This window comes from Hominenteromicrobium sp., assembly GCF_046974225.1.
Classification (GTDB): Bacteria; Bacillota; Clostridia; order Oscillospirales; family Acutalibacteraceae; genus Hominenteromicrobium; species Hominenteromicrobium mulieris.
Genome location: NZ_JBKWAE010000004.1, coordinates 1 through 115,343 on the forward strand (window position 1 = coordinate 1; position 115,343 = coordinate 115,343).

100 protein-coding genes, 3 tRNA genes and 2 pseudogenes (1 of these 105 running past the window's edge) are annotated in these 115,343 nt (G+C 52.9%); 70 read left to right on the forward strand and 35 right to left on the reverse strand.

Going from position 1 to position 115,343, the window contains the following annotated elements; translation table 11 throughout:
* Positions 1 to 402: 402 nt before the first annotated feature.
* The 6 genes from ACLTX1_RS04190 to ACLTX1_RS04215 all read left to right on the forward strand — a co-directional run bounded on the left by ACLTX1_RS04190 (position 403) and on the right by ACLTX1_RS04215 (position 5,580).
* The gene (locus tag ACLTX1_RS04190) at positions 403 to 648 is read left to right on the forward strand and encodes a hypothetical protein (RefSeq protein WP_308448469.1); all 246 of its coding nucleotides are present in this window, start codon (positions 403 to 405) and stop codon (positions 646 to 648) included.
* Between the two features lie 29 nt (positions 649 to 677).
* Positions 678 to 1,541, forward strand: coding sequence for an AraC family transcriptional regulator (locus ACLTX1_RS04195; RefSeq protein ID WP_308448468.1), 864 nt, complete (start codon positions 678 to 680; stop codon positions 1,539 to 1,541).
* A gap of 131 nt (positions 1,542 to 1,672) precedes the next feature.
* Positions 1,673 to 3,055 (forward strand): MFS transporter, encoded by a 1,383-nt coding sequence (locus ACLTX1_RS04200; RefSeq protein WP_412330518.1) that lies wholly within the window; start codon positions 1,673 to 1,675, stop codon positions 3,053 to 3,055.
* A 1-nt stretch (position 3,056) separates the two neighbouring features.
* Positions 3,057 to 4,562 (forward strand): serine hydrolase, encoded by a 1,506-nt coding sequence (locus ACLTX1_RS04205; protein ID WP_308448466.1) that lies wholly within the window; start codon positions 3,057 to 3,059, stop codon positions 4,560 to 4,562.
* Between the two features lie 443 nt (positions 4,563 to 5,005).
* The gene (locus ACLTX1_RS04210; protein WP_308448465.1) at positions 5,006 to 5,131 is read left to right on the forward strand and encodes a hypothetical protein; all 126 of its coding nucleotides are present in this window, start codon (positions 5,006 to 5,008) and stop codon (positions 5,129 to 5,131) included.
* The gene (locus ACLTX1_RS04215; RefSeq protein ID WP_308448464.1) at positions 5,122 to 5,580 is read left to right on the forward strand and encodes a methyl-accepting chemotaxis protein; all 459 of its coding nucleotides are present in this window, start codon (positions 5,122 to 5,124) and stop codon (positions 5,578 to 5,580) included. The genes ACLTX1_RS04210 and ACLTX1_RS04215 overlap by 10 nt, the downstream gene beginning before the upstream one ends.
* Positions 5,581 to 5,772: 192 nt before the next feature.
* Here ACLTX1_RS04215 and ACLTX1_RS04220 read toward each other — a convergent pair whose 3' ends face one another.
* On the reverse strand, positions 5,773 to 6,780 hold the full coding sequence (locus ACLTX1_RS04220) for a glycoside hydrolase family 18 protein (protein WP_308448463.1): 1,008 nt from the start codon (positions 6,778 to 6,780) through the stop codon (positions 5,773 to 5,775).
* Between the two features lie 105 nt (positions 6,781 to 6,885).
* Here ACLTX1_RS04220 and ACLTX1_RS04225 point away from each other — a divergent pair, with 105 nt between their 5' ends.
* On the forward strand, positions 6,886 to 7,377 hold the full coding sequence (locus ACLTX1_RS04225; RefSeq protein WP_308448462.1) for a sprT domain-containing protein: 492 nt from the start codon (positions 6,886 to 6,888) through the stop codon (positions 7,375 to 7,377).
* A gap of 143 nt (positions 7,378 to 7,520) precedes the next feature.
* On the opposite strand, the gene rpsR is transcribed toward ACLTX1_RS04225, so the two are convergent.
* The 5 genes and pseudogenes from rpsR to ACLTX1_RS04250 all read right to left on the reverse strand — a co-directional run bounded on the left by rpsR (position 7,521) and on the right by ACLTX1_RS04250 (position 11,068).
* Positions 7,521 to 7,772: a 30S ribosomal protein S18 gene (rpsR, locus tag ACLTX1_RS04230; RefSeq protein WP_176820518.1), complete on the reverse strand. Its 252-nt coding sequence runs from the start codon at positions 7,770 to 7,772 to the stop codon at positions 7,521 to 7,523.
* A 36-nt stretch (positions 7,773 to 7,808) separates the two neighbouring features.
* The gene (locus ACLTX1_RS04235; RefSeq protein WP_412330519.1) at positions 7,809 to 8,312 is read right to left on the reverse strand and encodes a single-stranded DNA-binding protein; all 504 of its coding nucleotides are present in this window, start codon (positions 8,310 to 8,312) and stop codon (positions 7,809 to 7,811) included.
* Between the two features lie 144 nt (positions 8,313 to 8,456).
* Positions 8,457 to 8,750 (reverse strand): annotated as a pseudogene (gene rpsF / locus ACLTX1_RS04240) (30S ribosomal protein S6); the annotation flags it as partial.
* Between the two features lie 249 nt (positions 8,751 to 8,999).
* The gene (galU, locus tag ACLTX1_RS04245) at positions 9,000 to 9,872 is read right to left on the reverse strand and encodes a UTP--glucose-1-phosphate uridylyltransferase GalU (RefSeq protein ID WP_308448461.1); all 873 of its coding nucleotides are present in this window, start codon (positions 9,870 to 9,872) and stop codon (positions 9,000 to 9,002) included.
* 104 nt (positions 9,873 to 9,976) lie between these two features.
* Positions 9,977 to 11,068 carry an RING finger protein gene (locus ACLTX1_RS04250; RefSeq protein ID WP_308448460.1) on the reverse strand — a complete coding sequence of 364 codons (1,092 nt, stop codon included), beginning with the start codon at positions 11,066 to 11,068 and terminating at the stop codon, positions 9,977 to 9,979.
* Positions 11,069 to 11,410: 342 nt separating this feature from the next.
* Here ACLTX1_RS04250 and prfB point away from each other — a divergent pair, with 342 nt between their 5' ends.
* From prfB to ACLTX1_RS04265, 3 genes are all read left to right on the forward strand, one after another.
* Positions 11,411 to 12,538, forward strand: a complete 1,128-nt coding sequence (gene prfB, locus ACLTX1_RS04255; protein ID WP_308448459.1) for a peptide chain release factor 2 — start codon at positions 11,411 to 11,413, stop codon at positions 12,536 to 12,538.
* Between the two features lie 311 nt (positions 12,539 to 12,849).
* Complete coding sequence (gene ectB / locus ACLTX1_RS04260) at positions 12,850 to 14,121, forward strand: diaminobutyrate--2-oxoglutarate transaminase (RefSeq protein WP_176820524.1); 1,272 nt, start codon at positions 12,850 to 12,852, stop codon at positions 14,119 to 14,121.
* A 158-nt stretch (positions 14,122 to 14,279) separates the two neighbouring features.
* On the forward strand, positions 14,280 to 15,971 hold the full coding sequence (locus tag ACLTX1_RS04265) for a M3 family oligoendopeptidase (protein ID WP_308448458.1): 1,692 nt from the start codon (positions 14,280 to 14,282) through the stop codon (positions 15,969 to 15,971).
* A gap of 63 nt (positions 15,972 to 16,034) precedes the next feature.
* On the opposite strand, the gene ACLTX1_RS04270 is transcribed toward ACLTX1_RS04265, so the two are convergent.
* Entirely contained in the window at positions 16,035 to 17,057 is a 1,023-nt protein-coding gene (locus ACLTX1_RS04270) for an ATP-binding protein (RefSeq protein ID WP_412330520.1), read from the reverse strand.
* Positions 17,041 to 18,036 carry a DnaD domain protein gene (locus tag ACLTX1_RS04275; RefSeq protein WP_308448456.1) on the reverse strand — a complete coding sequence of 332 codons (996 nt, stop codon included), beginning with the start codon at positions 18,034 to 18,036 and terminating at the stop codon, positions 17,041 to 17,043. Before ACLTX1_RS04275 ends, ACLTX1_RS04270 begins: the two co-directional genes overlap by 17 nt.
* 193 nt (positions 18,037 to 18,229) lie before the next feature.
* Here ACLTX1_RS04275 and ACLTX1_RS04280 point away from each other — a divergent pair.
* A tRNA-Thr gene (locus ACLTX1_RS04280) sits at positions 18,230 to 18,304 on the forward strand.
* A gap of 95 nt (positions 18,305 to 18,399) precedes the next feature.
* Positions 18,400 to 19,161: a CBS domain-containing protein gene (locus ACLTX1_RS04285; RefSeq protein ID WP_412330521.1), complete on the forward strand. Its 762-nt coding sequence runs from the start codon at positions 18,400 to 18,402 to the stop codon at positions 19,159 to 19,161.
* A 70-nt stretch (positions 19,162 to 19,231) separates the two neighbouring features.
* On the opposite strand, the gene ACLTX1_RS04290 is transcribed toward ACLTX1_RS04285, so the two are convergent.
* The 6 genes from ACLTX1_RS04290 to ACLTX1_RS04315 form a co-directional block, all read right to left on the reverse strand.
* The gene (locus ACLTX1_RS04290; RefSeq protein ID WP_412330522.1) at positions 19,232 to 20,224 is read right to left on the reverse strand and encodes a Gfo/Idh/MocA family protein; all 993 of its coding nucleotides are present in this window, start codon (positions 20,222 to 20,224) and stop codon (positions 19,232 to 19,234) included.
* Positions 20,225 to 20,244: 20 nt separating this feature from the next.
* Complete coding sequence (gene pepT / locus ACLTX1_RS04295; protein WP_308448453.1) at positions 20,245 to 21,456, reverse strand: peptidase T; 1,212 nt, start codon at positions 21,454 to 21,456, stop codon at positions 20,245 to 20,247.
* A 281-nt stretch (positions 21,457 to 21,737) separates the two neighbouring features.
* Positions 21,738 to 22,619 carry a sugar phosphate isomerase/epimerase gene (locus ACLTX1_RS04300; RefSeq protein WP_308448452.1) on the reverse strand — a complete coding sequence of 294 codons (882 nt, stop codon included), beginning with the start codon at positions 22,617 to 22,619 and terminating at the stop codon, positions 21,738 to 21,740.
* Positions 22,620 to 22,683: 64 nt separating this feature from the next.
* On the reverse strand, positions 22,684 to 23,760 hold the full coding sequence (locus tag ACLTX1_RS04305; protein WP_308448451.1) for an ATP-dependent 6-phosphofructokinase: 1,077 nt from the start codon (positions 23,758 to 23,760) through the stop codon (positions 22,684 to 22,686).
* Positions 23,761 to 23,858: 98 nt separating this feature from the next.
* Positions 23,859 to 25,973 (reverse strand): RNA degradosome polyphosphate kinase, encoded by a 2,115-nt coding sequence (locus ACLTX1_RS04310; protein WP_412263786.1) that lies wholly within the window; start codon positions 25,971 to 25,973, stop codon positions 23,859 to 23,861.
* A gap of 16 nt (positions 25,974 to 25,989) precedes the next feature.
* Positions 25,990 to 27,543 (reverse strand): phosphatase, encoded by a 1,554-nt coding sequence (locus ACLTX1_RS04315; protein WP_412330523.1) that lies wholly within the window; start codon positions 27,541 to 27,543, stop codon positions 25,990 to 25,992.
* Between the two features lie 311 nt (positions 27,544 to 27,854).
* Here ACLTX1_RS04315 and ACLTX1_RS04320 point away from each other — a divergent pair.
* The 8 genes from ACLTX1_RS04320 to tsf all read left to right on the forward strand — a co-directional run bounded on the left by ACLTX1_RS04320 (position 27,855) and on the right by tsf (position 34,103).
* A tRNA-Ser gene (locus ACLTX1_RS04320) sits at positions 27,855 to 27,940 on the forward strand.
* A gap of 136 nt (positions 27,941 to 28,076) precedes the next feature.
* Positions 28,077 to 29,576: a glycoside hydrolase family 43 protein gene (locus ACLTX1_RS04325; protein ID WP_412330524.1), complete on the forward strand. Its 1,500-nt coding sequence runs from the start codon at positions 28,077 to 28,079 to the stop codon at positions 29,574 to 29,576.
* Positions 29,577 to 29,641: 65 nt separating this feature from the next.
* Positions 29,642 to 29,728, forward strand: a tRNA-Leu gene (locus tag ACLTX1_RS04330).
* Positions 29,729 to 30,136: 408 nt separating this feature from the next.
* Complete coding sequence (locus ACLTX1_RS04335) at positions 30,137 to 31,162, forward strand: dihydrodipicolinate reductase (RefSeq protein WP_343284447.1); 1,026 nt, start codon at positions 30,137 to 30,139, stop codon at positions 31,160 to 31,162.
* Positions 31,163 to 31,299: 137 nt separating this feature from the next.
* Positions 31,300 to 31,866: a DUF4886 domain-containing protein gene (locus ACLTX1_RS04340; protein ID WP_176820255.1), complete on the forward strand. Its 567-nt coding sequence runs from the start codon at positions 31,300 to 31,302 to the stop codon at positions 31,864 to 31,866.
* Positions 31,867 to 31,923: 57 nt separating this feature from the next.
* On the forward strand, positions 31,924 to 32,214 hold the full coding sequence (locus ACLTX1_RS04345) for a YlmC/YmxH family sporulation protein (RefSeq protein WP_176820254.1): 291 nt from the start codon (positions 31,924 to 31,926) through the stop codon (positions 32,212 to 32,214).
* 160 nt (positions 32,215 to 32,374) lie between these two features.
* Complete coding sequence (gene rpsB, locus ACLTX1_RS04350; protein ID WP_176820253.1) at positions 32,375 to 33,112, forward strand: 30S ribosomal protein S2; 738 nt, start codon at positions 32,375 to 32,377, stop codon at positions 33,110 to 33,112.
* Between the two features lie 70 nt (positions 33,113 to 33,182).
* On the forward strand, positions 33,183 to 34,103 hold the full coding sequence (gene tsf, locus ACLTX1_RS04355; RefSeq protein ID WP_343284446.1) for a translation elongation factor Ts: 921 nt from the start codon (positions 33,183 to 33,185) through the stop codon (positions 34,101 to 34,103).
* 135 nt (positions 34,104 to 34,238) lie between these two features.
* On the opposite strand, the gene ACLTX1_RS04360 is transcribed toward tsf, so the two are convergent.
* Positions 34,239 to 35,135: a hypothetical protein gene (locus ACLTX1_RS04360; protein ID WP_343284445.1), complete on the reverse strand. Its 897-nt coding sequence runs from the start codon at positions 35,133 to 35,135 to the stop codon at positions 34,239 to 34,241.
* Between the two features lie 171 nt (positions 35,136 to 35,306).
* On the reverse strand, positions 35,307 to 37,013 hold the full coding sequence (locus ACLTX1_RS04365) for a glycoside hydrolase family 2 protein (RefSeq protein WP_308448444.1): 1,707 nt from the start codon (positions 37,011 to 37,013) through the stop codon (positions 35,307 to 35,309).
* Positions 37,014 to 37,194: 181 nt separating this feature from the next.
* On the opposite strand from ACLTX1_RS04365, the gene ACLTX1_RS04370 reads away from it, so the two are divergent.
* Entirely contained in the window at positions 37,195 to 37,974 is a 780-nt protein-coding gene (locus ACLTX1_RS04370) for an AraC family transcriptional regulator (protein WP_308448443.1), read from the forward strand.
* Between the two features lie 152 nt (positions 37,975 to 38,126).
* Here the strand turns inward: ACLTX1_RS04370 and asnB (ACLTX1_RS04375) are convergent, their stop codons facing one another.
* Genes asnB (ACLTX1_RS04375) through ACLTX1_RS04395 form a run of 5 tightly spaced genes read right to left on the reverse strand, consistent with a single transcriptional unit; the run spans position 38,127 to position 44,558 of the window.
* On the reverse strand, positions 38,127 to 39,974 hold the full coding sequence (gene asnB / locus ACLTX1_RS04375; protein ID WP_308448442.1) for an asparagine synthase (glutamine-hydrolyzing): 1,848 nt from the start codon (positions 39,972 to 39,974) through the stop codon (positions 38,127 to 38,129).
* Between the two features lie 21 nt (positions 39,975 to 39,995).
* Complete coding sequence (locus tag ACLTX1_RS04380) at positions 39,996 to 40,715, reverse strand: aspartate/glutamate racemase family protein (protein ID WP_308448441.1); 720 nt, start codon at positions 40,713 to 40,715, stop codon at positions 39,996 to 39,998.
* Positions 40,715 to 41,956 (reverse strand): ATP-grasp domain-containing protein, encoded by a 1,242-nt coding sequence (locus tag ACLTX1_RS04385; protein ID WP_176820246.1) that lies wholly within the window; start codon positions 41,954 to 41,956, stop codon positions 40,715 to 40,717. The genes ACLTX1_RS04380 and ACLTX1_RS04385 overlap by 1 nt, the downstream gene beginning before the upstream one ends.
* A gap of 24 nt (positions 41,957 to 41,980) precedes the next feature.
* Complete coding sequence (gene asnB / locus ACLTX1_RS04390) at positions 41,981 to 43,858, reverse strand: asparagine synthase (glutamine-hydrolyzing) (RefSeq protein WP_308448440.1); 1,878 nt, start codon at positions 43,856 to 43,858, stop codon at positions 41,981 to 41,983.
* A 31-nt stretch (positions 43,859 to 43,889) separates the two neighbouring features.
* Positions 43,890 to 44,558 (reverse strand): helix-turn-helix domain-containing protein, encoded by a 669-nt coding sequence (locus tag ACLTX1_RS04395; protein WP_176820244.1) that lies wholly within the window; start codon positions 44,556 to 44,558, stop codon positions 43,890 to 43,892.
* A 162-nt stretch (positions 44,559 to 44,720) separates the two neighbouring features.
* On the opposite strand from ACLTX1_RS04395, the gene ACLTX1_RS04400 reads away from it, so the two are divergent.
* Entirely contained in the window at positions 44,721 to 45,428 is a 708-nt protein-coding gene (locus ACLTX1_RS04400) for a histidine phosphatase family protein (RefSeq protein WP_308448439.1), read from the forward strand.
* 70 nt (positions 45,429 to 45,498) lie between these two features.
* Here ACLTX1_RS04400 and ACLTX1_RS04405 read toward each other — a convergent pair whose 3' ends face one another.
* From ACLTX1_RS04405 to ACLTX1_RS04415, 3 genes are all read right to left on the reverse strand, one after another.
* Positions 45,499 to 46,731: an acyltransferase gene (locus ACLTX1_RS04405; RefSeq protein ID WP_308448438.1), complete on the reverse strand. Its 1,233-nt coding sequence runs from the start codon at positions 46,729 to 46,731 to the stop codon at positions 45,499 to 45,501.
* Positions 46,732 to 46,820: 89 nt separating this feature from the next.
* The gene (gene abc-f / locus ACLTX1_RS04410) at positions 46,821 to 48,311 is read right to left on the reverse strand and encodes a ribosomal protection-like ABC-F family protein (protein WP_308448437.1); all 1,491 of its coding nucleotides are present in this window, start codon (positions 48,309 to 48,311) and stop codon (positions 46,821 to 46,823) included.
* Between the two features lie 58 nt (positions 48,312 to 48,369).
* On the reverse strand, positions 48,370 to 48,858 hold the full coding sequence (locus tag ACLTX1_RS04415) for a deoxycytidylate deaminase (protein WP_308448499.1): 489 nt from the start codon (positions 48,856 to 48,858) through the stop codon (positions 48,370 to 48,372).
* 287 nt (positions 48,859 to 49,145) lie between these two features.
* On the opposite strand from ACLTX1_RS04415, the gene ACLTX1_RS04420 reads away from it, so the two are divergent.
* From ACLTX1_RS04420 to ACLTX1_RS04430, 3 genes are read left to right on the forward strand one after another with little or no spacing between them, the layout of a single operon-like run.
* Positions 49,146 to 51,260: a hypothetical protein gene (locus ACLTX1_RS04420; protein WP_308448436.1), complete on the forward strand. Its 2,115-nt coding sequence runs from the start codon at positions 49,146 to 49,148 to the stop codon at positions 51,258 to 51,260.
* A gap of 16 nt (positions 51,261 to 51,276) precedes the next feature.
* Positions 51,277 to 52,131, forward strand: a complete 855-nt coding sequence (gene rsmA / locus ACLTX1_RS04425; RefSeq protein ID WP_308448435.1) for a 16S rRNA (adenine(1518)-N(6)/adenine(1519)-N(6))-dimethyltransferase RsmA — start codon at positions 51,277 to 51,279, stop codon at positions 52,129 to 52,131.
* Positions 52,132 to 52,143: 12 nt separating this feature from the next.
* The gene (locus ACLTX1_RS04430) at positions 52,144 to 52,356 is read left to right on the forward strand and encodes a hypothetical protein (protein WP_308448434.1); all 213 of its coding nucleotides are present in this window, start codon (positions 52,144 to 52,146) and stop codon (positions 52,354 to 52,356) included.
* Positions 52,357 to 52,427: 71 nt separating this feature from the next.
* Here ACLTX1_RS04430 and ACLTX1_RS04435 read toward each other — a convergent pair whose 3' ends face one another.
* Together ACLTX1_RS04435 and murC are read right to left on the reverse strand one after the other, a co-directional pair.
* On the reverse strand, positions 52,428 to 53,201 hold the full coding sequence (locus ACLTX1_RS04435; RefSeq protein ID WP_308448433.1) for a Cof-type HAD-IIB family hydrolase: 774 nt from the start codon (positions 53,199 to 53,201) through the stop codon (positions 52,428 to 52,430).
* Between the two features lie 47 nt (positions 53,202 to 53,248).
* On the reverse strand, positions 53,249 to 54,652 hold the full coding sequence (gene murC / locus ACLTX1_RS04440; protein ID WP_176820236.1) for a UDP-N-acetylmuramate--L-alanine ligase: 1,404 nt from the start codon (positions 54,650 to 54,652) through the stop codon (positions 53,249 to 53,251).
* Between the two features lie 259 nt (positions 54,653 to 54,911).
* On the opposite strand from murC, the gene ACLTX1_RS04445 reads away from it, so the two are divergent.
* From ACLTX1_RS04445 to ACLTX1_RS04460, 4 genes are all read left to right on the forward strand, one after another.
* Positions 54,912 to 55,766 (forward strand): dipicolinate synthase subunit DpsA, encoded by an 855-nt coding sequence (locus ACLTX1_RS04445; RefSeq protein ID WP_308448432.1) that lies wholly within the window; start codon positions 54,912 to 54,914, stop codon positions 55,764 to 55,766.
* 8 nt (positions 55,767 to 55,774) lie between these two features.
* Positions 55,775 to 56,338: a dipicolinate synthase subunit B gene (locus tag ACLTX1_RS04450; RefSeq protein ID WP_308448498.1), complete on the forward strand. Its 564-nt coding sequence runs from the start codon at positions 55,775 to 55,777 to the stop codon at positions 56,336 to 56,338.
* A gap of 65 nt (positions 56,339 to 56,403) precedes the next feature.
* Positions 56,404 to 56,898: a hypothetical protein gene (locus tag ACLTX1_RS04455; RefSeq protein WP_308448431.1), complete on the forward strand. Its 495-nt coding sequence runs from the start codon at positions 56,404 to 56,406 to the stop codon at positions 56,896 to 56,898.
* 46 nt (positions 56,899 to 56,944) lie between these two features.
* Positions 56,945 to 58,225, forward strand: a complete 1,281-nt coding sequence (locus ACLTX1_RS04460) for an O-acetylhomoserine aminocarboxypropyltransferase/cysteine synthase family protein (protein ID WP_176820234.1) — start codon at positions 56,945 to 56,947, stop codon at positions 58,223 to 58,225.
* Positions 58,226 to 58,340: 115 nt separating this feature from the next.
* Here ACLTX1_RS04460 and ACLTX1_RS04465 read toward each other — a convergent pair whose 3' ends face one another.
* A complete protein-coding gene (locus tag ACLTX1_RS04465) occupies positions 58,341 to 60,611 on the reverse strand; it encodes a histidine kinase dimerization/phospho-acceptor domain-containing protein (protein ID WP_412330525.1) in 2,271 nt (756 codons plus the stop codon).
* Complete coding sequence (locus ACLTX1_RS04470) at positions 60,592 to 61,290, reverse strand: response regulator transcription factor (protein WP_412330564.1); 699 nt, start codon at positions 61,288 to 61,290, stop codon at positions 60,592 to 60,594. Before ACLTX1_RS04470 ends, ACLTX1_RS04465 begins: the two co-directional genes overlap by 20 nt.
* Positions 61,291 to 61,496: 206 nt before the next feature.
* Here ACLTX1_RS04470 and ACLTX1_RS04475 point away from each other — a divergent pair, with 206 nt between their 5' ends.
* From ACLTX1_RS04475 to ACLTX1_RS04490, 4 genes and pseudogenes are all read left to right on the forward strand, one after another.
* Positions 61,497 to 62,324, forward strand: a complete 828-nt coding sequence (locus ACLTX1_RS04475; RefSeq protein ID WP_412330526.1) for a polysaccharide deacetylase family protein — start codon at positions 61,497 to 61,499, stop codon at positions 62,322 to 62,324.
* Positions 62,325 to 62,455: 131 nt separating this feature from the next.
* Entirely contained in the window at positions 62,456 to 62,941 is a 486-nt protein-coding gene (locus ACLTX1_RS04480; protein WP_176820231.1) for a COG2426 family protein, read from the forward strand.
* A 13-nt stretch (positions 62,942 to 62,954) separates the two neighbouring features.
* Positions 62,955 to 64,232, forward strand: a complete 1,278-nt coding sequence (locus ACLTX1_RS04485; protein WP_395506352.1) for an NAD(P)/FAD-dependent oxidoreductase — start codon at positions 62,955 to 62,957, stop codon at positions 64,230 to 64,232.
* A pseudogene (locus ACLTX1_RS04490) lies at positions 64,229 to 65,828 on the forward strand (NAD(P)/FAD-dependent oxidoreductase). The gene ACLTX1_RS04485 and the pseudogene ACLTX1_RS04490 overlap by 4 nt, the downstream one beginning before the upstream one ends.
* A 110-nt stretch (positions 65,829 to 65,938) precedes the next feature.
* On the opposite strand, the gene ACLTX1_RS04495 reads toward ACLTX1_RS04490, so the two are convergent.
* The 3 genes from ACLTX1_RS04495 to ACLTX1_RS04505 form a co-directional block, all read right to left on the reverse strand.
* A complete protein-coding gene (locus ACLTX1_RS04495; RefSeq protein ID WP_308448427.1) occupies positions 65,939 to 67,222 on the reverse strand; it encodes a serine dehydratase subunit alpha family protein in 1,284 nt (427 codons plus the stop codon).
* Positions 67,223 to 67,238: 16 nt separating this feature from the next.
* Complete coding sequence (locus tag ACLTX1_RS04500) at positions 67,239 to 67,826, reverse strand: ATP-binding protein (protein ID WP_308448426.1); 588 nt, start codon at positions 67,824 to 67,826, stop codon at positions 67,239 to 67,241.
* Positions 67,827 to 67,926: 100 nt separating this feature from the next.
* Positions 67,927 to 68,856, reverse strand: coding sequence for a nucleoside hydrolase (locus ACLTX1_RS04505; RefSeq protein WP_308448425.1), 930 nt, complete (start codon positions 68,854 to 68,856; stop codon positions 67,927 to 67,929).
* 157 nt (positions 68,857 to 69,013) lie between these two features.
* On the opposite strand from ACLTX1_RS04505, the gene ACLTX1_RS04510 reads away from it, so the two are divergent.
* The 10 genes from ACLTX1_RS04510 to trmFO all read left to right on the forward strand — a co-directional run bounded on the left by ACLTX1_RS04510 (position 69,014) and on the right by trmFO (position 83,690).
* The gene (locus tag ACLTX1_RS04510; protein WP_343284426.1) at positions 69,014 to 69,631 is read left to right on the forward strand and encodes a stage II sporulation protein R; all 618 of its coding nucleotides are present in this window, start codon (positions 69,014 to 69,016) and stop codon (positions 69,629 to 69,631) included.
* 56 nt (positions 69,632 to 69,687) lie between these two features.
* Positions 69,688 to 73,020, forward strand: coding sequence for a PD-(D/E)XK nuclease family protein (locus tag ACLTX1_RS04515; protein ID WP_412330527.1), 3,333 nt, complete (start codon positions 69,688 to 69,690; stop codon positions 73,018 to 73,020).
* Positions 73,004 to 76,516 carry a helicase-exonuclease AddAB subunit AddA gene (gene addA / locus ACLTX1_RS04520; protein ID WP_412330528.1) on the forward strand — a complete coding sequence of 1,171 codons (3,513 nt, stop codon included), beginning with the start codon at positions 73,004 to 73,006 and terminating at the stop codon, positions 76,514 to 76,516. Before ACLTX1_RS04515 ends, addA begins: the two co-directional genes overlap by 17 nt.
* Positions 76,517 to 76,764: 248 nt before the next feature.
* Positions 76,765 to 77,283 carry a translation initiation factor IF-3 gene (infC, locus tag ACLTX1_RS04525; RefSeq protein ID WP_176820262.1) on the forward strand — a complete coding sequence of 173 codons (519 nt, stop codon included), beginning with the start codon at positions 76,765 to 76,767 and terminating at the stop codon, positions 77,281 to 77,283.
* A 22-nt stretch (positions 77,284 to 77,305) separates the two neighbouring features.
* On the forward strand, positions 77,306 to 77,509 hold the full coding sequence (gene rpmI / locus ACLTX1_RS04530) for a 50S ribosomal protein L35 (protein ID WP_176820222.1): 204 nt from the start codon (positions 77,306 to 77,308) through the stop codon (positions 77,507 to 77,509).
* Positions 77,510 to 77,560: 51 nt separating this feature from the next.
* Positions 77,561 to 77,914: a 50S ribosomal protein L20 gene (rplT, locus tag ACLTX1_RS04535; protein WP_176820221.1), complete on the forward strand. Its 354-nt coding sequence runs from the start codon at positions 77,561 to 77,563 to the stop codon at positions 77,912 to 77,914.
* 170 nt (positions 77,915 to 78,084) lie between these two features.
* Positions 78,085 to 78,927 (forward strand): RNA methyltransferase, encoded by an 843-nt coding sequence (locus ACLTX1_RS04540; RefSeq protein ID WP_308448421.1) that lies wholly within the window; start codon positions 78,085 to 78,087, stop codon positions 78,925 to 78,927.
* Positions 78,920 to 80,134 (forward strand): DNA-processing protein DprA, encoded by a 1,215-nt coding sequence (gene dprA, locus ACLTX1_RS04545; protein WP_308448420.1) that lies wholly within the window; start codon positions 78,920 to 78,922, stop codon positions 80,132 to 80,134. Before ACLTX1_RS04540 ends, dprA begins: the two co-directional genes overlap by 8 nt.
* Positions 80,135 to 80,281: 147 nt before the next feature.
* Complete coding sequence (gene topA / locus ACLTX1_RS04550) at positions 80,282 to 82,384, forward strand: type I DNA topoisomerase (RefSeq protein ID WP_176820218.1); 2,103 nt, start codon at positions 80,282 to 80,284, stop codon at positions 82,382 to 82,384.
* On the forward strand, positions 82,374 to 83,690 hold the full coding sequence (gene trmFO / locus ACLTX1_RS04555) for a methylenetetrahydrofolate--tRNA-(uracil(54)-C(5))-methyltransferase (FADH(2)-oxidizing) TrmFO (protein WP_308448419.1): 1,317 nt from the start codon (positions 82,374 to 82,376) through the stop codon (positions 83,688 to 83,690). The genes topA and trmFO overlap by 11 nt, the downstream gene beginning before the upstream one ends.
* 77 nt (positions 83,691 to 83,767) lie before the next feature.
* On the opposite strand, the gene ACLTX1_RS04560 is transcribed toward trmFO, so the two are convergent.
* The 4 genes from ACLTX1_RS04560 to ACLTX1_RS04575 all read right to left on the reverse strand — a co-directional run bounded on the left by ACLTX1_RS04560 (position 83,768) and on the right by ACLTX1_RS04575 (position 89,929).
* The gene (locus ACLTX1_RS04560) at positions 83,768 to 85,021 is read right to left on the reverse strand and encodes an FAD-dependent oxidoreductase (protein ID WP_308448418.1); all 1,254 of its coding nucleotides are present in this window, start codon (positions 85,019 to 85,021) and stop codon (positions 83,768 to 83,770) included.
* Positions 85,022 to 85,042: 21 nt separating this feature from the next.
* Positions 85,043 to 86,392: an FAD-dependent oxidoreductase gene (locus tag ACLTX1_RS04565; RefSeq protein WP_412330529.1), complete on the reverse strand. Its 1,350-nt coding sequence runs from the start codon at positions 86,390 to 86,392 to the stop codon at positions 85,043 to 85,045.
* A gap of 130 nt (positions 86,393 to 86,522) precedes the next feature.
* Positions 86,523 to 88,376: a sensor histidine kinase gene (locus ACLTX1_RS04570; RefSeq protein WP_412330530.1), complete on the reverse strand. Its 1,854-nt coding sequence runs from the start codon at positions 88,374 to 88,376 to the stop codon at positions 86,523 to 86,525.
* Entirely contained in the window at positions 88,373 to 89,929 is a 1,557-nt protein-coding gene (locus ACLTX1_RS04575; protein WP_308448415.1) for a response regulator, read from the reverse strand. The genes ACLTX1_RS04570 and ACLTX1_RS04575 overlap by 4 nt, the downstream gene beginning before the upstream one ends.
* Before the next feature lie 420 nt (positions 89,930 to 90,349).
* Between ACLTX1_RS04575 and ACLTX1_RS04580 the strand changes: the two genes are divergently transcribed.
* From ACLTX1_RS04580 to ACLTX1_RS04710, 27 genes are all read left to right on the forward strand, one after another.
* Positions 90,350 to 91,282, forward strand: coding sequence for an ABC transporter permease (locus ACLTX1_RS04580; RefSeq protein WP_308448414.1), 933 nt, complete (start codon positions 90,350 to 90,352; stop codon positions 91,280 to 91,282).
* Between the two features lie 4 nt (positions 91,283 to 91,286).
* Complete coding sequence (locus ACLTX1_RS04585; protein ID WP_308448413.1) at positions 91,287 to 92,180, forward strand: carbohydrate ABC transporter permease; 894 nt, start codon at positions 91,287 to 91,289, stop codon at positions 92,178 to 92,180.
* A gap of 70 nt (positions 92,181 to 92,250) precedes the next feature.
* Entirely contained in the window at positions 92,251 to 93,864 is a 1,614-nt protein-coding gene (locus ACLTX1_RS04590) for an extracellular solute-binding protein (protein ID WP_343284420.1), read from the forward strand.
* A gap of 100 nt (positions 93,865 to 93,964) precedes the next feature.
* Positions 93,965 to 95,305 carry an FAD-dependent oxidoreductase gene (locus ACLTX1_RS04595; protein WP_308448411.1) on the forward strand — a complete coding sequence of 447 codons (1,341 nt, stop codon included), beginning with the start codon at positions 93,965 to 93,967 and terminating at the stop codon, positions 95,303 to 95,305.
* A 245-nt stretch (positions 95,306 to 95,550) separates the two neighbouring features.
* Positions 95,551 to 96,564 (forward strand): phosphate acyltransferase PlsX, encoded by a 1,014-nt coding sequence (gene plsX / locus ACLTX1_RS04600; RefSeq protein WP_176820216.1) that lies wholly within the window; start codon positions 95,551 to 95,553, stop codon positions 96,562 to 96,564.
* 21 nt (positions 96,565 to 96,585) lie between these two features.
* On the forward strand, positions 96,586 to 97,272 hold the full coding sequence (rnc, locus tag ACLTX1_RS04605; RefSeq protein ID WP_308448409.1) for a ribonuclease III: 687 nt from the start codon (positions 96,586 to 96,588) through the stop codon (positions 97,270 to 97,272).
* Between the two features lie 22 nt (positions 97,273 to 97,294).
* Positions 97,295 to 98,257 carry an elongator complex protein 3 gene (locus ACLTX1_RS04610; protein ID WP_412263867.1) on the forward strand — a complete coding sequence of 321 codons (963 nt, stop codon included), beginning with the start codon at positions 97,295 to 97,297 and terminating at the stop codon, positions 98,255 to 98,257.
* A gap of 12 nt (positions 98,258 to 98,269) precedes the next feature.
* Positions 98,270 to 101,842 (forward strand): chromosome segregation protein SMC, encoded by a 3,573-nt coding sequence (smc, locus tag ACLTX1_RS04615; protein WP_308448408.1) that lies wholly within the window; start codon positions 98,270 to 98,272, stop codon positions 101,840 to 101,842.
* A gap of 21 nt (positions 101,843 to 101,863) precedes the next feature.
* Entirely contained in the window at positions 101,864 to 102,784 is a 921-nt protein-coding gene (gene ftsY, locus ACLTX1_RS04620; RefSeq protein ID WP_308448407.1) for a signal recognition particle-docking protein FtsY, read from the forward strand.
* Positions 102,781 to 103,620: a metallophosphoesterase family protein gene (locus ACLTX1_RS04625; RefSeq protein WP_412330531.1), complete on the forward strand. Its 840-nt coding sequence runs from the start codon at positions 102,781 to 102,783 to the stop codon at positions 103,618 to 103,620. Before ftsY ends, ACLTX1_RS04625 begins: the two co-directional genes overlap by 4 nt.
* Before the next feature lie 3 nt (positions 103,621 to 103,623).
* Entirely contained in the window at positions 103,624 to 104,214 is a 591-nt protein-coding gene (rdgB, locus tag ACLTX1_RS04630; RefSeq protein ID WP_316688390.1) for an RdgB/HAM1 family non-canonical purine NTP pyrophosphatase, read from the forward strand.
* A 3-nt stretch (positions 104,215 to 104,217) separates the two neighbouring features.
* Positions 104,218 to 104,523, forward strand: a complete 306-nt coding sequence (locus tag ACLTX1_RS04635) for a YhbY family RNA-binding protein (RefSeq protein ID WP_308448404.1) — start codon at positions 104,218 to 104,220, stop codon at positions 104,521 to 104,523.
* A gap of 3 nt (positions 104,524 to 104,526) precedes the next feature.
* Complete coding sequence (gene nadD / locus ACLTX1_RS04640) at positions 104,527 to 105,141, forward strand: nicotinate-nucleotide adenylyltransferase (protein WP_308448403.1); 615 nt, start codon at positions 104,527 to 104,529, stop codon at positions 105,139 to 105,141.
* Positions 105,134 to 105,718 carry a bis(5'-nucleosyl)-tetraphosphatase (symmetrical) YqeK gene (gene yqeK / locus ACLTX1_RS04645; RefSeq protein ID WP_308448402.1) on the forward strand — a complete coding sequence of 195 codons (585 nt, stop codon included), beginning with the start codon at positions 105,134 to 105,136 and terminating at the stop codon, positions 105,716 to 105,718. The genes nadD and yqeK overlap by 8 nt, the downstream gene beginning before the upstream one ends.
* A gap of 52 nt (positions 105,719 to 105,770) precedes the next feature.
* Positions 105,771 to 106,124 carry a ribosome silencing factor gene (rsfS, locus tag ACLTX1_RS04650; protein WP_176820695.1) on the forward strand — a complete coding sequence of 118 codons (354 nt, stop codon included), beginning with the start codon at positions 105,771 to 105,773 and terminating at the stop codon, positions 106,122 to 106,124.
* A gap of 42 nt (positions 106,125 to 106,166) precedes the next feature.
* Complete coding sequence (gene leuS / locus ACLTX1_RS04655; protein ID WP_308448401.1) at positions 106,167 to 108,581, forward strand: leucine--tRNA ligase; 2,415 nt, start codon at positions 106,167 to 106,169, stop codon at positions 108,579 to 108,581.
* A gap of 106 nt (positions 108,582 to 108,687) precedes the next feature.
* Positions 108,688 to 109,254, forward strand: coding sequence for a flavodoxin family protein (locus ACLTX1_RS04660; RefSeq protein WP_412330532.1), 567 nt, complete (start codon positions 108,688 to 108,690; stop codon positions 109,252 to 109,254).
* A 43-nt stretch (positions 109,255 to 109,297) separates the two neighbouring features.
* Positions 109,298 to 110,044 (forward strand): YebC/PmpR family DNA-binding transcriptional regulator, encoded by a 747-nt coding sequence (locus ACLTX1_RS04665; RefSeq protein ID WP_176820698.1) that lies wholly within the window; start codon positions 109,298 to 109,300, stop codon positions 110,042 to 110,044.
* 111 nt (positions 110,045 to 110,155) lie between these two features.
* Positions 110,156 to 111,109, forward strand: a complete 954-nt coding sequence (pyrB, locus tag ACLTX1_RS04670; protein ID WP_412330533.1) for an aspartate carbamoyltransferase — start codon at positions 110,156 to 110,158, stop codon at positions 111,107 to 111,109.
* Positions 111,103 to 111,531 carry an aspartate carbamoyltransferase regulatory subunit gene (locus ACLTX1_RS04675; protein WP_308448399.1) on the forward strand — a complete coding sequence of 143 codons (429 nt, stop codon included), beginning with the start codon at positions 111,103 to 111,105 and terminating at the stop codon, positions 111,529 to 111,531. Before pyrB ends, ACLTX1_RS04675 begins: the two co-directional genes overlap by 7 nt.
* Complete coding sequence (locus ACLTX1_RS04680) at positions 111,524 to 111,742, forward strand: hypothetical protein (RefSeq protein WP_308448398.1); 219 nt, start codon at positions 111,524 to 111,526, stop codon at positions 111,740 to 111,742. Before ACLTX1_RS04675 ends, ACLTX1_RS04680 begins: the two co-directional genes overlap by 8 nt.
* Before the next feature lie 117 nt (positions 111,743 to 111,859).
* Positions 111,860 to 112,168 carry a 50S ribosomal protein L21 gene (gene rplU / locus ACLTX1_RS04685; RefSeq protein ID WP_176820702.1) on the forward strand — a complete coding sequence of 103 codons (309 nt, stop codon included), beginning with the start codon at positions 111,860 to 111,862 and terminating at the stop codon, positions 112,166 to 112,168.
* Between the two features lie 9 nt (positions 112,169 to 112,177).
* The gene (locus ACLTX1_RS04690) at positions 112,178 to 112,501 is read left to right on the forward strand and encodes a ribosomal-processing cysteine protease Prp (RefSeq protein WP_308448397.1); all 324 of its coding nucleotides are present in this window, start codon (positions 112,178 to 112,180) and stop codon (positions 112,499 to 112,501) included.
* Between the two features lie 26 nt (positions 112,502 to 112,527).
* The gene (gene rpmA, locus ACLTX1_RS04695; protein ID WP_176820704.1) at positions 112,528 to 112,812 is read left to right on the forward strand and encodes a 50S ribosomal protein L27; all 285 of its coding nucleotides are present in this window, start codon (positions 112,528 to 112,530) and stop codon (positions 112,810 to 112,812) included.
* Between the two features lie 130 nt (positions 112,813 to 112,942).
* Entirely contained in the window at positions 112,943 to 114,217 is a 1,275-nt protein-coding gene (gene obgE / locus ACLTX1_RS04700; protein ID WP_308448396.1) for a GTPase ObgE, read from the forward strand.
* A 12-nt stretch (positions 114,218 to 114,229) separates the two neighbouring features.
* Entirely contained in the window at positions 114,230 to 114,652 is a 423-nt protein-coding gene (locus tag ACLTX1_RS04705) for a Mini-ribonuclease 3 (RefSeq protein WP_308448395.1), read from the forward strand.
* Positions 114,645 to 115,343, forward strand: the 5' portion of a protein-coding gene (locus tag ACLTX1_RS04710) for a YitT family protein (protein WP_308448394.1). The gene runs 255 nt beyond the window's last position; only the first 699 of its 954 coding nucleotides appear in the window; its start codon is at positions 114,645 to 114,647; its stop codon lies off the right edge, out of view. Before ACLTX1_RS04705 ends, ACLTX1_RS04710 begins: the two co-directional genes overlap by 8 nt.

The window sequence follows — 115,343 nt, forward strand, 5'->3', positions numbered from 1 at the left end:
TTTGAGGGGCGTGTGTTTATGACGTACGGGTTCAAGTCCCGTCTCGCGCACCACGAAAGAAACCTCTTTTGTCTACCAAGACTAGAGAGGTTTTTTCATGCTTTTCGAGGCAAAATAGCCCTCAATATAGGAAAATACCGCTGAAACAAGGGTTGGAACGGTCATTGAGGCCGCGCCAGCCCCTGTTTTTTGCTTTTAGGCAGTGAAATTGGCGTGTTACTTTTCGCGTTTCTTTGCGCAGCAAAGAAGTTGGCAAAACAGCACCCGACGGGATTTGAATTCGGGAAAGCACAGAGATGTCGCGGAAAAGTGACAGCAAAACCTTGTAAATCGACGGGATTTGTGCTATAATGTTTAATAATAGTTTATACCTTTTTGAAGGAATACCCTTGGAGATGGCAAATGGCACAGGAAAACTGGCTGAAATATAAGCTGCTGAAGCTCCTTGAGCTTCTTCGTCAAGAGACGGATGAGCAGAATCCCCTCTCCACAAGTCAGATTTGCAACAAGCTTGGAGATATGGGCATTTCGTGTGAGCGCAGGACGCTGACAAAAGATATCGCTGTTCTCAATGAGCTTGGTTACGAGGTCATGTGGAACTGGGTCGGTAAAGAAAAAGGGTACTATATTCGACGGATTCCGGTATAATTAACAAACACAGGAAGGAGCTGATTCCCATGCCCGACCACGGCATTTTTGAAAAAGTGGAGATATACGGAGCTGTCCCGGGCTTCATCATCCGGCACACCAGGCCGGGAAGCCAAATTGTCAAAAGCCATTGGCATCCGGAATTGGAGATCAATACAGCTTTTGAAGGCTCCTCGCGCTTTTTTATCAACGGCCGGGTGGAAGATGTGACACCTCAGCACATTGTGCTGGTCAATAGCCGGGAGGTCCACTCCTCCATCCCCTATTTCGCCACAGACGGCTTTGCCATCACCGGCATCACGCTGCAAATCAGCTACTCCTTCTTAAAAAGCCTGATCCCCAATTTCGATACATGCTATTTCGTCCTCACAGAGGAGGCTAATACGAAAATTCAATCCCTGATCCTTGCGCTTAACGAGTGGTATGAGCAGGAGGGTACTCCCTTCCTGTCAGTGCTTGTCCTCCGGCAGATCTGCGAGATTGTCTATGTCCTGCTCACCCAGTGCTGCCAGGAACGGGACCGGGCCAAAGACAGCACCTCTCAGGAGCCCTTTCGAAAGCTGGAGGGGATCCTGACTTACATTCATGACCATTACAGCGAGCCCCTGAACACCGCCCAGATGGCGCAGCAGTTTTTCTTCTCGAAAGAGTATTTCTGCCGCTTTTTCAAAAAGTATACGGGAGCCACTTTCTCCCAATACCTAGCCAAATACCGGGTTCTTCAGGCAGAGCAGCTGCTCGCTCAGACATCCAAAAAAATCTCGGAAATCGCCCTGGAAACGGGCTTTGCCGATGAAGGCAGCTTTATCCAATGTTTCCGAAAATACTATGGCTGTACCCCTAGAAATTATCGAAAAGAAATTACCCAAAATCCATTTTTTCGGCAAGATTAGTCAATTTCTCCCTAAAGAGCAGTCAATTCCGCCATATTTTCTCAACTCTCCCCGTGGTATTCTAATAGTATAGCTGCAAGCGGAGTGCGCGCACCGCCTGCCGCATTTCTTCGACTTGGAGGATTGAAAAAATGACAGAAAAGAAACAAGATAAGCTCCCTGTGTCGCAAATGATCGGCTTTGCCCTCAACGGCTGCGGATCCAGCTGCATTGCCGGCATTATGGGCGGCTTCCTCACCATCTATTTGACGGACAACCTGCTGCTTTCCATGGGCTTCATCACCGCCATGATGACCGCTGCCCGGATCATCAACGCCGTTACAGAAGGCCTGAGCGGCTTCCTCATTGACATGACTCACACCAAGATAGGTAAGGCCCGCCCCTGGATCCTGGGCACCGCTTTTTTTGTGGCCCTGCCCGTGTTCCTGATCTTTAACACCCCTACCAGCTTCAGCCCCACCGGGCGGATGATCTGGGTGTTTGTAAACTACCTGCTCCATGTAGCTGTGTTCGGCGCCGTTATCAGTGTCGCCACCGCCACCCTGCTCATCAAGATAACTTCCAACTCTGTGGAACGAGCAAAGGTCACTAACTTGGGCGGCCTTTTGGGACAGATCTCCAACTTGATCGTTAGTGCCTACGGCGTGCCGGTGCTTATGTATTTTGGCGGCTATGAAAAAGGCTACTTCGGTCTGAGCCTGATTTTCTGCTCCATTGGCTTTATCCTGCCCTTCCTCACCGGCATTATCTGCCGGGAGACCCCGGAGGTGTGGGCCGAAGCCGCTCAGCAGCTCAGCGCGGCCCGGAAGCGCCCCTCTCTGCCCGTCAAAACCCAGCTGAAGTATGTCTTTGGCTGCAAATACGCCCTCCCGCTGTTTGGTATGTTCCTCACTTACAACTTTGCCGGTATGATTTTCGGCTCTAGGGCCATCTACTTCCTGCGTGATGTACTGGGCGATGCCGGCTACATGACCCAGATCAGCTATGCAAAGCTGGTGCCTGGTATCCTCTGCTGCCTGTTTGGCATTGTACCTATTGCCAATGCCAAGCTGGGCAAGCGAAAGGTGCTTGTACTGGGTTCCTTGTTCCAGGTGGTGGGCTACGCCTTGATGATCGTCCCCAACTTGGTCTTCGTTTTGATTGGCAATGCGGTGTACGGCATTGGCAGCGCTTTCTTTGGTGTGCTGCTGGGTACCGCTACCGCCGATGTGGCTGACTACATCAACTTAAAAAACAAAACCGACCTCTCCGGCCTTTCCACCAGCATCGCCCAATTCGGCATGCGGTTTGGAATGCTCCTGGGCAGCGTGGGCGTGGCGGCTGTGCTGGCCATTGGCGGCTACAGCGGCGAAGCGGCCAACGCAGGCCTGGCCCAGTCCTCCTTCACCCGGGTGATGGAGACTGTGGGCTACGCCGTAATCCCCCTGGTGTGCAGTATTTTGCTGGTGCTGTTCAGCAGCCGGATGGATGCCGACAAAGAGGTGGCCAACATGAGAAAGGAAGGGGCGGAATAACTTGGCAGACTTATTCGACCGTTTCTACTTACCGGAGGACGTGGGCATTTCCTCTATCGACGTCGCGAACTTCCTGCAGGAGTGCGACAAGGCCCACTACAAGCTGCGCACGCTCCACATCATCCGCCACGGGAAAGCCGTGGTGGATGCCGCCCGCTATCCCTTCCGGGCCAGCGATAAGCGGCTGGTGTACTCGGTGAGCAAGACCTTCACCTCCACAGCCATTGGATTCGCCGTGCAGGAGGGTCTTGTGAATGTGAACGACCCGCTGCTGGACTATTTCCCGGAATGCAAAGACCTAGACATGGACCCCCGAGCAAGGGAGATCACCCTGCGGGACGTGCTGACCATGAGTACCGGCCATGAACGGGACACCGTAGGGGATATGTGCAACAGCGAGGGCACCCCTTGGCCGGAAATCTTCTTCACCCGGAAAATGGCTTACGCGCCGGGGGAACATTTTGTGTACAACTCCGGCGGCACCTATATGCTCTCGGAGGTCATCAGCCGGACAACGGGTAAGAGCCTGTTTCAGTGGTTGCAGGAGAAGCTCTTTGAACCCCTGGGAATCACCGACGTGTGCTGGGACGTCAACGGCAAAGTAAACACCGGTGCTTGGGGATTGCTTATCGCCCCCAGGGATCTGTGCAAGGTGGGCGTGCTCTACCTGAACAAGGGCCTATGGAATGGCCAGCGGCTCCTTTCGGAGGAGTGGATTGATGAGGCCACCGCTCCCCACGTCCCCACCCTGGGACAGGGCTGCGCCGGCTGGGGCCAGCGGTACGGCTATCAGATCTGGGAAAACAACTCCGGCAGCTACCGGGCGGACGGCGCTTTTGGTCAGTATATTATGGTGTTTCCACAAAAGGACATGGTCATCGTCACCACAGCGGAAGAAATCGACGGCACTCGGGTCTTCCCTCTGGTGGAACAATACCTGCTTGCGAACTTGACAGATCCCCAAAAGGGGCGGGATGCTTGGGCCTATGAGCATTTGCAAAAGGTACTCTGCCAATGGGAAGCCCCTGCTGTGTATGAGCCAAGCTCCTCCTATTTGCAGGCCTTGCTGCAGGACAAGACATACCTCTTAAAATCAGTAGACAGTCAGGAGCAGCACCAGCTCCGGCTGCAGCTGGCAAACAGCCGGCTGGCCATTGCCGTGGACGGCATCCAGTCTCTGGAGAGCTCCTGCGTAACGGATCGGCACGGGGAGACGACCTTTGCCATTGAGATCCCCAGCAACAGCCCCCTGCGGGGGCCGGAACAGCGCTCTCGGGCCTGGTCCTACTCTGCCCACCACACCTGGGTGGACCAGGATACCCTGCTACTCACAGTCTGCTGGCGGGAAACGGGCCATTACCAGACCTGGAAATTCCAATTCGATGGGGAGAAGCTCTTCCTGTGGGTCACCGACGGGGTGAAAGGGATGTTCCAGCTCTTTGGCGCCACCAGCGACCGGAACGTGTGCTTCCGGGACAGGGTGTTCGTCGGGGAAACGCAAAAGTGATCTTGCTTCGAGCAGGCGGCGTGAAAAGCGCTGCCTGCTTTTTTGATAACTTCTCCACTGCTGCGGTTTTATGCTATAGCTTGCTGCTCACGCTTTCTTTATCACGGTGCCCGAAAAGCAGTTGATTTTTTCCACAAAAAGTGTATACACAAAATTGAATATGGCAAGGTGATTTTTGTCCCAGCAGTCTGCGGGAAAGATAGGAGAGAATAAGGGTATGCAAGAAAATCGAGTTGCGAAAAAAGGTCAGCAAGGCCAAGGGGATAACGGCTAAGCTTGTTTCGGCAATTGTTATTAGTGTTGTCCTAACAGTGTCGGCGCTGCTTGTAGTAGTCTATTCCAGAGTGTCTGACGCACTCTTGATAAAAAGTGAAGAGCTGCTTCAAACCACTACAGGTAAGACTATCCAAGAGACCAGCGCGTGGATGAACAGGACCCTTACAATGCTGGAAACACAGCGGGATACCATCGAATACGGAGATATGGACATCCCGGAGATGGAGGCATACATCAAGCACACAGTGGACCAGAACGAAGCCTACCCCGCCGGGCTGTACGTGTGGCCCTGACGGATGGCTCCCTAGAGGCAGCCAGGGCCGGTGAAGCCGACAAGGGCTTTGCCGTGGTAGCGGAAGAGGTGCGTTCTCTTGCCAGCCGGTCTGCGGAGGCTGCCCGGGAAACAACGGTCCTGCTGGGTGAAACCGTTGGCTCTATAGATGAGGGGACCAGGGCCGCGCAGGAGACTTCGGAGTCCATGTTAGCAGTGGTTACCCATGCTGACGAGATGAGTGGGCTCATCGATAGTATTGCTGAAAACACCAGCCGCCAGGCGGAGGGCGCTGCAGAGATTGCCTATGGCATAGAGCAGATCTCAAGCGTGGTGGACAGCAACGCGGATAACGCCCAGCGCAGCGCCGCAGCTAGCGAAGAGCTGTCCGGCCAGGCGGAGATGCTGAAAAACCTGGTGGCTACCTTTAAAATAAGGGGCGCGGAAAACCGGCTGTTGTATGTCCGTTAATGCTTTTTCCACATCCACTCCAAAACCACGTGCCGAGGGTTCGAATCCTTCTGCCCCTGCCACGCCAAAAGACCTATCGGAATTTCCGATGGGTCTTTTATTTTACAAAAACAGGGATAGTTCTTGTTTTTATCGGTAAAAAGGGAGCCTGAACGCGGTTTTCATGCGCGCAGGCTCCTTTTCCGTTAGAATTTAGATATTCAGTGTTTTTGCGATGACAGTGAGCAGCTCACGGGTGTGGTCGGCGCTGTGCTCCCAGTACATGACGCCGAGCATGCCCTTTTCCTTGACGAACTCGCACTTGCGGCGGATAGCCTCGGGGGACTCGAAGCTGATGAATGTTTCGCCGTTCCAGAGATATGCGGCTTCAGCGTCCTCGTCCCAATATTCCGTGTAGTTATGCTCGCGGCGGAACTCCTCGGTGAGACCGTCGTAGTTCGGGCCGTACATACCGGCGCTGGCTTCCTGCAGGAGGCCGTTGTTGACGTTTGCGGCGCCCGTGTAATGGCGGCAGTAGAATGCTGCGCCGACGACGAGCTTATTGTACGGCACACCGGCGTTGTGGAACAGCTCGACGATGTAGCGCGTATTCGTATTGCTCGTATCGCCGCGGCTTGCACTGAGGGAGGCGTGGTGGCCGGCCTGATGCGTGAAGCCGTTGCGCATGTCGTAGGTCATGAGCTGCACGTAATCGACAATCTCGGCGACCTTGTCCATTTCGGTGTTTTCCGGGAAATAATCACCTGCGCCGACAGCGGTGGAGACGATGCGGTTCATGCCAAGGGCGTCGCGCAGAGCTTGCAGGAGCTTTGTGTAGTTCTGTTTATCGCTCGAGTCACAGTCAATCTCAGCTTGGTCGCTGCACGGGTATTCCCAGTCGATATCGATGCCATCGAGGTGATACTCCTCCACGGCTTTGCGGCAAGACTCCGCAAATGCGCGGCGGCCTTCTTCGGTACGGGACATGAGGGAGAAGCCGCCCGCGCCCCAGCCACCGACGGAAAGCACTACGCGCAGAGCGGGGTTCCAATCGCGGAACTGCGGGATGAGATCGAGATGTGTCATCTGGTGCAGATCCAAAAGGCCGTTTTCGCTGATGAGACCGAACGCAAGGTTCATGTGGGTGAGCTTCTGTACATCTTCGCGTGTAACTTCCGGCAAACCGTCGTTGACGGCGTAGCCGATCGAATAATACTTCATGAAAATTCCTCCGAAAAATTGATAGGAAAACGATTTTCCTTTTAAATTATACCACTTTTCTTTCGTAGTAGATAGTAGTAAAATAAAGAAAAGCGAGGAAACTTTATGAAGTATGATTATAACGCATTGATGAAAGAAATCTACGAAGAAGTGCGTGCGCTGGATATCCCGGTCTCGGGCAACATCGAGCCGGAGGTGCAGATCAACACGCGCGCAAAAAAACGCTACGGTCGCTGTATGCGATTACATGGCGAAAAATATGAATATCGAATCGAGGTCTCAGCGTATTTGGAGGACAAGGACGAGAATTGTGTGCGCAGTGTTTTGGCGCATGAGCTTTTGCACACGTGCCCGCGCTGCATGAATCACAAGCTCCTTTGGAAGACATACGCAGGTAAGATGAACAACGCGTATAGCTACTGCATTACGGCAACGACGAAGGAAGCACTTGTGGAGTACGAGGAGAAACCGGTGAAATATATGCTGCAATGTACAAAATGCAAAAGGCAGTTTCCGCGCATGAAACTCACGGCAGTGGTGCAGCATCCGGAGCGGTACCATTGCGGCTGCGGCGGCAAGATCATTCGTCTGTTCTGATGACGGTTCAAGTAAATTAAAAGAAACCCGCATTCTGTACCGTTAAAGGCACAGAGTGCGGGTTTTGCAAATCAATGGGGGATAGCAAAAGGGAGACCTTCCGACGAAAATCTCCCTTGTACGCTGATATTAGATCTGCACGATCAGTCGCTGCTGAAGGGCAGGAGAGCGAGGTGACGAGCACGCTTGATAGCGACTGTCAGGCCACGCTGATGATGTGCACAAGTTCCCGTAACTCTTCTGGGGAGGATCTTGCCTCTTTCAGAAATAAAACGGCGAAGCTTGGCAACATCCTTGTAATCGATGTAATCCGCTTTGTCAACGCAGAAGCTGCATACTTTTCTGCGGCCCTTGCGACCACCGCGGCGATTATCTCTCTCCGGTCTGTCTGCCATTGCGAAAGCCTCCTTATCTTAGTCGTTGTTAGATCATCAGAACGGCAGGTCGTCGTCCCCGATGATCTCCTCGAAATCTCCGCTGTTACCACTTGAATAGGTGGGAGCGGGTTCGCTGTAAGCCGGGCGCTGCATTTCATTTCCGGCTGCGCTGTTACTTCCGTAATTATTGCCGTAAGACGGGGCGGAGGGGGCACCGTAATTTGCGCCGCTGTCACTGCGTTTGGAATCCGCAAAATTGACATCGTTCGCAACAATCTCAGTCGCCTTGCGCTTATTGCCGTCCTTATCTGTATATGTGCGTGTCTGAATGGAACCGTGAACCGCCATCATCTGGCCCTTGCGGAAGTATTTGCATACAAAATCCGCGGTGCTGCGCCAAGCGACAACATCAATGAAATCAGCCTGACGTTCTGTGCCGGACTTAACATAGGAGCGGTCTACCGCCAGCGTGAAGCTGGTAACGGCAACATCGCTCGGGGTGTGGAGAAGCTCAGGATCGGCAACCAGTCTGCCCATAACAACTGCAACATTCAACATAGGTAACAACTCTCTTTCGTTTTAAAAAACTTACTCAGCAGCGGACTCGTTTGCTTCGACAGCCTCGGCTGCGACAGCCTCAACGTCGATCGGCTTCGGCTCAGCGGCTTTACGCGGCTTTGCAGCAGCGGTTGCAAAACGGGGATCTTTCTTCACGATGATGGAACGGAGAACGCCGTCAGTGATCTTATAGCGTCTGTCCAGCTCAGCGGTGAAGTCCGGCGTGCTCTCGAAGTTTACGAGGGTGTAGTAGCCTTCGGTTTCCTTGTTGATCGGATACGCGAGTCTTCTCTTACCCCACTCGTCAACGCTCTCGACAGTGCCGTGCTTTGCAATCAATGCCTTGAACTTTTCGACCAGCTCTGCATTACCTTCCTCACCGAGCTTTGCGGAGAGAACGATAACGGTCTCGTACTTGTTCTTTACTACCTCTGTCATGGTTTGCACCTCCTTTTGGACTTTGGCCCCGTACTTTTAAACGGAGCAAGGATTGTCATTTGTGTTACACAAAACGCATAAGCACAAACTAACAAAAGTATTATAACATAAAAATCCGCAAAGTCAAGAAAAATCTTGGAACTCGGCGGATTTTTGGAAAATCAAATTCGATATAGGCACTTTGTAAAGTTGACTGACTTTACAAAGTGAATGGACTTTACATACGTGTAACGTGAATCAACTTTACATTTAAAGTGTTTTGGCAAGCTCTTTAAGGTAGGCGCGGAAGCTTTCGCCAATCTCGGGGTGCTTTAAGGCGACCTCTACCTGTGCCTGCATGACGCCGAGCTTATTGCCCATATCGTAGCGCTTGCCGGTGAAATCGACGGCGATCATGCTTTCGGTGCGGGCAAGCTCACACATGGCATCGGTGAGCTGAATTTCGCCGCCGGCGCCGGGTGCGGTGTGGGCGAGAATGTCAAAAATCTGCGGCGGCAATACGCAGCGGCCGAGGATGGAGTAAAGCGACATAATCTTATCCTTACTCGGCTTTTCGATCATATCGGTGCAGGTGAACCAGTTATCGTGCAAAGGCTCTACCTTGAGGGAGGAGTAGCGCTGAATGGCTTCTTCGCTGACCTCTTTCACGCCGACGACACCCTTGCCGGTCTCGTTATAAGCGCGGATGAGCTGGCCACAGGCGGGATCTTCGCCGAGGATGACGTCATCGCCGTAGAGAACGGCAAATGGCTCATCGCCGACAAATGCTTTGGCACAGGAGATGGCGTGGCCGAGACCTCGCGTCTCTTTCTGGCGGATGTAGGTGATGTTTGCAAAGTGCGCAAGGTTCACAACTTCATCGTACACTTCTTTTTTGCCGCTTGCGAGCAGACGCTCCTCAAGCTCCGGGGCGCGGTCGAAATGATCTTCCATGATGGATTTGCCGCGGTTTGTGATGATGAGAATATCCGTAATGCCGGCGCGGACCGCTTCCTCCACAATAAACTGGATAGCGGGCTTATCCACAATGGGCAGCATTTCCTTGGGCATCGCTTTCGATGCCGGGAGCACGCGTGTGCCGAGACCTGCTGCGGGGATGACGGCTTTTCTGACGGTTTTCATAAATCAATACCTCCAAATATACTTCCTATTTTCCAAAGGGGTTCTATTCTTAAACGACATTACCGCGTGAAGCCGTAAGCGGTAATGTCGCTTTTAAGCTGGAATCAAGTCAAAAAGAGCGGGATCCAACGCAGGATCATGTAGCAGGCGAGCAGGCAGAACGTTACGACAACGTTCACGCCGCCGCGTGCGGTGTATTCTGCGGAAAGGTCGGTTTCCGTATTGCTGACGCTTTTAATCTCCTGCACGGTGTGGACACAGTGATTTAAATACATGCGGTTTGCGCGCACGCCGACGAAGATCATAATGCCGAGCATCAGGGCGCTGCACAAAAGCGGCAGGCAGAACAAAAGATACTGTGAGGGGTTATCCATCAAGTACTGCGAAAGCAGGTTTGCAAGCTGCACGTAGCTGAGATCCGATGAAGACACGCCGGCGTTATCGATGACGTGCGTCGTGATGGGGTTGACGACGAAACACGAGAGCATCAGGTTCGCGATATATAAAAGGAACATGATTGTCGTTGTGATGATGCCCGCCTTGTACTGCTTGCGATACAGGAGCCAGCCGCCGGAGAACAGGAACGCGCTGAAATTGAACTTGCTGCGCCCGAAAGACTTAATATTGCGGAACACGGAAAGGTAATACGCCGTATTCTGCTGCACGACCTTGCTGACGTCGCCGTAGGTGACGTTATCCGCAACAAATTCCGCGGGATTTGCACCGCCCATGGGGTCGAACGCGAACGGCACGCCGCCAAAGCCGCGGCTCTGATAGTTTGCGTTGTTTTGCGGCGGGGGATAACTGCCGTACGGGTTATTGTAATTGTTATAGCCGTTCGGATTGTTCGCGTTATTCGGATTTTGCTGCGTGTTGTAGCCCGTGTTGCGGTGTTCATCCGGCGCGCCGGTGAGGGAAGTGCCGCAGATGTTGCAGAACAGCGCGCTGTGGGCGTTTAAGGTGCCGCAGTTCGGGCATTCCTTGTCTTTAAGCTCACTGGCCGTGTTCGGCGCGTCCGGCGGAACAGGCGGCGCCCAAGTCTTGCCGCTTTCATGCAGATCTGTGAAAATGCACACACCTTTTTCTTTATAGCAGCCTCTGTGGTACGGTGCACCGCAGACCGGGCAAACGACGATATCGTCATTTTCCGTAAACGGCTTGTCGCACACGGGACACTTGATGCCTTTGTAGTCCAAAACAGAACCTCCAAAATTCGGTTGGCAATATTCGAAAGACGGTCAGAATACTGCCAGAATTATTTTCTTATTCATATAATACTACAAAATGCCCGCAATCGCAATGCAAAGCGTGCAAATTTTCAGACTGTTAATAATTCAGCGAGGAAACGAAGTAAAACTTCAAGAAAGGCTAATATAAAGATTTCAGCGAAACCGTGCGTTTTCCCGCATTTTTTCTATTTACAAACGGCGGGTTATCTATTATAATAAACAGAGATTTGCGCACATTTAAGCTGAACGCCGCCGTGAAATGTTTGAAGGCGGGTTTGGACGGATATTTTTGAAAGGTAACGAAAACGTATGCTGCAATATGAAGTATTAAAACATGAACTGAATGAAAAGCAGGCGGCGCTGGATGAATTGAAGGACGCGCTGGGCCTTGAAAGACTGCGTGAAGAAGTGGAGATGCTGGAAAACAAGGCGGCGGAGCCGGGCTTTTACGACAACATGGAATCTGCACAGAAGATTTTGCAGAAGACTGCTGCGTTAAAGCAGAAGGACGAGACGTATCTGAACCTTGTTTCCCGCTGCGAAGATACGCTGACGCTCATTGAAATGGGCAATGAGGAAGAAGACCTTTCTCTTTTGCCGGAGGCACAGGAGGAAGTGGAGGCCATCGGCAAAGTGATTGAGACGATGCGTCTGACAACGCTTCTCACCGGCGAATATGACAGTAAGAACGCGATTTTGACGTTCCATGCGGGTTCCGGCGGCACGGAGGCACAGGACTGGGCCGAGATGCTGTTCCGTATGTACAACCGTTGGGGTGAGCGTCACGGCTTTAAGGTTTCTACGCTCGATTACCTTGAGGGCGACGAAGCGGGCCTGAAGAGCGCTTCCATCCTTGTCGAGGGCGAAAATGCGTATGGCTTTTTGAAGAGTGAAGCGGGCGTTCACCGTTTGGTGCGCGTCTCGCCGTTCGATTCCGCAGGCCGCCGCCACACCTCATTCTCCTCTCTGGAGGTTATGCCGGAGATTGACGAGGACCTCAGCGTGGAAATCAACCCGGACGATATTAAGATGGAAGTGTACCGTGCGAGCGGTGCGGGCGGACAGAAGGTCAACAAGACCTCTTCGGCCGTGCGTTTGATCCACATTCCGACGGGCATTGTCGTTTCCTGTCAGGTGGAACGCAGCCAGTACCAGAACCGCGACGTGGCTATGAAAATGCTTATCTCTAAGCTCGTTGAGATCAAGGAACGTGAACACCTTGAAAAAATCTCCGACATTAAGGGCGAGCAGAAGGAGATCACGTGGGGCAGCCAGATTCGCTCCTATGTCTTCATGCCGTACACGCTCGTAAAGGATCACCGCACGGGCTGCGAAAAGGGCAACATCAGCGCGGTGATGGACGGCGACCTTGATGATTTCATCACTGCGTATCTGAAGGCGCTCAGCCAGGGTACGCTCGGCGAGAACATCGAATAAATTTAGATTTTGTAAATTTGGGCAGCGTCTTTTGCAGGCGCTGCTCTTTTTTGCAGAATTTTTGCAGAGATATATGTTTTTTTACGAAAGAAGACCTTTCTTTTTTCGGACAAGTGTGGTAAACTTAATCACGGTATCGCAAAAAACGATTTGTGCGTGCCGTATGGATCCGGCCAAAATTTTTATTACACATTGGCCGAACGACCGCTGACTCTCGCTTCAAAACTCATGAGCGGGAAAAACGCAGCCCCACGCATAACGCGTGTGATCGCTGAATCATGCAGATGGCATGGTAGAAAGGATGGTACTACATGAGTACAAACAACACGAAAGCATTTGAAACGTATGAATCCGAAGTTCGCTCTTACTGCCGTAACTTCCCGACGGTCTTCGTCAAGGCGAAGGGCTCTATCCAGACGGATGAGAACGGCAAGGAGTATATCGACTTCTTTTGCGGCTCCGGCGCGCTGAACTACGGGCATAACAACCCGTACATCAAAGAGAAGGTCGTTGAATATTTGCAAAACGACGGCGTGATGCACGCGCTTGACATGTACACAAAACCGAAGCGCGAATTCATCGAATATTTTGAAAATGAAGTCATTCGCCCACGCGGCTTTGACTATAAAATTCAGTTTGTAGGCCCGACCGGCACAAACGCGGTGGAAGCGGCCTTGAAGCTGGCTCGCAAGGTAAAGAAGCGCAACAATGTCTTTGCACTGATGGGTGCGTTCCACGGCATGACGCTGGGTTCTTTAGCGCTGACAACGAATGCGGACTCCCGCAAGGGTGCAGGCGTGCCGCTTTACAACGTGACGCACATTCCGGCACCGTATATGTTCCCGGAGCTCGACACCGTAGCGTATATGGAACGCCTGATCACAGACGACCACTCCGGCGTGGAGAAACCGGCGGCGATCATTTTGGAAACGACGCAGGCGGACGGCGGCATTTATGTGCTGCCCGATGAGTGGCTGCGCCGCGTGCGCGCACTGTGCGACAAGTACGACATTTTGATGATTGTCGATGACGTGCAGGTGGGTGCTTCCCGTACCGGTTGGTTCTTCTCGTTTGAGCGCGCAGGCATCACGCCGGACATTGTGACGCTCTCGAAGTCCATCGGCGGCTATGGCATGCCGTTTGCGCTGACGCTGTTGCGCCCGGAGCTTGACCAGTGGAAGCCGGGCGAGCACAACGGCACATTCCGCGGCTATCAGCTGTCTTTGGTCGCAGCGAAAGCGGGCCTGGAATTCATGCTGAACGAGCACGTGGAAGACGCGGTTCGTGAACGTGCGCCGTTTGTGGAGAAGTTCCTCAAGGAGAACATTGAGACGATTGACAGCCGCATCACGACACGCGGCATCGGTTTGCTGTGGGGCGTGGATTTTGGCGCGTTTGAGGGCGATGTTGCGAAGGCAGTCATTCACAAGGCGTTTGAAAACGGCCTCATCGTGGAGCGTGTAGGCCGCCGTGATTCCGTTGTGAAGATCATGCCGGAGCTGAAGGTGCCGATGGATACGCTGGAAAAGGGCCTCAATATTCTGGCGAAGTCCATTCGTGAGGTTGTTGGCGAGCTGAAATAACTTAAAATTTGTCTCAAAGATAGAGATCGGGCTTTGTGCGCGGTCTCTTTTTGCATAGATTACATTTTGCTGTGCAGGATAAACAAAAACTACTTGCAAAATGTGCAAAGCGGTGGTATGATAAGCGCAAATAGATTTTGGAAAGGAAGCGTATTGTTGTGCAGAAATTCAGTGAACTTCCGTACACCCGACCGGACATTGCGGCGGCAGTGGAGGAATATAAGCGGTACAGCGAGGCATTTAAGGCAGCAAAGACCTTTGAGGAAGCGAAAAAGGTGTTTTTAGACGCTGAAAAGCTCGACACGCACTTGTCTACGATTGCGTCGCTTTGCAGCATCCGCAACACGATGAACACGACAGATGAATTCTACGAAGCGGAAATGGCGTACCTGAACGAAAATCTGCCGAACCTGATCCCGGCGGAGAAAGCAATGAAGGAAGACATTGTGAACGGCCCGTTCCGTGCGGACTTTGAAAAGGAATACGGCGCGCATTTCATCGCGGTTTTGGAAAACGACCTCAAGACGCAGGACGAGCGCATTATCCCGGAGCTTGTGAAAGAATCGGAGCTTTCCGTGGAGTATTCCAAGGCTGCGGCTTCCTGCAAGGTGGATTTTCGCGGCGAGACCTGCAATTTCTACGGTCTTTTAAAACATATGGAGAGCACCGACCGCGAGGAGCGCAAAGAAGCGTTTGAAAAGTGGGCGAACCTTTACGAGGGCGTTTCCGACAAGCTCGATGAGTTGTACGATAAGCTCATCGAAGTGCGTGTAGAGATGGCGAAGAAGCTCGGCTATGACAATTACACCGAGCTTGCGTACCGCAATATGGGCAGACTGGACTACACGCCCGAGCACGTGGAGAAGTTCCGCGAGCAGATCCGCACGGTTATCACGCCGGCGGTGGACCGCATGCGCAAGGCGCAGGCAAAGCGCCTCGGTTTGGATTCCGTCAAATACTACGATGAGAGTTTGACATTTGCAGGCGGCAACGCAGATCCTATCGGCGGCAAAGATTATATGGTGGGGCAGGCGACCGAAATGTACGGCGCGCTCTCGCCCGAAACAAAGGAATTCTTCGACTTCATGACGAAGTACGAGCTGTTTGACCTTGAGACGCGCCCGGGCAAGCACCTTGGCGGCTACTGCACATCTTTGCCGGAATACAAAGCACCGTTCATTTTTTCGAACTTTAACGGTACTTCTGCAGACGTGGACGTTTTGACGCATGAGGCTGGCCACGCGTTCCAGGCATATCTCGGCGAGCGTTTGATTCCGATCGGCGTTTTGCAGGGCTCTACGAGCGAGGTGTGCGAGATCCACTCGATGTCGATGGAGTTTTTCACCTACCCGTGGATGGATAAATTCTTCGGCGACCGCGCGGACGAATACCGTTATGCACATTTGTGCGACGCACTGGCCGTTATCCCGTACATGGCGTGCGTGGATGAGTTCCAGCACGAGGTATATAAGAATCCGAAGATGACGGCGAAGGAACGCCGCGGTGTGTGGCGCAGTATTGAGAAAAAATATATGCCGTGGCGCGATTATGACGGCAACGCATTCTTGGAAAACGGTGGTTTTTGGATGCAGAAGCAGCACATTTTCCTCTACCCGTTCTATTATATCGATTACGCGCTGGCGCAGATCTGCACATTCTTCTTCTATGACGAGATGAAGAAAGACCGCGAGAGCGCTTGGGCACGTTATTTGAAGCTGTGCAAAGCGGGTGGCACGCTGGGCTATTTCGATCTGCTGCATTATGTCGGCATTCCGGTGCCGTTTGAAGATGGCGCGGTGGAGAAAGCCGTGCGCGGCGTGATTGAAGAGATTGAATCCGCGAAGTATTAAAATAAATTATAAAAGCCGAACGGCGGGGAAAGCTCCGATGCCGTTCGGCTTTTTGCTTGCGTGCTAATTTTGTTTGTTTTGCGGATTGAGCTTTTTCTTCATGCGAATATCTTTACCGCGGAAGATCAAGCGGTCGTAGAATCCGATTATGCGCGAAGTGAAGCGCTCGTTGTAACGCTTTTCGAGCTCCTGCATGGAGAGGTTTGTGCTGATGATGGTCGGCTTTTTCAGCGTGATGCGCGTATCAATCACATTGTAGATTGTTGCTGTGATGTAAGACGACGAGATTTCCATGCCGAGGTCGTCGATGATGAGCAGGTCGCAGTCGTTTAAAAGATCGAGCGTATCGCCGCCGGATTCTTCGGTGCGGGTGAAGCGCTCGCGCTCGAGAGAAAGGGCAAAAGTCTGCGCCGTGCCATACACTACGCCGAACCCTTTATTGATGGCTTCTGCGGCGATGGCGAGGGAAAGGTGCGTTTTGCCGAGACCCGTAGCGCCTGTGAAAAACAGGTTGCCGCTGTCCTTTTTGAAGTTGTCTGCGTAGCGCCGGCAGAAGTCGTAAATGTTGCGCATTTGCTCGCGGTCGGAACGCTCGCCGTTTACGGAAACATCGGAATAATAGAGCAGGGAGAAATCCTCAAAGGACGAGAGCGTCAGCGGGGAGATACGGTTTAGGTTTTCGTAGGCGATCTGCTTTAATAAACTGCGGTAACAGGAGCAAATGCGGCCGTCTACATAGCCGGTATCTTCGCAGCGCTTGCAGGTGTACTGCGGCTCGATGTCAGCGCGGGTGAGACCGTGCGCGGCGAGGAGATCGGCAAACTGCTTTTGCAGCGAAAGATTTTCATTTTTTAAAGCTTCCATGGTCTCTCGCGCGTTGCCGCTGCGCAAAACGGCCATAGCCGCCCGACTTGCTGTGGAAGCGATGCGTCTGCGTACGTCCTCCGCTTCGGGGCAGACGGCGTAAAAATTCTCTAAGCGGCGCTGTGCGGTGTCCTGCGCGGTGGTGCGACGTCTGTTTAATTCATTTTCAGCTTGCGTGTAGACCTGCCTTGCATATCCCCATGGTTTATTTCTCCGTAGCAAAAATATCATATTTTTCGTATTCGTCAAGGTCATAAGAAGGCTTATGCGCGCCCTCGCGGCGGGCTTCGGCGGCAATTCTTTCATCCACGGCTTCTTTCAAGGTATGGATGTCCGCGTTGTGCCACGACTCCAAAATGGCGTTGATGTATTTCATGTTGACCTTGCCGGTGTTATCCACACAGCGGTTATAGGCTTCGTTTAGAAGCTCATCGGGCATACGCCACTCGAACACCCATCTGTGAGCAAACTGGCTCTCGTTTTTGCTGGGTGCGCGACGGGAGGTGATGCCGAACGCATTTTCACAGCGCTTCCATGCGATGGCGGTCTCGTCGAGCTCGCGCAGCTTTTCCTCCGCGGCGGCGATGCTTAAAATGTTGGAATCTGCCCAGTTGCGCACGGTGGATTCGATGTAGCTCGTGTTTGCGCGGCCAATCTTATTCGCGTAGGCGATAAGCATTAAAATGACTTCGCACGGCAGGCCGTAATCTTCGTGCGCCTGAATGAGCGTGCCGGAAAGCGCGGGGGAAAGCGTTTTGCCGAGCAGGTTCTGCGCTTCCTCTACAAGGCGGCGAATCTCCGGGGAGGATTCTACGCGCTCCGAGATATAAAGCCCGTCCGGGCGCAGCATACGCTTCGGCGCGGTGGGGCGCTGCGGCTGTGTTGGAGCGGCCTTTGGCTGCGGTGCGACGGGCGTGGGGCTCTCCACGTGATTCGGCGTAAGGGCGGTATCAAGCGGGGTATCAACGCTGCAAATGAGGCCGCTTTTCATCCAGAAGCCGAGCGCGGTATCGACACGCTGCGGGGTGATGCCGAGCGCGGCTGCAAGATCCTCCGCTGCATACGGCCGCCCGTTATGGCGCAGAAGCCACAGCATGACCTTGAGCTGATCTCCGTCCGCCTCCTTGATATATCGATCTACAAGCGCGTTCGGCACGGCGAAAACCGCGCTCCATGCGCCGAGCTCCAGCTTATAACCCATGAAAAGCCGCCCTTTCCCATCTTGAATTTCTGTATGTATCATTGTACCACACATTGTGCGTGGTTACAACCGTAAACCGCCCGGCGTAGGCGGATTTTGTCCGCACGAAATATTTTTTAAAAGAAAATTCGCGATAGGGGTTGACTTTACGGAGAAAATTCGGTATAATAATTAACGTTGCAAAACCCAATATGCTGATGTGGCTCAATGGCAGAGCAGTTCACTCGTAATGAACAGGTTGTCAGTTCGATTCTGACCATCAGCTCCAGAAACCCGGTACAATTTGTATCGGGTTTTTTGTTATCTGCAAAGCCTTGCGCGGAGGTATTTTTTGTGGTATCCTTAAACAAAGGAGTGTGATCCATGCGCAGCGATGAATTTATCGATTTATATAAACAGCTGGAGGATGAGCTTGAGGTAAAGTTCAGCACCGCAAAGCAGCGGCGGTATTCTAGCGTGGTTTTTGAATACATCAACCATTATGAAAGCGCGCCTGTGCGCGAGACGTTGAATCTCTGCCGGGAAATCCGCAATTTGATGACGCACAATGCGAACCTCGGCGGCGAGCCGATCGTGGAGCCGAGCGAGCCGGTGGTGGAAGCACTGCGGGAGGCGCTCGACTACGTTTGCCGTCCGCCGCTTGCACTCGACTTTGCGACAAAAGGCAGCAGCATTCGCTGTGCAAGGCTTTCTTCTCGCGTTTTAAATTTGATGGAAAGCATGGACAAGAGCGGCTTTTCGCACATTCCGGTTATAGAAAAAGAGAAATTTCTCGGTGTATTCAGCGTGTCCACAATCTTTTCGTGCATTTTGCGTGACCCAACCTTACGCATCACGAAGGAAACGACGCTTTCACAGCTTGGAAAAATGCTGGCCGTAGAAAAGCATGTGGAAAACTTTGCGTTTGTCGACGAGAAAACGACCTGCATTGAGGCGCGGCGTATGTTTGAGAAGATACGTGGTCGCAACAAACGCCTTTCGGTCATTTTCATCACGAAGACGGGGAGCCGAGATGAGCCATTGCTCGGTATGCTGACGCCATGGGACGTAATGCAGGATATTCGGCACACAGATGAAGACCCGGAAAGCCCGCGTAAAAAGAACAATAGAGACGCTAAGAACTGAATTCACTCCATACGAAAACGACACCGCACGGGAAAAGACTTCATCATGCGGTGTCGTTTTGTTTTATGTTTTAGTTGTCGGAGGGGAAGCGGATGTTCGCGAGCTTGCGGATTTCTTCCATATAGACGGAAACGTCGTAAGCGAGGGCGGAGCACTGCTCGTATTCCGCATGGGAAGCTTCGGGCTCTGTAATATAGCGGTAAAAATCCTTCGCTTCGTAGCCCATCAGCTTGAATTTTTCTTCTTCGCCGCAAACTTCCTCTACGGTGCCGTTGTTATAACGGATGGAGATGTTGGCGAGTTTTGAGATGGACTCCACGGATACAGTGCCGTTTGTGCCCTGAAAATCCGTGTTCGCGCCGGCCTGACCGACCTTGGAGAACACGAGGTTCACGAGCTTATCCGGGTACTGCATGGCGACAATGTCGCTGCCGTCTGCGCCGGACGCCAATAAATGCGACACGGCGAGCGTGTTCTGCGGCTTACCGAACAGATACAGCGCGGGATAGACGCAATAAACGCCGAGATCCATCAAAGCGCCGGTCTCGAGCGCGGGGTTAAAGATATTCGGCAGGCTGCCCGCGAGGTACGCATCGTACTTTGAAGAGCGCTGGCAGAAATCAATCTTCGCCACGGAGATATCGCCGATCTTTTTTAAAGCTTCTTCCAAAAGCTTTCTCTGCGGCAGGTGCATAAACATGATGGCTTCAAGGTAGATGAGCCCGCACTCTTTTGCAAGCGCCTGCAGCTCTGCTACATCTTTTGCGTGGGCGGAAAGCGGCTTTTCGCAAATGACGTGCTTGCCGTGCTCCAGAAAAACACGTGCCTGCTCGATATGCAGTTTGTTCGGGCTTGCGATATACACCGCGTCGATTTTGTCCGTTGCGGCCATTTCTTCGAGGTCGGTAAAGATGGTTTTAACGCCGTAAGGCGCTGCAAAAGCCAGACCTTTCTCTTTTGTGCGGGAGTAAACGGCGGTGAGCTGCCACAGGCCGCTGTCCAAAGCGCCGTCTACGTAGCTGTTCGCGATCCAGCCGGTGCCGATCGTTCCAAATCGCAGCATAGTTTCAGGTTCCTTTCCCATTATTCAACGAGCTCGGCGATGGACTTGACGATCTCGACGATGGTCTCCATCTCTTCCAGAACGGCAAATTCGTTTCTGCCGTGCGCAAGCTCGCCGCCGGTGCAGAGGTTCGGGCAGGGCAGACCCATAAAGGACAGGCGTGCGCCGTCTGTGCCGCCGCGAATGGGGGTGGTGACCGGCTCTACGCCGTTTTTGCGCATGGCGGTGCGGGCAACGTCAAGGATTTCCTGATGCGGCAGGATCATTTCTTTCATGTTGGAGTATGCGTCCTTCAGTGTGACCTTGACGAGCTCTAAGCCGTACTTGCGGTTGATGAACTCGGCCGCGAGGTTGAATTTATCCTTTCTCGCTTCCAGAAGGTCGCGGTCGTGGTCGCGGATGATGTAGTGCAGGTGAGCGTGCTCTACGTCGCCCTCCATGTTGTTGAGGTGCGCAAAGCCTTCGTAGCCCTCGGTGTTTTCCGGCACTTCGCGGCTCGGCAGCAGGGAAGCGAACTCCATGGCGACACGGCTTGCGTTGATCATCTTGTTCTTTGCGCTGCCCGGATGCACGCTTCTGCCGGTGATCTCCACTTCGGCGGAGGTGCCGTTGAAGTTTTCATAATCGAGGCCGCCAAGCTCGCCGCCGTCGAGCGTGTAGGCGAAATCGCAGCCGAAGCCCTTGACGTCGAACTTATCCGGGCCTGCGCCGATTTCCTCGTCCGGGGTAAATGCGATATGGATTTCGCCGTGGGGGAGATTGTTTTTGATGATGTCTTCCGCAGCCTGCATGATCTCGGCTACGCCTGCCTTGTCGTCTGCGCCGAGCAAGGTGGTACCGTCGGTAACGATAAGCGTTTTACCCTTGAATTTTTTGAGAATCGGGAAATTTTCAACATCGGTGACGATGCCGAGCTCTTTGTTGAGGACAATGTCTTCGCCATCGTAATTTTCAATGACGCGGGCTTTGACGTTTGCGCCGGAGACTTCTTCTGCGGTATCCATGTGCGCGATGAAGCCGATGACGTTCTTCTTTTCGCAGTTTGCGGGAATGGTGCCGTAAACATAACCCCACTCGTCCATGTGTGCGTCTTCAATGCCCATAGCGACCATTTCATCGGCAAGGTGCTGTGCGAGCAGCTTTTGCTTCATGGTGGAGGGCATGGTGGTGCTGGAGGAATCGGACTGGGTGTCGTAGCTTACGTAATCCAGAAATTTTTCTTTAACGGACATTTTCAATCACTCCTTAAGTTCTTGTGCAGCTATGCAGGACACAGATGCGCAAAATTCATTTTCATTGTACACCTTTCTAAGTTGTATTGCAAGCGGGGGAACAAAAAAGCTCTGTTTTCTTTGTCCGTGCTAAAATGATATGACTCGAAAAAGAAGAGAAGTTAATTTCAAAGTGGTATAACATGTGATACGACATCTCTCGTTAGGGGCATAAGAAAAGGCTCCGTGCCGAAAAGACACGAAGCCCAACCTTTAAATCAGGTTTTTGGATATGAGGGGAATCAGACCTCAGCCCAATACTTCTTGAGGTTTGCAAGGCCGATGCGCAGTGCATCAAAGACCGGCTCCATGCCCTCGAACTCGATGGAGATGCAATCGTCATAACCTGCACGCTTCAGCTGATACATGCACTGCTTGATCGGTACATTGCCGTGGCCGACAATGGTGCCGCGCAGGTACTTACCGCCGCGGGAACGGAAGCTGCCTTCGCCCGGATCGGCATCCGTAAACGGCTTTACGATGAAGTCCTTTGCATGGACATAGTACGCATACGGCGCAACTCTTGTAAATGCGGAAGCCGGGTCCTCATCTGCGCAGAGGAAGTTGCCCATATCGGTGAGGAGGCCGAAGTTCTTGTTGTCGACCGCTGCGTAGAGCTTCTCAACACGCTCGGAATCCTGCACATAGAAGCCGTGGTTTTCGACCATGGTGCGGATGCCGAACTGTGCAGCGTACTCGGTGATTTCCTTGCAGGCCTTTGCAAGGCGCGGGAGCATCGTATCAAACGGGCAGAAGTCACCAGAGTTGCGTGCATAGCCAATGGCTGCGTCGTGGCGCATACGGGTGACACCGAGGACGTGTGCGATGTCGACGTAATCCTTGACGCGAGCAATCTCTTTATCGAGGTCGCCGTCGCTGCCGGTGATGAAGTCGCAGCTCATAACGAGTGCGGAAATCTCAAGGCCGACGCGCTCGCATTCCTTGCGGAGCTCTTCGGCGTGGGCGAGACGCTCTTCCTTGGTGCCGGTGCCGAAATCGGTGAAATCGACAAACTCAATGGCATCAAAGCCAAGTTCCTTGGTCTTCGCGATCAGCTCAAACGGAGTAGCCTCGCCGGAGCGGATCTTCTGCATGTAGCTGTACATACTGACGGAAAATTTCATGTGGGTCAATCCTTTCAATACAATCCTTTTTATTAAAACGTCTCTTTTGACGTTTTGTGCGAATTTAGTCGCCGAAGGAAATGCCGATCTCACGGGCTGCGAGGATTTCTTCGCAATCGACCGGGACGGTTTTCAGCTTGCCTGCGACCTCGCTGAGCGGCACCGGGACGATCTTGCCGTTGACAAGGCCGACCATGTTGCCGTAGTTCTTCTCGCGGATGAGCCTTGCGGCTGCCGCGCCGAAGCGTGTGGAGAGCACGCGGTCGTAGGCGCACGGGCTGCCGCCGCGCTGGAAATGACCCGGTACGCAGACACGAATCTCGTTATCCACACGGGAGGCAAGCTCGTCCGCAAGGCGGTACACGATGGACGGGTACTTCATTTCGGCACGCGCCTTTTTGAAGTCCTTCTTCTTCATGGCGGCTTCTTCCTTGGATAGCGCACCCTCGGCTACGGCGAGAATGGAGAACTTCTTGCCGTTTGCGATTCTATTATCCAATGTTTTTGCGATTTTGTCAATATCATACGGGATCTCCGGCAGCAAAATCACATCTGCACCGCCCGCGATGCCGGCATAAAGCGGCAGCCAGCCGACCTTGTGCCCCATGATCTCCACACAGAAAATGCGGCCGTGGGAGGTGGCGGTGGTGTGAATGCAGTCGAGGACATTCGTCGCAATCTCCACGGAGCTGTGGAAGCCGAATGTCATATCGGTGCCCCAGACATCGTTGTCGATGGTCTTCGGCAGGGAGACGACATTGAGGCCTTCCTCGCGCAGAAGGTTTGCGGTTTTCTGTGTGCCGTTGCCACCGAGGATAACGAGGCAGTCAAGCTTCATCTTCTTGTAGTTATCCTTCATGTTCTGGACTTTATCGACGCTGTTTTCGTCGATGACGCGCATGAGCTTGAACGGCTGGCGGGAGGTACCCAAAATGGTACCGCCGAGCGTTAAGATGCCGGAGAAATCTTCCGGTTTCATCAGCTTATATTCGCCGAAAATAAGCCCCTTATAGCCGTCTTTGATGCCGTAAATCTCTACGTCGTTGCCGAATTCTTCGTAAAGCGACTTTGCAACGCCGCGAATGGAGGCATTGAGGCCCTGACAGTCGCCGCCGCTTGTTAAAATACCGATTCTTTTCATCGTTCCTCAACCTTTCGTTGTGGTGTGCGGACAGCAAAACGCGCCGAAGTCCGCTCAATTTATTCTATTATAATCTTTTATTTACAACTATGCAAGCCTTATTCTTCCGCGGAGTGAATCGGGATCAAAACGCTGTCCTTTTCGATGGACTGCAGCTCTTTCAGACGCGCCTGTGCTTCGTGGTAGAATGTAAGCTGCGAGCTGATCTTTTTCTTGCCGCGCAGGTCAACGTGCTCGTAGCTTGTATCACTCTGCATGAAACGGGCGTTTGTGGTGTCGCTCAGCATGGTATCGAGAATGCCGAAGGCGCGGGCCTTCTGTGTTTCGTCCTCGATGGGGAAAACAAGCTCCACGCGGCGGTCGAGATTGCGGGGCATCCAGTCCGCGCTGCCCATATAAATGCGCGGGTTGCCGGCATTTTCAAAGCGGAAGATACGGCTGTGCTCCAGAAGCTGACCGACAATGCTCATGACAGTGATGTTCTCGCTGACGCCTTCGATGCCCGGAATGAGGCAGCAGATGCCGCGCACAATAAGCTGCACGCGCACACCGGCCTTGGAGGCTTCATAGAGAAGCTCGATGATCTTCGGGTCAACGAGGGAGTTGACTTTGACCGTGATGCCGCTGGGCAAACCCTTTTTGGCGTTTTCGGTCTCTTGACGGATCATGTACTCAAAGAAGCTACGCATGCCGTGCGGCGCAACGATGAAGTGCTTGTACTCCGGCGGACGGGAATAGCCGGTGATGACATTGAAAAGGGAGGACGCGTCTGCGCCGAACTGCTCGTTGCAGGTGAACAGGCCGAGGTCGGTATAAATTTTCGCGGTGGAGTCGTTGTAGTTGCCGGTGCCGAGGTGCAGGTAGCGGCGGATGCCGTCTTCTTCGCGGCGCACGATAAGCGCAATTTTGCAGTGGGTCTTGAGGCCGGTCAGACCGTAAATGACGTGGCAGCCGGCTTTTTCGAGCTTCTTTGCCCAGTTGATGTTGTTTTCTTCGTCAAAGCGCGCTTTCAGCTCGACAAGCACCGTGACCTGTTTGCCGTTTTCGGCGGCTTTGATGAGCGACGCGATGATGGGCGAGTTGCCGCTGACGCGGTAGAGCGTCTGCTTGATGGCAAGTACGTTTTCGTCTTCTGCGGCTTGTGCGATGAACTGCACGACACAGTCGAATGTCTCATATGGATGGTGAACAAGGCGGTCGCCCTCACGGATGGCCTTAAAAATATCGGTGTAGCCGAAGAAATCGCCCGGGGGTGTGGTGGGACGAATGGGTGCAAAACAGAGCTTTTCGCAGCCCGGGATATTCGCAAATTTTGAGAAGAACGTGAGGTCAATGGGTCCCTGCACCTCGTAGATGCCGCTTTCATTGATGTTCAGCGCTTTTATGAGAAATTTGCGGGTATCTTCATCGGTGTGCTGCAAGAGCTCCAAGCGCACGGGACGGCCGCGCTTACGACGCTTGATGGACTTTTCAATCTCATACATAAAGTCGTCCGCTTCCTCGTCGATGGTGAGATCGGAGTTGCGCGTGATGCGGAACGGGCACACGGCTTTAATCTCGTGCAGCTCGAAAAGCTCCTCAAGATAATCGGTGATGATGTCCTCGAGCAGAATGAAGCAGCGTGTGTCGCCGTCTGCGGGCAGCTCCGTAAAGCGCGGCAGAATGGACGGCACCTGCACGACGGCAAAGCACTTTTCACCCTTGTTTTCCTTGGAAGAAAGGCGCACGGCGAGGTTCAGACTTTTATTTGCGAGCATCGGGAACGGGCGGCTGCTGTCTACGGCGAGCGGCGTCAGCACGGGGAACAGCACGCGATGAAAATACTCGTCCGTAAAGGCTCTTTGCTCGTGCGTGAGCTTTTCCGGCGTGCGGAACTCGATTTCCGCCTGCTTTTTGAGGACCGGCAAAATAGAGCGGTATAGGCAGGAATACTGCTTTTCCATAAAGGCGTGCGTTTTTTTATCGAGCGCCGAGAGAAGCTCCTTCGGCGTCATGCCGGAATCATCCGGCTTTGTGTAGTTTGAGGCGATCTGGCTTTTTACACCGGCCACGCGCACCATGAAGAATTCATCAAGGTTGGAGCCGGTGATGGCAAGGAAGCGCAAACGCTCCATGAGGGGGTTATCTTTCTTTTGGGCTTCTTCCAAAACGCGCGCATTGAAGTCCATCCAGCTCAGCTCGCGGTTATAATAGTAATTCTTTTTATCAGACATGGTTTCCGTCCTTTCGTTATTTCAGCAGCTCGCTTTTGATTTGCAGCTCGGGGCTGAGACCGAATACTTCCTTAAAGAGACCGGCGCATTCCTCAAACGCCCATTTTTCGAGCAGGGCACTGCCGGAAGCGACGGCTTTGATCTCCAGCTTTTCGTTTGTAATGCGGATTTTACTGATGCGCAGCTTACGGCGCTTCGATTTATCGAGCGCGTTTGCAAGACGGAAGATGGCAACGAGCTTTAAGATTTCCAAACGGCGTTCTTCCGTCATCGGGATTGCACCTGTATCGGCAACATTCGGCATGGTGAACTCATCGCTGCCGGCGACGAATGCCGTGAGCAGAATTTGTTCGTGCGTGAGGCCGAAAATGTCGAGATCTTTAATGAGGTCGAATGAGCACTGGTTCGGCATGCGCACGTTGATGTATTGACCGCAGCTGTGCAGAATGGACGCGAGCTGCAAAATGATTTTTTTGTCACTTGACAGACCGTGCAGGCTTTTGAATTTGTCGAAAAGCGTGCATGCAAACTCTGAAATGGCGTCGGAATGTGCGCCGTGGCAGTTGTATTTTGCCGCGATGCGTTTTGCGGAAACAATGGCGCTTTCGTTTGTTTGCGCAATGTATTCTTTTTGCGCGCCCGGCACGAGCATGTGGCGTGTGATGGCATCGCAAATATCGATATCCGGGCAAATGATCTTCTGCACGCCGTCCGAAAGGCGCAGCATGCCGGTATATATAGAAAGCGCTGTGTAGAGAATTTCGGCAAGCTCCTCGGAAATGTTGTAGCGGCGTGCGATGGCAGAATGGGACATCATGCGGATTTCCTTATACGCCGCGTGCATTTTCTTTGCGGAGATGGTGTAAAGGTCGCCGCTTTTTTCGGCGCCGCACACGGAGGCGACAAGCTCCAGATCGGAACCCGTCAAAATGATGCTGCGAATGTCTTTTTTCGGAATATCGACGCGGTTTAAAATGATGTCGAGATATTCTTCGACCGCGGGGTAAAAATCGTCGCACTCGCGGCTGAGCGCACCGAGGGCGTCGTGTAGCTTTAAGGAGCCGATGGGGATGTTCTGCGAGGTGCAGATTGCCTTGCCGTCGTACAGCGCAACACCGATGCTGCCCGTGCCGACATACGCGATGAGCGCGTCTTTCATCTCGATCTTGCTTTCTTCTTTTAAAAGCCGGATAATCTCGGAGCAGATGAGTGCTTTTTCTTCGCTGTATTCCAGAATTTCCAAGTGCAGATTGTTGTGAATTTTGAGTTGATCGATGACGAACGAGCGGTTTTCCGCCTCGCGCATCACGGTGGAGGAGACCACGCGCACGTTTTTGCAGTTGTAGCCCTCCAGCGCCGTTGTGAATTTTGTGAGGATAGAGGAGAGTTGGCGCAGGCTTTCAAAGCTGATGCGTCCCGTGGTGAAGACCTCGTGGCCGAAGAACACAGGGTATTCGAGAGAATCCAGCGTTTCGATCTCGCCGTGCTTTAACTGCGAGACACGCATGCGCACCGCACTGGAACCGATCTCGATGACCGCAGCCGGCCCGCCCGGAAGTTTTTTATTCAATATGAGCACCGCCTTTCAATGTAGAGCAACTAAATCGGAGCGCCGCCGAAAGCGGGCCCGCAAGAATTCTTGAGATATTTACTTTATTATAGCAAACCCGAGAGGAAAAAGCACCCTGTTTTCGCCGAATTTTACATAAAATATACGTGAGCCATACAATTGGATGAAAAAGGTACAGCCTGCTATATAGTTTTAATATATAAATGTGCAAATATTTCGCACAATATTGCCTAAAAGGAAATAAAATGAATTTTTTTTGAAAAAACACTTGCATTTTTGAAAGACATGCGCTATAATAATACCCGTCGCTTGGAGAGGTATTCTAATGGTAAGGAGCCACATTGGAAATGTGGTGTGCCGCAAGGCATTGTGCGTTCGAGTCGCATCCTCTCCGCCAGTACCCGGATAACGGAAGTTATCCGGGTTTTTCTTTTATCCGCATTGCTTTTTGATAACGCAGACTATATACTATATATAGAGTGAAAAAGAAGCAAGAGCAATATGCCCAAACGTTTAAATTTGGAGGAGTACACATGACATACGAAAATCCAATCCTGCCGGGTTTTTACCCGGACCCGAGCATTTGCCGCGTAGGTGAAGACTATTATCTTGTCAACAGCTCGTTTGAGTTTTTTCCGGGCGTGCCGCTTTGGCATAGCCGTGACCTGCTGCATTGGGAGCAGCTTGGCTATGTTTTGACGCGCGAAAGCCAGTTGCCGCTGGTGGACTGCCGTACCTCCGGCGGTATTTTTGCGCCGACGATCCGCTACCACGACGGCCGATTCTATATGATTACGACGAATGTGACAGACGGCGGCAATTTTTTTGTGTGGACAGATGACATCCGCGGCGAGTGGTCCGACCCGATCTGGATCGACCATCAGGGCATTGACCCATCTTTGTTCTGGGATGCGGACGGCAAGGTGTATTACACCGGTACACATACGGACGAAAACGGCAACAGCTGCATCGGACAGTTTGAGATTGATCTTGAGACCGGCGCAAAGCTGAGCGAGACAAAGTGCATTTGGTACGGTACCGGCGGCAAATGCCCGGAGGGACCGCACATGCACCGCATCGGCAATTGGTATTACTTGATGATTGCCGAGGGCGGTACGGAGTACGGCCACATGGAGACCATTGCGCGCAGTAGAAGTGTGTGGGGCCCGTTTGAATCTTGTCCGCACAACCCAATCCTCACGCACCGCAATGCACACCGCGTGGAGTTCCAGGCGCTCGGACATGCCGACCTTGTAGAGACGCCGGAGGGCAAATGGTGGATGGTATTTCACGGCATTCGCCCGTCTGTTTTCATGCTGCATCACACCGGCCGCGAGACGATGATTGCGCCGGTTACATGGGATGAGAACGGCTGGCCGGTCGTATACGGTGGCAAGGAGATTCAGCCCATCATGACGGCAGAGGGCGAAGGAGACGTGCGTGTTGCGCGCAGTTGGCACGATGATTTCAACACAGCTGCACCTGCACCACGCTGGAGCTATCTGCGCACACCCGACCGCATGAAGTATACATTTGATAAGAGCGGCGTTACACTGCGCGGCAGTGAGGCGACGCTTGACGAGCTGAAGACGGTCACATTCTTCGGTGTGCGCCAACAGCAGTTTGGTTTGAACTATACGACCGAAATGATGCTTTCCGGCGACGGCAAAGCGGGCATGACGGTTTTCCACACGAACGAGCACCACTATGAGCTGTTTGCCGAGCGTAAAAACGGCGGTATGGAGGTCACGCTGCGCCGCCGCGTGGTTGATATGCTGATCGAGAGTGAGCCGGTGTTCTTCCCGGAAACGGACACGCTGACGCTGTGCATCAAGGCCAACCGCCTGCGCTATACGTTCCTTGCGGGTAAAGCTGGGGAAGAGATGAAAGAGATCGGCACCGGCAGCACGCAGTTGCTATCCACAGAGTGCATGAACTGCACGTTTACGGGCTGCTTTGTGGGTCTTACGGCGCAGGGGGACTGCGAAGCAAAGTACCGTTATTTTGACGTTTCTGTGCCCGCAAATGAATAAAATTCGAAATAATTAAAAAAACACTTGCTTTTTCCACCGGTTTAACGTATAATGAATTTTGTTAAGCCGGTGTGTTGGAATTGGCAGACGAGACGGACTCAAAATCCGTTGATGGCAACATCGTGCGGGTTCGACCCCCGCCACCGGCACCACACCTCAAAGGCTCGCAATCCCTTGAAATGGCTGGGTTTGCGGGCTTTTTTATGTTTTGCGCGTTTGTATACTGCCCTCCTACATCACCAAATTTGCGCAACTATAACGAAGATATTGAAAGCGAGTTTTCTGCATATCGTTCTTTTAGACATTAGCATCGTTGCAATGGCTCGCGCATCAATCCGATCAATCTTGGTTTTACGAAGGCTTAAGCTTTTCCGGTATAGGTTGGTGTGCATATATTTTTGCAGCTTCAAGTGTCGGTAGAATTCTACGAATAAAAGATTAATAAAAATTTCACAAAACTTCCTTGACTCTAAACTAAGATGAGGATATACTATAAGCGAAGACAAGCGGGATGTCCCGCGAAGATAAATTTGAAATCCAAATCAAAGGAGGAAGTTCTTGTGGAAAAAATCAGAGTTGTGCAGTATGGCTGCGGCAAAATGAGCAAGTACATTCTTCGGTATCTGCATGAGCACGGCGCACAGATTGTCGGCGCGATCGACGTAAACCCGGCGGTCGTCGGGCAGGATGTCGGTGATTTCGCGGGTCTCGGCCTTAAGACCGGCGTACTGATTTCGAACAATGCGGATAAAGTTCTCGATGAGTGCGATGCAGATGTTGCGATTGTGACGCTGTTCAGCTTCATCGGCGATATTTATGACCATGTGGAAAAATGTGTATCACGCGGACTCAATGTCATCACGACATGCGAAGAAGCGATTTATCCGTGGACGACCTCTGCGGTTCAGGTCAACCGTCTGGACGCTATCGCTAAAGCGAATAACTGCACCATCACGGGCAGCGGCATGCAGGATATCTTCTGGATCAACATGGTCGCGCTCGTCGCGGGCGGTTGCCACAAAATTACGAAGATTAAAGGCGCGTACAGCTACAACGTAGAGGAATATGGATTAGCGCTCGCAAATGCGCATGGCTGCGACCTGACACCAGAAGAGTTTGAGCAGAGGATTGCGCACCCGGACATTTTTGAGCCGTCCTACGCTTGGAATGCCAGCGAAGCCATTTGCAATAAGCTTGGCCTGACAATCAAGTCTATCAACCAGAAGCATGTGCCGTGCATCATCGATCACGACATTTACTCCGAGACGCTCGGCAAGACCATCGAAGCCGGCCGCTGCATCGGCATGTCTGCCGTCGTGGCCATCGAGACAATGCAGGGCATCACCATCGAAGAGGAGACCATCGGCAAGGTCTACGGCCCGGAAGACGGCGATATGTGCGATTGGCAAATCATCGGCGAGCCGAACACCGAGTTCCATGTTGTGAAGCCTGCAACCGTTGAGCATACTTGCGCGACGGTTGTCAATCGTCTGCCGAGCCTCATTTGTGCACCGGCCGGTTATGTTACTGCCGATCAGCTTGACCCGAACAAGTATCTCACGTATCCGATGGAGTTCTATTGCTGATTAAAGCAAGAAAATACTAAAAAGAAACAAGTGAATTTCGCCGCTCGGTGTAAAAACCGGGCGGCTTTTCTTGTCTAAACTGCGAAAATGTGCTATATTATAAATGATAAAGTACCATGAGGATAGGAGAAATAAATATGCGCATTTTAATGCTTGGAAACAGCTATATTTTTACAAATGATCTGCCGAGTATACTGGCGGAAATCACGGGTGCCGAAGTAGTACAGAACACACGCGGCGGTGCACGCTTACGTGAGCAGCTGAACCCTGAAACAAGGCTCGGCGCAAAAGCATTGGAGCTGCTGCAAAATGAAAAATGGGATTACGTCGTTTTGCAGGAGATGAGCAACGGCCCTATCACAGCAAAGGAAAGCTTTATGCAGAGCGTGAAAGATTTGTGCGGTAAAATTCGTGAAAACGGTGCCGTACCTGTTCTGTATGCGACATGGGCATACCAAAAAGACGGCAAACAGCTTCAAAAATTCGGTATAGATTACGATGAGATGTACCGCAAAATGCACGAAGCCTATGCAGAAGCGGCAGAGAAAAACCACACGCTGCTCGCCGATGTCGGCAGTGCATTTTATGAAAAAACCGAAACCGAGAATCTTTTCAACGACGATGGCAGCCATCCGAACGAAGCGGGCTCGAACCTTGCCGCCGAAACGATTGCCGAAGTCATTTTAAAGGATGCAAACGCATAATGTATCCCTACTGTGCATACGCTGTATCGGAAAAATACGGCGAAACGGGGGAGCGATATGTTAGAACGCATCGGAGAAATGCATGGGCGAGAGGTTATTAGTGTTTTGGATGGCTCGCGCATCGGGTACCTCGGTGATATTGAATTTGATACACAGCAGGCGGCATTGACGGCGATCGTGGTGTACGGCCGTCCGCGCTTTTTCGGATTGTTTGGCAGAGAGAATGACTGTGTGATCCCATGGAGCGCTGTGAAGACCATTGGGGAGGATGCGGTGCTGGTCGATCACATTCCCGTAAAGCGGACACCGAAGCGCAGCTTCTTACAAAATTTCTTTGAAAACGGATAGAAAACACTTGCTTTACCCGGCATGTTGTGCTATAATAGTTCAGCGATTTGCAGATTCTGCAAGCAAAAACGCACGCCGAGGCTCTCGGATTGGTGCCGCGAAAGCGGTTTTCCCCGAAAATATCAGCCCGGCGGAGGAAAAACCAAGGAGGTATTTTCAAATGGCAGTCGTATCAATGAAGCAGCTTCTGGAGGCCGGTGTTCACTTCGGTCACCAGACAAGAAGATGGAACCCGAAGATGGCACAGTACATCTTCACGGAGAGAAACGGTATCTACATCATCGACCTGCAGAAGACCGTTAAGAAGCTCGAAGAGGCTTACAACTTCGTTCGTGACCTTTCCATGGAAGGCAAGAGCGTTCTCTTCGTAGGCACGAAAAAGCAGGCTCAGGAGTCCGTTAAGGAAGAGGCTCTCCGCGCAGGCGCTTACTATGTAAACGCTCGTTGGCTTGGCGGCATGCTCACCAACTTCACGACCATCCGCCGCAGAATTCAGAGACTTGCACAGCTGCGCAAGATGCAGGAAGACGGCACCTTCGAGCTGCTCCCGAAGAAGGAAGTCAGCAAGCTTGAGCTTGAGATCGAAAAGCTCGAAAAGTATCTTGGCGGCATCAAGGACATGAAGGAGTTCCCGGGCGCACTGTTCATTGTTGACCCGAGAAAGGAAAGAATCGCTGTTTCCGAAGCTAAGAAGCTCGGTATTCCGATCGTTGCAATCGTAGATACCAATTGCGATCCGGACGAGATTGACTACGTTATCCCGGGCAACGACGACGCTATCCGCGCTGTTAAGCTCATCGCAGGTGCTATGGCTAACGCTATCATCGAAGGCCGCGAGGGCCGTATGGGTGCTGCTGCTGAGGAGACCGAAGAAGCTGCTGCAGAGACCGAGGAATAATTTAATTTCGGTTAAAAATTCCTTTTGTTTGATATAGAGTTTAAGATTCTACAAGGAATGGTGATTTGAAATGAATTTCACAGCTAAGGACGTTGCAGATCTGCGCGCTAAGACAGGCTGCGGCATGATGGATTGCAAAAAGGCTCTCACAGAGGCTGAGGGCGATGTAGAGAAGGCAACCGAGATTCTCCGCGAGAAGGGTCTTGCAGCTTCCGTTAAGAAGGCAAGCCGTATTGCAGCTGAGGGTGTTGCATACGCTATGGTCAGCGAGTGCGGTAAGGTTGGCGTTGTGATCGAAGTCAACGCTGAGACCGACTTCGTTGCGAAGAATGCTCAGTTTATCGATTTCGTTAAGACCTGTGCCGAGACCGTTATCTATGAGAACCCGGCAGACGTTGAAGCTCTCCTTGCAGCTAAGGCACACGGCTCCGATATGACCGTTGACGCTATGCTGAAGGATAAGATTCTCACCATCGGCGAGAATATCAAGATCCGTCGTTTCGTCCGTTACGAGGGCGACTGCGTTGCTTACGTACACGGCGGCGGCAGAATCGGCGTTCTCGTTCGTTTTGAGACCGAGAACATTCCGGCAGAAGTTCTCAACGAGTGCGGCAAGGACGTCGCAATGCAGATTGCCGCTCTGAATCCGGCTTATCTCGATAAGTCCACGGTTCCGGCTGAAGCACTCGATAAGGAAAAAGAAATCCTCATGGTTCAGATTCAGAACGATCCGAAGAACTCCAAGAAGCCGCAGAACATCATCGAGAAGATGGTTACCGGCAGAATCGGCAAGTTCTATGAGAACAACTGCCTCCTGCAGCAGGCGTTCGTTAAGAACGGCGACCTCTCCGTTGAGCAGTACATTGCTGAGGAAGCAAAGAAGGCCGGCGGCACGATGAAGGTTACGGATTTCGTTCGCTTCGAGAAGGGCGAAGGCCTCGAGAAGAGAAACGACGATTTCGCAAGCGAAGTTGCCAACATGGTTAAATAATTGATTCTTTGAATCAGCACACCCCGAACGATTTTGCGTCGTTCGGGGTGTTTTTGTATCGTATAACTTTTGGGAAATATAAAATGTGCCCCGACAAGACATCAAAATCTTGCCGAGGCGCAGAATAACCGATTTTTAATTTGCGTAGCGCGTGTAATAGGTAAGGTCGCCTTCCATGCCGAAAAGCTCGCTGCGGGTGATCTGCCGACCCCAAGAGATCTGGCAGTTTTCATAATCTACATTCACTTCCGTCACGGTAATGGTATCGGTATCCCAGTCGATATCCGTCACGATCATCGAGTGCTCATACCAACCCATGCGGATGTGATCGCCGATGCGCAGCTCGTCAAAGTCATAAAACTCCGTAATCGGTGCATCGTAGCCGAACAGCAGGTCACTGATGAGGGAAGCGTAGCCGAGGCATTGCGTTTCGTCTTCGTACTGCGGGAAAAAATCATCCATCAGACCGTTATAAATGTTGCAGTTTCCATAACCATAAACGGAATGGTTGCACGGCGTGTCTGTAACGCACATGGCAATTTCGTCTGCCGTCATTTCGCTTGTGTCCACACCGACATGGTTCCAGTACATGCCGTTTGGAAAATAATCTTCAAGCAGCTCAAGCCGTGTCTGCACGCCTTGCTCCGCAAGATTGCCGCTTGAAACAAATAGTGGCACAGAGCTGTATGCATCTACAAGCTCTGCGGTGTCTTCTACTTCGCCAGCCGGCAAAATGCGCTCTTTCGCGGCATAGGAAGACGCGGCATTCATTTCCGAAGCTTCTTCTTCGGCTTCCTCAACTTCATCGTTGCCCGCGTCGTAGACGTACATTTCCACCTGCTCGTCAGCTGCGCCAATCGCTGCAGTGTATGTGAGGGATTCTTCCACGCTTTCCACTGGATTCCCTTGCAGGAACAGCAGACCAAACGCGGCGGCGGATATCGTCACGGCTGCCACCGGCAAGACGATTGGTAGGGAAGAGAGAAGATGTTCACGTCGGTTTTTCGGTTCTCTAAAGTGATTTTGCGGCATAAATACGCTCCTCAGAACAGCATCCGGCAGCAGAAGCTTGCTGCCCAAAATTACTCTATTATATAGAATACTATGCATTTGTGACGTACGTATGACGAAAATCAACAAAATTCCTGTATTTTGATAAAAAAGTGCCCGCAGCGGAAAAACTGCGGGCACCAAACGTATCTGTTAGTCTTCGATTGCGGCTTTGCGACTCAAAACGCCGTGGAAGAACGCGGGATCAAACTTCGGCTTTCTCTGATAGGTGTAAAGGCCGTTCTGTTCCTGCTCCACGTCGGTCAGCTGCGTGTAGCAAAGACCGAACATTTCACTGTTATCAAGCAATGCGTCTGTAAGGCCCTTAAAGCGCGTGAGGAATTCTTCTTCGGTCTTCGGACCGGTGCCGTAGCCCCAACCGCTCTCGTCCTGACTCCACTGAATGCCGCCGTATTCGCTGACGAACGTCGCTTCGCCCTTGTAGGTCTGGCGGTGCGCGTGGTTGTCAAACAGTGTTCCCTCGGTCATTAGCTTGTCATAGTGCTCCTTAAAGATCTCCGGGTTCTGCTCGTAATCATGCACGCAGAAAATATCAGTTGCCACATGATAGTTGCCGCTCGTATCAATACACGGACGGGTAGGATCAAGCGCTTTCGTTGCTCTGTAGACGATGTCGAGTGCGTCGTCAAACTGTTTCCTGCCGTCAGTATCCCATGTCTCGTTGTACGGACACCAGCCGACAATAGCCGGGTGGTTAAAATCGCGGCGGATCTCTTCCGTCCACTCCGGTAAAATGCCGTAAACGGAATCGGCATAGGAGGAATCGAGACCCCAGTTCGGGAATTCGCCCCAAACGATATAGCCTAAGCGGTCCGCGTGGTAGAGGAAGCGCTCTTCAAAAATCTTCTCATGCAGTCTGGCACCGTTGAAACCGACGGCAAGGGAGAGCTTAATGTCGTTTTCAAGCGCTTCGTCGCTCGGCGCAGTGTAGATGCCATCCGGATAGAAGCCTTGGTCGAGCACCAGACGCTGGAAAACAGAGCGGCCGTTGATGCGGAACTTGTGGCCGTCCAGGCGCACTTCGCGCAGACCGAAATAACTCGTGACGTTATCTTCACCGAAAGCGAATGCAACGTCATACAGATTGCCGCAGCCGACATCCCACAGATGCTTTTCGCTCAGCTTTATCGTGAATGTATGCGTGCCGCAGGCGTTTTCTGCTGTGTAGCTGCCCATTTCTTTGCCTTCAAACGAAGCCGTTGCTGTGAGGTTTGCCGTACCGACCAGCTCTGCGGTCACCGTCACCGTGCCTGCAGTGATGTTCGGATAATACTGCACGCGGGAAATATAAGCCTTCGGGGTGAACTCCAGCCATACGGTCTGCCAAATGCCCGTGGTGCGCGTGTAGAAGCAGCCGTATGAGTTATATTGCTCGCTCTGCTTGCCGCTCGGGATGAGGCGGTCGCGCGTATTATCTTCGGCGTAGACGGCAATTTCATTTTCGCCCGCTTTTAAAAGTGCGGTCACGTCAAACTCAAACGAAACATAGCCGCCCTTGTGTGTGCCGGCAAGCTTGCCGTTCACAAAAACTTTTGCGCAATAATCCACAGCGCCGAAATGCAGCACGGCGCGGCCCTTCAGCTGTTTTTCTGTGACCGTTACAGTGCGCTTATACCACACACCGTACATGAAATCCGTGTGCTGCACACCGGAAAGTTCGCTTTCCGGGCAGAACGGCACGGTGATCTCCCCGCTGAGCGCTGTGCCGACCTTCTGTAAGCCGCGCGCCTCACCGCTGCGGCCGTTATCGATCTCAAACGCCCATGTGCCGTTCAGGTTCATCCAGTTTTCGCGCACAAACTGCGGGCGCGGATATTCTTTCCTCGGTATATTACTCATTTTTCGTACATCCTTTCCTCGAAAAGACGGCAAATCCCAATTTCTGCCGCGCTTTTTGATTACGGTTTCATTGTACGCGATCTCTTTGTAAAATACAATGTCGTATCATGTGCGGAAATTGACTTATTCTATTGCGACACATAGAATTTTTGAGTATAATTAAAGCAAAGGGGGCGTCAAAATGGAGATTACAGATATTCGCCACGATTGGCCGGAAAAAGCCGGGTTTACACTTGTGCGCCCAACAGGCATTGAAATCTACACGTTTTTGCACTTTATGAACAGCGTGGAGATTGAAATTAACAGGGAAAAGGTCACAGTAAGACCCGGCGCGTGTATTTTCTATGCGCCGGATGAACCACAGTGGTTTCACTCAGACAGTAACCTCACGCACAACTGGGCGCATTTTGCACCTGGCTTTCGCGTGCAGCTTTTGCGCTATCGTATTCCAGAAAACACACTGCTTTATCCACGTGCGGCAGAGTTTATCTCCGGCCTTTTCCGAAAAACGGAAGCTGCATTTTTCTCTAATGAACCGTTTCGGGAGGACTTGTTGGAAGCATACACCACAGAATTTCTTGTGCGTTTCTCCCGCGCCATAGCGGAAGAAAACTACTCACCTGCGGTCAGCCGTGCAGATAGGGAAAAGATGCAGAACCTGCGTCACACGGTGCTTTCTGATCCGGAAAAGCACTGGACTGTGCCGCAAATGGCATCGCTTGCGTCTGTCAGCGCTTCGCACCTGCATGCGTTATACCGCGCGGTTTTTGGTACATCGCCCATGCGCGACCTGATTGAAGCGCGTATTCGTTATGCACAGTCTTTATTGCTCTCCGGCAGTGACTTGCCCATCACGGAAGTTGCCGAGCACAGCGGATATGCAGACCCATACCATTTCATCCGCCAGTTTAAACGCATCACCGGCGAAACACCGGCCGCGTACCGCCGTGCAAGACGATAAAGCGGTAAAAGAAAAAGCCTTATTCCGCCCCCAAAAGGGAAGAATAAAGCTTTTGTTTTTCTTTAAAATTTGCTTGTCTGTTGTTAACAAAACAGAATAATTCCATAAAGAAACAGCGCCAATCTGTAATTTGACGCTGTTTTCGACTATATTCAGTTCAGCACAAAGAACTGCTCATACCAAAGGATAAACGTATAGAACGACCAGATCTTCTGCATGTTCAGCGCCTTGCCGCTCTTGTGGTCGTCGAGCAGCTTCATCAGCTCGCTTGTCACGAAGAATTTCTCCGCAATATCGCTCTGGAACGCCGCCTTGACCTTGTTGTAGTACTTATCCTCACGCAGCCAATCGTTCAGCGGAACAGGGAAGCCGAGCTTCTTTTTGTTCGCGGTACGCTCCGGCAGCTGCTTGATAGCCGCGCCGCGCAGGGCGATCTTCGTCGTTTCGTTTGCTGCACGGTAGCGGGAAGGAATGCGTGTGGAAAGCTCCAGCATCTTTTTATCGAGGAACGGTACGCGCAGCTCAAGGGAGTTTGCCATACTCATGCGGTCGGCTTTCAGTAGGATGTCGTAAATCATCCACGTGTGCATGTCCACATACTGAAGCTGGGTCGGCTCGTCGAGATTCGATACTTCGTCGAAATAGCGCTTGCTGTATTCCTCCGGAACCTTGCTCGCGATGGGACGCTTCAAGAATTTTTGGCGCTCTGCGCTCTGGAAAACGTAGTTTGCGCGCATAAAGCGCTGATACGGCTCCATGGCGCCGCGCACGAGGAAGTTTTTGCCCTTGAAGTTCGGGCAGTGCTTTGCGACCGTGCCGAGGACTTTACGCACCGGACGCGGTACCTTATGCGAATAGTGGTCAAAGTGTCCGCCTGCAAGATACATCGGGTAGCCGCCGAACAGCTCGTCCGCACCTTCACCGGAAAGCACGACCTTCACATAGCGGCGGGCATTTTTGGCGAGGAAGTAGAGCGGGATCTCCGAGGGGTTCGGCAGCGGCTCGTCCATGTAATACTGAATCTCCGGTACCGCGTCGAAGAACTCATCTGCGGAAACCTTATTCGCGATGTTCGGTACGCCGATGACATTGGAGAAGTCCTGCGCATACGGCAGCTCGCTGTATTTTTCCTCCTCGTAGCCGACGGAGAATGTCTTGACCTTCTTCGTACCCTTGGAGATTTCTTTCACAACATAGCTGGAATCCACGCCGGAGGAGAGGAAGCAGCCGACCTCAACATCGGCAATCTGGTGCATGGAGACGGACTCCGTGAACTCCTTTGTGATGGCGTCCTCCCAGTATTCAAGCGATTTGTCGTCTTCAATCTTGTATTCGATCTTATAGTAACGCTCCACTTTCAGTTCGCCATTTTTGTAGGTGAAGCAGTGTGCGCCGGGCAGCTTGAAGACATTTTTAAAAATTGTGCGCTCGTCCGGACTGTACTCGTAGGAAAGGTACAACGGGATCATATCCTCGTCGAGCTCTTTTTCAAAATTCGGGTGAGAGAGAAAGCTTTTGATCTCGCTGCCGAACATGAATTCCTTGCCCTTTTTGTAGTAATAGAACGGCTTGATGCCGAAAATATCGCGTGCACCAAAGAGCTCTTTTGTGTTCTTGTTCCAGATGATGAAAGCAAACATGCCGCGCAGACGGTCAAGGATTTTTTTGCCGTATTCCTCGTATCCGTGCAGAATCGTTTCGCTGTCTGTCTTTGTGGTGAAGACGTGTCCGGCCTTGATAAGCTCTTCGCGAAGCTCCTGATAGTTGTAAATTTCGCCGTTAAAGAGCAGCACGAGCGAGCCGTCTTCGTTTAAAATCGGCTGTCTGCCGCCCTCGAGGTCGATGATGGAAAGGCGGCGGAAACCGAGGGCAATGCCGTCGTCAATGTAATAATGGGCATCATCCGGGCCGCGGTGCTTGATGCGGTCGGCCATTTTATGGATGACTTCTTCTTTATCGAACGTTCCGTAGTTGTGAATATAACCGGCAAAGCCGCACATACAAAACGCCTCCTTATGCTTTTATTGTTGGATCAGGGAAGAATATTTCGGCTTAAGTTTTTTGCCGCACGCTAAAATGCACGCGCGTGCCAACACTTCCAGCGCGTCGAGATAACCGGGCCCAAGCTCGTTATCGCGCTTGATGATGGAGATCTCCGTGCAGCCTAAAATAATAGCGTCGCAGCCGTCCGCGCGCAAAGCGTCGGAAACGGCGCGGAATTTTACCATGTCCGCCGGTTCACCTGCTTTTACGCAGTCGTAAATGAGCGACATTACGTTCTGCTGCATTTCGTCGTTCGGCAAAACGTAGGAAAGACCCGCATCGGTCAGCGCGGTTTGAAATAAGCCCATGTGCACCGTACCGGTTGTCGCCATAATGCCGGGCTTTTTGCAGCCGGCTTCTTTTAGATATGCTGCCGTTTCGCGCACCATGTGGATAAACGGAATGTGTACGCTGCTTTGCAGTTCATCGTGAAAGCTGTGTGCCGTCACGCACGGGGTAGCGAGTGCGCACACACCCAGCGCCTCCAATTTCTGTGCGATGTCGATCATCGGCGGCACAGGGGAGGGCTTTGTATGGTCTAAAATGTATGCGGTCCGATCCGGCACACTCGGGCGATTGAATATGATCGCGTCAAGATGCTCCTGATCGGTGCGAGCATCGGTCATGTCGGTGATAAGCTCTAATAAATACGCCGTCGCCATGGGGCCGAGTCCGCCGATAACGCCTAAACTGTTCATCAGTCACGCAGTCCTTTGTTGTTAAAATAACGCTTGTACTTTTCAAAGTAGTTGTGCTGGTTGCGGCGGAACATCAGCCAGCGCATCAGGCTGCGGTCTTTCTTGTAATAATACGAGTTAACCACTTTACCTTCGTCGATGAGCTTTTTCGCTTCCGCTTTCACGGCGGTGTCCGGACAATAGTCAAAGATGATCTTCGTCGGGATGATTGTGTACAGCACTTTATTTGTGGCAATGGTAAGATCCATGGGCTTGTTGTAGATGACGTCGTCCGCAAGCCATTTTGCAATGTTGTAGCCCGCAGCCGTTACGAAATAGCTGCTGCGGCCCTGTCGCAGGTTCATCTCGAAGAGCTTATATTTGCCGTCACGCTCGTCGTACTTCATATCGAAGTTTGCAAAGCCCACGTAACCGATGCCCTCAAGAAAGTTTTTCATCGTCTCGTTCAGCTTTTCGTCGTAGCCGTTGATGATGGCCGCATAGCTGCCGATGCCCTCCGGGGAATGCTCCTCAAGCACGGCATTGCCGAGTGCAATGAGCTTTACTTTTTTATCCTTGCCGCAGTAGCAGTTCATCACGCGCATTTTAGAATCGTCACCCGGGATGAATTCCTGCAAAATGAGGTGATCTTTGTAAGAGGAACCGTAGATGGCGTCCAAAATCGCATCAAATTCCTCGCGGGTGTTTGCAACGAAAACCTTCTTTTTGTGCGGGAATTTGCAGTTCCAATATGCCACGCTGTTCGAGGGCTTGATGATGACCGGGAAGTCGAAAGGCAGCTCAAGATTCTTGTGGTTCTCATACGTGCAGGTTGTTGTCTTCGGGAACGAGAAGCCATGCTCCTCGCAGACCTGATAAAAGCTTTCCTTGATGGAAAGGCGCATTAAAAGCTCTTCGCTGATGCACTCGAATTCATAAATGCCGCGCAGCTTCGTCTGGTTGCGCACAAGCATTTTGATGTAGTTGTCGCCGCAGGGGACGAGCAGTAATCTCTGACCGGAGAAGTTCTTTGCAAATTCCGTCAGCGTGCGAACAAACACGTCGTCTTCTTCAAGGCGCGGTTCTACCTTTAAAACTTCCACAATGTGGCTGTGCGTGCAGGCGGGGAGGATGCCCTTGCCGACCGCTACGCTTTTGTACCCGTAAGCCTCGTGGAAAGAACGCGCCATGCCGTATACGTTGATGTCACTGCCGAGCAGAACCGGCAGAAAATCTTGTTTTTTCAATGCTTCTGTATTCATGATCTTCATTTTCCTTCCAAATACTTACGCGGTCTTTGCGTCTGTGTGCTCCGCATAGCCGTTGAGAATATCATCGTTAAAGAACTGGTCGTACCACACGAGGAACGTGTAGACCGTCCAAACGCGGCGGCTGTTGTCCGCCTTGCCGTTTTTGTGGTCGTCCAGCAGCTTTACGAGCATGTCGGTGTTGAAGTATTTCTGTGCCACTTCGCCCGTGAACTTCTCCTTTACGATGTTGTAGTACTTGTCTTCCTTGAGCCACACACGTGTCGGCACGGGGAAGCCGAGCTTCTTTTTGCCGGCCCACTTTTCGGGCATGCGGCGCAAAGCGGCCTTGCGCATCGCAAACTTCGTGTTCTCGTCGTTTACACGGTACTTGAGCGGGATGCGCTCCGCAAGCTCCATAATCTTCTTGTCGAGGAACGGCACGCGCACCTCAAGGGAGTTTGCCATGCTCATTTTATCCGCTTTCAGAAGAATATCGCCGACCATCCAGGCGTTAAGGTCAACGAACTGCATTTTCGTTACCGGGTCTTTGTCCTTTACGCGATCATAGAACGGCTTTACGACTTCTGCCGGGGACGGTGCATCGGTCTTAATTTTAAGGAGCTTCTTGCGTTCTTCCTCAGTGAACATGTACGCGTTGCCGATGAAGCGATCTTCGAGCTTTTTGCCGCGGCGGATAAGGAAGTTGATACCGGATTTCTTCGGCAGGTGCGAAGCGATTTTGCCGATAAAGCGACGGATGGGGAACGGGATCTTATCATAAGCCGGTACGGCGAGCGGTTCTTTATAAATGTTGTAGCCGCCGAAAATTTCATCGGCGCCCTCGCCGGACATCACGACCTTCAAATATTTGGAAGCCGTGTTGCACACGAAATAGAGTGCCACGGCGGACGGGTCGGCAAGCGGCTCGTCCATGTGGTACTGAATCTTGCCGAAGTTGCCCCAGAACTCTTCCGGGGTAATCGTCTTGCTGTAATTCTTCACCGGAATCAGCTCGGAAAGCTCCTTTGCGTAGCTGATCTCGTTGTATTTTTCGCCGTTGTCAAAGCCGACCGTAAACGTCTTGTCCACATCGGCAGAGCAGGCCACATAGCTGGAATCCACGCCGGAGGAAAGGAAAGAGCCGACTTCAACGTCCGCAATCTTGTGTGCGTTCACGGAGTCGTCAAAGGTCTTTTCAATCTCGTCTACCCAATATTCAAGCGGCTTGTCTTCTTCCGCGTTGAATTCCGGGATCCAGTAGCGCTGTATATCCATTTTGCCGTCTTTGTAGAAGAAATAATGTGCAGGCGGCAGCTTGTAAACGTTCTTGAAGAACGTCTCGTAGCCCGGAGAATACTGGAAAGAAAGGTAGCCCTCCAGTGCGCGTTCATTCAGCTCGCGCTTAAAGTGCGGGTGTTCCACAAAGCTCTTGATTTCGCTGCCGAACATCAACGTGCCCTGCATCTTTGCATAGTAAAACGGCTTAATGCCAAAGTAATCGCGCGCGCCGAACAGCGTTTTCGTATTCTTGTCCCAAATGATGAACGCGAACATGCCGCGCAGCTTATTGAGCAGGTCGGTGCCGTATTCTTCAAAGCCGTGCAGCAGCACTTCGCTGTCCGTTTTCGTTGTGAATACATGGCCTGCCTTTAAAAGGTCTTCGCGGAGAGACTGATAGTTATAAATCTCGCCGTTAAACATGAGAACCTTGCTTTTATCTTCATTCAAAATCGGCTGTCTGCCGCCCTCGAGGTCAATGATGGAAAGTCTGCGGAAACCGAGCGAGATCTCGCCGTCCATATAATAGTCGGCGTCGTCCGGGCCGCGGTGACGGATGCGGTCTGCCATAGCGTGCAGCACGGGCTCCATAAGCTGTGTTTCGCCGCCGTCAATATAACCTACAAAACCACACATACAGTTTGCCTCCTTTTTGCGGTTGGTTTACTTAGTTTTCCTTGTGTTCGTTTTCGGTATTCTCAATCAATGCAAAAAGCGAGGGCGCCCAATCGGGATATTCCGCCGAGAGCATCTCGCCGGAAAGCTGTGGCAGGTCGTCTTTTTTAACGGCCTCGTCGTCCGACACTTTTTCGCCGAGCAGCATCACGCGGCTTTTGGCACGCGCCAGCTGCATACGGCCGTCGGTCAGCGCCTCACTCAGTCCGTCCTTCGTCTCAAAAAGAGCCGAGGGATTTTTCGGGTTCGCCGTATACAGCATGCGGAACGCGTTATACACAGCGCCGCTCAAATACAGCGTGATCTCTTTTGTTAAAGATTTGCTATTGATTTTTTTCAGAATACCAAATACAATATGTAAGGAGTTCGATATTATTTTTCGGCTCACGTTGGGGAGACCATCGTGCGTGTCTTCCTCCTCCGTTTCCGGCACATGCAGCTTTTCGCCCTGCCGGTGCGGTGTTTTGCCCAGCAGATAATCACAGGAGACCCCGTAATAATCCGCCGTGCGCACAATGAAGTCCAAACCGCATTCACGTATGCCTTTTTCGTAATGAGAGAGCAGCGCCTGCGAGATGCCAAGGTCTGCGGCAGCCTTTTTCTGGCTGATACCCTGTTCCTTGCGCAGCAGTGTCAGAATGCGCGGAAAATCACTGTTCACAAAAGTTTCACCACCTGAGTCAAAAAATAACACACTGTAAATTATAAACGAAATTATCCGAGAAGTAAACAGATAAACGAACCTTTTTTGCGGGTTTTCCCGCGAATTTTTGGTGAAAGGGACGCAACGGCAGCGTTTTACCGTCCCGGAAAGGAAAAACGCATGAAATCTTACACCATTCATTTAATCCGCCACGGTATATGTGAGGGCAATTTGGAGGGTCGTTACATCGGCCGCACACAGTCTCCGCTTGCGCAGGAGGGCATTCAGGCACTTTTGGAGCTGAAACGTAAGGGCATTTACCCCGAAGCAAAAAAGTACTACGCCAGCCCGTGTGTGCGCTGTGTCGATACGCTGAAGGTCTTATATCCCACTGCCGACCCGGAAGTTATTTTAGAGCTTGCCGAGTGCGACTTCGGCGATTGGGAAAATAAAAAAGCCGAAGAATTGAAAAACGACCCGAAGTTCGTCGCCTGGATGAACGGTGGCCAGCACGAGGCCCCGCCGAACGGCGAAAGCAGCATCGTATTTATGCAGCGTGTCTGTGCGGGCTTTGAGATGCTCGTTAAAAACATGATGATGACGGGAGATGAGAGTGCCGTGCTCGTCACACACGGCGGCGTCATCATGACGATCTTAGCGGCTTACGGCTTGCCGCGCGCCAAAATGACCGACTGGATGTGCGAAAACGGCCACGGCTACTCCATGCGTATCGACCCCATGCTTTGGGGGCACGGCATGGCGGCAGAAGTCTACCAAATGCTGCCTATCATCGAACAGGGCGAAAAGCGCGAATACAGCGTCATCGATATTGCAAGAGAAGCCGCCGACCGCGCTTACGGCCAGAAAGAAGACGGCAAAACGGAATAGTTTTCCGTAACCCGGACAGAATATGAAGACAGACCGCCGAATGCGTGAAATACGCCGCGGCGGTCTGTTTCTATGTACGGATGATTTTCTTCTTTCTGAGCAGCTGTTTTGCTGTCGGTTTTTCGATAAGATAGGTGAAAAACGCCGCCAAAAGGAGCGCACACGCCCAAAACAGCACCGTGTACTTCACCTGCCAAGCAAAGTGCCACGGCTCGCCGCCTGCGGATTGCGGCCACGCGGCAGCGCCCTCCGGGGCATCCGGGTAATACGGAATGCGCCACGCTTTCAGCTTTAAAAGCACCGTGCTGTGCCAGATATAGAAATTATAGGAGACCGCCGACAAAAAAGCAGCTATGCGGTTTGAAAACAGCCATTGCACGCCTTTCGGTGCAGCATCCAAAAGCAAAATGAAAACGCAGATCATCGCAGAAAACAGAAAGCGGTAATCCACCTGCCAGCGCTGGATGATTGCCGCACGGCTCAGCCCGTCATTTAACATACACACAATGGCAGCACCGTTGAACAGAAGCAGCATCAGCGCCGCAAGCGGCAGAACGCGGTTTTGTTTCCATTCGCGCTCGCGCCATATCCGTAGGCGGCAGAAGAAGAGCGCACACAGCATACCGTTTCCATATACACCCAAAAACGCCGGGAACTGGTTGATGCGCAGGCTTTCTGCGTTGCCTTGCGGCAGATGTGCAAAAAGCACGATATACACCTGCGCCAAAACGGAAAGCACCGCCCAGCACACAAGCGGAAAGCGACGGAACACGCGCGCGAGCAAAGGGAAGACGAGATAAAACTGCATTTCCACGCCGAGTGTCCACAGTGCTGTCGGAAATTTTGTGCCGATGTAGCTTTCCGGCCAAAACGTCTGCGTAAACGTCAGGTGCGCAAAAATATCCTGCAAGTATTGCTTGATATTCGCGTAATCCGAAGGCCGCACCCAGAAAATGAGGTAGAGAAGCAAGCACAAATAATACGATGGCAAAATGCGCGCCGCACGCTTTTTAAAGAATGTGCGCAGGTTATCCGGCTCCGGCGCAAGCGGGTCGGTCATTTGCCGCGCATAGGGCAAAAAGAGGCAGAATCCCGAAATCAGCAGCATCACGTCTACAAACATGTAGCCCGTGCGCGGCACCCAGTTTAAGCTGAAATTCCGCACGCCCATAAACTGCAGCAAATTGCTTGGAAACAGATTTTGCAGCCAGGATTGCTGCCACGAATGAAACCCGGCAACGATCAAAATGGAATACGCGCGTATGCCGTTTAATATGCCAATGTAGTCGCTTCTTTGCTTCATAGATTTCTCTCTTTCATAGCCCCTGATTTTTATAACAAAAGCGCGCCGCAGCCCTGCACGACGCGCTTTGTTCAGGTTTTAAACCGCAATTATAACCGAATGATCTTTGTTGCCGTATTTTCCACAAAGCGGCGGTCGTGCTCCACGAAAATGACTGTGGGCACACACTCTTTTAAGAGCGTTTCAAGCTGCATGCGGGAAATAACATCGATGAAGTTCAGCGGTTCGTCCCACACAAGCAAATGTGCCTTTTCGCAGAGGCTCCGCGCAATGAGCACTTTTTTCTTTTGTCCCTCGGAAAAATCCTCCATGCGCTTTTCAAACTGTGTGCGCTGAAATTCCAGCTTGCGCAAGATCGATTTAAAAAGGCTTTCGTCAATGCCGCAATGCTCTGCATAGTCGCGCAGTGTGCCGGAAAGTCCCTCCGCGCTTTGCGGGATATACGAGACCACAAGCCCGCTTGCGGTTTTCAGCGTGCCGGCATGGGGAACATCTTCACCGCACAATAGCTTTATGATGCTCGATTTACCGCAGCCGTTTTTGCCCTGCAATGCCGCACGGTCGCCGCGGCGGATCTCAAAGCGCAGCGGAGGAAAGATGGGGCCGTCACCGTAATCAATAGAAAGGTCGTTTGCCTCTACCAAAAGGTCTTTCGGGTGGCGCAGCGTCGCAATCTGCAATTTCGTATCGGCCGATTCAATGTTTTTCAGCAGCGCGCTTTTTTCCTCCAGCGCATCGTTGCGGCGGGATTCAATGCTCTTTGCACGCTTCATCATCTTACGGCTTTTTTCACCCTCGTAGGCACGACGGTCAAGGGCCTTTTCCGTGCGCTCCGGTTTGAAACCGATCTTGCGGTCTTCCGCACGGTTTGACCATTCCGCGCTGCGGCGGGCAGCCGCCTCCAGCCGCTTCACATCCTTTTTGAGTTTCTCATTTTGTTGTAACTCAAATTGATCCTCGCGGTCTTTCTCCTGTTGCCACGTCGTAAAGTTGCCGCGCATCACCGTGATGTCCGCGCGGTTGATGGAAAGCACATGGTCGATGACTTCGTCCAGAAACGCACGGTCGTGGCTGACAAGGATGAACCCTTTTTTCGACTTCAAATACTGAGCCAGTGTGCCGCGCGCTTCGATATCGAGGTGGTTCGTCGGCTCGTCGATGAGCAGAAAGCTGTTTTCGCGGATAAATAAAATCGACAGCAGTACCTTCGTACGCTCGCCGTAGCTTAGCGTCGAGTAGGGGCGGTAAAGCAGTCCCGGGTCGGCGTCGAGTAAGTTGAGCTCACGCGTTAGCCGCCACATCTCAAAGTCCGGCACGATGCTCTCCGCAATCTCAAGCGGCGTATCGTCCGGATTTTCCACCTCAAACGGGAAATACTCAAAGTTGACCGAAGCGGAAATGGTGCCGCTGTACGCGTATTTTCCGAGCAGCAGATTTAAAAACGTCGTTTTGCCTCTGCCGTTGCGCCCGATAAAGCCGCACCGCCAGTTTGTATCTATGGAAAAAGACGCGTTTTCAAAGACGTTATCAAAGCTGCCTTCATAGCCGAAGGTCAGGTTTGACACCTGTATTAAAGACATAAATGTTCACCGTATTCTTTCCGAGCCTTATGCCGGATACGCGGTAACGGGGTAAGGCTCAATAGCCGAATACACCTTCGATGGATTCGTCGTTTATGATCCAATCCTGAACATCTATCTCTCTGAACCGATCGTGGTCATCGCGCACGATGACCCGTGCAATGCCTGCGTTGATGACCATGCGCTTGCACATGGAGCAACATACGGCGTTTTTCACATAGTCGCCGGTAGAGACCTCCTTGCCGACAAGATACAGCGTGGCGTCGATCATCTTATCGCGCGGGGCGCTGATGATGGCGTTTGCTTCCGCATGTACGCTACGGCACAGCTCATAGCGTTCACCGCGGGGAATATTTCTTTCCACGCGCACGCATTTGCCGATATCCGTGCAGTTTTTTCTGCCACGCGGCGCACCGACATAGCCGGTGGAGATCACTTCATCATTTTTTACGATCACAGCGCCGTAGTGACGTCGAAGGCATGTGCAGCGCTGGGAAACGGTCTCAGCCAGATCCAGATAGTAGTTCGTTTTATCTCTCCGATGGATATCATTCTCCACGAAGAACACCTCACTTTGCATTCAGGCACTCCGCAATCGGAAACTACACATATACGACTGCGTATCATCGTTCGCTTTTGCGCAAAACCGCAGGGGAGACGCCATAATTATTAAAATATATTGTAGCACATTGCATTTTGAACTGCAACCCCGTTTCCGGGTGTTTTGTGAAAAAGCGCGTAAGCGCCTGCAATAAAACCTTTTCTGCCGTCTTTACATCCCGTCGCCAAAATGGTACAATATATTATATTAAAGAACAAATTCAGGAGCTGTTTATGGGCGGCAATTTTTTGGGCGGCGCGGTGGCGCTGCTGTATTTTCTGATGTTTCAGCTGTGCGGCGTAACACTTGCCGCATGCTTTTTAAATAAAGAGCGGCGATATACACAAATGATTCTCGGCAGTGCCGCGGGCAGCGTGCTCTTAATGTGGCTGCCGTCGTTGTGGGCATTCCTGTTTTCGTTCAGCATCACAGCGCATGTTTTGGCGCTCATCTCACTGCTTATGCTGACGGTTGGCGCTGTGTTCTTAAAGCGTCCGAAGCTGCTTCCGAATGATTTTCCCGGCAAACGCAAAGCCTTCTACCGTGCAGAACGCACACTGCTTTTGCCGCTCGGCTTGTGGCTGCTGTTCGTGTTTTTGGTGCTGCACAGCTTCCGTTACCAAAACGGCGAGATCTGGTCGAGCCAATGCACCTACGGCGACATGAGTATGCACCTCGGGTTCATCACGAGTATCGCGGAACAGAAGACATTTCCACCCATGTATTCCATTTTGCCGGGCGTGAAGCTTTCGTATCCGTTCTTGTCGGACAGCATTTCTTCAAGCCTATATTTGCTCGGTGCGCCGCTGCGCTTTGCGTATGTGCTGCCGATGCTTTTTGCCGGGGCGCAGGTGTTTTTCGGCGCACATCTTTTCTGGCAACGCTGGCTGCGTGATAAAGCGAAGACCGCGTTAGCGGAGATTTTGTTTTTTCTAAACGGCGGCTTCGGCTTTGCGTATTTCTTCCCGAATCTGCAAAACGGAACAGATAATTTTACCCGCATTTTCACATCGTTTTATGAGACACCCACGAATCTTGTCAACCAAAATATCCGCTGGGTGAACGTCATTGTGGATATGCTCATCCCGCAGCGCGCAACGCTGTTCGGCTGGGCGGTTTTATTCCCGCTTTTATACGTGCTGTACCGCGCCGTTTATGAGCACTGCGAGCGGTATTTCATCATTGCCGGTATTTTTGCAGGCGGACTCGTCATGATTCATACGCATTCGTTCCTCGCGTTCGGACTCATTTGCGGCGTGTGGCTTTGCTTTGCACTGTGCCGCAGAGTGTTTCGGGGCAGCAGTGCTCATGTGCAGTTTACCGCAAAAGTCGCTGCACTCGTTTTGATGTTGCTCGCGTTCGGCGCGCAGTTCGTCACGCCGAAGCTCATCTCGCGCGAATCATCCGTGTTTCTGTATCTGGTTTTGGTTTGTGCTGCAGCGTTTGTTTTGTTTGTGCTCGCACTGCTCACCATGGCGATCCGCAAGGGTTTCGGTATACAGCTTGTAAAAACGTGGGGCGTATTCCTGCTCATCACACTGTTGCTTGCCGCACCGCAGCTTTTCACGTGGACATTCTCGCAGGCGAGCGGTGACAGCTTCATGCGTGGGTGGTACAACTGGGGCAATTTGCAGGACGGCTATTTGTGGTTCTATCTTGTGAATCTCGGCGTCACGGCACTGTTGTTCCTGCCTGCATTTTTCACGGCAGATCAGCGCCGGTTCACGGTCTGCGCTCCCGCAGCCGTCATTTGGTTCATTTGCGAGTTTGTCGTGTTCCAGCCGAATACCTATGATAACAACAAGCTGCTTTACGCCGCGTATTTTCTCGTCTGCGGCGTAGTCGCTTCGTATATGGTCGAGATTTACCGCCGCCTGCGCACACTGCCGGGCCGCCGCGCATTGGCTGTCGGCGCGCTCGTGCTATGCATGCTTTCTGCGGTGCTGACCATCGGCAGAGAGAGCATTGCGGGCTATTGCTTATACGGCGACAGTCAGCTCAAAGCAGCGGAGTACATTTATGAGAACAGCGAGCCGGAAGACACTGTGCTCACCGATATGCGCCATAACAACGAGATCGCGGCGCTGACGGGCAGAAACATCGTCTGCGGCTCCACAAGCTACGTGTATTTTCACGGGCTCGATTACACCGAGCGCGAAACGGACATGCAAAGTATGTTCTCCGCACCGCAGGCAAACTGTGCGCTCTTTGAAAAATACAGCATTGATTACATTCTGGTCTCCGCTTACGAGCGCAATAACTTCACCGTGAATGAAGCGGAGATCAAAGCGCTGTTCCCGTGTGTCTTTGACGAAAACGGCGTGCAGATCTATAAAGTGACATTTTAATCGAAAGGATATCCCTATGCAAAGACTTTCCGATATATCCACCATTCGAGCCGTCATGGAAAAGAACGGCTTCAGCTTTTCCAAAGCGCTCGGTCAGAACTTTCTCATCAATCCTTCCGTCTGCCCGCGCATGGCTGAGATGAGCGGCGCGGCAGACTGCGCAGGCGCCATTGAGGTCGGCCCCGGCATCGGCGTTTTGACCTACGAGCTTTCGCAGGTCTCAAAAAAAGTCGTCACCATCGAGCTTGATAAGCGCCTGTTGCCCGTTTTAGACGAAACACTTGCCGACTGCGATAACGTGAAGGTCATCAACGACGACGTGATGAAGATTGACTTGCACCGCGTCATCGAAGAAGAATTTAACGGGGAAGAGGTCGCTGTGTGTGCGAACCTGCCGTATTACATCACATCGCCGGTCATCATGAAGCTTTTGGAAGATCGTTTGCCCATCACGAGCATCACGGTTATGGTACAAAAAGAAGCGGCAGAGCGTTTGTGTGCACAGCCCGGCACGCGCGAGTGCGGCGCTGTCAGTGCGGCCGTGCAGTATTACGCCGAGCCGGAAATTTTGTTCGAGGTCAGCCGCGGCAGCTTTATGCCCGCACCGAATGTGGATTCCGCTGTCATTCAGTTGCGTATTCGAAAAGAACCGCCTGTGGATGTGCACGATGAAGCACTTTTCTTCCGCGTTATTCGCGCTGCGTTCGCACAGCGCCGCAAAACGGCCGTCAATTCCATTTCCAACACACTGCATATGTCGAAGCAGCAAGTGACAGACGCCTTCGAGCAAGCCGGGGTTCGGGCAAATTCCCGCGCCGAAGCACTCACGCTGCCGGAGTTTGCCGCTGTTGTCAATCAGCTTACCGATTAAGGAGATGCTTTTATGAACATGAACAAAAATGTACTTGAGCATATGGATAAAGCCGCATATATCATTTTGCTGTGCATCGCCGCCGTTGCCGTGCTCGTCTCCATGGTCACAGGGCCGCTCGGCTATAAAAGCCTTTCCATCGGCGCTGCCGTAAGCGCCGCCATCATTGCCGCTGCGCTCCTTTGGCACACGCTCCGCGCCGCCGCACCGAAATACAAACGATAAAATTTTCCGCATAGCAAAAGCCCCGCAATTACCGAACCAATCGGTTTTGCGGGGCTTTCTGTGTTTATAGTTTAAATAACGCCGAGCTCTTTCAAGGCGCGGTAAATGCCGTCGTCGTCCACATCTGTTGTCACATAATTTGCAGCCGCCTTGGCTTTTGCACAACCGTTGCCCATCGCAACGCCGAAGCCGACGTCGCGCAGCATGTCCACGTCGTTCGGGCCGTCGCCGAACACGAGAATTTCATCGTTTCTTATCCCGTAATGCGCTGCCATCGCCGGAATACCGATTTGCTTACCGCCGTTTTGCGGAAGAATATCATAGCAATAACCGACAGCATGTGTGATACGTACATGCTTCAGCGGCAAAATACGCGGCAAATAAATTTCCGGGTCGTATACCATAAGCTGATACACTTCGTGACAATCTGCACGCAATATATCGTAAACGGGCGGGGAGAGAAGATTATGCCGCAAAAAGTGATCTTCAATATGTTTCGCCGGAGTTGCGGCAAAGCACTCGCGCCCCTCGGCGATCAGGCAGGGGAAAGGCTCCTCTTTTTGCAGCTGCATCAAAAGACGAATGTCTTCCGGGTCGATCGCCAGCGTATGTAAAACCTTGCCGTTTTTATCGAAGCAATATTGCCCCGTCATCGCGGCAAAGCCGTCAAAATCAAAATAATCACGCAGGAAATACGTCATTGGCGTCACACGGCCCGTTGCAACGAATAGCAGAACACCATTTTCACGCGCCTTTTTTAGTGCATGCAGCGTCGAAGGCGGCATACGTTTATCCCGCCCGAGCAAAGTGCCGTCAATGTCAAAGAAAATGGCGCGAAAAGACATGGTACCTCCAAAAGAAAAAGCTTTCGCGCGGAAAGCCTTTTAGAAATTTATGCTCTCTCTTTATATTTTTCTACGATGAGATTTGCGCACTTGTAAATGTCGCCGCCGCCAAGCGTTAAAATGAGGTCGTTTTCCTTAGCGTGCGTCATCACATAATCCGCAATCTCCTCAAAGCTGCCAAACCAGCAGCTGCCGGGAATCTTCGCCGCAAGGTCGCTTGTGTGAATGTTATACGTGTTCGTCTCGCGCACGGCGAGAATTTCCGTCATCACAACATGCTGGGGGATGGAAAGCGCCTTTGCAAAATCATCCAGCAGCATTGCAGTGCGGGAATAAGTGTGCGGCTGGAATACCGCCCAAACCTCATGGTAGCCCATGCGCACGGCAGCGGAAAGCACAGCGGAAAGCTCTGTCGGGTGGTGCGCAAAGTCGTCGGCAACGGTCACGCCTTCAAATTTGCCTAAAATCTCAAAGCGGCGGTGTACGCCGGAGAAGTCCTCAAGCGCCTTTTTGATATGCTCGCCGTCCACACCCATGCCATGTGCCGCAGCGGCAGCCGCCAAAGCGTTCATCATGTTGTGCTCACCCGGCACGCGCAGGCTCACGCGGCAAACGCGCTCGCCCTTATACATAACGGTAAAGTCTTCGCAGACCGTATCTTCTTCGTTGAGCTCCGTCACGTAGTAATCGCTTTTATCCGTTCTGCCAAATGTGACGATCTCCGCATTCGTAATGCCCTCTACGGCGCGCATGGCGTTGGCGTTATCTGCATTGACGATGATGCGCTTTGAGGTCTGCAAGCAGAACTGATGAAACGACTTCACAATATTATCGAGCGTGCCGAAATAGTCGAGATGATCGGCATCAATATTTGTGATGATGCTGATGGCGGGGTGGAGCTGCAGGAACGTATCGACATATTCACACGCTTCGCAAACAATGTCCGCACTTTTGCCGACTCTGCCGTTGCCGTTGATGAAAGGCAGCTTGCCGCCGATGACGGCGCTCGGGTCACGTCCGGCTTCAATCAAGATCTGCGTGAGCATGCCGGTCGTCGTCGTTTTGCCGTGCGTGCCGGAAACCGCAATGGGGTTTGCAAACTTCTTCGTCAAAAGGCCGAGCATCACGGAACGCTCCAACGTCGGAATACCCTTTGCACGCGCCGCGACGAGCTCCGGGTTATCCTGCTTTGCAGCCGCCGTGTACACCACGACCTCCGCATCGCCGATATTCTCCGCGCGGTGGCCCATGTGCACCGGGATGCCGTAGCTGCGAATACGTGCGAGCGTGTCGGATTCATTGATGTCGCTGCCGGTGATGATATAATCCTTGTGGTGTAAAATCTCCGCCATAGGGCACATACCGGAACCGCCGATGCCTACAAAGTGCAGACGACGTACGGTATCGAGCAGGTTAACGTTTTTATCGGTCGTATTATTCTGATTCGTCATAACGAAAGAGTCCTTTCTGAATTGGCTTCACGCAAAACTTGTTTTGCGAAATTATCTGAAATTATGTAATACACTGTGTTATATCTCAAAAACATAGCTATGCGTCCGAAATTGCATACCCATACACATACATTATACCGCCAACGGGCAGAAAAATAAATAGCAAATTCAAAAAAGTATAAAAAAGTCTTTCAGGGCGCACAAAAGCCGCCCGTTTCCATAAAATGAAGCGGATGATAATTTGAAAGGTGGGGGAAATATGCCCATGATCAATACATTCGGCGTCATCGGCGGCGATGAGCGCATGAAATATTTGGCGCAGTCCATTGCGGCGGACGGTTACCCCGTGTGTGTCTGCGGTTTAGAAAAGCTCGGCACCTGCCGCGGCGCAGCGGAATGCGACCTGCCGCAGCTCGCGGCGAAAAGCTCCGTCATCCTTTTGCCGCTGCCCGCAACAAAGGACGGTCTGTTTTTAAACGCGCCGTATGCCGAAAACGAAATTCGTTTAGATGACGATTTTGCGCGTCTTTTTATGCACAAAACGGTGTGCGGCGGCATGCTTCAGCGGTTGACCGCCTCGTCTTCCCTGTGGCGTGAGATTGAGCCCGAAGACTACTACCGCCGCGAAGAGCTTGCCGTCGGCAACGCGATCCCAACGGCAGAGGGCGCAGTCGGCATTGCGATTCGCGAATACCCCGGCACGATAAACGGCGCAAAATGTCTCATCACGGGGTTCGGGCGCATCGGGAAAAATCTGGCGATTATCCTGCGCGGTATGGGTGCAGAGGTATTCTGCGCAGCGCGCAAAAAGGCCGATCTCATGCAAATGCGCGCGTTCGGCGTGCAGCCGTTGACGTACCGCGAGATCAGCAGAAGGTTCGATCTCATTTTCAACACTGTGCCCGCAAAGGTTTTGACTTCGCCTGTGCTCATGCAGCAAACGCGCGATACGCTCATCATCGAGCTTGCCTCCGCACCCGGCGGCACCGATTTGAAGCGTGCGGAAGAATTGCACCTGCATGTCATCGACGCGCCCTCGCTGCCCGGCCGCGTCGCGCCGAAGACGGCGGCGGAGTATATCAAAGAGGCGGTCTACAATATTTTGGAGGAGTAGTGATCGACATGCCCACGCTTGCCTTTGCCATGTGCGGATCGTTCTGCACATTTGAAAAAGCTCTCGCGCAGCTTGCTCTGCTGCGAAAGGACTGGGATATGTTGCCCGTGATGAGCGAAACGGCGTACACGACCGATACACGCTTCGGCACGGCGGAAAGTTTTCACGAGCGCATAGAAAACATCTGCGGACGAAAAATTATCCACACCATCGCAGAAGCGGAACCCATCGGCCCGAAGCGTCTTGCCGATGCCGTGCTCGTCGCGCCGTGCACGGGAAACACCGCTGCGAAGATTGCAAATGCCGTAACGGATACAGCTGTCACGATGGCGGTAAAATCCGCCCTGCGCGTCTCCATGCCCGTTGTACTGTCCCTCGCCACAAACGATGCTCTCGGTGCGTCGTGCAAAAACATCGGTCTGCTTATGAACACGAAAAACATCTATTTTGTGCCCCTCGGACAGGACGACCCCATAAAAAAGCCGAATTCTCTCGTCGCACATTTCGACCTAATTCCCGAAACGCTTGCAAATGCCGTGCGTGGAGAACAGTTGCAGCCTGTTTTGCGATGAAGTGCGCCGCGAAAGGCAGTTGAATTTGTAAAAAAGCTGTGCTATACTGAAAAGCAGAAACGGCAATGCCGAAATGGGAGGCTATTATGCTCTACTGCACGAAATGCAAAAGCATCTGCGAGGATTCCACACAAACCTGTCCGAACTGCAAGCGCAGCCGCGGTCTGCGGCCCGTAAAGCCCGAGGACGAAGTGTTTTTCCTCAAGGTCAGCGAGGGGGAAGCTGCGGAGCTTGCGCTGCTCTTTGAGCAAAACGCGGTGCGCCATGCGATACACCCCGTAAAAGGTGGCTTTTCCACCAGCGTGTACGACCCGGAGTATCTGCCGACCGATAAGGATATTTACGTGGAATACCAAGACCTCGAACGCGCCAAAGAGCTGATGCTCAAAGAGCGGGAAGAGCAGTCGCAGGAAAAACCGTCCGAAGAGAACGATATGCCCCGCGGCAAGCGTATGCTCATCCAGTCGCTTTCTGTCATCGCGTTCATGGCAATCGTCATTTTGGTCGTGCTCGGCTCAGATTTCATCGCAAATCTTTTAAAAGCGCTTTTCACAAAGTAAGCACTGCCGCGAAAATAGGATATTATTAAAGATTGGGGAAGTCCAAATGAAACAGTACAGACCGGATACAACGTGTATCCACGCGGGCTATACGCCCGGAAACGGTGAACCGCGCGTTCTGCCCATCGTACAAAGCACCACATACACCTATGACAGCTCCAAAGAAATGGGCGATCTGTTCGATTTAAAAGCGGACGGCTTTTTCTATACGCGCCTCGGCAACCCGACGCTCGACGCTGTGGAAAAGAAGCTTGCGGCACTCGAGGGCGGCGTAGGCGCGCTCGTCACATCTTCCGGCCAGGCAGCCACCATGATGGCCGTTCTGAACATCTGCCACGCAGGAGGTCATGTTGTGTGCTCCAGCGCCGTATACGGCGGCACATTCAACCTGTTCTATAAAACCCTGCATGAAATGGGCATTGACTGCACATTCGTTTCGCCGAACTGCACCGAGGACGAGCTGAACGCCGCATTCCGCGAGAACACCCGCTGCGTGTTTGCGGAAACGCTTACGAACCCGTCTCTCGTCGTGACGGACCTCGAAATGTTTGCAAACGCCGCACACGCGCACGGCGTACCGTGCATTGTCGATAACACGTTCCCGACGCCCATCAACTGCCGTCCGTTCGAGTTCGGCGTAGACATCGTTACGCACTCCACCACAAAGTACCTCGACGGTCACGCGGTGCAGCTCGGCGGCGCCATTGTAGACAGCGGTAATTTCGATTGGAACAACGGCAAGTTCCCGGAGTTCACAGAGCCGGATGAATCTTATCACGGCATCGTGTATGCCGAGCACTTCGGTAAGGCGGCGTATATCGCAAAAGCGCGCTGCCACCTGATGCGTGACATTGGCGCGCAGGCCGCCCCGATGAACGCATTTTACCTCAACCTCGGCATGGAAACGCTCGCACTGCGCATGGAGCGCCATTGCTCGAACGCGCAGAAGATTGCCGAATTCCTCGAGCAGGACGACCGTGTGGCGTGGGTCAACTATCCGGGTTTGGAGAGCAGCCCGTACCACGAGCTCGCTATGAAATATATGCCGCACGGCACCTGCGGCGTCATTTCCTTCGGCATCAAGGGCGGCAGGGAAGCGGCCACCCGCTTTATGGACAGCTTGGAGCTTGCCTCCGTCGTCACGCACGTCGCAGACCTGCGCACCTGCGTGCTGCACCCGGCCAGCACCACGCACCGCCAGATGACCGACGAGCAATTAAAGGAAGCCGGCGTCTCCCCGGATCTTATCCGCCTCTCCGTAGGCATCGAAAACCCGGAAGACATCCTCGATGACATCAAGCAGGCACTTGAGAAAGCAACCAAATAACATTTATATAGACGAAAAGCACGGCGCGAGAAAAAATTTTGCGCCGTGCTTTTGCATAGTAGCACCGCCTGCAGGTTTCATATCTCCTGCAGGCGGTTTTATATACTCAACTTTTTCAATTTTCGGGTTCCGAAGACTCCGGGGATTCGGTGTTTTCTGTCTGCTCCGAAGCTTCGGGGAACGCGTCGGGGTTGGTTTCCGGCTCGCTTGCTATATTCTCTGCGTCTGCCGTTTCGGTCAGCGGTTCCTTTTCCGGCTCCTTCGGCGGCTCTTTGAGCGGCAGGGTAATCATCACGGTAAAAAGGTCGCCCTTTACGGTCACGTGGAAAGTACCGCCACAGGCCTCCGTGAAGCTTTTCGCAATAGAAAGGCCAAGGCCGCTGCCGGAAGTGGAACGGCTGTCATCCCCGCGCACAAAGCGGGCCGTCAGCGAATCGCCGTCCATGGTAAGCTCGTATTTCGAGATATTCTGGATCGTCACGACGGCGTTTTGACCCTGCTTTTGCAGTTCCACGTAGACACGCGAACCCTCAAGCGCATATTGTGCCGCGTTCTTAATGAGGTTCTGGAACACACGGTACATGCGCTGCCCATCAGCATAAACGGGGAAGTCCTCCTGCGGGATCTGCACGCGCCACGTCAGCTCGCTGTCGTTCATCACGCCGTCCATATCTCCGAGCGTCTGCCGCAAAAGCTTATCGAGACCGATGTATTCCGGCATCAGCGTAATATTGCCGGTTGCGGCTTTAGAGACATCGAAAATATCTTGCAGCATATGGCGCAGACGGTCTGCTTTCTGCGAGACGATCTTCAAATAATCCTGCATGTGCGGCGGCAGATTCGGCTCGGTCTTCATCAATTCAATATAGCTGATGATGGACGTGAGCGGCGTTTTGATGTCGTGCGAAACATTCGTGATAAGCTCCACCTTCGTGCGCTCGGATTTGATGCCTTCCTCCACCGCGATACGGATGCCGTCACGGATCATATTGAGCTGCATAGCGGAATCATAAAGCGGGGAAGTAGCGGGCAGGTGATTCATCGCGTCAAGGTCGCCCTTGTACATTTGCTCCACCTGCTCCATCAGCTTGCCATAATCGCGCAGGTCGTCGCGCAGTGCCCACGCAAACCATACAAGCGTACCCACACCCGCGGAAAACAGACCGACGTAAAACGCGACAAACCAAATCGTATTCATCAACCAATGGCTGTAAAAGAACACATATCCTAAAACACCTACGATGCAAAGCCCCACCAAAATACCGGCGGTCGCCATGTATTTGCGGTAAACAATCTGCTCGAATTTTTTTCCTTCGCGGTTGCCAAGCACAAGCTTCAAAACGGAATGAATGATGTTGTGCCGATAAATCCGCCGGTTGTGAGAAATATCGATGCCGAGCAAATAGAACACAAAGAACACGGAGAACAGGGTAACAGCTGTGCCTGCAAGGTCAAACCCATACGAAATGATATTGAGCACAACAAAAGCCCATACAAATACAGCTATGACTTTGATTTCTATCCAAATCCATTTGAGTCCGTGTGCAATGTAGCGCTCAAACAGCTTTCTGTCCTGCCGGAACAAAATGGAGAACAGCAGCACCAGAACGAACATAATCACCGCTGCCATAATCAATCCCATATAAAAATATATGGTTTTCATTTGCGACTGCGCTGCGCTGACAATTTCGTTCGAGGAGTAGTAAGAGGTTGGCTCTGTGCGCACCGCAAAACTGATTTTAGGCGATTGAACGCTACTTTGTCTCAGTGCTTCCAGTGTATACGAAAGCGTATTTGTATAAACTGCACCCGGTGTATCACTGCTGAAAACACAGTCTAAAGCACCGTCTTTATCGCTGTGATAAATTCTGACTACACCTTCTTCGCAGATAAAAAGGTAATTGAACCCCTCCGGCAGCGTCTGCGCATCCCAGTTTGAGTCATTCGTCACCGTTTTACCGGCAGGGTCTATGCCATAGCTTGTTACGGAATAGAGGTCGTCTTTAGAAATCGATTCCACATAGACCGTGGAGACCGTTGTGCCGGTTTCGTCACGCGAAACATAGTAATGATAGCTGCTCGATGCTACGGCGTTTTCGTCTGCATCTTCGTCGGAAGTCGCATTTGAATTCGCGGCGGTATCGCCTTGCGTACTGTAATACAATCGCTCAAACAGCGCGGAAGCATTTTCTTTATATGTGTCTGTCTCACGTAGGTCACCCGAAAGCGCTTGTCCGATCTCGGTAAAAAAATAGCTACCCTCGTCAAAAATGCTTTGCCCGTAGTATATGGCAAATATCAAACCCGCAATAATAGAAAACGCGCACAGCAAAAAGCAGAACCAGGCGAAAACACCGCGGGCAAGGTTAGTGCTTTTCAATTTCATAACCGATCCCCCATACCACTTTCAAGTATTCCGGCTCGCTTGGGTTCAGCTCGATTTTCTCGCGTATTCTGCGGATGTGCACCATCACGGTGTTTTCCGCCGAGTACGCGGGTTCGTTCCAGATGCGGCTGTAAATTTCCTCGGCGGGGAAGATGCGGCCCGGGTGCTCCATCAAAAGCTCCACGATTTTCGTTTCCGTCGCCGTCAGTTTTACAGGCTCGCCGTCCGCATACAGCACATGCTCATCCAGCTTGAACGTCAAACGCCCGTTCACGATCACGTTGTCGCTGCGTGTGTTGATGTCGCCGAGGTCGGTGTAGCGACGCAGCTGCGATTTCACCCGCGCCACAAGCTCCATCGGGTTGAACGGTTTCGAAATGTAGTCGTCCGCGCCCATGGAAAGGCCAAGAATTTTGTCGCTGTCTTCACCCTTTGCGGAAAGAATGATGATGGGCAGATTCTTCTTTTCGCGAATTTTCATCACGGCGGAAAGTCCGTCCAGCTTCGGCATCATCACGTCGATGATGATCAGATGCACTTCTCGGGAGGTCACGCAATCCAGCGCCTGCAAGCCATCGTAAGCGTTCAGCACATGGTAGCCCTCACGCTCCAGCGTAATGGTAATGGCGCGCACGATCTCGTGGTCGTCATCCACAACCAAAATGGTTCTTTTATTCATATCCGGCATAAAATGCCCTCCTTTTCACTCCATGCTGAAAGTATACAGAACACCTCTTACAAAATCGGGAATAGAATTCTTACAATCAGCTTACAATTCATCTTTTTATCATTGTACAGGATTTTCATGCGCTTCGCAATGCCATCCCGGTTCTTTTTTATGCGGCTGCACATACTCTTTATAAAAAGAAATAGGGGGAACGCAGAATGAAAGTGCACATATTCGGTAAAAAGCAGGTGCTTTATGTTGTTTTGGCAATCATTCTCTTGTGCATCGGTATGGTTTGCGCTTTGCGCGCAGTCAACCGTTTAGACGCAGCAGAGGCTGCCGCAGGTATTACCGATTGGGGTCTGAGCTTTCAAACCGAGGGCGCACCGCCCGTTGCAAATGCCTCGCAGGAGTATTTAAAAGAGTTTGGCGCGCTGTATGTCGGCGACACGAACAAAAAAGAGATCTACATCACATTTGACGCCGGCTTTGAAAACGGCAACACGGAGAGAATTCTGGACGCGCTCAAAAAGCACGGCGTAAAGGCAACGTTCTTCCTTGTCGGCAATTATTTTGAAACGCAGCCGGAGCTTGTAAAACGCATGGCAGAGGAAGGCCACACCATCGGCAACCACACGTATTCGCACCCGGATATGTCGAAGATCGGCGATATCCAAAGCTTTCAGACCGAGCTACAAAAGAATGAAGCGCTGTACAGGGACATTCTCGGCAGCGAAATGCCGAAGCTCTACCGCCCGCCGCAGGGGAAATTCTGTGAGGAAAACCTCAAAATGGCGCAGCAGCTCGGGTATTCCACGGTGTTTTGGAGCCTTGCCTACGTCGATTGGTATGCAGATGACCAGCCCACACCCGAGCAGGCATTTTCTAAATTACTGCCGCGTATTCATCCCGGCGCGGTTGTTTTGCTGCACAGCACGTCGAGCACGAACGCCGAAATCTTAGATGAGCTTCTTACAAAATGGGAAGAAGCGGGCTACTCGTTCGGCGACCTTGAAGCCTATTGTGCCGCACAGAAAACATCTTGAGCACGTTTTGTCAGCAAAACGTAAGCTATAATTCTTTAAAAGAAAAATAAAAACCATGACGTTTAGTATACTTATTTGCGGAACTTTTAAGGAACTTGAAAAAGAACGGATCATGAAAGGAACAATTCAGTATGGTAGAAGCACTTGTCAATTTTTTCAGAAATATTATTCCGGGTGAGCTTACGGTGTTCATCCTCTCCATGATGCCCATCATCGAGCTGCGCGGCGGTCTTGTTGCGGCGAAAATGCTCGGCGTAGATTTATTGCCTGCCATGCTGATCTGCTTCATCGGCACCATTTTGCCGACGCCGTTCATTCTGCTCTTTATCAATAAGATTTTCGACTGGATGCGCAACACGCGCTTTGTAAAGCTTGTTGACCGCATGGAAGCCAAGGGCAGAAGCAAGTTTGCGCAGATTGAAAAATACAAGACGTTCGGCCTGCTCATCTTCGTCGCCATTCCGCTGCCGGGCACCGGCGCATGGACGGGTTCGCTTGCCGCAGCGCTGATGAAAATGCCCATTAAAGACGCGCTTTTCTCCGTCATCGGCGGCACGCTCATCGCGGATATTTTGATGGCGATCTTCTCCTACGGCCTGCTCGGCATGTTCATTTAATAAGGAAGTTTAAATGGAAACAAAAGACATTATCATCATCGGCGGCGGTGCAGCGGGGCTTATGGCGTCGTGTGCCGCCGCACATGTTTTGAAAAAACGCGGTTCTGTTCTTGTTTTGGAGGGCAACGCAAAGCTTGGCAGAAAGCTGCTCGCCACCGGCAACGGCCGCTGCAATTTAACGAATTTAAACGTTTCGCCCGCGCATTACCACGGCGATGTTACGGCAATTCAAGACCTATTGCATGAATACACGCCCAAAGCTATTTGTGCCGTGTTCCGCGAAATGGGGCTCGTCACCAAGCCGGACAGCGAGGGCAGGGTATACCCGCAGAATCAGCAGGCGGCGGCCGTGCTCTCCGCTTTGCGATGGGATGCCGAAAAATACGGCGTGTCGTTTTCGGAAGAACACACCGTTTCAAAAATCGAGAAAGTCAAAAACGGATTTACGCTCATCTGTACGGACGGCACGCAGCTTTTCACAAAGCAGTGCATTTTGACGTGCGGCGGTGCGGCATCTCCGCGCCATTCCTGCGGCGAGGGCTACACGCTCGCAAAGCAGCTCGGCCATACGGTGACAAAGCTGTACCCGTCTTTAACGCAGCTTACCGTGCGCGCAAAGCAGTGGAAAACGCTCTCCGGCACGCGCGCCCCTGCAAACGCCGTGCTTTTGGCAGACGGCAAACCCGTCTATGAAGAAAGCGGCGAGGTGCAGTTTACGGATACCGGCATTTCCGGCATTTGCGTGTTCGGCCTTTCCATATATGTCGGCGAGTTCTTTGCGCTCGGCACGATCCGCAATAAGAAGTGCACTTCACTTGCCGTACAGCTCGATCTTTTGTCGGACATGGCCTATCAGGACGTGCTCGATTATCTCCTTGAGATGACAAAATTGTATCCCGCACGTGCAGCGGGCGATCTGCTCTCCGGCCTACTCAATATGCGTCTCGGCTACATGCTTGTCGGCGCGGCGGGCATCGTGCAAAGCGAACCGGCGGTAAAAATCAAAGCCCTACAGCTTAAAAAGCTTGCTTCTCTCCTTAAAGGCTGGAGGTTGGACATCACCGGCACGAAAGATTTTTCTGCGGCGCAGGTCACGGCGGGCGGCGTGCCGCTTACGGAGCTCGACCCGCACACGATGGCATCTAAAAAAGCCCCGGGGCTTTACCTTGCAGGCGAGATGCTGAATATCCACGGCGATTGCGGCGGCTACAACCTGCATTTTGCGTGGGCAAGCGGCATCACAGCCGGAAAAAGCGCAGCCTATCGCTGCCTGAAGGAGGAAAAACGATGATACGCATCAGCGACATTTCCATGCCGCTTCACTATACGGACGAAGCTTTGCGCCGCGCAGCCGCCAAAAAACTGCGTACCGATGTGCAGACGCTCAAAAAACTGGCACTTGTCAAGCGCTCTGTCGATGCCAGAAAAAAGCAGGACGTGCGCTTTGTCGTTACCGTGGATGTGGAAACGGACGGCAACGAAGACAAGCTGCTTTCCCGCGTGCGCGACAGCCACGTCACAAAAGCGCCGAAAAGAACCTATGCAATACCGCCGCACGGTACATTGTCGCAGCGTCCGGTCGTTGTGGGTTTTGGCCCGGCGGGCATGTTCGCAGGCTTATTGCTCGCACGCGCCGGCCTGCGCCCGATCATCTTAGAGCGCGGCGGCTCCGTAGAAGAACGCCAAGCGGCCGTAAACACCTTCTGGCAGATGCGAAAACTAAACCCAAGCTGCAACGTGCAGTTCGGTGAGGGCGGCGCAGGCACGTTTTCGGACGGCAAACTCAATACAGGCACGAAAGATGAGCGCATTTTCTTCGTATTGCAAACGCTCTGCGAGCACGGCGCACCCGAAGACATTCCATTTGACGCAAAGCCGCACGTCGGCACGGACAAGCTGCCGCAAACCGTCCGCGCCATTCGCGAGGAGATCAAATCTCTCGGCGGCGAAGTGCGCTTCAACACGCAGATGACCGACCTGCTCGTCAAAAACAATGCTGTTTGCGGGGTTGTTGCCGAGACAAACGGTGTGAATGAGACGATCGAGACCGCACACGTCATTCTCGCTATCGGCCATAGTGCGCGCGATACATTTAAAATGCTGTTTGAAAAAGCTGTGTACCTATGGAGCCGAAGCCGTTTTCCGTCGGCGCGCGCATCGAGCACCACGCAGAGACGATAGATCGCGCACAGTACGGCGATTTTGCAGGCGACCCCGCACTCGGCGCGGCGGACTACAAACTCAATGTTCACCTTGAAAACGGCCGCGGCGTGTACACGTTCTGCATGTGCCCGGGCGGCTACGTCGTCGGTGCGGCATCCGAAACGGGTAGTGTCGTGACAAACGGCATGAGCGAATACGCCCGCGACGGTCAAAACAGCAATGCCGCGCTGCTTGTCGGCATCACGCCGGAGGATTTCGGTTCCGCGCATCCGCTTGCCGGCATTGCGTTTCAGCGTAAAATCGAGCGCGCCGCATTTGAAGCGGGCGGGGAGCATACAGTGCCCCGTGCCAGCGCGTTGGCGACCTGCTTGAAAACCGCGTAACGACTGCGCTGAACGGCAGCGTGCAGCCGACCTATCGGCCCGGAGTTGTGCCCGGCGATTTAAGGGCCGTGCTGCCCGATTATATCTGCGATTCCATGGCGGAGGGCATCCGCCGCATGGGCAGGCGGCTGAAGGGCTTTGACGACCCGGACGCTTTATTGACCGCTCCCGAGACCCGAAGCTCTTCACCCGTGCGCATCCTCCGAAACGAGACGCGCGAGTGCCCCACGGTGCGTGGTCTGTTTCCGTGCGGAGAGGGCGCAGGTTACGCCGGCGGCATCACCAGCGCCGCCGTAGACGGCCTGCGCTGCGCAGAAGAAATCTTGAAGCAAAGTCTATAACATACCAAGCGCCCCAGCGGACTGTTTTCGTCTGCCGGAGCGCTTTATGTAAAATGAACAGAGACGTTCCCCTGTAAAACTACAGAGAAACGTCTCTTTGTTTATCACATTTAATCGCACATGATATGCAAAATCTCGCGGTCGGTCTCGCGCATACCTTCGCGGGCCAGTATGCCGATGTTGCGTATCGTCTCCTCAACGCCCTTCGTGACAAGGCCATCACCCGCGCGGAACTGCTGCCCGTTTTTGTACATGTGGTAGCCCAAAATGCCGGCATCCACAGCAGATGCAATTTTTGCCGCGCACGAGGCTTTTGCGCCGTCGCATACCATCCCGGAATCAATAGCAATGGAGTTGACGATTGTGTGCTCGATTTCTTTCAGTCCGCCGCCGTATAAGTACGCAATGCCCGCGCCGCAGCCGCAGCCTGCGCTCACAGCGCCGCAGTACGCGGAAAGCCGTCCAATGCCGGACTTCAGGTGGATCGTCACGAGGTCGGAGAGTGCCACCGCGCGAATCATTTTTTCATAGCCGACGTTCAATTCTTTTGCATACTCCACAACGGGCAGAGAAGCCGTCATTCCCTGATTGCCGCTGCCGGAAACGATGACGACCGGCAGGGAGCAGCCGTTCATACGCGCGTCGCTGCCCGCAGCCGCCATGGCTCTGGCGCGGATTTTCACATCATCGCCGTAGGTTTCGAGCAATACCTTGCCGATGTTCGCGCCCCAACTGCCCGATAAACCTTCTTTCGCAATGCGTGTGTTGTAGTCAATCTGCCGTTTTACGGGCGTTTCAATATCGCAAAGCTCTGCACACTCAACAAACTCAAGAATCGTCTTCACCGAAAACGCACTGCGGTCGCAAATGCCGCTGTCCGTGCTTTCCGCCGGAGTATCGGCACAGGTATCGAGCAATATTTCGCCGTCTTTTTCCGTATGCACAATATTCGTGTGGTGCCCCACAATACGCACGTTTGCCGTATGATGCTCACTTTTCACCGTAATGTCAATGTCGAAAATATAGGGAGAGTCCGAAAGCTTCACGGTGATCGGCGTGTGCTCCATATAAGCCTTGATCTCCGCCTGCTCTGCTTCGGTCGCCTTTGAGATAACCTCCAATAAAAGCTCGTCATGTCCTGCTATGATCCCCGCCGCAGCCGCCGCAGGGATGCCGCGCAGACCGCCGGTGTTCGGCACAAAAACGCTTTTCACGTTTTTGATGATATTGCCGCTCGCCGTGACGCAGACTTCACACGGCAGCTCGTTTAAAATGCGCCGTGCCGCTGCCGCCGCATAGGCAATGGCAATCGGCTCTGTGCAGCCCATGGCGGGCAGCAATTCTTCTTTTAAAACTTCAACGTATGCGGTATACAGGGTATCGGTTTTTTGCATGAGTAGGCTCCTAAAATCAGTTTTGGTTCAGCATCGGTAAAATGCGGGCAAATGAAGCGTCCGCAAGGTCGTCGGTCGAGTTGTAGTACAGCAAAAGACTTTCTGGGTCGTCCGGTATACGCAGATTTTCGGGAATATCAAAATTCACGCCCTTTATGTACTCGTCCCAGTGTTCCATTTTCCACGCGTCGCGGTCGGAAGAGCGCCTCATCATGCGCGCCTTGCACACAGCGGGGTCGGTTACGATCCAAATAACACACAGCTTTGCGCCATATTCACCGAGCTTCGCGCGCAAATTCTGAATGTACGCCGTGTCGCGAATTTCCCGCGTGAACGGCGCGTTGATGAGCACGGTGTCCGCATAACGCAGCGCCTCAAACGCAAGGTCCAAGATCGTCTCGTACTCGTAGTCGCGGATGTTCGCTTCAAAAAACGCAGAGCTGCGGTCATACGGTTTGCCCGCCACTTTGAAAATTTGCTTGGAAAGCGGGATCAGCGTGTCCTTGTCCAAATAAACAACATGATCCAGCGCCGTACACAGGCGTTTGGAAAGCCGGGTTTTGCCGCACGCAGGCGGTGAGGTCACAAGAATCAGCTTTTTCATGAGACAACCAACCTTTCGGATCAAAATAAGGGAAAAGGTGCGTATTCTGTTTACTGTAAAATTAAGTATAGCACGTAAAAGCCAAAATTGCACGAAAATTTTACTTTTCCGTCAATTTTTGCACAAGGTCCTTGAGTAAAACATCGCGGTGGATACTGTACACATAGCGCATAAAATGCCGCGTGTTCGAAGGTGTCCATGTGTCGTCATACTGGGGAATAGGGCTGTGCAGAAGCGTGTCGTCCATGAACTCGCCGTCCAAAAGCCACGCCACCGCCGTCACGTCCCAGATCACGCGCGACCATGTTTCCGCCTGCGCCCAGCGCCGTCCTTCTTCAATGGCATAGTGTGCCAAATAATCGCACAGCTCGTTTTTGCCGAGAAAGTAGTCTTTGAACTCCGGCTCGCTCACGGAGAAGCCGGAGACCACGCCTGCGCACGGCAGCTGTACAAGCGCCGCACCGCATCCGAAAACAATGCGTCCCGCCGCAATATCTTGATACATATTGAACTCGCGGTTGTCCGGCCAGTGCAGCGCGTTGCCGCCGAGCCATACAAGGACGATACGGTCGCGAATTTCCGGCTTCAAAAGCAAGGCGGAAGCCACATTCGTGATCGCGCCGATCGCAACGACATACAGCGGCTTTTCGGGTGTATAATCCATCGCGCGCTTTGCGAGGTCCTCCGCCGCAGGCGAAAGCACGGGCTTGTCCTCGTCCGTGAGATATGTTTCCGAGCCCTTAAACGTGACGGACTTTAAATCCTCGCGTTTTAAAAGCGTCAGCAGCTTTAGAATTTCGTCATAGCTTTTTTCCATGCCGTCCTTTGGCGATACGGATTTATCATTCAAAAACGGCGCGGCATACAGCGCTTTTACGTTCAACTTGTCGCTGTTTTTCATCATATACGAAAGCGCAAATTGGTCATCTAACTCGTTATACGTATCGGTGTCCAAAACCACGTCAATCTTACCTTTCGGTTTCGTTAGGCGGCGTAAAAGGCTTTCGGTGTTCGGTACTGTCCAGTTCATAAAAATTCCTCCCGTTTTGATGCGCATAGTTTATTATATAGTATAGCGGAAATTTAGCTTTGCGAAAAGTATAAACCGCAAATTTTCTGCCCATATTTTATACAAAAAATTAAATGAAATTTTGTGAAACGACGCAAATTTCAGGGAGGATAAATCTATGATGCGTAAAATCAAAACACTGTATAACAGAACGCTTCTTCTGCGCGCGATGGCGTGCGGGCTGATCTTAACGGTGCTTCTAAATTTAGCGGGCTTCTCCGCCCAGTGTGCCGCGCTGGAAGAGAACATCGTGCGGCTGCATGTTATTGCAAACTCGAACGACGAAGCGGATCAAGCCGTAAAGCTTCGCGTGCGCGATGCCGTGCTGCGGGAAGCCGAGCAGTGGTACGGCGATGCGGAAGATTTTGACACGGCCGTCACAGCGCTCTGCACGCACCTTGAAAGCCTTGAAGCGGCAGCAAATTCCGTCTTGAAAGCCGAAAACCTCCCGTACTGCGCCAAAGCGGAAGTTTGCGAAATGTACTTTCCGACCCGCACCTACGAGAGCTTCAAGCTGCCCGCCGGGCGTTACCGTACACTGCGCATTTCGCTCGGCAAGGCCGAGGGCAAAAACTGGTGGTGCGTTGTATTTCCGGCGCTGTGCATGCCCGGTGCAAGCGACCTATCCAACCTGCCTGATGATACCGATACACTCGTGCGTGAACCGGAAAGCTACGAAGTCAAATTCAAGGTGGCGGAAATTTTCTCACGTCTCCGCGAACTCTTTGACGCGTGAATGCACATGTGCTAAAATAACAATATAAGCTCTAAACAGAAAAAGGAGGAAGAAGAATGCTGGAGTTGATCCTCGGCCGCGCCGGCACGGGCAAAACGACGCTGCTGCGTAAACGCCTTGCGGAAAGCACTGCGCCGAAAACGATCTTGATCGTCCCGGAACAATATACGTTTGAATCCGAACACGCGCTGCTTATGGAATACGGTGCTGAAACCGCGAACCGTGTGCAGGTGTACAGCTTTACGCGCCTTGCGCAGGCGGCATTTTTGCAGTACGGCGGCGGTGCAGGCAAGCGTTTAACGGACGGCGGCAGGCGCATTTTGATGACCTTGGCGCTCGAAAACTGCGCCGACCAACTCACACTGTTTGAAAAAAGCGCCGATCGCATGACGGACGTTTTATTGAACACCGTCGGTGAAATGAAAATCTGCGGCATTGAGCCCGATATGCTCACAAAAACCGCCGAAGCCGTCACAGAAGACAGCCTTTCGCGCAAACTAAAAGAGATCGCGCTCATTTACGGTACATATGAAGCACTCGTCGCGCAGACGTATCTCGATCCGCTCGACGACCTGACGCGCCTTGATGACCTGCTGGCCGACCATCCGGATTTTTTCCGGAATGCTTATGTCGCCGTCGATGCGTTTGACGGCTTCACCGTGCAGGAGTACCGCGTTTTGCGCCACGCACTGCGCCATGCGGAAAAAGTCAGTGTTTCGCTGTGCTGCGACGATCTCGACACGAGCCGCAAAGACCTGTTTTCTACCGTGCGTCGCACCGCTTCGCGCCTGATGCGCCTTGCAAAGGAGAGCGGTACGGGCGTGTTTTCGCCTGTGTACTGTAAAACGCCGTATCGCTTTCAAAACGATGCACTTCGCGCCGTGGAAAGCACCTACGCCGGTCACGTACAGCAAGCAGATACCGCTGAAAACGTGTGTGTTTTCCGCGCGAGCTCTCCGTATGAGGAAGCGGACTTCACCGCGGCTAAAATCCGCAGCCTTGTTTTGCACGAGGGCTACCGCTACCGCGATATTTCCGTCATCTGCCGTGACGGCGAACGCTACACGCGGCTGTTTGCCGCCGCGCTGCGCCGCTGGGAAATTCCGGCGTTTCTTTCCGAAGCGCGCACGGTCGATGCCGAGCCGCTGATGCGCTTCGTGCTCTCCGCGTTTCAAATCGTTTCGGGCAGCCGCAAATGGCGTTCAGAAGATGTGCTTGCCATGCTGAAAACGGGCATTACAAGCTTTACGGCAGAAGAGCTCGCGCAGCTTGAAAACTACGTTTATACCTGGAAATTAAACGGCGCATCCGCTTGGTGCAGCCCTTTCACAAAACACCCGGACGGCTTCGGTAAGCCGATGGATGACACCGCGGCCGAGACACTGCGCACGCTGAACGCTCTGCGCGAGCGCGTCACCGCACCGCTTATAAAATTCTCCGAGCGCACCGCACACGCTTCCGGCGAGCAGATCTCCGAAGCCGTTTATAAGTTTCTCATCGATTTTGATTTGGAGCAAAGCTTCCCGATATTTTGCCGCACGCTCGAAAATGCCGGGCGCGATGACCTTTCCGCCGCTCAAATGCGCATTTGGGATTTGCTCATGGAAGTACTCGACCAAATGGCAGGCGTGCTCGGTGAACAGATCATCACGGGGGAAAAATACGGAAGGCTCTTAAAGGAGATCGTCAGCGGCGAGGATGTTTCGGACATCCCGCAGAGCATGGACAGCATCACATTCGGCACCGCAGACCGCATCCGTCAGTCCGCGCCGCGCGCCGTGTTCCTGCTCGGCGCCGTGCAAGGTGAGTTCCCGCTCATTCCGTCCGTAAACGGTGTGTTCAGCGAGCCGGAGCGCCGCACGCTCCTTGCACTCGAGCTGCCCGTCTCCGATGTGCTCGAAGACCGCATGCTACAGGAAAAGTACCTCGCCTACGCCGCGCTGTGCGGCGCTTCGGAGAAGCTGTATCTTACGTATCCCGTCAGTGTAGGGCAGGAGGCAAAATCGCCCGGTGAGCTCATCAGCGCAGTCGAGCTGGCGCTGCCGAATTTAAAAATTACGCAAAACCTGCCGCCGGAGTTTTTCGCAAACGCACCGGAAGCCGCGTTTTCGCAAACGGCGTCGCTTTTCAACGAAAACTCGACCGTCTCCGAGACATTAAAAAGTGTTTTTCGCGAAAAGCCGGAGTTCGCCGGACGTTTGCAGGTCCTCGGCGGCACAGACCGCATGGCTTCGGCTCGCCTTGCGCCGGAGACCGCAAACGATTACTTTGGCGGCGGGCATTATTTTTCCGCAAGCCAAATCGAAGTTTACCACCAGTGTCGCTTTAAATACTTCTGCCGCTACGGCCTCGGCGCAAAGGAGCGCCGCCCGGCAGAGATCGATGCGCTGGAATACGGCAGTCTGATGCACTATCTTTTCGAGCAGATTCTCGGCAGTGCGAAAGACATTCAAGCGCTGCACCTTTATGTAGACGACTTAAAAGTGCGCGTACACACGAGCATCATGGACTATGTGCGCGAAAATATGGGCGGCTATGATGCTCTTTCGCCGCGCGAAAAATACCGCTTGTACCGCATGGAGCAAACGGCCGTAAAGCTTATCGCCCACATGTCGGAAGAAATGATGCACAGCCTGTTCCGCCCGGAGCATTTCGAGCTGGAGCTCAAAAACGGCACACCGTACCCACCGCTGCGCATCCCAACGAAAAACGGGCTCGTCACGGTCGGCGGCATCATCGACCGTGTGGATTTGTATAAAGATGAAAACGGTACGACCTATGTGCGCGTCGTCGATTATAAAACCGGCCGCAAAGAGTTTAAGCTCGCCGATGTTCTGTACGGCATGAGCTTGCAAATGCTTATTTACCTCGCGGCGCTCGCGCAGAATAAAGATCTGCACCCGGCGGGCATTTTGTACATGCCGGCGTTCATTGCAAGTGTGACCTCGGACGGCACGGAAAGCGCCGAAAAGCTAAAGCAGGAAGTGGAAAAAAACCTGCGCATGAACGGCCTGCTTTTAAAGGACAACGAAATTTTGAATGCCATGGAAATGGGTCTGAACGGTCGATTTATTCCTGTTTATCTCACCAAAACAAGAAAACTCAGCGGTACGGCTTCCGCTTTAAATGAGCCGGAGTTGCAGATCGTCCTGCGCTACGTGGAGCGTCTCATCGCAACAATGGCGGAGGAGCTTTCTGCCGGTGAGATCATGGCAAAACCGCTGATGCAGAACATCAACGCCTGCGCGTGGTGCCCGTATACGTCCGTCTGCGGCTCCGAGCACGCTGCGGACGATGCCGAAAAGAACAGCATGAAAAACGACGAAGCGCTCGCGCGCATGGAAAATGACTTAGAGAAAGGGAGTGGGGAAAATGCCGAATTGGACTGACGCACAGCTCGACGCCATCAAAGCGCGGCGCGGTACGGTTCTAGTCTCCGCCGCTGCGGGTTCCGGCAAGACCGCGGTGCTCGTGGAGCGCGTTATCGAGCGCCTGACGGATCCGGAGCATCCTACGGATGCCGACCGTCTGCTCGTCGTGACCTTCACAAAAGCCGCCGCAGCCGAAATGCGCGACCGCATCGAAAAGCGACTTTTGGCACTCATGAAGGAGCAGCCGGAAAACACCCGCTTGCGCCGCCAACAGCTTTTATTGCAGCAGGCGCACATTTGTACGGTGGACAGCTTCTGTTCGGACATTGTGCGCGAATTTTTCTACCTGCTCGGTATCTCGCCCGATTTCTCCATCATCACCGATAAGCAACAGGAAGAGCTGATGACCGAATCGCTCGACGAAGTACTGACCGAGTGGTACAAAGACGAAAACTTTAGGACAGACCTCGCAGATGTGCTCGGCGGCGACAAAAACGACGCCCGCCTTTCCGCCGCAATCCTCAAAATGTACGAATACACGCGCAGCCATCCGTTTCCGGACAAATGGATGCGCGACATTCAAAAAGCCATGACAGATGTCACGCAGTCCCCGGTCAAAACACCGTGGGGCGAGGTCGTCCGGCAGCATATCATGGAGGTCTATGACTTCGCAATCAAACTTTCCCACAGTGCATACCGCCTTGCGGCAGAAGACCCGGACCTTGAAAAAGCGTACTGCACGGCACTCGGCGCGGATATCGATAAGCTTTCGGAAAAGCTGCAGGCAATGGAAGACCCTGAAACCTGCCGCTTTTCCGACTTGACCGTCACGTTCGATAAGCTCGGTTCTTTCAGAGGAGAAGACCCGCGTGCCGATCGCATCAAGGCCATGCGCGATATGGTAAAAAAGGAAATCGGCAAACTGCAAAAGCTTGCAGGCGACGCGGAAGACCAGAAATTCACGGAAGAAATCGCCGCCACGACCGGCACGGTCGTCTATCTGTTTCTGGCCGTGCAGTCGTTCGAGAAAACATACAGCGCGAAAAAGCGTGAGAAAAACGTGCTCGATTTCAGTGATCTTGAGCACATGGCCTTGCAGCTGTTTTTAACGGAGCAGGAAGACGGTACATTTCGGCGCACAGAGACTGCAAAGCTCGTTTCCGAGCGCTTCGACGAAATCATGACGGACGAATATCAGGACACGAATGACGTGCAGGATTATCTTTTTGAATCCATTTCCCAAAACAGCGCGAACCGCTTTATGGTGGGCGACGTAAAGCAGAGTATTTACAGCTTCCGTCAGGCAATGCCGGATATTTTCATCCGTTATAAAGATAAATTTCCGCGCTATGACCGCGAAAAGGACGCATATCCGGCATCTATCGTGTTAGACCGCAACTTCCGTTCGCGCAAAACCGTGACGGAAAGCGTCAACTTCGTTTTTACGCAGCTTATGTCCCGCACATGCGGCGGCATCGATTATGTCGGCGATGAAAAGCTTGCAGCGGGCGCGCAGTACCCCGAAAAATCGGATTGCGAAACGCGCGTGGAGTTTTTGGAAGACATCGACGGCGTGGGCGCAGAGGTGCTGGAGCCGCAGCGTATCGCAAAAATCATCTGCGAGCTGATGGAAAGCGGCTTCACCGTCACGGAAAACGGTCAGGAGCGTCCCATAGAATATCGCGATTTCTGCATTTTGCTGCGCAGCTCCAATAAATATGCACCTGTCTATGCAGAAAATCTGCGCAATGCGGGCATTCCCACGTGGGCGGCTGTCACGGGCGGCTTTTTCGCCGCGGCGGAGGTCTCGCTCATCTTGGCATTTTTAAACGTCATCGATAACCCGGATCAAGACATTCCGCTGCTCTCCGTTTTGATGAGCCCCATTTACGGCTTCACAGCGGAAGATATGGCGCAACTGCGCCGCGAGTGCGGGGGAGAGACGTTGTACGTTTCGCTTCTGCGCGCCGAAAACGAGCGCTGTGTACGTGTGCGCGATGAGCTGACGCGTTTCCGAGCGCTCGCTTCCACCATGCCTGCGGACAGCTTTATCAATATGCTGTGCACCGAAACCGGTTACGAGAACATCGTGCGCGCCATGCCCGGCGGAGAAAGCCGCCTTGCAAACATTCGCCTGCTGGAAAAATACGCGGCAGAATACGAAGCCTACGGGTACAGCGGCGTTTCCGGCTTCGTGCGCTTTGCGGAGCGCCTGAAAAAGAATCGATCCGATATGGAAAGCGCCAATGTCGTCTCGGAAAACGCCAACGTCGTGCGCATCATGAGCATTCACAAATCGAAGGGCTTGGAGTTTCCCGTGTGCATCATCGCGGGTTGCGGCCGGAAATTCGTGAATGATACGGACGACCTGCGCATGCACCCACAGCTCGGTGTCGGCATGCGCCTTACAGACCCCGAGACCGGCGTGCGCCGCACCGCGTTCATCCGCGAGGCCATCGGCCTTGCAACGGCGGAAAGCGCTTCCGCAGAGGAGCTGCGCGTGTTCTACGTCGCGATGACCCGTGCCAAAGAGAAGCTCATTCTGCTTTCCACCGTGAAAAATATCGATACAAACCTGCAAAAGCTTGCGGCACAGATCACCGAGGAGGAGACCGTGCCGCCGTACACTGTCAGCAACGCTTCCGGCATTTCGGAGTGGCTGATGCTCTGTGCGCTGCGGCACCCGAACGGAAATGACCTGCGCCGCCGCATCGAAGCGGATGACGACATCATTTTGCGCACACACTACACGCCGTGGGATATTCGCGTCGTGTACAGTGAACCGCAGATTTTATCCGACCTGCCGAAAGCCGAAGCGCCCGCACCGGTCGATGAAGCGCTCAAGACGCGCATCGAAAGGGATATTTCGTTCGTGTATCCCTACGCCGCACAGACAAAGCTTGCAACGAAGGTCGCGGCCTCCGCGCTTGCGGCAGAACAAGCCGAAACGGAAGCCACACTTTCACGCCCGGCGTTTTTGAGCGCCAAGGGACTGACGCCCGCAGAGCGCGGCACGGCGCTGCACAACTTCATGCAGTTTGCGGATTTTTCCGCCGCTTCAAAAGACCCCGAAGCGGAGCTCAAACGCCTTATCGAGCAAAGCTATCTCACCGAAGCGCAGGCAAACGCCGTCGATCTTACCCGTGTGGAAAAGTTCTTTACCGGCCCGCTCGGACAGCGCGTTTTACATGCCGACCGCGTTTATAAAGAGCAGCAGTTCATCGTTTCCATTCCCGCAGGACTCACGGATAAAACACTCAGCGGGGAAGATGCCGCGCAGCCGATGATCCTGCAGGGCGCAGTGGACTGCATGTTTGAAGAAAACGGTTCGCTTTATATTCTTGACTTTAAGACCGATCGGTGCTACAATAAACAGGAATTGTGGGAACGATACGGCCCGCAGCTCACGCTCTACAAAGAAGCGATGACCCGCGTCATGAATAAAGAAGTGAAAGACACCGTGCTTTACTCTTTTTATATGAACGCCCCTGTTTATGCACCGGGAAAAGAATAAAATTATTTTTAGGCCCCGTTTACCTATTGACAGATTGCGCTCTTTGTGGTAATATAATATTTGGAAAACAAAGCGGAGCTATGGCTCACACCCGTGCAGTACCGTCTGACACAGGTCAATATCGAGAAGAATCACGATAAATTCGTGTGTTTGATTGAGTTGATTTGCGGGCAGAGGTTCTCTGCCCGCTGTTTTATTGCCGGCTTCGCGAAAACAAGTTATCGCACGCGTGATGGAGGTGCTTAACCATTAGCAAACAGGAACTGCAGATAAACGAAGAGATCCGCGATAAAGAGATCCGTGTGATCGGCGCAGACGGCGCACAGCTCGGCATTATGTCGGCCCGTGACGCTTTAAACCTTGCGGCTGAGAAAAATCTTGACCTCGTAAAGATTGCCCCGCAGGCCACGCCGCCCGTATGCAAAATCATCGATTACGGTAAATACCGTTTCGAACAGGCAAAGCGTGAAAAAGAAGCGAAAAAGAACCAGCGCGTAGTTGAAATCAAAGAGATCCGTTTGTCTCTCAACATTGATACCCACGACTTCGAGACGAAAAGAAATCATGCGATCCGTTTCCTCAACGACGGAAACAAGGTCAAGGTTTCCATCCGTTTCCGCGGCAGAGAGATGGGTCATCCGGAACTGGGTGCAGACATCATGAAGCGTTTCGCAGAATCGCTCGCTGACACGGCAAACGTCGATAAGCCCGCGAAGCTCGAAGGGCGCAACATGCTGATGTTCCTTGCCCCCAAGCCCGTTAAGTAACAATTTCAAGGAGGACTATAAAATGCCGAAGCTCAAAACACACAGCGGTGCTAAGAAGCGCCTGAAGATTTCCAAGAAGGGTAAAGTTATCCGTGGCCACGCTTACATGAGCCACCTTCTGAACGGCCATGGCAAGACTGCTAAGTCCAAGCGCCATGCACGCGGCACGACCGTTACGGATAAGACCAGCGTAAAGGCTGTTAAGAAGATGCTCCCCTACGCATAAGTGAACAGGGCAGCTCAAGTTTAAGTAAAGCATAATCGGAGGTTTTTATAAATGGCTAGAGTTAAGGGTGCGCTCGCTACGCGCAAGAGAAGAAAAAAGGTTCTGAAGCTTGCTAAGGGCTATTGGGGTTCCAAGAGCAGACACTTTAAGATGGCTAAGCAGGCTGTCATGAAGTCCGGCAACTATGCTTACATCGGCAGAAAGCAGAAGAAGAGAGATTTCCGCCGTCTGTGGATCTCCAGAATCAACGCGGCTTGCCGTGCTAACGGCACCACCTATTCCGCATTTATGAACGGTCTTAAGAAGGCTGGCATCACGCTCAACAGAAAGATGCTTTCCGAGATCGCCATCGCGGACGAAGCAGCTTTCAAGGCGCTTGTCGAGAAGGCAAAGGCTTCTGTATAATTAAGCTATCCGTGCGTCCGGAATTCTTCCGGGCGCACATTTTTTAGGGTGATAGTTGCAAACGTAAGTGTATTTCTTTGTGCAAAATCGCCTTTGCGGAAATTTCCCGTGTGCCGTAAAATACAGTGCACAGGATTTCTGTTTATTATCGGTAAAAAGGAGTGTGTACCGTGCCAATCGAAAAAATCACCAGCCGTAAAAGCAGCGTCGTTAAAAATGCCGCCGCACTTTTGCAGAAAGCGGAAAACAGAAGTGAAGCAGGCCTTTTCATGGCCGAGGGTGCACGCCTTTGCGCCGATGCCGCAAGGAGCCAAACGGAGATTGCCGCGTGCTTCTTTACGGAAAACGCCGCTAAAAAATACAAAGATTATTTAGATCCGGTTTTAAAGCAGACAGAGCACGCATACTGCATAGAGGAGCACATCGCGCCCATGCTGTCCGATACAAAGAACCCGCAAGGCATTTTCTGCGTGTGTCGCATGCCGAAGCGCCGTGCGGACGGCCTGCCTGTTTCCGCAGAGTCGGATACACGCCCGTGCCGTCATGTGCTTGTTATGGAAAATATTCAGGACCCGTCCAACATGGGTAACGTGCTGCGCACAGCGGAAGCGCTCGGTGTGCGGCATTTGGCGCTTGTGGGTACCTGCTGCGACGTATACGCTCCGAAAGTGCTGCGCGGCAGCATGGGCGCGGTGTTCCGCCTCGGCATCCGCCGCTTTGAGACGGCAGAGGATTGCCTGAAAGTGTTACATGCCGAGAATATCACGTCACTTGCCGCCGTGCCGGACAGCGACGCTACGCCCATCACGACCATTCCGTTTGAAACGGGAAACTGGGCGGTGTGGATCGGCAACGAGGGCAACGGTCTCACAAATGAAGCCATCGAGCATTGTCATGACCGCGTGACGATCCCCATGCGCGGCAGAGCGGAATCGTTCAACGCCTCCACCGCAGCCGCCATTGTGCTGTGGGAAATGGAGCGCAACGGGGCAGGAGGCACAAGCTATGGATAACCGCGTATACTGGATCTGGCTGCAAAACGCGTTTGGCGCAGGCAGTCCGAAGCCTGTGCAACTCGTGCGCCGCATAGGCAGTGCCGAAAAGCTGTATCAGGGCGGCACACGACTGTGGAGCTCCTTTTCGTTCGTTTCGGATAAAGAGCTTGCCGCGCTCAATGCCTACGGCGCGGAACAGGCCGCCGCAGCGCTCGAGTATTATTTGAAGCTCGGTCAAAAGGTCATCACGCCCGATGACGAAGACTACCCTGTATTGCTGAAAGAAATCTACAATCCGCCCGCCGTTTTATATGTGCAAGGTGATTTGAGCATCCTTTCCGATGCCGTTTCTATCAGCATTGTGGGCACGCGGAAAGCCAGTCAAAACGGGCTCAATGCCGCAAGAGAGATCGCCTACGGGCTTGCGCTCAAAAACGCCGTTGTTATCAGCGGCGGCGCGCTCGGCATTGATTCCGAGGCACACAAGGGTGCACTGAACGGCCGCGGCAAGACAATCGCAATTTTGCCGTGCGGGCTCGAATATCCGTATCTTATGGACAACGCCATTTTGCGCCGCGAGATCGTCGATTTCGGCGGTGCACTTGTCACGGAATATCCCATGCACACGCCTGTGCAGCGCGGCGCGTTTCAGGTGCGCAACCGGCTGATCTCCGGCATGGCGCACGGCGTGCTCATTGCGGAAGCGCCAAAAAAGAGCGGTGCACTCATCACCGCAAAGTATGCTTTAGAGCAGAATCGCGAGGTTTTCGTATTCATTGGCGAAGACGAGAAAGCGTTTTCCGGCTGTATCGCACTGGAAGAGGACGGTGCAGCGCGCATTTACACTGCAGAGGATGTTTTAAAGCCGTTTGCTTCCCGCCGCAGACAGGAGCGTATAGAACAGCTTGCCCGCACAGCGGAAAATATCTCCCATGTCTCCCGCGTTCGCCCGAAGATTGCGTCGCTTTCCGATGCAGAAAAGGAGCCCGAAATAGCAGAGAAGAAGCCTGCCGAGCCGATCCCTGCGCCCGAAAACAACCTTTTGCAAAACGTTTCTGAAGATGCAAAAACCGTTTACGCCGTACTGAACGATACCCCCAAGCACGCTTCCGAGCTGGAGCTTGAACTGGGCATGCCCACGGGGAAAATTTTGGCGGCACTCACGGAGCTCGAGCTTTTCGGCCTCATTAAAACTTATCCCGGCCAGAGGTTTACAAAGGCGTAAAAGTACGCTATACTAAGGTGTATTTGAAAAATCGAAAGCTTGTCCGTTTCGCATTTTCTTTGTTTTCAAATGCACCTAATACATGATTCTTCCACTCGCACATTCGCTGTGCGGTTTAAATAGATACAGAATAGGAGATAGAAAACCATGTCGAAACTCGTTATCGTTGAGTCGCCTGCCAAGGCGAAAACGATCAAGAAATATCTGGGCGGCGACTATGAAGTCATCGCTTCCATGGGCCATGTGCGCGATCTGCCGAAGGCGCGCCTGTGCGTGGACGTGAAAAACGATTTCAAGCCGAAATATGCCATCATCAAGGGAAAGGAGAAGCTTGTTTCCGAACTGAAGGAAGCGGCCGAAGAGGCCGATACCGTGTATCTCGCGACCGACCCCGACCGCGAAGGCGAAGCAATCTCCTGGCACCTTGCGTATATCCTCGGCCTTGACGAGGATTACCACAACCGTGTCACGTTCAACGAGATTACGAAAACCGGCATCACGGAGGGCATGGCGCACCCGCGTTCCATCGACCAGAACCTTGTGAACGCCCAGCAGGCGCGCCGCATTCTCGACCGCCTTGTGGGCTATTCGCTCAGCCCGTTCCTCGCAAAAACGATTCGCCGCGGTCTTTCCGCAGGCCGTGTGCAGTCTGTTGCACTGCGCATCATCGTGGACCGCGAGGAAGAGATCCGCAAGTTTAAGCCCGAAGAATACTGGTCTATCGATGCACGCCTGACCGCTGAGGGTTCCCGCAGCATTTTCGGCGCATCGTTCTACGGCGATAAAAACGGCGAGATTAAAATCACGAACAAAGAGCAGTCCGATAAAATCCTTGCCGACCTCGAATCCGCCGCGTTCATGGTGGAGTCCGTCAAAAAAGGCAAGAAGAACAAGCAGCCTGCACCGCCGTTCATCACATCCACCTTGCAGCAGGAAGCTTCGCGCAAGCTGGGCTTTCAGGCGAAGCGCACGATGAAAGCCGCGCAGGAGCTTTACGAAGGCGTGGACATTGAGGGCATGGGTGCCGTGGGTCTCATCACTTATATGCGTACCGACTCTCTGCGCATTTCCGAAGACGCCGTGCAGGAGGCTGTGCAGTTCATCGGCGAGCGCTGGGGCAAGCAGTATTTGCCTTCTAAGCCACGCCATTATAAGGCGCGTGCCAACGCACAGGACGGTCACGAGGCCATTCGCCCCACCTCTGTCGCACTCACACCGAAGGACGTGGAATCTTCCCTTACAAAAGACCAGTACAAGCTTTATAAGCTCATTTGGGAGCGCTTTGTCGCGTGCCAGATGGCTAACTGTGTTTTGAACACCACGCAGGCGGTCATCACCGCAGGCGATTATATTTTTAAAGCAAGCGGCTACAACGTCGCGTTTGACGGCTACACTGTGCTCTACGAAGAGGGCCGCGACGTGGAAGAAGAAAAGGGCAAAGACCTGCCGAAGCTTGAAGCAGGCATGTCCCTGAAAGTCCGCGACCTCAAGGGTACGCAGCACTTTACACAGCCGCCCGCACGCTTTACTGAAGCCTCGCTCATCAAGACGCTGGAGGAAAACGGCATCGGCCGCCCGTCCACGTATGCTGCGACCATCACAACCATCACGAGCCGCGAATACGTCACGCGCGAAGGTAAGTCCTTTAAGCCCACCGAGCTCGGCGAAGTCATTACAAAGCTGATGAAAGAGCGTTTCCCGGACATTGTGAATATCAAGTTCACCGCCGCCGTTGAAAAAGAGCTTGACGAAGTACAGAGCGGTCAGGAAGACTGGGTGCACACGCTGCACGACTTCTATGACGACTTTGAGAAGACGCTCAAAAAGGCGAAGACCGAAATGGACGGCGTGAAGATTCAGCTTGAAGAAGACAAGACCGACCTTGTCTGCCCGAACTGCGGCAAGCCGATGGTCGTCAAATTCGGCCGCTACGGCAAGTTTATCGCCTGCTCCGGCTACCCGGAGTGCAAGACCGTGCAGAAAATCGTCAACGATACGGGTGCAAAGTGCCCGAAGTGCGGCGGCAAGATCATCGAGAAAAAATCGAAGCGCGGCCGTGTGTTCTACGGCTGCGACAACTACCCGAAGTGCGATTTCGTCTCTTGGGACGCGCCGTCCGACAAGACCTGCCCGGTCTGCGGTAAGGTGCTCTTAAAGAAAAAAGACAAAGCCCAGACGCTCTACTGCGTAACGCCGGGCTGCACTTACACGTTCAATAAGGACGACGCGGGGGAGAAAGATGGAGAATAAGCAGACCGTCACCGTCATCGGCGCGGGTCTTGCCGGCTCCGAAGCGGCGTGGCAGATTGCGCAGGCGGGGTATCCTGTGCGCCTTTTCGAGATGAAGCCACAGAAGTTTTCGCCCGCGCATAAAAGCGCCGGGTTTGCGGAGCTCATCTGCTCGAATTCTTTGAAGGCTGCGCGCATCGACAGCGCCGCCGGGCTTTTGAAAGAGGAAATGCGCCGCATGGATTCTCTGCTCGTTGCCTGTGCGGATAAAACCGCCGTGCCCGCAGGCGGCGCGCTCGCCGTTGACCGCGACCGCTTTTCAGAGCTCGTCACAAAAGCGATCACGGAGCATCCGAACATCGAAGTGATGCACGGCGAAGTGACGGAAATTCCCGCAGAGGGCGTGACCGTTATTGCAAGCGGCCCGCTGACGAGCGACACGCTTGCCGAACAGATCACGAACTTATGCGGCGGTGCGCTCAGCTTTTTCGATGCCGCCGCACCGATCGTCACGCGTGAAAGCCTTGATATGGAGCACTGCTTCACGGCCTCCCGCTACGATAAGGGCGACGACGATTACATCAACTGCCCGATGAACAAAGAGGAGTACGATGCGTTTTATGAAGCGCTTATCACCGCGGAGCGCGCGCCCATTCACGATTTTGACGTGATGAACCCGAAGGTCTACGAGGGCTGCATGCCCATTGAAGTCATGGCACAGCGCGGACACGATACGATTCGCTTCGGCCCGTTGAAGCCGGTCGGCTTACGCGACCCCCGCACGGGTCACCGCCCGTGGGCCGTGGTGCAGCTGCGCACCGAAAACGCAGAAAAAACGCTGTTCAATCTTGTAGGATTCCAGACAAACTTGAAATTTCCCGAGCAAAAGCGCGTGTTCGGTATGATTCCCGGCCTGAAAAACGCCGAGTACATGCGCTACGGCGTGATGCACCGCAACACGTTCCTCGATTCGCCGAAGCTTTTGAACGCGGATTTCTCCATGCGCACGCGCCCGGAGCTGTTCTTTGCGGGGCAGATGACCGGCGTGGAGGGCTATATGGAATCGGCGTCGTCCGGCTTGCTTGCGGGACGCAACGCCGTGCGCCGTTTAGAGGGCAAAGCGCCGCTCATTTTGCCCATCACTACCATGATGGGCTCACTTGCAGAGCACGCCGCGCACAGTCCCTCGAAAGATTTCCAGCCGATGGGTGCGAACTTCGGCATTCTGCCCGTCATTGAGCCGCACATTCGTGACAAAAAAGAGCGCTACGCCGCGCTTTCCGCTCGCGCGCTCGAAGACCTTGCCGAAACACTGAAAAACGCATAAGGGACGAACGATAGAAAACCCCCGACAAGCTGAAGCACATTTCAGATGTCGAGGGTTTTTCGCTGTATTTTCAGATTTTACTCGCCGATAAACGCGTGGTGCTTACGCAGCAATGCTTGAATTTTCTTCACGTCCGTTTCCGGGAAATCGGTGTGTTCCTGCGCGGCAACGGCAGCCGCAACACCGGTGGCTTCACCCGTGCTGCAACACGTGGGCATAATACGGAATGATGCCTGTGCCTCGTGACTGCCGGAAATGCAGCGGCCGGCTGCAAGCAGGTTTTTGATGTTCTTCGGCATCAGGCTTCGATAGGGAATGGTGTAATACGTGCCCTCTTTGAAGTAATAATGGCTCGTGCCGGTGCCCTCCGGGTTGTGAATGTCAATATCATAGTTACACGCCGCAATACCGTCTTCAAAATGTACGCAATCCTTGAGATCCGTGACCGTCAGCGTGTACACACCGTCGATCATACGGCTTTCGCGCACGCCGATCTCCGGGGCGGAGGACAGCAGCGTGCTGTTTTCAAACCCCTCGCAGTTTTCTTTGAGGAACGTGTAAAGCTCGAACATTTGGCGGCGGGCTTCGCGCTCGGCAAAGCTTAAGTCATAAAGATCGAACGGCGATCGCTTCACAATGCGCGTAGAGTTGAGGTGCAGTACGCCGTCTGCGACATATTTGAATTTCAGCACGTCTTCGCGCGGGTTTTTGATTTTGCCGTCCTCACGGAATTTTCTGTAAAGCGCGTTGATCTTCTCCGTGTTTTTGAACGCGAGGTCAACGTCTACGCCGGACATGCGGAAGCACAGCGTCATCGGCTGACAAAGATTGTCTTCCTCGCGGCCAATGCGGTACGGTGCACCGGCACATGCCGTCAGATCGGCGTCGCCCGTGGCATCGATGAAATAGTCGGCCTCAAAGGTCACTTCGCCGCCCTTGCCCAGGATTGTCACGGACATAATGCGGTCACAGTCGCGCTCGGCACGCAGCAGGTAGGCGTGGAACAGCACATCTACGCCGCTCTCTTCGGTCATTTCATCGAAGACGAGCTTTAAAACTTCTTCGCTGAACGTCACGCGGTTCGTCATCAGTCCGCCCTTTTTCTCGAGGCGATCCAGAATCTCGGTAAAAATACCGTCGGAAAGCAGCGTCGTTTTGCCGTCGATTTTCGTTGTGTAGCCCATAAAGGGGTTGACGTAGCAATTTCCGGCTGCACCGCCGAGAAATCCGCTTTTCTCCAAAAGCAGCACCTTTGCGCCTTCCCTTGCAGCGGAGACCGCTGCTGCGGTACCGGCAAAACCGCCGCCGACTACGATCACATCATATTTCATGTTAAACTCCTCCGTTGTGTTTTAGTGAAAATACGCGCCGTTTTCGCGCAGTGTTTCTCTCAATTTATCTGTATCGACCGCATGTACGTCGCCGTTTGCATTTGCAGCAAACGCGGCTGTCACACCTGCGGCTTCGCCCATTGTGAGGCACACGGGCATCACACGCACAGAGCCCTGAATGCGCTTATCACACGAAATGGAACGCCCGGAGACGATCACGTTTTTCACGCCCTGCGGCAGCAAAGCGCGGTAGGGAATGCCGTGCGACTCGCCCGGGCCGTAGCGGGCATCACGCTTTTCACCGTCGATCTTGCCGACGGCTGCAAGCTTCGCTTCCTCGAGCGTATAGTGCACGTCGAGATAATAGCTGTTGCGGCAGATCTCGTCCGGAAAATCGGCTTTCGTAACGTAATCCTCCACGGTCAGCTTGTAATCGCCGGCGATGCGTCGGCTTTCGCGCACGCCCATCACGGGCGCAGTGGCAACAAGGTACGCGTTGCCGAAGGCCTCCGGGAAATAAGTTGCGAGGGCATCGCGGTACTGTTTTGCAATGCGTCTGCCGCGCATCATCACTTCAGAGACTGATTTCGGGTCGGTAGAATCAAGTCCGAACAAGTGCCCGGCGTTGAAGCCGACCGTATTCGGGCCGATGATGTTGTTGCACAGGTGCGTGTCTAAGATTTCCGGGAAACGGTCGTCGTTCGGCAGCAGGTGTGTAAAGCTTTTTTTGTTGTTTGGGTGTATGCCGCCATTTCTGTGCCCGTATTTCGGGTGATATAAGTAGGCATACAAGTCTACATTGGACAAAATAAAACACAAGGTGGAGGGCATCGGCTCGCCGTCTTCTTCAAACTCGTACCTTGCACCCGCCCATACGGCAAGGTCGCCGTCACCGGTGCAGTCGATATACGTTTTGGCGCTGTATGCCGTGAGCCCGGCTTTGTTCGCCGTTACAATGGCGTGCACTTCGCCGTTTTCGGCATCCACGTCGCAGAGAAATGTGTTGAACAGCACCGTAACGCCGTATTCCTGCATCAGGTCGTCATAGATGCGTTTCAGCCCCTCCGGGTCAATCGGCACCCAGTCAACGTCGGTCGGTGCCACGTGCGGAGAAAGTGCCTTCGAGCGCTCGAAAACGGTCTCGGCAAGACCGCGGTAAATGAGTCTCTCTTTATCCGAAAACGGACACCATGCGGGGACTAATCCGGAAGTGCCCATGCCGCCGAGCGAGCCGGTTGCTTCCAGTAAAAGCGTTTTTGCGCCGGTGCGCGCCGCTGCGGCCGCCGCCGTGCAGCCCGAGGGGCCGCCGCCGACCACGATCACGTCGTAATCGGTATTGAGCGGAATGGAACGGGATCTAAGGGTATACATGTTGAACCTCTTTTCATCTTTAAATCAGGCAGATAAACGCTGCGCTGCTTTAAATATAACGAAGACAAGCGAAAAAAACAAGAGGTGAATATGCAGTGCGTAGCATTTTAGTAAAAATCGATATAAAGCATCAATTTTGCTCTGCGCCGCCGATGGGGCGCTCCGCGTGGATCTGCGGGGAATCGGTGCGGGAATAGGGGACGCGGATCGTCACCGTGGTGCCGATCAGAATGGCGGAATCAATCTCAAACATAAAATCATCATCGTAATAAATGCGCAGGCGCTCCAAAATATTGCCGATGCCGTAGCCGCCGCGCTTAGTGTTTACGACGGGCTTATCCTTTTTGGCAAGGATCTCTGTCAGCTTGCCTTTATCCATACCGATGCCGTTATCCTGTATGCGGATCTGCACATAGCTGCCGATGCGCTCGGCGGAAAGGCAGATGACACCTGCGCGGTCATCGAGCTCATATAAGCCGTGAAACAGGCTGTTTTCCACGATCGGCTGCAAAATGAGCTTCATGATGGGGTAATCTGCAATAGACGGATCGATTTTCGTGATGAGCTCCACCGTGCGGCCGCGGCTCAGGTTCGTCAGCTCCACAAACAGTCGCACGTGCTCCGCCTCGTCACTGAGCGGCAGGAAATCGCTGCCGTTGCTGAGACTGAGGCGGTAAAAACGCGCAAGCTTCACAACGATGTCCACCGTCTCCATATCGCCGTTTGCGGTCGCTTTCCAAGAGATTAGATCGAGTGTATTATAGAGAAAATGCGGGTTGATCTGGGCCTGCAGGGCGCGCAGCTCCATGTCCTTCAGGTTTTTGCCGAGGTTATACCGCTCGTCAATCAGTACGCTGATGCGCCGCACCATGAAATTGAAGCTGTTTTGCAGCTCGCCGATCTCATCATCGCTGTCCACGATACAACTTACATTTAAATCGCCGTTTTCTACACGCTGCACCTGCTTTGCAAGCGTTTTGATACGCCGCGTGCTGTATTTTGCGTAGACATAGGAGAGAATGAACGCGATTACGCTGATGATGATGGTCAGCACAATCATTTGATTGCGTAGATCTTTGACGGGAGAAAGCAGGTTATTCATGGAAGCGACCGTGAATATGCGGCAGCCGTCGAAAACGGGCGCGGAAAGACCGAACACCGATTCGCCCTGCGTCTGCACACCGGAAAATGAACCCGTTTCTTTTTGAAGCTCATGAATATCAGCCGCAAGCTCTTCATCGGAAAGCGTCAGAGAGCTGTCCGCACCGCAAATGATATTGAGGTTTTCGTCTACAAGATAGGCCGCGCTCGGTTCGGTGTAGTTGCCATGGCGCAGCATGTTTAATACATCGCTTTTCAAAATATCCACGCGCACCGCACCGAGGACCGTGTTGATATCCTTGCGACTGCGAATGAGCGTGACAACGGACAGAACCTCCTGCGGCTTCGACAGCGGCTGACGAAATGTGCTCGGCGGCAAAAACGCCCGCATGCCGTGTTCGGCCAAAAGCCGTTTATACCAATCCGCATCGGAAATTTCGCTTAACGGATACGTAATGTAGTGACTGCGGCTATACCGAAACGAATCGCTGATATAAAGCCGGATTTGATATACGCCGTACAGCGTGCGTGTGGATTCAATTGTTTTGTACAACGCATTTATGTCATCGTATTCTTCGCTGAAGCTGATGTTGCTATCTTGCTTTTCCAACACCTCATGCACATCCGAAAGCTGCGCCACGGAGGAGGATATGGTCGCAAGGCGGTTAAGCTCAGATTCAAGCTCATTTTCCGTCTGCTGTAAGTAAAGCCCTGTGATTTCCATCGATTGCTTTTCGATGATCTTTGTGCTCTGGTAGGTGGCGAACATTGTGTGGGCAATGATGGGAATAAAAATGAGAAGAAAGTACGACGCAAAGAGCTTTACGTGTATAGAACAGTTTTTATACCGCAGCGCAAGGTAGGAGAAAGGGTTCATCATCATTCGCCCTCCGTGCCGGAAAAGGAGATGCTGCCGTATTTGTTGCGGTACGCACGCGGGCTTTCGCCGAAATACTTCGTGAACAAACGCGTGAAGTAGTTCTGGTTCGCGTAGCCGAGCGCATCGGCGATCTCGCCGAACTTCATATTCGTCTCGCACACAAACTTCCGGGCTTTTTTCATTTTGGTATCCAGAATAAACTGGTTCAGTGTGCGCTTGGTGTTCTTTTTATAAAGGTAGCAAAGGTAGTTCGGCGTTACGAAAACGCGCTGAGCGATCTCACGAATGGAGAGTTCCTTATCGTAATTTTGCGTGATATACTGCTCCACTTCGAGCACGATGCGACTTTTGTTATCGAGGTTCGAGATGCTGTCGATGTGCTTTTGCAGCTGTGCGAGCAGATAATCGTGCACGACGGAAAGGCTCGGCGCAAAGTGAATGAACTCCGAAATATACTGGCTGCCGTCCTGCTCGTTCTGCTTGCCCTGACGGCTGAGCCAATATGCAATGGACGCGAGCGCCTCGCGAATCTGCGGAATATCCTGCTCGCGGCAGGCGGAAAGTGAATCAATATAGCTGTTAAGGAAATTTGTAGCTTGCGTGAAATCGTTTGCCAAAATGCGGTCGTACAGCTCGCGCTGCATATCCTGCGAGGGCACAAACGGCTTTTGGCTCAAATCTCTGTAAAAGATTACGCGCCCGTAGCCGAGCAGGAACGCGGCGCGCACCGCTGCGCGGGCTTCGTCATATGCTTCGCGCAGATATTTGAAATCCGTGCACAAATTGCTCACGCCGACGACCACATCGGCCTGACCGCTGTCGAGCGTGGTGAAGAACGGGCTGAGCTTCACCTCCGCCGTTTTGCGGTTTAAAAAGTCCTGCGAAACATTCGCGTGCAGAATGTAGCCCTTACCCGCGCAGGACATCACAAATTTACCATCGAACATGCGCGCCGCGACCGTTTGGAACGCCAAGTAGTGGCGAGAAGCCAAAAGCAGATCGTCGAGCTGATTGTCGTACGCGCGGTCTGCTATGTGCTCGCCCGCCGTATTCATCTGCACAATGACAGTCACGAGCGGCGCATGCAGATCCAGCGGCAGATCAGACGGGATCTCGTTTTCGCTGCACTGCAAAAGGGAAAGCGCAAGATCGGCTTCGTTCTGCGGCAGATGCACTTTCTTATTCATACACTTCTTTTTGGCTTTTTCCACGGCGCCGATGAGCTCGTGCAGTTGCAACGGCTTATAGAGGTAATCCACGGCTTCGAGCTTGATGGCGTTTTTGAGGTATTCTTTATCGGAATAGCCGCTGAAGAAAATGACCTGCAGAGATGGGTGAGAGGGCAGCACCTCATTGATGAGTGCAATGCCGTCAAGCTTCGGCATACGGATGTCACAAATGATGATATCCGGGTCCGTATCGTGGATGAGCACCATGGCCTCCAACCCGTCTGCCGCTTCACCCACGATGCGCACGTCCATCACTTCCCAGTTTACGGAAGCGCGTATGCCCTGGCGCGTCATCTCGGAATCGTCCACAACGATCATTTTATACATTCCAAATCCTCCCCAAAGAATCGACCGGGGCATTTCCCCAATGTCGAAAACAAGCACAAAATAAAAACCTTTGTGCGTATGGCTTGCTACATTGTCATCATTATAACAGAATTTACGGCAAATTTCCAGAATTGCGGCATAAATAGTAGGATTTTTTAGAAGAAGTCACGGAAATCAACGATAAATTAGCACACAACTACGATTTTTGATATAATTCAAAATATTCCGTTCCAAATGTATCGAAAGGGACTCCTTTTTCCTGTGCGATTTTGCACGAAACAGAAATAAACACGCGGTAAATAATGACAAAAAACAGGAAGAAAATTCATTCCTTTTTGCTGCATTTTGCTGTAAAATGGGTTCATCAACCGAAGGAAAAGAATTTGGGGCCTTCGGGGAGGAAAGGACGGATACGCAAAAATGAAAAGGAAGGGTGGGGCACGCAAGTATTTGCAGCAAAACTTCGATCTATATCTGCTGCTGCTTCCGGCGCTCATTTACGTTTTCATCTTTCATCTGCTGCCGATGGTTGGCATTCTCATCGCATTCAAAGACTACAACATGTTTCAGGTACCGGGTGATCCGTTCCGTTCCATTTTGGAAAGCCCGTGGGCCGGCTTCAAGTATTTTGAGCAGGTGTTCAAAAAGTCTGAGTTCCAGCAGGCTTTTGCGAATACACTCATCATCAGCCTGTATAAGATTATCTTCACGTTCCCGCTGCCGATTATCTTCGCCGTGTTCTTAAACGAAGTGCGCAGCACGAAATTCCAAAAGGGCTTGCAGCTCATCGTTTATTTGCCGCACTTCCTTTCCTGGGTCGTCATCTACGGCATTTTCGTTTCGTTCCTCGGTTCTACAGGCGTCATCAACTCTGTTATCACATCACTTGGGTTCGAGCCGGTCAGCTTTCTGATGGATAGCGGTAAGTTCCGCGGCATCCTCGTCATTGCGGACGCGTGGAAGGAGATCGGCTGGAGCTCCATCATTTACTTCGCTGCCATTGCAGGCCTTGATCAGGAGTGTTTTGAAGCGGCGGACGTGGACGGCGCGACGCGCATACAGAAGATCTGGTACATTACGCTGCCGAGCCTGCTGCCGACCATCGTTTTGATGCTCATCATCCGCGTCGGCAACATCATGAACGCCGGCTTTGATCAGATCTTCGTGTTCTACAACCCGACCGTATACGATGTGGCGGACATTATCGGCACATACGTTTACCGTATGGGTCTCGGCAAGTTAGAGTTCAGCACCGGCACCGCCGTGGGCCTCTTCAACTCCGTGATTTCCATGATCCTCGTTCACTCTTCAAACTTTATTGCCAGAAAAGCAACAGGAAAGGGGATTTGGTAACGCCATGGCAAAAACAACTAAAAAGAAAAACAAAATCTCTGTGTTTGATGTTGTCAACCTCATCGCTATGATCCTTGTCGGTCTTATCATGCTGATGCCAATCTTAAACCTTGCGGCAAAAGCATTCAGCAGCGAAGGCAACGTCATTGCGGGCAAGGTGCTCTTTTGGCCGCTTGGGCTCCAGACCGGTACCATAAAGTACGTCTTAACCACGCCGGAGTTCGGCACATCGTTCCTTGTCACCGTGACGGTCACGATTACCGGCACCATCGGCGCAATGCTGCTTACCGTTATGGCGGCCTACCCACTCTCGAAGCCGCATCTTATCGGCCGCAAGTTCTTCCTGTACATTTTCGTTTTTATTATGCTGTTCAGCGCAGGCATGGTGCCAAACTACATCTTGTTCCGCACGCTGCACCTGACGAACACCATTTTCGCACTCATTTTCTCCGGCATGTTCTCATCGTTTAATCTGTTCCTCATCAAAAACTATTTTGAAACGCTGCCGGAAGTCATTGAAGAGGCCGCCCGCATTGACGGTGCATCGAATATGCGCATTTTCTTCAGTGTGGTACTGCCCATGTCCACACCGGTGCTTGCCACCGTTACGCTGTACTACGCCGTTGCTTACTGGAGCAACTATTTTGCCGGCGTTATGTACATCACGGACGCAAACTTAAAGCCTCTGCAGCAGTACATGTTCGACCTTGTCACGCAGGCAACAAGCTTGCAGGATTCCTCCGGCAACTTCGGCGACGTGAACCAGGCGATGAACGTTTCCGGCGAGAATATCCGCGCCGCGACCATCGTCGTTTCCACCATTCCGATTCTCTGCGTATACCCGTTCTTACAGAAGTATTTCGTAAAGGGCATCACAATCGGTTCCGTTAAGGGCTAACATTAAATCCGTTATCAAGCAATAGGGGACTATTGCATGAATAAAATTCATTCAGCAAAGGAGTTACAACATGAAGAAAGTATTGAGCGCACTGCTCGCAGCTGCTATGATTCTCTCTCTCGCAGCTTGCAGCGGCGGCACGACCACATCCTCATCGTCTTCAAGCACCGCTTCCTCGGACAGCAGCACCGAAAGCAGCACGGTTTCCAGCGAATCCGAAGCCACCGAGGACGACCCGATCCTCACAGGCGAAAAGCCGGAGCTGAAGATCCTCAGCATGTATCAGGCTTATAACTATGAGGAGCAGCCGACATGGAAAATCGACGAAGAACTCACGGGCTACAAGACCAAGTGGTATGCTCTGCCGGCGGATAACGCCGACCAGAAGCTTCTGCTTGAGATCTCCAGCGGCGCAGACTACGACATCCTGCTCAGAGTTTCTCCAAGCCAGTACGCACAGCTCTCTAAGCAGAACGCATTGATCGACCTTTCCGGCATGCTGGACAAGTACGGATCCAACATCACGAATGCCATCAGTGAGCTTGCATGGCAGTCCGTTACGAACGATCAGGGCGTTGTAAACGGTATTCCGCATGAAAACATGCTGGCTTCCAAGGAAGAGCCGTACGGTATGCTCACCGGCGGCATCGGCGTGCGCAGCGATATGCTGGAAGAGCTCGGCATGGAGTTGCCGACGAACATCGATGACTTCACCGCGTTCCTTGAGGCTGCAAAAGAGAAGTACGGCTTCGCACCGCTGACCTCCAACAAGTCCAGCACATTCATTCAGGTCCTGCTCTCCGGCTTCGGCATGGGCGAGGCGGAATGGTACGACATCGACGGCACCTACACACACAGAATCAAGCACCCGCAGATCACCGCGTATCTTGAGTACATGCAGAAGCTCTATAAAGAAGGTCTCATGGATAACGATATGCCGATCAACACAGCAGATAACGCCAAAGAAAAATTTGCAAGCGCCAACGCTGTTGCCTGCGCACCGCTGATGTTCTGGGACATTCCGGCTATGGTCAACGCACTGGCAACGAATAACCCGGATTGCAAGATTGAGTTCGTGACGGACCTTGCGGCAGATGCGAATTCCAAGCCCACACACTACATCATGAAGGGCGCAAACTTCGTTTCCTGCATCTCGCAGAGCTCCAAGAACCCCGAGCATGCCATCAACTGGCTCAACATCCTCTCCGAACCGGATAACTATCGCAGAACCTACATCGGCGAAGAAGGCGTTTCCTACGAAGTGATTGACGGCAACTACACCCCAATCTTCACCGGCGACGATGCAACGAACTTCAATGCGTATACGAATTCCGATAAGCTCTCCGGCATCAACAACCCGACCGTTTCTTTCAAAATGTGGCAGGCCAGAGCGAGAAAGACTCCGGAAATGGCAGAAGCTTATGAAGCGATGAACGCTCGCGTAGACGAGTACGAGCCGCTCATCTCCATCGAGCTTTACGGCAAGACCTCCCCGAAGGTTCAGGAGTATGTCACGGCGCTGAATCAGGCATTCGGCGATTCCTTCCTGAAAGCGATCGTTGAGGGCACCGACCCGGATACCGCCATTGCAGCGATGCAGGCCGACTGGGACGCAAACGGTGGCCTTGAAGTCGAAGCTGCTATGCAGGAATTCTACGACGCAAATAAGTCCTACTCCGAATAATTTTACAGCCTCTCCTTAAAAATGTGATATGAAGAAAGCGATCCCGCCTTCTGCCCGCACGGCGGAGGGCGGGATCCTCTCCATAAAGAAAGGAATGTATATGAACACACTGCATATTCCCGAAAAGAAAATACCGGTCATCGATACCTTTGACACCGTCGTGCTCGGCGGCGGCACGGCAGGCGCTTTTGCGGGCATCGCTGCAGCTCGCCGCGGCAGCCGTACGCTCATCATCGAGCAGTTTGGCGCGCTCGGCGGCTCAGCTACCACCGGTCTTGTGCTGCCGCTGATGTTACTGCACATCAAAAATTATGATGGCCACTGCCCGCTGAGTGCAGAGCTTGTAGAGCGCCTGCGCACCGTCGGCGGGACAGAGGAAGACGCCAACTCTTTTGACCCCGTTATGGTGCAAATCACGTTAGAAGACATGGCGGCAGACAGTAACTGCGATATTCTGTATTACACCACGCTCGTGGATGCCGTGCTCGAAGATCGCACAATAACACACGTGATTGTCAACAATAAGAACGGCCTTGCGGCATACAAAGCGAAGTGCTTCATTGACTGCACCGGTGACGCTGACCTCATCAAGCTCGTCGGTGCGTCGTATCAGTCCGGCAACCACAACCGCGTGAATCAGCCGGTCTCCCTGCGCTTTGACATGGCGGGTATTGACTTTGAACGTTTCCACGCGTACATGCGCAGCCTCGGCAACGACCAATATAAATACTTTGCTATGAACACGCCCGGTATGAAAGACATTATCCGCAAGGCGTATGAAAACGGCGTGCTGACCGAGCAGGACGCGTGCTATTTTCAGGCATTCGGTATTCCCGGCCGCCCGGACGGCATGAACTTCAACTGCCCGGAGCTGACGACGAAAGAAAACGTTGTGGATGCGGAATTTATGACGCAAAAGCAGCTTGAGGGCAAAAAAGCCATTATGCGCCTGCGCAAATTCCTACGCGACTATATTCCGGGCTTTGAGAATGCGTATATCACAAGCATCGCGCAGCTCGTCGGCTTTCGTGAATCCCGCCGCATCGAAGCAGAATACATGCTGACGATTGAAGATGTGCTGACGTACAGAAAATTCCCGGACGGCATTGCTGCGAGCCATTATCCTATCGATGTGCACGGCGTGGACGATGTTTCGCTGGGACTCAAATATCAGCATGACGTACCGGTCGATGAACAGTATTGGGAAGTCCCGTTCCGGGTGATGATCCCGAAAACGCTCGATAACGTGCTTACAGCCGGGCGCTGCGCGGGTATGGATTTCCGTGCGCAGTCCGCCGCACGCATCCAACCCACCTGCCGCTCCATGGGTGAGGCCGCGGGCATCGCCGCCGCAATGGCCGTAAAGAACGAAGCCGTGCGGTTTAACGAGATCGACGGCACAGCCGTGCGCCGCGAGATCCGCCTGCCGGATAAATTCTAAAAATCAAAACTCAAAATTTTTCCTCCAAATCAGCAAAAGACGTGTACCGGGAAAGCCTGGCACACGTTTTTTGTTTTGTGCAACTTATGGGGAGCGCGGTATTGAAATTGCGTTGTTTTTTTGCTATAATAGAGTGAATTATAGTCTAAAGCGGTTTATCGGCGGAAAATCCGTGTTTGATAAACCGAAATGCCCGAACAAAACCGGCTTTTGCCGGAAGCTGAATATTAAAGTGAGGGAAAAACATGCGGATCATAATCGACGCATTCGGCGGCGACAACGCCCCGGACGAAATTATAAAAGGCTGCCGTCTGGCGGCAGATGAGCTCCATGTGCAGATCGTTTTAACCGGCGACGAAAAGAAGATCAGAGCAGCGGCGGAAAAGCTGAATGTTAACGTTTCCGATTTTGAGATCATCGACTGCCCGGATGTCATCACGATGGAGGATGAGCCCACAGCGATCACGCGCGCCAAAAAGCAAAGCTCAATGGCGGTTGGCCTGCGCGCTTTGGCAGAGGGCAAGGGCGATGCGTTTGCGTCCGCCGGCAACAGCGGCGCACTCGTCGTTGGCGCCACATTGCTCGTCAAGCGCATCAAAGGCGTCAAGCGCGTGGCATTTGCACCGCTCATGCCGAAATCCGAGGGCTTTTTCATGCTGGCAGACGGCGGCGCAAACAACGAATGCCGCCCCGAAATGTTGGAGCAGTTCGGCATGATGGGCTCTGTGTATATGCAGAAGGTCATGGGTGTTCAAAAGCCGCGCATCGGCCTTGCAAATGTCGGCACGGAGCCGCACAAGGGCGGCGAACTGCAGCACGCGGCGTTTGCACTGCTGAGCGAAAACAAAGACGTCCATTTCATCGGCAACATTGAAGCCAGAGACATTCCGTTTGATGCGGCAGATGTTGTGGTGTGCGACGGTTTTACGGGCAATATCCTTCTTAAGATGTATGAAGGCGTTGCCATGGCGCTGATGAATAAATTCAAGGCCGTTTTCAAAAAGAGCCTGAAAAATAAGCTTGCGGCGGCAATGGTTTTAAACGACATGAAAGCCATGAAAAAAGAGCTTGATTATAACGAATACGGCGGTGCGCCGATCCTCGGGTGCTCGAAGCCGGTCTTTAAGGTACATGGCAGCGCCAAGGCTTCTACGCTGAAAAACGCCATTGCGCTTACGGTGAAGTACGCCGAGTCCGGCATTATAAGTGAGATCACCGCAGCCCTACAAAACGAGAAAACGGAAAACACGAACGAATAACAAGACAGCAAAGGTATAACTATGAGATCATTGGATGAATTTGAAAAAAAGATCGGATATAGATTTAAGAACCGCAATCTGCTCATCACAGCGCTGACGCACTCCTCCTACGCAAACGAGAGCCGCGGCGGCGACCAGAGCTATGAGCGACTGGAATTCCTCGGCGATTCCATTTTGGGGTTTGTCACGGCGGAATACCTGTGCAAAGCGTTCCCGGATATTCCCGAAGGCAAGCTGACAAAGAAGCGTGCGGCGCTTGTATGCGAAAAATCGCTCTGCGGTTTTACACGCAGCTTCGGCGCAGGCGAGCTGCTGCGTCTCAGCCACGGCGAGCAGCACAGCGGCGGCAGAGAACGCCCAAGCATCTTAGCGGACGTGTTCGAATCCATTACGGCGGCGATCTATCTCGACTCCGGCAGCTTGGAGGAGGCCAAGCGCTTTGTACTGCACTACATTGAACCGGCGGCGCAGTCTGCAGGCGAACGCCCGTTTAAAGACCACAAGACGATGCTGCAGGAGATCATTCAGCAGAACCCCGGTGAACGGCTCGAATACGTCCTCACCGGCGAACATGGCCCCGACCATGACAAGCACTTCACCGTAGAGGTGCACCTCAACAGCAATGTCATCGGCAAGGGCGGCGGACGCAGCAAGAAGGAAGCCGAACAGCAGGCGGCACGCGAAGCACTGGAGCTGATGGGCTATTAAGCACGCGAATATCTCAATTTTTATTCCGCACAACGGCTGCCCGCAGCAATGCAGCTTCTGTAATCAGAACCGCATTACAGGTGAAAATCATCAGCCGCAGCCTGAAGAAGTGGCGGCGCTGCTGCAAAGCGCAGCAAAGCAAATGGGGGAGCGCGTGCAGAACGCCGAGATCGCATTTTTCGGCGGCAGCTTCACGGCAATCGACCCCGATTACCGTTTGGCGCTTTTAAAAATAGCGCACGCAGCATGCGAAACATACGGCTTTGCCGGTATCCGCTGCTCTACGCGGCCGGATGCCATTGATGATGAACGTCTGACCGTATTAAAGCAATACGGCGTAACGGCAATCGAGCTCGGTGCGCAGTCGATGGATGGCGAAGTGTTGCTGCTCAATCGTCGGGGGCATACCGCAAAGGATGTGGAAAACACTGCGCGGTTAATTCGCGCATACGGCTTTGAGCTCGGCTTGCAGATGATGACCGGGCTGCCCGGCGACAGTGACGCAAAGGCGATGAAGACTGTCGAAAGGCTGTTGGCTCTAAAGCCGAACACCATGCGCATTTACCCTACGATCGTCTTAGAAAACACACCACTGTGCGATTTGTACCGCGCAGGAAAATACACACCGCAGACCTTAGAGGATGCCGTTTCACTCTGTGCAAAGCTCATCCCGATGATTGAGCAGCGCGGCGTAAAGCTCATCCGTGTGGGGCTGCACGCCAGCGAAGAACTGGAAAACCGTGTCGCGGGACCGTTTCACCCCGCTTTTATGGAGCTGTGCCGCAGCGCGATCTTCCGAGAAAACGTCCTTAAAGCGCTTCAAGCCCGAAACGATTCGGAAGTTACGATCGATGTTGACCCGCGCATGCTTTCCGTTGCGCTCGGACAGAAAAAAGAAAATTTGCAGCATTTCTCTAAGCACGGCTACACCGTGCACATCCGCCCGGATGCTTCGCTTTCCGGCGGCACATACAGGCTACGATAGGCAGGTAAACAGATGCTTTTAAAATCTCTGGAGCTGCAGGGCTTCAAAACCTTTCCCGATAAAACGACTTTAAAATTTGAAAACGGCATCACGGCGGTCGTCGGTCCAAACGGCAGCGGCAAGAGCAACATCAGCGATGCCATGCGTTGGGTACTCGGCGAGCAGTCTACCCGCGCACTGCGCTGCTCCAAAATGGAGGACATCATTTTCAGCGGCACGCCGCAGCGCAAAGCGCAGGGCTTTTGCGAAGTGACCGTCACCATGGATAACACCGACCGCGAGTTGAATTACGACGGCGACACCGTTTCCGTTACGCGTCGTTTTTACCGCTCCGGCGAAAGTGAATACCGCATTAACAAAACGCTCGTACGTCTGCGCGACGTGCATGAGCTGTTCATGGATACCGGCCTCGGCCGCGACGGCTATTCCATCATCGGGCAGGGCAAGATCGATAGCATCGTCTCCGCAAAAAGCGAAGACCGCCGCGAGATTTTTGAAGAAGCCGCCGGCATTTCGCGCTTTCGCTACCGCAAAGAGGAAGCCGAACGCCGCTTGGAAAAAGCCGAAGAAAACCTCATTCGCCTGCACGATATTTTAAACGAACTCGAAGAACGCGTGGGCCCTTTACGCGAGCAGGCGGAGAAAGCCGAAAAGTTTATTGCACTCGACAGCGAGAAAAAGGAACTGGAGATCGGTTTGTGGCTTGAAACGCTGGAGCGCTCCGGCAAGATCGTGCGCGAGGTGGAGGAAAAGATTGCCTCCACGCAGAACAGCTACGAGGAAGCCGAAAGTGAGCTCAATGTGCTTTCCGCGCAAATCGAGCAGAATTTCACGGAAACGAACGGCTGCACCGCACAGATGGAAGAAGCACGTTTGAAGGCTTCCGAAGCCGATGAACTCGCCACCCGTAAAGAGGGAGAAGTTTCGGTGCTTGAAAATGATATTCTGCACGAACAGCAGACCATCCGCAGATTAAATGGCGAGATTGAAAGCGCCGCGCTGACCGGACAAACGCTTGAAGCGGATATTCAAGAAAAAGAACAGGCGGTAAAAGCAAAGGAAGCGGAAGCTGCGCAGAACCATGCCGATTTCGTTGCCTTTACCGCACAACTCGAGGAGCTGCGTGCCGGCACGGACAGCACCACGCGTGAGATCGACGCCGTTTCGGCTGAACTTGTGTCACTGAACGCCGCACTTTCCGAAATGCGCGTGCAGCAGTCCTCGGCGGAATCCTCCATGCAGGAGATTCGCGCCCGCGCCGAAACAGTGGATGCTGCGATCACCGAAAGCGAAGAACGCCTCGCAGCGCTTCACACGGAGTGCGAGGAGCTTGACGCCATGCTGCACGATACGGCGGAGTACATTCAAAACGCTGAAAACACTGTGCAGGGGCATGAAATGCGTGTGCAACAGCGCAGAAAACGCGCCGAAGCTGTGAAAGCCGAAGCCGACCGCCAGATGCTCGACGCCAAAGAAAAAGAGCGCCGCGCTGGACTGTTGGAAGACCTTGAACGCAATCTTGAAGGCTTCACGCAGAGCGTTAAAACTGTCATGCGCGAGAGCACGCGCGGCAATCTGCGTGGTATCCATGGACCTGTTACACGGCTTTTAAAAGTCCCGCGCGAATACGCCGTGGCACTGGAGACCGCGCTCGGCGCCGCCATGCAGAACGTCGTCGTTGATTCCGAAGATGCGGCGAAAGCGGCTATTCGCTTATTGAAACAGCGCGATTCCGGCCGTGCGACATTCCTGCCGCTGACCACGGTGCGCGGTACGGTTATCGATGCGCGCGATGTGCAGAATATGCCCGGCTTTGTGGGCGTGGCTTCAACACTCTGCCACTGTGATGAGCAGTACGCCGGCATCCGCGATTCTCTGCTCGGCCGCACTATTGTTGCAGAAGACCTTGACCGCGCGGCGGAGATTGCACGGCGTATTCGGTTCCGCTACCGTGTCGTCAGCTTGGACGGGCAGATTGTCAATGCGGGCGGTTCGTTCACCGGCGGTTCCGCGGCGCGCAACTCCGGCCTTTTGAGCCGCTCGGCGGAGATTGCACGCATTCGCGCAGACGCACAAATGCTGGCGCAGGCTGCAAATGAAACACTGGAGCGCCACAAGGCTACACAGCAGGAAGTGCTGCAGGCCATGGCGGAGCTTGAAAACGCCAAGGCCGTGCTGGCGCAGCACAGGGAAGATGAGATCCGCTTCAAAGCGGAAGCGGCCCGTGCCGCACGCGACGTGGAGACGGAAACCGCGAACCTTGCTTCTCTGCGCGACGAAAAAGAAAGTGCCGCAAGGCGTCTGAGCGGTTTTGTGCAGACCGCAGACAGCGCCCAGCAGAAAACAGAAGAAACAGAAGACAAAATTCAGGCAGCCAGAAGCAAAATGGAATCCATGGTCGGCGACCGCGAGGACGCAATGCATCGTTGTGATGAGACCTTGCAGCATTTGCAGGAAATCCGTTTTGCGGGGCTCGCCATCGAAAAAGACAAAGAATCGCTTGAAAATGCTGTGCAAACGCTGAAAGCACAGCAGTCCGAACGCGCTGCACGTATAGAAAGTTTAAATCAAGAACTTGCGGAAAGCTTCGAGAAGATCAAAGCGCGCGAAGCGGATATTGAAAACCGAAAAATTGAATCTGCTAATCTGCGTGAGACCGCAAAGGAAAAACGGCAATCGGTCAGCGCCATCGCCGCAAAGCGCACGGTACTCGAGCAACAGACGAGCGAGTTGCGCCAAAAGGAACGCGAAGCTTCCTCGCGCCGCGAGACGATTGGCCTTGAACTTGCCCGTCTGCGCGAACGCCGTGAAAACCAGAGCGGTGAATACGACGCTATCCTCAAAAAGCTGTGGGAAGAATACGAGCTCACCCGCCGCGAAGCCGAGGAAATGAACATCACGATTGAAGATGTGCCCACGGCGCAAAGGCGGTTGTCCGAACTTAAAAACAGCATCAAAGCGCTCGGCTCCGTCAACGTGGCGGCTGTTGTGGAATACAAAGAGGTTTCGGAGCGCTACAATTTCCTCAAAATGCAAACGGACGACGTGCAGCGCTCCCGCGCCGAGCTGTTAAAGCTCATCGACAACTTGACAAAGCAGATGCAGACGCAGTTTGCAGAGCGCTTTTCCGTCATCAATCAGAATTTCAGCCGGATTTTTCAGGAGTTATTCGGCGGCGGATCGGCAGAGCTTTGCTTTACGGACAGCGGCGATGTACTGCATTCCGGCATCGATATCCGCGTGCACCCGCCGGGCAAGATCGTCTCGCACATCGAGCTGCTTTCCGGCGGCGAAAAGGCGCTTGTGGCAATTTCGCTTTACTTTGCAATCATGCGCGTAAATCCACCGTCGTTCTGTATGCTCGACGAGATCGAAGCTGCACTGGATGACGTAAATGTCGTGCGCTTTGCAAATTACCTGCGCCGCATGAACCAAAAGACACAGTTCATCGTCATCACGCACCGCCGCGGCACGATGGAAGAAGCTGATATGCTCTACGGCGTGACGATGCAGGACCAGGGCATTTCGAAACTCTTGGCACTGCACGCACACGAAGCGCAGGAAAAACTGGGTATAACAACATAAATTCGGAAAAGAGGTGCCTGAATGGGCTTTTTTGATAAGATCAAAGCGGGACTAAAAAAAACAAGAGACAGCATCACCGGGCAGATTAGCAGCATGCTCCACGCGTTCACAAAGATCGATGAGGAGCTGTTTGAGGAGCTTGAAGAGCTGCTTGTCATGGCGGACGTCGGCATGAACACCGCGACCGAAATCTGCGATACGCTCCGCGCACGCGTGAAAGAGCGCGGCATCACAGACCCGAACGAGATTATGACGCTTTTGCAGGAGGTCGTCACGGAGATGGTCAGCGGCGACAACGAGTTGCATCTCGATACGCAGCCATCCGTCATCCTTGTCATCGGCGTGAACGGCGTCGGCAAAACGACGACCATCGGCAAGCTGGCTTCCCGCCTTAAAAAAGAGGGCAAATCGGTAATTTTGGGCGCGGCGGATACGTTCCGCGCGGCGGCCATTGAGCAGCTTGAAGTCTGGGCAGAGCGCGCAGACGTGCCGATCATCAAGCATGCAGAGGGCGCAGACCCCGCCGCCGTCGTGTACGATACAATCTCCGCGGCGAAGGCACGTCACGCCGATGTGGTCATCTGTGATACGGCCGGACGCCTGCACAATAAGAAAAACCTGATGGACGAGCTTTCCAAAATTTCGCGCATCATCGATAAGGGTCTGCCGGGCTGCAGCAAAGAAGTTTTGCTTGTGCTCGATGCCACAACGGGGCAGAACGCCGTCAATCAGGCGCGTGAATTCAAAGAAGCCGCAGGACTCACGGGTATCGTGCTCACAAAGCTCGACGGCACCGCAAAGGGCGGCGTTGTGTTGGCAATCCACCGGGATCTCGGTTTGCCGGTGAAGTTCATCGGCGTCGGCGAGCAGGTGGACGATCTGCAGCCGTTTGACGCGGAGGATTTCGCCCGCGCGCTGTTCGAGCGGAGACCGGAAGCATGAGGCTCGCCGTTTTTTCCGATGTACACAGCAACCACCATGCGCTGAAAGCTTGCCTGAAGGAAGCGGAAAAGCAAAAAGCGGATGGGTACATTTTCCTCGGCGATTATATTTCGGACTGTGCAAACCCGCACGAGACTATGAAGCTAATATACCGCGCAAAGCAGGAAATGCCCTGCTGGTTCGTGCGCGGCAACCGCGAAGAATATGTGCTGAACCACCACAACTTCGGCAGCGATTGGGCAAACGGCACTACAACAGGCTCCCTTCTATACACCTACGAGGGGCTAACGGCGGAGGATCTCGAGTTCATCTCCGTATTGCCGTTTATGCAGACAATTGATCCAAACGGCAAGTGTCCCATACGCATTTGCCACGGCTCACCGGAAAAAACGCGCGACACGCTGCGCCCGTTCTCCTATAAAATAGAAAGCTGGCTTTTAAAAATCGACGAGCGCGTGCTTTTAAGCGGTCACACGCATCAGCCGTGCAGCGCGCACACAATGGGCAAGCTGTACGTGAACCCCGGTGCGGTCGGCGTGCAGTGTACGCAAACCGTCACGGCGAAAATGGCGCTGCTCGATTCCGACGGAAACACATGGAACGAAACGCTGCTCGAAGTGCCGTATGACATTGACGCCGCAGCGCGGGAAATCCGCGAAAGCGGACTGCTGACCCGCGCGGGCGTGTGGGGGTATGCGATTTTAAAACAGCTTTACACCGGCAAAAATTATTCGCTTTTCTGCGTGCAGCGCGCAGAAGAGCTTGCAGCGGGCGGCCCCGTACTTTTAGAGCATTGGCAGCAAGCCGCACGCGATTTCGGAATTTTGGAGGGATAACGCATGAACATGATCATTGCAACGCATAATGCGCATAAAATAGAGGAATTCGGCCGCATTTTGGCGCCGCTTGGCATCACCGTGCAGACGGCCGAGCTGACCGAGGCGGAAGAGACCGGCACCACGTTCCGTGAAAACGCGTATATCAAGGCGAAATCCGCGTGTGACGAAACGGGCCTGCCGTGCGTCGCGGACGATTCCGGCTTATCGATCGATTATTTAAACGGCGAGCCGGGCGTGTATTCCGCACGGTATGCCGAGCCGGGCAAGCGTAAGGCAACGGTACTTGAAAAGCTCAAGGGCGTGCCGGAAGAAAAGCGCGGCGCACACTTTACAAGTGCCATCTGCTGTGTATTCCCGAACGGCGACGTACTTGAAGCTGAGGGCTACTGCTACGGGCGCATCGCAGAGGAATGCCGCGGCGAAAGCGGTTTCGGTTATGACCCCATTTTCATCTGCACCGAAGAAGGCTGCGCGGGCAAGACGTTCGGCGAAGCGACAGCAGAAGAAAAGGATGCCGTGAGCCACCGAGGGAAATCCTTGCGTATTTTCGCAGAAAAACTTGAAAACTACTTGAAAGACAAAGAGGGATAAATTATGCTGACCAGTAAACAAAGAGCGTATCTCCGCTCGCTCGCCGTAAATGAAGACACCATTTTGATGATTGGCAAGGGCGGCATCGATGGAGATGTCGTAAAGCAGGCCGCAGACGCTATTTTTAAGCGTGAACTCATCAAGGGCAAAGTGTTGGAGACTGCGCCGGTCTCTCCGCGTGAAGCCGCAGAAGCGCTCGCAGAGCAGACGGAAAGCGAAGTCGTGCAGGTCATCGGTTCCAAATTTGCGCTTTATAAACGCAACGAAAAGGATCCGAAGATCGTCCTGCCGCGTGCGAAAAAGGCATAAGCCATGCGCATCGGCATTTACGGCGGCACGTTCAATCCCATCCACACGGCGCATGTGCACCTTGTGCGGGAGTTTATTAAGCGTCTGTCGCTTGACCGCGTGATTTTGATTCCGACGGGCACGCCGCCGCACAAAGCGACACATCAGCTTGCAAGCGGGGCAGACCGCATTGAAATGTGCAGGCTTGCGGCGGCAGACATCGCCGAATGTCCCGTCACAGTCTCGGATATTGAAGTGCTGCGCACGGGCAAAAGCTACACGGCAGACACCATGACGGAACTGAAAGCGCAATATCCCGACGATGCGCTCTTTTTGCTGATGGGGGAAGACATGTTCTGCACCGTCGAAAAGTGGTATCACCCGGAGCGCATTTTCGCCGCGGCAGAGATCTGCGCCGCACCGCGTGACAAGGATAGCTTCCAAACGCTTGTCACACACGGAGAAGAAGTGAAGGAAAAGTTCCCGCAGCTGCGCTTTACCGTGCAGAACATCGAGTTTTTGCCTGTCTCATCGACGATGGTGCGCGAAAAAAGTCTGCAGGGCGAAGATATAAGCGGTCTTGTGCCCGCAGGCGTCGCGGAATACATCCAAAAAAAGAGGCTTTACACGCATGAATAAGAAAGAAAAACAGCAATATATCGATATCATCAAGCCCATGCTCACGCAAAAACGTTTCGAACACTCCTTAAATGTTTCGGAAGAAGCGGTAAAGCTTGCAAAAAAATACGGTGCCGATACCGAAAAAGCGGAGCTTGCAGGGCTTTTGCACGATATTTTGAAGGATACACCCCCGGAGAAACAGTTGAAAATTCTCGCGGACTTTGGTATAATTATGAGAGACGTTGAACTTTCCGCTAAAAAGTTCTGGCATGCCATCAGCGGCGCGGTGTATATCAAGCATGTTCTGCACATTGAGGACGAGGATGTTTACAATGCCGTGCGATACCACACCACGGGCAGAAAAAACATGACGTTACTCGAAAAAGTCATTTTTATCGCGGATTTCATCTCCAAAGACCGCAATTACCCCGGCGTAGAGGATATGCGCAAGGCCGCGTATAAAAGCCTTGACAAAGCTATTGTGGAGGGCATCGCGTTCACCATTACGGAGCTCGCAAAAGACCGCGCGCCCATCGTGCCGGAGACCATAGACGCATATAATGACGCGGTGTGGGCTTTGCGGCACGGCAACTAAGCGGAAGGAAGCATAAAAATCGCGCAGCGCGCAGAAAGGAATGGCTAAAAGCATGGATTCATTGACGCTTGCAAAAACCGCAGCGGGCATTTTGGATGCGAAAAAAGCCGATCAGATCAATGTGATCCGCATTTCGGACGTTTCCTCGCTCGGTGATTATTTCGTTCTGGCGAACGGCACCGGCAGCACGCATGTGCATGCTCTGGCGGACGAACTGGAGTTTAAGCTGAAAGAGCTCGGCATTGCGCCGGACCGCGTGGAGGGCTATCGCTCCGATTCCTGGGTCGTGCTCGATTACGAAACGGTGGTCGTACACATCTTCACCTCGGAAGCGCGCAGTTTTTATGATTTGGATCGCCTGTGGCTCGACGGCGAAAAGCTCAACATGACGTTTGAACCGAATTGATTTTGTTATTTTATATAGCGCAGAGAGGTAAGTGTAATCAATATGAACAAGTACAACCCCAGTGAAATTGAACCGAAGTGGCAAAAGAAGTGGGAAGAAGCCGGTGTTTTCCATGCTTCCAATACTTCGGATAAGCCGAAATATTATGCTCTGATCGAGTTCCCGTACCCGTCCGGTCAGGGTCTGCATGTCGGCCACCCGCGTCCGTACACCGCGCTTGACGTTGTTTCCAGAAAGCGCCGCATGGAGGGCTACAATGTGCTCTATCCGATTGGTTGGGACGCATTCGGCCTACCGGCAGAGAATTATGCCATCAAGAACCACGTGCACCCGGAAGAGATCACAAAGAAGAATATTGCGCGCTTTAAGCAGCAGATTCAGTCTCTCGGCATCTCCTTCGACTGGAGCCGTGAGATCAGTACCATTGATCCGAAATACTACAAGTGGACGCAGTGGATTTTCCTCCAGCTCTTTAAGAACGGTTTGGCCTACAAAAAAGAGATGTCCGTCAACTGGTGCACCTCCTGCAAATGCGTTCTGGCAAACGAAGAGGTTGTCAACGGCGTCTGTGAGCGCTGCGGCAGTGAAGTTATTCACAAGGTCAAATCCCAGTGGATGCTGAAGATCACCGCTTACGCACAACGCCTCATCGACGACCTTGATCTTGTCGATTACCCGGACCGCGTTAAGACCCAGCAGAAAAACTGGATTGGCCGTTCCGAGGGCGCCGAGGTCGATTTCAACACGACCGCAGGCGATAAGCTGACTGTTTACACGACCCGCCCGGATACACTTTACGGCGCAACGTACATGGTTGTTTCCCCGGAGCATCCGTTCATTGAAAAGTGGGCGGATAAGCTGCAGAATCTGGATGCCGTCCGCGCGTATCAGGCAGAGGCCGCGAAAAAGTCCGACTTTGAGCGCACCGAGGTCGCGAAAGATAAGACCGGCGTGCGTTTGGAGGGTGTTGAGGCCATCAATCCGCTGACCGGTACCACCATTCCGATCTTCATTTCCGACTACGTTCTCGTTTCCTACGGTACCGGCGCCATCATGGCTGTTCCGGCACACGATACCCGTGACTGGGAGTTCGCAAAGAAGTTTGACCTGCCAATCATCGAAGTCGTTAAGGGCGGCGATGTGCAGAAAGAAGCGTTCACGGACTGCGACACCGGCATCATGGTCAACTCCGGCATTCTGGACGGCATGACCGTCGAAGAAGCGAAGGTCCGCATCAAAGATTACCTTGAGGAGACCGGCATCGGCCACCGTAAGGTCAACTATAAGCTCCGTGACTGGGTATTCGCACGCCAGCGCTACTGGGGCGAGCCGATTCCGATTGTACACTGCGAGAAGTGCGGCTATGTGCCGATCGATGAAAGCGAACTGCCGCTCGTTCTGCCGCAGGTTGATTCCTACGAGCCGACCGATAACGGCGAATCTCCGCTCTCCAAGATGACCGATTGGGTCAACACCACGTGCCCGAAGTGCGGCGGCAAGGCCATGCGCGAAACGGACACCATGCCGCAGTGGGCAGGCTCTTCCTGGTACTTCCTGCGCTATATGGATCCGCACAACGATGAATCTTTTGCATCCAAGGAAGCGCTCAACTACTGGCATCAGGTAGACTGGTATAACGGCGGCATGGAGCACACCACGCTGCACCTGCTGTACAGCCGTTTCTGGCATAAGTTCCTCTACGATATTGGCCAGGTCCCGACCGCAGAACCGTATGCAAAGCGCACGAGCCACGGCATGATCCTCGGTGAAAACGGCGAGAAGATGAGTAAGTCCCGCGGCAACGTTGTCAACCCGGACGACGTTGTAAACGAGTTCGGCGCAGATACGCTCCGTCTCTACGAAATGTTCATCGGCGACTTTGAGAAGGCCGCACCGTGGAGCAACGCCGGTATCAAGGGCTGCCGCCGCTTCATTGAGCGTTATTGGAACCTGCAGTCCATTCTCGTCGACGGCGAAGCGATCCGCCCGGAGATGGAAAATTCTTTCCACAAAGCCATCAAGAAGGTCTCTTATGACATTGAGAACCTCAAGTTCAACACCGCCATTGCATCTTTGATGGCGCTCATGAACGTTATTGCGGAAAAGGGCTCCATCAATAAAGCAGAGCTCTCCGTCTTCACGATGCTCCTCAACCCGTTTGCACCGCATGTAACAGAAGAGGTTTGGAGCGAAATGAAGCTCGGCGAGGGCATGGTCACGGAGCAGCCTTGGCCGAAGTACGACGAATCAAAGTGCAAAGATGACGTCATTGAAATCGTTGTGCAGGTCAACGGCAAAGTTCGCGCAAGACTGTGCGTTGCAGCCGATATCCAGAAGGATGACGCGATTGCACTTGCAAAGGCGGAAGATCGCATTGCAGCGGAGATCAACGGCAAGAACGTCGTGAAAGAGATCTACGTTCCGGGCAAGCTCGTCAATATCGTTGTAAAGGGATGATTCTTTACAGAGCGCTGTGTGTAAATCCGCAGCGCTCTTTTTACATTTGTGTGAAGTTAAATAGCTTTGCAAAGGCTTTTTGCTTCACGGAATCGGAGGCAAGTACATGAAACATGCACTCGTTTTGTTTTCTTCGCCGCATAAAGACGGACACACAAAGAAGCTGCTTGAAGCTTTTCTCTACGGATTGAAAAGGGAAGACTGGCAAGTAAAATCACTTGACATTTGCAAAGTGAATATTCATCCGTGTATCGCCTGCGGATATTGCCAAAAAGCAGACGGCTGCGCGTTTCGCGACCTCGATGAATTTGATCGTGACCTACGCGCGTGTGATCTGCTTCTCATCGCCACGCCGGTCTACAACCTCTCGTTTCCGGCGCAGCTCAAGGCGGTCATCGACCGTTTTCAGCGGTATTTTGAAGCTAGATTTGCCCGCGGTATCCGCCCGGCGATTGCGACACACCGCGATGCCGTTTTGCTGCTCACCATGGGGCGGTATGATCCGTTTGCGGTGGAGGTATGCGAGAAAACACTGCGGCAAAGCTTTTCCGTTATGAACACAACGCTCAAAAAAACGGTGGTTTTGCCGGACACAGACCGTGCAGATTGCGAAAACTCTGCGATTTTCGCGAAGGCACAGGAAATTGCTATTGAAATCGCGCGCGAGCTGTGATATAATAACTTGAATTTGTGTGAATAAAGGCAGGTTTTCATCAATGTCAGGACATTCCAAGTGGAATAATATTAAGAGAAAGAAAGAAAAGACCGACGGTGCAAGAGCGAAGATCTTCACAAAGATCGGCCGTGAGCTTGCCGTTGCCGTTAAAGAAGGCGGCAGCGCAGACCCGGCAGCAAACTCCAAGCTGAAGGACGTCATTGCGAAGGCTAAGGCGAACAATGTGCCGAACGACAACATTGAGCGCATCATTAAGAAAGCTGCAGGCGAGGGCAACTCCAACGCATATGAAAGCATCACCTACGAAGGCTACGGCCCCGCAGGCGTTGCCGTCATCGTGGAATGCCTCACCGATAACCGCAACCGTACCGCGGGCGATGTCCGTCATTACTTTGATAAGTTCGGCGGCAACCTCGGCACCACCGGTTGCGTGTCCTTCATGTTCAACGAAAAGGGCGTTATCGTGCTGGAGCGTGAGGGCCTTGACGAAGATACCGTCATGAGCGATGCACTGGAGGCCGGTGCTTCCGATTTTCAGGCAGACGAAGACGTATTCGAGATCTACACGGAGCCGTCCGATTTCAGTGGCGTTCGCGATGATCTGGAAGCTAAGGGCTATTCCTTTGTTTCCGCAGAAGTGGAAATGGTCCCGGATACCTACACGGATCTCACTGATCCCGATCAGATTCTCAAGATGCAGAAGCTGATTGATGCACTCGAGGATAACGACGATGTCCAGCAAGTCTGGCACAACTGGAACGAGCCCGAGGAAGAAGACGAAGATTGATGCTGAAAACCTCTCCGGGCTTATCGGGGAGGTTTTTTACAGCCTGTTTTTACTTGCGCCACGTATAAAACGCAACACACGGCGCACATAAGAAAGGAAGGCATAGATAAGATGAATGAGTTAAGACACCTCGTAGACCCGCTGGATCTTTCCTTTGAGGAGACCCTGCGCCTGCTGGACCTTGCGGACAGCATTGCAAACGACCGCACCGCATTCGCCCACAAGTGTGAAGGTAAGATCCTTGCCACGCTCTTTTACGAGCCGAGTACCCGCACGCGTCTGAGTTTTGAATCGGCCATGATGCGCCTTGGCGGCAAGGTATTGGGCTTTGCAAGTGCACAGAACAGCTCTGCTTCCAAGGGTGAAAGCGTTGCCGATACGGTACGCATGGTATCCTGCTATTCGGATATCATCGCCATGCGCCACAACAAAGAGGGTGCGCCGCGCGTAGCAGCGCAGTACGCCCGTGTGCCGGTCATCAACGCCGGTGACGGCGGCCACCAGCACCCGACGCAGACGCTCAGCGACCTGCTCACCATCCGCCGCGAAAAGGGCAGACTGAATAACCTGACGATCGGTCTGTGCGGCGACTTGAAATTTGGCCGCACCGTGCACTCGCTCATCAAGTCGCTTGTGCGCTGGGAGGGCATCCGCTTCGTGTTCATCTCCCCGGAAGAGCTGCATGTGCCGAGCTATATCATCGATGAAGTCGTAAAGCCCTCCGGCTGCGAATATAAAGAAGTCCGTACCATGGACGAGGTTCTGCCGGAACTTGACGTACTCTACATGACCCGCGTACAGCGCGAGCGCTTCTTCAACGAAGAAGATTACATCCGCTTAAAAGACAGCTTCATCCTCGATGCGGAGAAGATGAAGCTTGCGCCGAAGGATCTCATTGTGCTGCATCCGCTGCCGCGTATCAACGAGATCGCGGTCGAAGTGGACGATGACCCGCGCGCAAAGTACTTTGTGCAGGCACAAAACGGCGTATATGTCCGCATGGCGCTCATTTTAATGCTTCTGAACATCGAACCAGGACTTTTTGAGGAGGAAACCGTATGCTGAACATCGACAGTATCCAAAACGGCATTGTGATCGACCATATTCAGGCAGGAAAGGGTATGCGCATCTACGAGCTTTTGGAGCTTGATAAGCTCGATTGCTGCGTGGCACTTATCAAAAATGCCCGCAGCAGCAAGATGGGCAGAAAAGATATCATCAAGATTGAAGGCGACCTCGCTATCAACTTCGATGTGCTCGGCTTTATCGATAACAACATCACCGTATGCACCATTAAAAACGGTGAGCTTGTGAAGAAAGAGAACATCGTACTGCCACGTCGCATCAAAAATGTTGTAAAGTGCAAGAACCCGCGCTGCATCACAAGCACGGAGGAAAACCTCGACCAGATCTTCGTGCTGTGCGATGAAAAAGCGCACCGCTATCGTTGCCTGTACTGTGAACAAGCGTATAAGAGCCATGAGTAAGGCACAGCGTAACGGTGCAGGCCGTCGCGATCCGGAGAAACTGAAGCGCCAAAAGCGCCGTGACTGCCTGCTTCTGGCGTTCCTGACCTTTTTGAATTTTCTCCTCGCTTTGATCGTGCGCATCGCAGACCGCAAGAGCGTCATCAAAGCGGTAAAACAGGACGACAAGCTTGCGTTGCTGCTTGAAGAAAAAACCACAAAATCCCTTTGAAATACCTTGACTTTAGGGTCAGTGTATGTTAATATGATAGAGCCGCTTACTGTGGGCTGAAAAGTGACGAAAGTCCGCCTACGAGTAGCGAGATTACAGAAAAGGCAGGCAGAAAAAATGTTTGCAGTTATTGAAACCGGCGGTAAGCAGTACAAGGTACAGTACGGCGACGTGATCTACGTTGAGAAGCTCGCTGCCAATGAAGACGAGACAGTTACGTTCCCGGTCGTTGCAATTTGCGGCGAAGACGGAACAAAAATCGGCACCCCGTATGTTGAGGGCGCTTCCGTTACAGGCAAGGTCCTGAAGAACGGCAAGGCTAAGAAGGTTACGATCCTCACTTACAAGCCGAAGAAGGGCGAAAAGCGCAAGATGGGCCACAGACAGCCCTACACGAAGATTCAGATTGAGTCCGTTCAGGGCTAATTTGATCGTATGATTCGTGCGGATTTTTTCGCAAATGCAGACGGAGCGCTTCTCGGTTTTTCCGTGCTTGGCCATTCCGGTTTGGCGCAGGAGGGAGAAGACATTCTCTGTGCTGCGGTTTCTTCTGCGGCGTATATGACGGCGAACACCGTGTTGGAGATTTTACACATCACACCGATTTCTCTCCGAGCAGAGGACGGCGAGATGCTGTTTAGGGTTTCCGATACCGATGCACGGACATGCCGTAGCCTGTTTGAGGGATTTAAGCTGCATCTTCTCGGTTTAGAGGAGCAGTACCCCGAAAACTTACAGGTACGCTACGCAGAAGTCTGACAATAAAACGAAAGGAAGGCAACAAAATGCTTAAGATCAATATCCAGTTGTTTGCTCATAAAAAAGGTATGGGCTCCACGAAGAACGGCCGTGATTCCGAATCCAAAAGACTCGGTGTCAAGCGTGCAGATGGTCAGCACGTCCTCGCAGGCAACATTCTTGTTAAGCAGCGCGGCACGCACATCCATCCGGGCGAGAACGTAGGCAGAGGCTCTGATGACTCTCTGTTCGCGCTCATTGACGGTCAGGTTCGTTTCGAGCGTATGGGCCGTGACCGCAAGAAGGTCAGCGTTTACTCGATCGAGCAGTAATTTTGACCCTTGGGGGGAATACCGGTTTCGTATCCCCGAATATACGATGAAACGGGCTTCTTCGGGTAAAGCGGAGAAGCCCATTTTATTTTGTACAGAGCCGTCCGCGGCGCTGAAAGGATGATGAATTATGTTTATCGATATAGCTAAGATCAAGGTAAAAGCCGGTGACGGCGGCGACGGCGCCGTGGCTTTTCACCGTGAAAAATACGTGGCTTCCGGCGGCCCGGACGGCGGCGACGGCGGTCGCGGCGGCGACATCGTGTTCCGCGTGGACGATAACCTCTCCACGCTGGCGGATTTCCGCTACAAGCGCAAGTACACCGCAGAGCGTGGCGAAAACGGTCGCGGCAAGCGCTGCTTCGGCAAAAGCGCACAGCCGCTCGTCATTACCGTGCCGCGCGGCACACTGATCCGCAATGCGGAAACCGGCCGCATCATGGCGGACATGTCCACAGACGAAGACGTCGTTATCGCGAAGGGCGGCCGCGGTGGCTGGGGCAACACGCATTTTGCGTCGCCTACGCGCCAAACTCCGCGCTTTGCAAAGCCCGGCACACCCGGTGAAGCATTCGAGCTTCAGCTTGAACTCAAGCTGCTCGCTGATGTGGGCCTTGTAGGCTTCCCAAACGTAGGTAAATCTACGCTTGTTTCCGTTGTAAGTGAAGCAAAGCCAAACATTGCAAACTACCACTTTACGACCATCACCCCGGTGCTCGGCGTGGTGCATATGCCGAACGCGCCATCGTTTGTCATGGCAGATATTCCCGGCCTTATCGAGGGCGCATGGCAGGGTGTAGGCCTCGGTCATCAGTTTCTGCGCCATGTAGAGCGTTGCCGCATGCTCATTCACATTGTCGATGTTTCCGGCAGCGAGGGCAGAGACCCGAAGGAGGACTTCCGCATCATCAACGAAGAACTGCGCAAATTCAACCCCGACCTTGCGAACCGTCCCATGCTGGTCGCCGGCAACAAATGCGACCTGACGACCGACGAGCAGGTAGAGGATTTCCGCAAATTTGTCGAGGAGCAAGGCTATGAATTCTTTCCAATCATGGCGGCAATCCGCTATGATGTTGACCCGCTTTTGAATAAGACCGCAGAAATGCTTTCCACGCTGCCGCCGGTCGCGCATTTCGAGCCGGAACCGGAGCCGGTAAAGCCTGTCGAAGAATTCAGCAGCAAGGCAAAGGTCGATATCCGCGTGGAGGACAACGTGTATTTTGTCGAGGCCGATTGGCTCTTAAAGCTCATCTCCGCCGTCGATTTCGATGATTACGAGTCGCTCCAGTACTTCCAGCGTGTGCTCATTCACACCGGCGTTATCGATGCGCTGCGTGAGGCGGGCATCCAGGAAGGCGACACGGTCAGCATGTATGACCTTGAATTTGATTTTGTAAACTAAGAGGGTGGCTATTTGGAAAAGTTCTATCAAACGGAATCGGATCCGAAGCAGTTAAGCCCCTTAACGCTCGCTTATGTGGGTGACGGCGTGTACGAGCTTTTCGTGCGCGAATATATCGTCTCCAAAGGCAACTGCCCTGTGAAAAAGCTGCACAGCCGCGCCGTTTCGTTCGTGCGTTGCGAGTTTCAGGCGAAGGTGCTTAGTGAAGTGCTGATGCCGCTTTTCACGGAAGAGGAAAAAGAAGTCTGCCTGCGCGGACGCAATGCGCACGTTTCGCACGTGCCGAAAAACTCAAGCGTTGCGGATTACCACGCAGCCACAGCATTTGAATGCGTTTTCGGTTATCTTTACCTTAAAGGCGAGCTGGAGCGCCTGCGTCTTTTCTTCGATAAGATCCTTGAATTCGCAGAAACGGAGGAAACCGCACATGCGTAAAAATAAAGTTGCAAAAAACGTGAAGGAATTCCTGCTTGACCTGATTTTCATGACGGCGGGTTCCGTTATTTACGCGGTCGGCCTGAACGGCTTTACCGCGCCGAACAACATCGCGCCGGGCGGCGTGAGCGGTATCGCCATCGTGCTGAATTATCTGTTCGGCACGCCCGTCGGCACCGTAATTTTGCTTATTAACGTGCCGATCATCATTTGGGCGATCATTGAGATCGGCTATAAGCTCGTCACCAAAACGATGTTGGCGGTCGTGTTAAACGCTGCCTGCATCGACATCGTGGCGCTGTTCATGCCGGTCTACCACGGTGACCCACTCATCATCATGCTCATCGGCGGCGTGTGTGAGGGCGTTGGTCTTTCACTCGTCTTTATGCGCGGTGCCACGACCGGCGGCACGGACATGATCGCGCGTCTGCTCAATCATCGCCTGCGCCATCTTTCCATGGGCAAGCTGATGCTTGCCGTAGACGGCTGCGTCGTGCTGTTTTCCGCCATCGTATATAAGAGCATTGAAAGCGCCGTGTACGCGTGCATCGTCATTTTTGTATCGACAAAAATCATCGATACAATTCTGTACGGCACAGATGCGGGCAACGGCAAAATGTTCTTCATTATGTCCCATAAAAACGATGTCATTGCCGACCGCATCATCAAGGAGATGGACCGCGGCCTGACG

Bases quoted from the DNA above. Each gene is read 5' to 3' on its own strand.
- ACLTX1_RS04190 (WP_308448469.1), top strand. From the start codon at position 403: ATGGCACAGGAAAACTGGCTGAAATATAAGCTGCTGAAGCTCCTTGAG.
- ACLTX1_RS04195 (WP_308448468.1), top strand. From the start codon at position 678: ATGCCCGACCACGGCATTTTTGAAAAAGTGGAGATATACGGAGCTGTC.
- ACLTX1_RS04200 (WP_412330518.1), top strand. From the start codon at position 1,673: ATGACAGAAAAGAAACAAGATAAGCTCCCTGTGTCGCAAATGATCGGC.
- ACLTX1_RS04210 (WP_308448465.1), top strand. From the start codon at position 5,006: ATGCTGGAAACACAGCGGGATACCATCGAATACGGAGATATGGACATC.
- ACLTX1_RS04220 (WP_308448463.1), bottom strand. From the start codon at position 6,780: ATGAAGTATTATTCGATCGGCTACGCCGTCAACGACGGTTTGCCGGAA.
- ACLTX1_RS04225 (WP_308448462.1), top strand. From the start codon at position 6,886: ATGAAGTATGATTATAACGCATTGATGAAAGAAATCTACGAAGAAGTG.
- rpsR (WP_176820518.1), bottom strand. From the start codon at position 7,772: ATGGCAGACAGACCGGAGAGAGATAATCGCCGCGGTGGTCGCAAGGGC.
- ACLTX1_RS04235 (WP_412330519.1), bottom strand. From the start codon at position 8,312: ATGTTGAATGTTGCAGTTGTTATGGGCAGACTGGTTGCCGATCCTGAG.
- galU (WP_308448461.1), bottom strand. From the start codon at position 9,872: ATGAAAACCGTCAGAAAAGCCGTCATCCCCGCAGCAGGTCTCGGCACA.
- prfB (WP_308448459.1), top strand. From the start codon at position 11,411: ATGCTGCAATATGAAGTATTAAAACATGAACTGAATGAAAAGCAGGCG.
- ectB (WP_176820524.1), top strand. From the start codon at position 12,850: ATGAGTACAAACAACACGAAAGCATTTGAAACGTATGAATCCGAAGTT.
- ACLTX1_RS04275 (WP_308448456.1), bottom strand. From the start codon at position 18,036: ATGGGTTATAAGCTGGAGCTCGGCGCATGGAGCGCGGTTTTCGCCGTG.
- ACLTX1_RS04285 (WP_412330521.1), top strand. From the start codon at position 18,400: ATGCGCAGCGATGAATTTATCGATTTATATAAACAGCTGGAGGATGAG.
- ACLTX1_RS04290 (WP_412330522.1), bottom strand. From the start codon at position 20,224: ATGCTGCGATTTGGAACGATCGGCACCGGCTGGATCGCGAACAGCTAC.
- pepT (WP_308448453.1), bottom strand. From the start codon at position 21,456: ATGTCCGTTAAAGAAAAATTTCTGGATTACGTAAGCTACGACACCCAG.
- ACLTX1_RS04300 (WP_308448452.1), bottom strand. From the start codon at position 22,619: ATGAAATTTTCCGTCAGTATGTACAGCTACATGCAGAAGATCCGCTCC.
- ACLTX1_RS04305 (WP_308448451.1), bottom strand. From the start codon at position 23,760: ATGAAAAGAATCGGTATTTTAACAAGCGGCGGCGACTGTCAGGGCCTC.
- ACLTX1_RS04310 (WP_412263786.1), bottom strand. From the start codon at position 25,973: ATGTCTGATAAAAAGAATTACTATTATAACCGCGAGCTGAGCTGGATG.
- ACLTX1_RS04325 (WP_412330524.1), top strand. From the start codon at position 28,077: ATGACATACGAAAATCCAATCCTGCCGGGTTTTTACCCGGACCCGAGC.
- ACLTX1_RS04340 (WP_176820255.1), top strand. From the start codon at position 31,300: ATGCGCATTTTAATGCTTGGAAACAGCTATATTTTTACAAATGATCTG.
- ACLTX1_RS04345 (WP_176820254.1), top strand. From the start codon at position 31,924: ATGTTAGAACGCATCGGAGAAATGCATGGGCGAGAGGTTATTAGTGTT.
- rpsB (WP_176820253.1), top strand. From the start codon at position 32,375: ATGGCAGTCGTATCAATGAAGCAGCTTCTGGAGGCCGGTGTTCACTTC.
- tsf (WP_343284446.1), top strand. From the start codon at position 33,183: ATGAATTTCACAGCTAAGGACGTTGCAGATCTGCGCGCTAAGACAGGC.
- ACLTX1_RS04360 (WP_343284445.1), bottom strand. From the start codon at position 35,135: ATGCCGCAAAATCACTTTAGAGAACCGAAAAACCGACGTGAACATCTT.
- ACLTX1_RS04365 (WP_308448444.1), bottom strand. From the start codon at position 37,013: ATGAGTAATATACCGAGGAAAGAATATCCGCGCCCGCAGTTTGTGCGC.
- ACLTX1_RS04370 (WP_308448443.1), top strand. From the start codon at position 37,195: ATGGAGATTACAGATATTCGCCACGATTGGCCGGAAAAAGCCGGGTTT.
- asnB (WP_308448442.1), bottom strand. From the start codon at position 39,974: ATGTGCGGCTTTGCCGGTTATATTCACAACTACGGAACGTTCGATAAA.
- ACLTX1_RS04380 (WP_308448441.1), bottom strand. From the start codon at position 40,715: ATGAACAGTTTAGGCGTTATCGGCGGACTCGGCCCCATGGCGACGGCG.
- ACLTX1_RS04385 (WP_176820246.1), bottom strand. From the start codon at position 41,956: ATGAATACAGAAGCATTGAAAAAACAAGATTTTCTGCCGGTTCTGCTC.
- asnB (WP_308448440.1), bottom strand. From the start codon at position 43,858: ATGTGTGGTTTTGTAGGTTATATTGACGGCGGCGAAACACAGCTTATG.
- ACLTX1_RS04400 (WP_308448439.1), top strand. From the start codon at position 44,721: ATGAAATCTTACACCATTCATTTAATCCGCCACGGTATATGTGAGGGC.
- ACLTX1_RS04405 (WP_308448438.1), bottom strand. From the start codon at position 46,731: ATGAAGCAAAGAAGCGACTACATTGGCATATTAAACGGCATACGCGCG.
- abc-f (WP_308448437.1), bottom strand. From the start codon at position 48,311: ATGTCTTTAATACAGGTGTCAAACCTGACCTTCGGCTATGAAGGCAGC.
- ACLTX1_RS04420 (WP_308448436.1), top strand. From the start codon at position 49,146: ATGGGCGGCAATTTTTTGGGCGGCGCGGTGGCGCTGCTGTATTTTCTG.
- rsmA (WP_308448435.1), top strand. From the start codon at position 51,277: ATGCAAAGACTTTCCGATATATCCACCATTCGAGCCGTCATGGAAAAG.
- ACLTX1_RS04430 (WP_308448434.1), top strand. From the start codon at position 52,144: ATGAACATGAACAAAAATGTACTTGAGCATATGGATAAAGCCGCATAT.
- ACLTX1_RS04435 (WP_308448433.1), bottom strand. From the start codon at position 53,201: ATGTCTTTTCGCGCCATTTTCTTTGACATTGACGGCACTTTGCTCGGG.
- murC (WP_176820236.1), bottom strand. From the start codon at position 54,652: ATGACGAATCAGAATAATACGACCGATAAAAACGTTAACCTGCTCGAT.
- ACLTX1_RS04445 (WP_308448432.1), top strand. From the start codon at position 54,912: ATGCCCATGATCAATACATTCGGCGTCATCGGCGGCGATGAGCGCATG.
- ACLTX1_RS04450 (WP_308448498.1), top strand. From the start codon at position 55,775: ATGCCCACGCTTGCCTTTGCCATGTGCGGATCGTTCTGCACATTTGAA.
- ACLTX1_RS04455 (WP_308448431.1), top strand. From the start codon at position 56,404: ATGCCGAAATGGGAGGCTATTATGCTCTACTGCACGAAATGCAAAAGC.
- ACLTX1_RS04460 (WP_176820234.1), top strand. From the start codon at position 56,945: ATGAAACAGTACAGACCGGATACAACGTGTATCCACGCGGGCTATACG.
- ACLTX1_RS04465 (WP_412330525.1), bottom strand. From the start codon at position 60,611: ATGAAATTGAAAAGCACTAACCTTGCCCGCGGTGTTTTCGCCTGGTTC.
- ACLTX1_RS04470 (WP_412330564.1), bottom strand. From the start codon at position 61,290: ATGAATAAAAGAACCATTTTGGTTGTGGATGACGACCACGAGATCGTG.
- ACLTX1_RS04475 (WP_412330526.1), top strand. From the start codon at position 61,497: ATGAAAGTGCACATATTCGGTAAAAAGCAGGTGCTTTATGTTGTTTTG.
- ACLTX1_RS04480 (WP_176820231.1), top strand. From the start codon at position 62,456: ATGGTAGAAGCACTTGTCAATTTTTTCAGAAATATTATTCCGGGTGAG.
- ACLTX1_RS04485 (WP_395506352.1), top strand. From the start codon at position 62,955: ATGGAAACAAAAGACATTATCATCATCGGCGGCGGTGCAGCGGGGCTT.
- ACLTX1_RS04495 (WP_308448427.1), bottom strand. From the start codon at position 67,222: ATGCAAAAAACCGATACCCTGTATACCGCATACGTTGAAGTTTTAAAA.
- ACLTX1_RS04500 (WP_308448426.1), bottom strand. From the start codon at position 67,826: ATGAAAAAGCTGATTCTTGTGACCTCACCGCCTGCGTGCGGCAAAACC.
- ACLTX1_RS04505 (WP_308448425.1), bottom strand. From the start codon at position 68,856: ATGAACTGGACAGTACCGAACACCGAAAGCCTTTTACGCCGCCTAACG.
- ACLTX1_RS04510 (WP_343284426.1), top strand. From the start codon at position 69,014: ATGATGCGTAAAATCAAAACACTGTATAACAGAACGCTTCTTCTGCGC.
- ACLTX1_RS04515 (WP_412330527.1), top strand. From the start codon at position 69,688: ATGCTGGAGTTGATCCTCGGCCGCGCCGGCACGGGCAAAACGACGCTG.
- addA (WP_412330528.1), top strand. From the start codon at position 73,004: ATGCCGAATTGGACTGACGCACAGCTCGACGCCATCAAAGCGCGGCGC.
- rpmI (WP_176820222.1), top strand. From the start codon at position 77,306: ATGCCGAAGCTCAAAACACACAGCGGTGCTAAGAAGCGCCTGAAGATT.
- rplT (WP_176820221.1), top strand. From the start codon at position 77,561: ATGGCTAGAGTTAAGGGTGCGCTCGCTACGCGCAAGAGAAGAAAAAAG.
- dprA (WP_308448420.1), top strand. From the start codon at position 78,920: ATGGATAACCGCGTATACTGGATCTGGCTGCAAAACGCGTTTGGCGCA.
- topA (WP_176820218.1), top strand. From the start codon at position 80,282: ATGTCGAAACTCGTTATCGTTGAGTCGCCTGCCAAGGCGAAAACGATC.
- trmFO (WP_308448419.1), top strand. From the start codon at position 82,374: ATGGAGAATAAGCAGACCGTCACCGTCATCGGCGCGGGTCTTGCCGGC.
- ACLTX1_RS04560 (WP_308448418.1), bottom strand. From the start codon at position 85,021: ATGAAATATGATGTGATCGTAGTCGGCGGCGGTTTTGCCGGTACCGCA.
- ACLTX1_RS04565 (WP_412330529.1), bottom strand. From the start codon at position 86,392: ATGTATACCCTTAGATCCCGTTCCATTCCGCTCAATACCGATTACGAC.
- ACLTX1_RS04570 (WP_412330530.1), bottom strand. From the start codon at position 88,376: ATGATGATGAACCCTTTCTCCTACCTTGCGCTGCGGTATAAAAACTGT.
- ACLTX1_RS04575 (WP_308448415.1), bottom strand. From the start codon at position 89,929: ATGTATAAAATGATCGTTGTGGACGATTCCGAGATGACGCGCCAGGGC.
- ACLTX1_RS04580 (WP_308448414.1), top strand. From the start codon at position 90,350: ATGAAAAGGAAGGGTGGGGCACGCAAGTATTTGCAGCAAAACTTCGAT.
- ACLTX1_RS04585 (WP_308448413.1), top strand. From the start codon at position 91,287: ATGGCAAAAACAACTAAAAAGAAAAACAAAATCTCTGTGTTTGATGTT.
- ACLTX1_RS04590 (WP_343284420.1), top strand. From the start codon at position 92,251: ATGAAGAAAGTATTGAGCGCACTGCTCGCAGCTGCTATGATTCTCTCT.
- ACLTX1_RS04595 (WP_308448411.1), top strand. From the start codon at position 93,965: ATGAACACACTGCATATTCCCGAAAAGAAAATACCGGTCATCGATACC.
- plsX (WP_176820216.1), top strand. From the start codon at position 95,551: ATGCGGATCATAATCGACGCATTCGGCGGCGACAACGCCCCGGACGAA.
- rnc (WP_308448409.1), top strand. From the start codon at position 96,586: ATGAGATCATTGGATGAATTTGAAAAAAAGATCGGATATAGATTTAAG.
- smc (WP_308448408.1), top strand. From the start codon at position 98,270: ATGCTTTTAAAATCTCTGGAGCTGCAGGGCTTCAAAACCTTTCCCGAT.
- ftsY (WP_308448407.1), top strand. From the start codon at position 101,864: ATGGGCTTTTTTGATAAGATCAAAGCGGGACTAAAAAAAACAAGAGAC.
- ACLTX1_RS04625 (WP_412330531.1), top strand. From the start codon at position 102,781: ATGAGGCTCGCCGTTTTTTCCGATGTACACAGCAACCACCATGCGCTG.
- rdgB (WP_316688390.1), top strand. From the start codon at position 103,624: ATGAACATGATCATTGCAACGCATAATGCGCATAAAATAGAGGAATTC.
- ACLTX1_RS04635 (WP_308448404.1), top strand. From the start codon at position 104,218: ATGCTGACCAGTAAACAAAGAGCGTATCTCCGCTCGCTCGCCGTAAAT.
- nadD (WP_308448403.1), top strand. From the start codon at position 104,527: ATGCGCATCGGCATTTACGGCGGCACGTTCAATCCCATCCACACGGCG.
- yqeK (WP_308448402.1), top strand. From the start codon at position 105,134: ATGAATAAGAAAGAAAAACAGCAATATATCGATATCATCAAGCCCATG.
- rsfS (WP_176820695.1), top strand. From the start codon at position 105,771: ATGGATTCATTGACGCTTGCAAAAACCGCAGCGGGCATTTTGGATGCG.
- leuS (WP_308448401.1), top strand. From the start codon at position 106,167: ATGAACAAGTACAACCCCAGTGAAATTGAACCGAAGTGGCAAAAGAAG.
- ACLTX1_RS04660 (WP_412330532.1), top strand. From the start codon at position 108,688: ATGAAACATGCACTCGTTTTGTTTTCTTCGCCGCATAAAGACGGACAC.
- ACLTX1_RS04665 (WP_176820698.1), top strand. From the start codon at position 109,298: ATGTCAGGACATTCCAAGTGGAATAATATTAAGAGAAAGAAAGAAAAG.
- pyrB (WP_412330533.1), top strand. From the start codon at position 110,156: ATGAATGAGTTAAGACACCTCGTAGACCCGCTGGATCTTTCCTTTGAG.
- ACLTX1_RS04675 (WP_308448399.1), top strand. From the start codon at position 111,103: ATGCTGAACATCGACAGTATCCAAAACGGCATTGTGATCGACCATATT.
- ACLTX1_RS04680 (WP_308448398.1), top strand. From the start codon at position 111,524: ATGAGTAAGGCACAGCGTAACGGTGCAGGCCGTCGCGATCCGGAGAAA.
- rplU (WP_176820702.1), top strand. From the start codon at position 111,860: ATGTTTGCAGTTATTGAAACCGGCGGTAAGCAGTACAAGGTACAGTAC.
- ACLTX1_RS04690 (WP_308448397.1), top strand. From the start codon at position 112,178: ATGATTCGTGCGGATTTTTTCGCAAATGCAGACGGAGCGCTTCTCGGT.
- rpmA (WP_176820704.1), top strand. From the start codon at position 112,528: ATGCTTAAGATCAATATCCAGTTGTTTGCTCATAAAAAAGGTATGGGC.
- obgE (WP_308448396.1), top strand. From the start codon at position 112,943: ATGTTTATCGATATAGCTAAGATCAAGGTAAAAGCCGGTGACGGCGGC.